The sequence below is a fragment of the Agrobacterium sp. ST15.16.024 genome, assembly GCF_027956545.1.
GTDB classification, from domain to species: domain Bacteria; phylum Pseudomonadota; class Alphaproteobacteria; order Rhizobiales; family Rhizobiaceae; genus Agrobacterium; species Agrobacterium cucumeris.
The window spans coordinates 341973-457315 of record NZ_JAQKGO010000001.1 but is presented as its reverse complement, the minus strand read 5'-3'; the positions used below and the strand labels follow the sequence as shown (position 1 = coordinate 457315).

Annotated in this window: 104 protein-coding genes, 4 tRNA genes and 1 riboswitch (1 of these 109 only partly in view); of the genes, 45 read left to right on the top strand and 63 right to left on the bottom strand. The window is 59.0% G+C overall.

The annotated features are described in order from the left end of the window. Window positions 1-168: 168 nt before the first annotated feature. The 4 genes from PL640_RS02220 to PL640_RS02205 all read left to right on the top strand — a co-directional run bounded on the left by PL640_RS02220 (window position 169) and on the right by PL640_RS02205 (window position 6513). The gene (locus PL640_RS02220) at window positions 169-1509 is read left to right on the top strand and encodes a flagellin N-terminal helical domain-containing protein (protein ID WP_142841116.1); all 1341 of its coding nucleotides are present in this window, start codon (window positions 169-171) and stop codon (window positions 1507-1509) included. A 269-nt stretch (window positions 1510-1778) separates the two neighbouring features. Next, complete coding sequence (locus PL640_RS02215) at window positions 1779-3116, top strand: flagellin N-terminal helical domain-containing protein (RefSeq protein WP_142841114.1); 1338 nt, start codon at window positions 1779-1781, stop codon at window positions 3114-3116. 435 nt (window positions 3117-3551) lie between these two features. Continuing rightward, window positions 3552-4916, top strand: a complete 1365-nt coding sequence (locus tag PL640_RS02210; protein ID WP_271360669.1) for a flagellin N-terminal helical domain-containing protein — start codon at window positions 3552-3554, stop codon at window positions 4914-4916. 259 nt (window positions 4917-5175) lie between these two features. After that, the gene (locus tag PL640_RS02205; RefSeq protein WP_269698672.1) at window positions 5176-6513 is read left to right on the top strand and encodes a flagellin N-terminal helical domain-containing protein; all 1338 of its coding nucleotides are present in this window, start codon (window positions 5176-5178) and stop codon (window positions 6511-6513) included. 217 nt (window positions 6514-6730) lie between these two features. On the opposite strand, the gene PL640_RS02200 is transcribed toward PL640_RS02205, so the two are convergent. Next, window positions 6731-6805: transfer RNA gene (locus PL640_RS02200), tRNA-Thr, on the bottom strand. Window positions 6806-6960: 155 nt separating this feature from the next. Here PL640_RS02200 and PL640_RS02195 point away from each other — a divergent pair. The 10 genes from PL640_RS02195 (at window position 6961) to PL640_RS02150 (ending at window position 13815) form a co-directional block, all read left to right on the top strand. After that, window positions 6961-7227, top strand: a complete 267-nt coding sequence (locus tag PL640_RS02195; protein WP_271360668.1) for a hypothetical protein — start codon at window positions 6961-6963, stop codon at window positions 7225-7227. A gap of 101 nt (window positions 7228-7328) precedes the next feature. Beyond that, entirely contained in the window at window positions 7329-8621 is a 1293-nt protein-coding gene (murA, locus tag PL640_RS02190; RefSeq protein ID WP_046800570.1) for a UDP-N-acetylglucosamine 1-carboxyvinyltransferase, read from the top strand. A gap of 114 nt (window positions 8622-8735) precedes the next feature. After that, window positions 8736-9176 (top strand): DUF2948 family protein, encoded by a 441-nt coding sequence (locus PL640_RS02185; protein ID WP_046800569.1) that lies wholly within the window; start codon window positions 8736-8738, stop codon window positions 9174-9176. 133 nt (window positions 9177-9309) lie between these two features. After that, window positions 9310-10608, top strand: coding sequence for a histidinol dehydrogenase (hisD, locus tag PL640_RS02180; RefSeq protein WP_271360667.1), 1299 nt, complete (start codon window positions 9310-9312; stop codon window positions 10606-10608). 3 nt (window positions 10609-10611) lie between these two features. Then, window positions 10612-11085 carry a UPF0262 family protein gene (locus tag PL640_RS02175; protein WP_142841103.1) on the top strand — a complete coding sequence of 158 codons (474 nt, stop codon included), beginning with the start codon at window positions 10612-10614 and terminating at the stop codon, window positions 11083-11085. Between the two features lie 2 nt (window positions 11086-11087). Then, entirely contained in the window at window positions 11088-11576 is a 489-nt protein-coding gene (locus PL640_RS02170; RefSeq protein WP_269698680.1) for an arsenate-mycothiol transferase ArsC, read from the top strand. 144 nt (window positions 11577-11720) lie between these two features. Next, window positions 11721-11939, top strand: a complete 219-nt coding sequence (infA, locus tag PL640_RS02165; RefSeq protein ID WP_004432473.1) for a translation initiation factor IF-1 — start codon at window positions 11721-11723, stop codon at window positions 11937-11939. A 33-nt stretch (window positions 11940-11972) separates the two neighbouring features. After that, window positions 11973-12596, top strand: coding sequence for a Maf-like protein (locus PL640_RS02160; protein ID WP_142841099.1), 624 nt, complete (start codon window positions 11973-11975; stop codon window positions 12594-12596). Window positions 12597-12599: 3 nt separating this feature from the next. Further along, entirely contained in the window at window positions 12600-12827 is a 228-nt protein-coding gene (gene yacG, locus PL640_RS02155) for a DNA gyrase inhibitor YacG (RefSeq protein ID WP_271360666.1), read from the top strand. A 151-nt stretch (window positions 12828-12978) separates the two neighbouring features. Beyond that, the gene (locus PL640_RS02150) at window positions 12979-13815 is read left to right on the top strand and encodes a DUF6030 family protein (RefSeq protein ID WP_271360665.1); all 837 of its coding nucleotides are present in this window, start codon (window positions 12979-12981) and stop codon (window positions 13813-13815) included. 12 nt (window positions 13816-13827) lie between these two features. Here PL640_RS02150 and galE read toward each other — a convergent pair whose 3' ends face one another. From galE to mscL, 3 genes are all read right to left on the bottom strand, one after another. Beyond that, window positions 13828-14859 carry a UDP-glucose 4-epimerase GalE gene (galE, locus tag PL640_RS02145; protein WP_271360664.1) on the bottom strand — a complete coding sequence of 344 codons (1032 nt, stop codon included), beginning with the start codon at window positions 14857-14859 and terminating at the stop codon, window positions 13828-13830. 327 nt (window positions 14860-15186) lie between these two features. After that, on the bottom strand, window positions 15187-16353 hold the full coding sequence (locus PL640_RS02140; RefSeq protein WP_271360663.1) for a pyridoxal phosphate-dependent aminotransferase: 1167 nt from the start codon (window positions 16351-16353) through the stop codon (window positions 15187-15189). Window positions 16354-16508: 155 nt separating this feature from the next. Continuing rightward, window positions 16509-16937: a large conductance mechanosensitive channel protein MscL gene (gene mscL, locus PL640_RS02135; protein WP_271360662.1), complete on the bottom strand. Its 429-nt coding sequence runs from the start codon at window positions 16935-16937 to the stop codon at window positions 16509-16511. 219 nt (window positions 16938-17156) lie between these two features. On the opposite strand from mscL, the gene PL640_RS02130 reads away from it, so the two are divergent. Then, window positions 17157-20666, top strand: a complete 3510-nt coding sequence (locus PL640_RS02130) for a PAS domain-containing hybrid sensor histidine kinase/response regulator (RefSeq protein WP_271360661.1) — start codon at window positions 17157-17159, stop codon at window positions 20664-20666. A 54-nt stretch (window positions 20667-20720) separates the two neighbouring features. On the opposite strand, the gene PL640_RS02125 is transcribed toward PL640_RS02130, so the two are convergent. From PL640_RS02125 to PL640_RS02065, 13 genes are all read right to left on the bottom strand, one after another. After that, a complete protein-coding gene (locus PL640_RS02125) occupies window positions 20721-22568 on the bottom strand; it encodes a methyl-accepting chemotaxis protein (protein WP_142841085.1) in 1848 nt (615 codons plus the stop codon). Between the two features lie 144 nt (window positions 22569-22712). Next, a complete protein-coding gene (gene visR, locus PL640_RS02120; protein WP_046800731.1) occupies window positions 22713-23414 on the bottom strand; it encodes a transcriptional regulator VisR in 702 nt (233 codons plus the stop codon). A 53-nt stretch (window positions 23415-23467) separates the two neighbouring features. Continuing rightward, entirely contained in the window at window positions 23468-24199 is a 732-nt protein-coding gene (gene visN / locus PL640_RS02115) for a transcriptional regulator VisN (protein ID WP_052760248.1), read from the bottom strand. A gap of 371 nt (window positions 24200-24570) precedes the next feature. After that, window positions 24571-26253: a flagellar basal-body MS-ring/collar protein FliF gene (fliF, locus tag PL640_RS02110; protein WP_161991319.1), complete on the bottom strand. Its 1683-nt coding sequence runs from the start codon at window positions 26251-26253 to the stop codon at window positions 24571-24573. A gap of 129 nt (window positions 26254-26382) precedes the next feature. After that, entirely contained in the window at window positions 26383-26766 is a 384-nt protein-coding gene (cheT, locus tag PL640_RS02105) for a chemotaxis protein CheT (RefSeq protein WP_052816944.1), read from the bottom strand. 14 nt (window positions 26767-26780) lie between these two features. Further along, window positions 26781-27326: a chemoreceptor glutamine deamidase CheD gene (gene cheD, locus PL640_RS02100; RefSeq protein ID WP_003493784.1), complete on the bottom strand. Its 546-nt coding sequence runs from the start codon at window positions 27324-27326 to the stop codon at window positions 26781-26783. Continuing rightward, window positions 27323-27712: a chemotaxis response regulator CheY2 gene (gene cheY2, locus PL640_RS02095; protein WP_003515008.1), complete on the bottom strand. Its 390-nt coding sequence runs from the start codon at window positions 27710-27712 to the stop codon at window positions 27323-27325. Before cheY2 ends, cheD begins: the two co-directional genes overlap by 4 nt. Next, entirely contained in the window at window positions 27712-28767 is a 1056-nt protein-coding gene (gene cheB, locus PL640_RS02090; protein WP_142841081.1) for a protein-glutamate O-methylesterase CheB, read from the bottom strand. The genes cheY2 and cheB overlap by 1 nt, the downstream gene beginning before the upstream one ends. Next, window positions 28764-29672: a protein-glutamate O-methyltransferase CheR gene (gene cheR, locus PL640_RS02085; RefSeq protein ID WP_271360660.1), complete on the bottom strand. Its 909-nt coding sequence runs from the start codon at window positions 29670-29672 to the stop codon at window positions 28764-28766. Before cheR ends, cheB begins: the two co-directional genes overlap by 4 nt. A gap of 13 nt (window positions 29673-29685) precedes the next feature. Then, complete coding sequence (locus tag PL640_RS02080; protein WP_142841078.1) at window positions 29686-31953, bottom strand: chemotaxis protein CheA; 2268 nt, start codon at window positions 31951-31953, stop codon at window positions 29686-29688. A 16-nt stretch (window positions 31954-31969) separates the two neighbouring features. Beyond that, complete coding sequence (gene cheY1 / locus PL640_RS02075; protein ID WP_004439870.1) at window positions 31970-32335, bottom strand: chemotaxis response regulator CheY1; 366 nt, start codon at window positions 32333-32335, stop codon at window positions 31970-31972. After that, the gene (locus tag PL640_RS02070; protein WP_077985403.1) at window positions 32332-32631 is read right to left on the bottom strand and encodes an STAS domain-containing protein; all 300 of its coding nucleotides are present in this window, start codon (window positions 32629-32631) and stop codon (window positions 32332-32334) included. Before PL640_RS02070 ends, cheY1 begins: the two co-directional genes overlap by 4 nt. Next, window positions 32631-34226, bottom strand: a complete 1596-nt coding sequence (locus PL640_RS02065) for a globin-coupled sensor protein (RefSeq protein ID WP_271360659.1) — start codon at window positions 34224-34226, stop codon at window positions 32631-32633. Before PL640_RS02065 ends, PL640_RS02070 begins: the two co-directional genes overlap by 1 nt. Window positions 34227-34743: 517 nt before the next feature. Between PL640_RS02065 and PL640_RS02060 the strand changes: the two genes are divergently transcribed. The 7 genes from PL640_RS02060 to mnhG all read left to right on the top strand — a co-directional run bounded on the left by PL640_RS02060 (window position 34744) and on the right by mnhG (window position 41214). After that, window positions 34744-35109 (top strand): hypothetical protein, encoded by a 366-nt coding sequence (locus tag PL640_RS02060; protein WP_271361434.1) that lies wholly within the window; start codon window positions 34744-34746, stop codon window positions 35107-35109. Between the two features lie 104 nt (window positions 35110-35213). Beyond that, window positions 35214-38132 carry a monovalent cation/H+ antiporter subunit A gene (locus tag PL640_RS02055; protein ID WP_271360658.1) on the top strand — a complete coding sequence of 973 codons (2919 nt, stop codon included), beginning with the start codon at window positions 35214-35216 and terminating at the stop codon, window positions 38130-38132. Next, complete coding sequence (locus PL640_RS02050; protein ID WP_065114810.1) at window positions 38132-38467, top strand: Na+/H+ antiporter subunit C; 336 nt, start codon at window positions 38132-38134, stop codon at window positions 38465-38467. The genes PL640_RS02055 and PL640_RS02050 overlap by 1 nt, the downstream gene beginning before the upstream one ends. Continuing rightward, window positions 38464-40110: a monovalent cation/H+ antiporter subunit D gene (locus PL640_RS02045; protein WP_271360657.1), complete on the top strand. Its 1647-nt coding sequence runs from the start codon at window positions 38464-38466 to the stop codon at window positions 40108-40110. The genes PL640_RS02050 and PL640_RS02045 overlap by 4 nt, the downstream gene beginning before the upstream one ends. Beyond that, on the top strand, window positions 40107-40595 hold the full coding sequence (locus tag PL640_RS02040) for a Na+/H+ antiporter subunit E (RefSeq protein ID WP_161991317.1): 489 nt from the start codon (window positions 40107-40109) through the stop codon (window positions 40593-40595). The genes PL640_RS02045 and PL640_RS02040 overlap by 4 nt, the downstream gene beginning before the upstream one ends. After that, complete coding sequence (locus tag PL640_RS02035; RefSeq protein ID WP_006313274.1) at window positions 40592-40873, top strand: K+/H+ antiporter subunit F; 282 nt, start codon at window positions 40592-40594, stop codon at window positions 40871-40873. Before PL640_RS02040 ends, PL640_RS02035 begins: the two co-directional genes overlap by 4 nt. Then, window positions 40870-41214 carry a monovalent cation/H(+) antiporter subunit G gene (gene mnhG, locus PL640_RS02030; protein WP_110755544.1) on the top strand — a complete coding sequence of 115 codons (345 nt, stop codon included), beginning with the start codon at window positions 40870-40872 and terminating at the stop codon, window positions 41212-41214. The genes PL640_RS02035 and mnhG overlap by 4 nt, the downstream gene beginning before the upstream one ends. A 1-nt stretch (window position 41215) precedes the next feature. Here mnhG and PL640_RS02025 read toward each other — a convergent pair whose 3' ends face one another. Then, on the bottom strand, window positions 41216-41494 hold the full coding sequence (locus PL640_RS02025) for a hypothetical protein (protein WP_271360656.1): 279 nt from the start codon (window positions 41492-41494) through the stop codon (window positions 41216-41218). A gap of 102 nt (window positions 41495-41596) precedes the next feature. Here PL640_RS02025 and PL640_RS02020 point away from each other — a divergent pair, with 102 nt between their 5' ends. Next, a complete protein-coding gene (locus PL640_RS02020; protein ID WP_142912707.1) occupies window positions 41597-41857 on the top strand; it encodes a helix-turn-helix domain-containing protein in 261 nt (86 codons plus the stop codon). Here PL640_RS02020 and PL640_RS02015 read toward each other — a convergent pair whose 3' ends face one another. From PL640_RS02015 to PL640_RS01990, 6 genes are all read right to left on the bottom strand, one after another. Then, window positions 41858-42448, bottom strand: coding sequence for an alpha-ketoglutarate-dependent dioxygenase AlkB (locus PL640_RS02015; RefSeq protein ID WP_271360655.1), 591 nt, complete (start codon window positions 42446-42448; stop codon window positions 41858-41860). A gap of 160 nt (window positions 42449-42608) precedes the next feature. After that, window positions 42609-42684, bottom strand: a tRNA-Phe gene (locus PL640_RS02010). Between the two features lie 284 nt (window positions 42685-42968). Continuing rightward, window positions 42969-43400: a hypothetical protein gene (locus PL640_RS02005; protein ID WP_271360654.1), complete on the bottom strand. Its 432-nt coding sequence runs from the start codon at window positions 43398-43400 to the stop codon at window positions 42969-42971. Between the two features lie 166 nt (window positions 43401-43566). Then, window positions 43567-45783 (bottom strand): 3-hydroxyacyl-CoA dehydrogenase NAD-binding domain-containing protein, encoded by a 2217-nt coding sequence (locus PL640_RS02000; RefSeq protein ID WP_271360653.1) that lies wholly within the window; start codon window positions 45781-45783, stop codon window positions 43567-43569. Between the two features lie 142 nt (window positions 45784-45925). After that, entirely contained in the window at window positions 45926-47134 is a 1209-nt protein-coding gene (locus PL640_RS01995) for an acetyl-CoA C-acetyltransferase (protein WP_269698740.1), read from the bottom strand. A gap of 37 nt (window positions 47135-47171) precedes the next feature. Continuing rightward, on the bottom strand, window positions 47172-48968 hold the full coding sequence (locus PL640_RS01990; RefSeq protein WP_271360652.1) for an acyl-CoA dehydrogenase C-terminal domain-containing protein: 1797 nt from the start codon (window positions 48966-48968) through the stop codon (window positions 47172-47174). A gap of 374 nt (window positions 48969-49342) precedes the next feature. Here PL640_RS01990 and podJ point away from each other — a divergent pair, with 374 nt between their 5' ends. From podJ to PL640_RS01970, 4 genes are all read left to right on the top strand, one after another. Further along, a complete protein-coding gene (podJ, locus tag PL640_RS01985) occupies window positions 49343-53092 on the top strand; it encodes a cell division protein PodJ (protein ID WP_271360651.1) in 3750 nt (1249 codons plus the stop codon). Between the two features lie 264 nt (window positions 53093-53356). After that, complete coding sequence (locus PL640_RS01980) at window positions 53357-54283, top strand: sulfite exporter TauE/SafE family protein (protein WP_046800536.1); 927 nt, start codon at window positions 53357-53359, stop codon at window positions 54281-54283. After that, a complete protein-coding gene (locus tag PL640_RS01975) occupies window positions 54280-55107 on the top strand; it encodes a TIGR02186 family protein (protein WP_142841060.1) in 828 nt (275 codons plus the stop codon). The genes PL640_RS01980 and PL640_RS01975 overlap by 4 nt, the downstream gene beginning before the upstream one ends. A gap of 160 nt (window positions 55108-55267) precedes the next feature. After that, entirely contained in the window at window positions 55268-55705 is a 438-nt protein-coding gene (locus PL640_RS01970; RefSeq protein ID WP_006313302.1) for a universal stress protein, read from the top strand. Window positions 55706-55783: 78 nt separating this feature from the next. Here the strand turns inward: PL640_RS01970 and pdeM are convergent, their stop codons facing one another. Continuing rightward, the gene (gene pdeM, locus PL640_RS01965) at window positions 55784-56512 is read right to left on the bottom strand and encodes a ligase-associated DNA damage response endonuclease PdeM (protein WP_271360650.1); all 729 of its coding nucleotides are present in this window, start codon (window positions 56510-56512) and stop codon (window positions 55784-55786) included. A gap of 31 nt (window positions 56513-56543) precedes the next feature. Next, window positions 56544-59135, bottom strand: coding sequence for a ligase-associated DNA damage response DEXH box helicase (locus PL640_RS01960; RefSeq protein ID WP_271360649.1), 2592 nt, complete (start codon window positions 59133-59135; stop codon window positions 56544-56546). A gap of 49 nt (window positions 59136-59184) precedes the next feature. On the opposite strand from PL640_RS01960, the gene PL640_RS01955 reads away from it, so the two are divergent. Together PL640_RS01955 and PL640_RS01950 are read left to right on the top strand one after the other, a co-directional pair. Then, on the top strand, window positions 59185-59688 hold the full coding sequence (locus PL640_RS01955; protein WP_271360648.1) for an RrF2 family transcriptional regulator: 504 nt from the start codon (window positions 59185-59187) through the stop codon (window positions 59686-59688). A 114-nt stretch (window positions 59689-59802) separates the two neighbouring features. Continuing rightward, on the top strand, window positions 59803-60264 hold the full coding sequence (locus PL640_RS01950) for a carboxymuconolactone decarboxylase family protein (protein WP_142841052.1): 462 nt from the start codon (window positions 59803-59805) through the stop codon (window positions 60262-60264). Between the two features lie 25 nt (window positions 60265-60289). Here PL640_RS01950 and PL640_RS01945 read toward each other — a convergent pair whose 3' ends face one another. The 3 genes from PL640_RS01945 to PL640_RS01935 form a co-directional block, all read right to left on the bottom strand. Beyond that, window positions 60290-60931, bottom strand: coding sequence for a YitT family protein (locus PL640_RS01945; RefSeq protein WP_046800530.1), 642 nt, complete (start codon window positions 60929-60931; stop codon window positions 60290-60292). 91 nt (window positions 60932-61022) lie between these two features. Further along, window positions 61023-61661, bottom strand: a complete 639-nt coding sequence (locus PL640_RS01940) for a YitT family protein (RefSeq protein ID WP_371338171.1) — start codon at window positions 61659-61661, stop codon at window positions 61023-61025. Window positions 61662-61769: 108 nt separating this feature from the next. Then, entirely contained in the window at window positions 61770-62711 is a 942-nt protein-coding gene (locus PL640_RS01935) for a class I SAM-dependent DNA methyltransferase (RefSeq protein ID WP_271360647.1), read from the bottom strand. Between the two features lie 168 nt (window positions 62712-62879). Between PL640_RS01935 and PL640_RS01930 the strand changes: the two genes are divergently transcribed. Beyond that, window positions 62880-63146 carry a DUF6460 domain-containing protein gene (locus PL640_RS01930; RefSeq protein WP_046800527.1) on the top strand — a complete coding sequence of 89 codons (267 nt, stop codon included), beginning with the start codon at window positions 62880-62882 and terminating at the stop codon, window positions 63144-63146. 1 nt (window position 63147) lies between these two features. Next, entirely contained in the window at window positions 63148-63648 is a 501-nt protein-coding gene (locus tag PL640_RS01925) for a CAP domain-containing protein (protein ID WP_142841051.1), read from the top strand. Window positions 63649-63710: 62 nt separating this feature from the next. On the opposite strand, the gene PL640_RS01920 is transcribed toward PL640_RS01925, so the two are convergent. Both PL640_RS01920 and PL640_RS01915 read right to left on the bottom strand, forming a co-directional pair. After that, entirely contained in the window at window positions 63711-64802 is a 1092-nt protein-coding gene (locus PL640_RS01920; RefSeq protein WP_269698756.1) for a quinone-dependent dihydroorotate dehydrogenase, read from the bottom strand. Further along, window positions 64802-65155 carry a DUF952 domain-containing protein gene (locus PL640_RS01915; protein ID WP_142841049.1) on the bottom strand — a complete coding sequence of 118 codons (354 nt, stop codon included), beginning with the start codon at window positions 65153-65155 and terminating at the stop codon, window positions 64802-64804. Before PL640_RS01915 ends, PL640_RS01920 begins: the two co-directional genes overlap by 1 nt. A gap of 241 nt (window positions 65156-65396) precedes the next feature. Here PL640_RS01915 and PL640_RS01910 point away from each other — a divergent pair, with 241 nt between their 5' ends. Both PL640_RS01910 and PL640_RS01905 read left to right on the top strand, forming a co-directional pair. Continuing rightward, a complete protein-coding gene (locus PL640_RS01910; protein WP_142841048.1) occupies window positions 65397-66047 on the top strand; it encodes a response regulator in 651 nt (216 codons plus the stop codon). A gap of 113 nt (window positions 66048-66160) precedes the next feature. Continuing rightward, on the top strand, window positions 66161-66811 hold the full coding sequence (locus tag PL640_RS01905) for a S24 family peptidase (protein WP_271360646.1): 651 nt from the start codon (window positions 66161-66163) through the stop codon (window positions 66809-66811). Window positions 66812-66858: 47 nt separating this feature from the next. On the opposite strand, the gene PL640_RS01900 is transcribed toward PL640_RS01905, so the two are convergent. Continuing rightward, window positions 66859-67611: a polysaccharide deacetylase family protein gene (locus tag PL640_RS01900; protein WP_271360645.1), complete on the bottom strand. Its 753-nt coding sequence runs from the start codon at window positions 67609-67611 to the stop codon at window positions 66859-66861. 26 nt (window positions 67612-67637) lie between these two features. Continuing rightward, window positions 67638-68933, bottom strand: coding sequence for a Wzy-type polysaccharide biosynthesis protein UppY (gene uppY, locus PL640_RS01895; RefSeq protein WP_271360644.1), 1296 nt, complete (start codon window positions 68931-68933; stop codon window positions 67638-67640). Window positions 68934-69222: 289 nt separating this feature from the next. Here uppY and uppX point away from each other — a divergent pair, with 289 nt between their 5' ends. Beyond that, entirely contained in the window at window positions 69223-70515 is a 1293-nt protein-coding gene (gene uppX, locus PL640_RS01890) for a Wzx-type polysaccharide biosynthesis protein UppX (RefSeq protein ID WP_271360643.1), read from the top strand. 100 nt (window positions 70516-70615) lie between these two features. On the opposite strand, the gene PL640_RS01885 is transcribed toward uppX, so the two are convergent. Then, window positions 70616-71377 (bottom strand): transporter substrate-binding domain-containing protein, encoded by a 762-nt coding sequence (locus PL640_RS01885; RefSeq protein ID WP_271360642.1) that lies wholly within the window; start codon window positions 71375-71377, stop codon window positions 70616-70618. A gap of 170 nt (window positions 71378-71547) precedes the next feature. On the opposite strand from PL640_RS01885, the gene PL640_RS01880 reads away from it, so the two are divergent. Continuing rightward, complete coding sequence (locus PL640_RS01880) at window positions 71548-73494, top strand: glycosyltransferase family 2 protein (protein WP_271360641.1); 1947 nt, start codon at window positions 71548-71550, stop codon at window positions 73492-73494. A 204-nt stretch (window positions 73495-73698) separates the two neighbouring features. Here the strand turns inward: PL640_RS01880 and PL640_RS01875 are convergent, their stop codons facing one another. From PL640_RS01875 to PL640_RS01860, 4 genes are all read right to left on the bottom strand, one after another. Further along, window positions 73699-73992, bottom strand: coding sequence for a hypothetical protein (locus PL640_RS01875; RefSeq protein WP_046800726.1), 294 nt, complete (start codon window positions 73990-73992; stop codon window positions 73699-73701). An 89-nt stretch (window positions 73993-74081) separates the two neighbouring features. After that, window positions 74082-74771, bottom strand: coding sequence for an aquaporin Z (gene aqpZ, locus PL640_RS01870; protein ID WP_271360640.1), 690 nt, complete (start codon window positions 74769-74771; stop codon window positions 74082-74084). Window positions 74772-74920: 149 nt separating this feature from the next. Further along, a tRNA-Gly gene (locus PL640_RS01865) sits at window positions 74921-74994 on the bottom strand. A 57-nt stretch (window positions 74995-75051) separates the two neighbouring features. Continuing rightward, window positions 75052-76149, bottom strand: a complete 1098-nt coding sequence (locus tag PL640_RS01860) for a 2'-deoxycytidine 5'-triphosphate deaminase (RefSeq protein WP_271360639.1) — start codon at window positions 76147-76149, stop codon at window positions 75052-75054. Between the two features lie 73 nt (window positions 76150-76222). Further along, window positions 76223-76301, top strand: a riboswitch (SAM riboswitch). 43 nt (window positions 76302-76344) lie between these two features. Between PL640_RS01860 and PL640_RS01855 the strand changes: the two genes are divergently transcribed. After that, window positions 76345-77529 (top strand): O-succinylhomoserine sulfhydrylase, encoded by a 1185-nt coding sequence (locus PL640_RS01855; RefSeq protein ID WP_052820249.1) that lies wholly within the window; start codon window positions 76345-76347, stop codon window positions 77527-77529. Window positions 77530-77767: 238 nt separating this feature from the next. Next, entirely contained in the window at window positions 77768-78160 is a 393-nt protein-coding gene (gene apaG, locus PL640_RS01850; protein WP_142840988.1) for a Co2+/Mg2+ efflux protein ApaG, read from the top strand. A 51-nt stretch (window positions 78161-78211) separates the two neighbouring features. Here the strand turns inward: apaG and PL640_RS01845 are convergent, their stop codons facing one another. The 3 genes from PL640_RS01845 to PL640_RS01835 all read right to left on the bottom strand — a co-directional run bounded on the left by PL640_RS01845 (window position 78212) and on the right by PL640_RS01835 (window position 81618). Then, window positions 78212-79201, bottom strand: a complete 990-nt coding sequence (locus PL640_RS01845) for an Hsp33 family molecular chaperone (RefSeq protein ID WP_271360638.1) — start codon at window positions 79199-79201, stop codon at window positions 78212-78214. A 244-nt stretch (window positions 79202-79445) separates the two neighbouring features. Continuing rightward, window positions 79446-80363, bottom strand: a complete 918-nt coding sequence (gene argF / locus PL640_RS01840; RefSeq protein ID WP_271360637.1) for an ornithine carbamoyltransferase — start codon at window positions 80361-80363, stop codon at window positions 79446-79448. Between the two features lie 55 nt (window positions 80364-80418). Next, window positions 80419-81618: an aspartate aminotransferase family protein gene (locus tag PL640_RS01835; protein ID WP_142840986.1), complete on the bottom strand. Its 1200-nt coding sequence runs from the start codon at window positions 81616-81618 to the stop codon at window positions 80419-80421. A 430-nt stretch (window positions 81619-82048) separates the two neighbouring features. Between PL640_RS01835 and PL640_RS01830 the strand changes: the two genes are divergently transcribed. Next, window positions 82049-82582 carry a GcrA family cell cycle regulator gene (locus tag PL640_RS01830; RefSeq protein ID WP_269700093.1) on the top strand — a complete coding sequence of 178 codons (534 nt, stop codon included), beginning with the start codon at window positions 82049-82051 and terminating at the stop codon, window positions 82580-82582. A 298-nt stretch (window positions 82583-82880) separates the two neighbouring features. On the opposite strand, the gene phoB is transcribed toward PL640_RS01830, so the two are convergent. The 7 genes from phoB to phoR all read right to left on the bottom strand — a co-directional run bounded on the left by phoB (window position 82881) and on the right by phoR (window position 90822). Beyond that, window positions 82881-83564, bottom strand: a complete 684-nt coding sequence (gene phoB / locus PL640_RS01825) for a phosphate regulon transcriptional regulator PhoB (protein WP_003493692.1) — start codon at window positions 83562-83564, stop codon at window positions 82881-82883. 30 nt (window positions 83565-83594) lie between these two features. Further along, window positions 83595-84320, bottom strand: a complete 726-nt coding sequence (phoU, locus tag PL640_RS01820) for a phosphate signaling complex protein PhoU (RefSeq protein WP_142840984.1) — start codon at window positions 84318-84320, stop codon at window positions 83595-83597. 98 nt (window positions 84321-84418) lie between these two features. Then, entirely contained in the window at window positions 84419-85234 is an 816-nt protein-coding gene (gene pstB, locus PL640_RS01815; RefSeq protein WP_142840983.1) for a phosphate ABC transporter ATP-binding protein PstB, read from the bottom strand. A gap of 14 nt (window positions 85235-85248) precedes the next feature. After that, the gene (gene pstA / locus PL640_RS01810; protein ID WP_271360636.1) at window positions 85249-86571 is read right to left on the bottom strand and encodes a phosphate ABC transporter permease PstA; all 1323 of its coding nucleotides are present in this window, start codon (window positions 86569-86571) and stop codon (window positions 85249-85251) included. After that, a complete protein-coding gene (gene pstC, locus PL640_RS01805) occupies window positions 86568-88052 on the bottom strand; it encodes a phosphate ABC transporter permease subunit PstC (RefSeq protein ID WP_142840981.1) in 1485 nt (494 codons plus the stop codon). The genes pstA and pstC overlap by 4 nt, the downstream gene beginning before the upstream one ends. 271 nt (window positions 88053-88323) lie before the next feature. Next, entirely contained in the window at window positions 88324-89358 is a 1035-nt protein-coding gene (locus tag PL640_RS01800) for a substrate-binding domain-containing protein (protein ID WP_142840980.1), read from the bottom strand. Between the two features lie 195 nt (window positions 89359-89553). Further along, window positions 89554-90822: a phosphate regulon sensor histidine kinase PhoR gene (phoR, locus tag PL640_RS01795; RefSeq protein WP_271360635.1), complete on the bottom strand. Its 1269-nt coding sequence runs from the start codon at window positions 90820-90822 to the stop codon at window positions 89554-89556. A 232-nt stretch (window positions 90823-91054) separates the two neighbouring features. Between phoR and ppk2 the strand changes: the two genes are divergently transcribed. Further along, window positions 91055-91936, top strand: coding sequence for a polyphosphate kinase 2 (gene ppk2 / locus PL640_RS01790; protein WP_271360634.1), 882 nt, complete (start codon window positions 91055-91057; stop codon window positions 91934-91936). A gap of 76 nt (window positions 91937-92012) precedes the next feature. On the opposite strand, the gene PL640_RS01785 is transcribed toward ppk2, so the two are convergent. Continuing rightward, entirely contained in the window at window positions 92013-93158 is a 1146-nt protein-coding gene (locus PL640_RS01785) for a hypothetical protein (RefSeq protein ID WP_271360633.1), read from the bottom strand. Window positions 93159-93412: 254 nt separating this feature from the next. Between PL640_RS01785 and PL640_RS01780 the strand changes: the two genes are divergently transcribed. The 4 genes from PL640_RS01780 (at window position 93413) to PL640_RS01765 (ending at window position 95453) form a co-directional block, all read left to right on the top strand. After that, window positions 93413-94375 (top strand): NAD(P)H-dependent flavin oxidoreductase, encoded by a 963-nt coding sequence (locus PL640_RS01780; protein ID WP_271360632.1) that lies wholly within the window; start codon window positions 93413-93415, stop codon window positions 94373-94375. Window positions 94376-94511: 136 nt separating this feature from the next. Then, window positions 94512-94587, top strand: a tRNA-Thr gene (locus tag PL640_RS01775). A gap of 148 nt (window positions 94588-94735) precedes the next feature. Further along, window positions 94736-94894 (top strand): YqaE/Pmp3 family membrane protein, encoded by a 159-nt coding sequence (locus tag PL640_RS01770; RefSeq protein ID WP_046799460.1) that lies wholly within the window; start codon window positions 94736-94738, stop codon window positions 94892-94894. 316 nt (window positions 94895-95210) lie between these two features. Beyond that, the gene (locus PL640_RS01765; protein WP_142840975.1) at window positions 95211-95453 is read left to right on the top strand and encodes a DUF982 domain-containing protein; all 243 of its coding nucleotides are present in this window, start codon (window positions 95211-95213) and stop codon (window positions 95451-95453) included. Between the two features lie 118 nt (window positions 95454-95571). Here PL640_RS01765 and PL640_RS01760 read toward each other — a convergent pair whose 3' ends face one another. From PL640_RS01760 to PL640_RS01735, 6 genes are all read right to left on the bottom strand, one after another. Then, the gene (locus PL640_RS01760; protein WP_046799387.1) at window positions 95572-95964 is read right to left on the bottom strand and encodes a PRC-barrel domain-containing protein; all 393 of its coding nucleotides are present in this window, start codon (window positions 95962-95964) and stop codon (window positions 95572-95574) included. A 128-nt stretch (window positions 95965-96092) separates the two neighbouring features. Beyond that, window positions 96093-96974, bottom strand: coding sequence for a helix-turn-helix transcriptional regulator (locus PL640_RS01755; protein WP_161991306.1), 882 nt, complete (start codon window positions 96972-96974; stop codon window positions 96093-96095). A 109-nt stretch (window positions 96975-97083) separates the two neighbouring features. Beyond that, window positions 97084-99273, bottom strand: a complete 2190-nt coding sequence (locus tag PL640_RS01750) for a TonB-dependent siderophore receptor (protein WP_271360631.1) — start codon at window positions 99271-99273, stop codon at window positions 97084-97086. A gap of 179 nt (window positions 99274-99452) precedes the next feature. Then, complete coding sequence (locus PL640_RS01745; RefSeq protein ID WP_371338179.1) at window positions 99453-101129, bottom strand: ABC transporter permease; 1677 nt, start codon at window positions 101127-101129, stop codon at window positions 99453-99455. Between the two features lie 70 nt (window positions 101130-101199). Beyond that, complete coding sequence (locus PL640_RS01740; RefSeq protein WP_271360630.1) at window positions 101200-102216, bottom strand: extracellular solute-binding protein; 1017 nt, start codon at window positions 102214-102216, stop codon at window positions 101200-101202. 147 nt (window positions 102217-102363) lie between these two features. Further along, window positions 102364-103419 (bottom strand): ABC transporter ATP-binding protein, encoded by a 1056-nt coding sequence (locus PL640_RS01735; protein WP_271360629.1) that lies wholly within the window; start codon window positions 103417-103419, stop codon window positions 102364-102366. A 356-nt stretch (window positions 103420-103775) separates the two neighbouring features. On the opposite strand from PL640_RS01735, the gene PL640_RS01730 reads away from it, so the two are divergent. Further along, a complete protein-coding gene (locus PL640_RS01730) occupies window positions 103776-105488 on the top strand; it encodes a long-chain fatty acid--CoA ligase (RefSeq protein WP_271360628.1) in 1713 nt (570 codons plus the stop codon). A gap of 141 nt (window positions 105489-105629) precedes the next feature. Then, the gene (gene pgi, locus PL640_RS01725) at window positions 105630-107255 is read left to right on the top strand and encodes a glucose-6-phosphate isomerase (protein WP_142840969.1); all 1626 of its coding nucleotides are present in this window, start codon (window positions 105630-105632) and stop codon (window positions 107253-107255) included. 64 nt (window positions 107256-107319) lie between these two features. Here the strand turns inward: pgi and PL640_RS01720 are convergent, their stop codons facing one another. The 8 genes from PL640_RS01720 to PL640_RS01685 form a co-directional block, all read right to left on the bottom strand. Beyond that, window positions 107320-108048: an esterase family protein gene (locus PL640_RS01720; protein ID WP_142840968.1), complete on the bottom strand. Its 729-nt coding sequence runs from the start codon at window positions 108046-108048 to the stop codon at window positions 107320-107322. Continuing rightward, window positions 108045-109010 (bottom strand): acetylxylan esterase, encoded by a 966-nt coding sequence (locus PL640_RS01715; RefSeq protein ID WP_142840967.1) that lies wholly within the window; start codon window positions 109008-109010, stop codon window positions 108045-108047. Before PL640_RS01715 ends, PL640_RS01720 begins: the two co-directional genes overlap by 4 nt. A 124-nt stretch (window positions 109011-109134) precedes the next feature. Further along, window positions 109135-110061 (bottom strand): carbohydrate kinase family protein, encoded by a 927-nt coding sequence (locus tag PL640_RS01710; RefSeq protein ID WP_110755598.1) that lies wholly within the window; start codon window positions 110059-110061, stop codon window positions 109135-109137. A 98-nt stretch (window positions 110062-110159) separates the two neighbouring features. Next, window positions 110160-110858 (bottom strand): orotate phosphoribosyltransferase, encoded by a 699-nt coding sequence (locus PL640_RS01705; protein WP_006310650.1) that lies wholly within the window; start codon window positions 110856-110858, stop codon window positions 110160-110162. 171 nt (window positions 110859-111029) lie between these two features. Continuing rightward, window positions 111030-112067: a dihydroorotase gene (gene pyrC / locus PL640_RS01700; RefSeq protein ID WP_271360627.1), complete on the bottom strand. Its 1038-nt coding sequence runs from the start codon at window positions 112065-112067 to the stop codon at window positions 111030-111032. A 111-nt stretch (window positions 112068-112178) separates the two neighbouring features. Beyond that, window positions 112179-113216: a 4-hydroxyproline epimerase gene (locus tag PL640_RS01695; protein WP_271360626.1), complete on the bottom strand. Its 1038-nt coding sequence runs from the start codon at window positions 113214-113216 to the stop codon at window positions 112179-112181. 127 nt (window positions 113217-113343) lie between these two features. Further along, window positions 113344-114666 carry an alpha/beta hydrolase gene (locus PL640_RS01690; protein WP_110755605.1) on the bottom strand — a complete coding sequence of 441 codons (1323 nt, stop codon included), beginning with the start codon at window positions 114664-114666 and terminating at the stop codon, window positions 113344-113346. A 191-nt stretch (window positions 114667-114857) separates the two neighbouring features. Further along, window positions 114858-115343, bottom strand: the 3' end of a protein-coding gene (locus tag PL640_RS01685) for an acetyl-CoA hydrolase/transferase family protein (protein ID WP_142840963.1). 1008 nt of this gene lie beyond the right edge of the window; only the last 486 of its 1494 coding nucleotides appear in the window; the start codon falls outside the window, past its right edge — the gene reads right to left on this strand; the stop codon is at window positions 114858-114860.

Sequence of the window (115343 nt, the reverse complement as noted above, 5' to 3'; positions counted from 1 at the left end):
TTTAGCGAGTTATTAGATGTTAATTAACTATATGAAGGTTAGCTAAGCCATCGAAACGGTGAGCTAACCATTAAAAATCAGCCGGTTAGCAGGCATGACGCTGCGCGCTGTTCCCGGTGAAACCGGAATGTCCCTTTTCTAATCAGCCATTCAAGGGGCAAATCTACCATGACAAGCATTCTTACCAACGTCGCAGCCATGTCTGCGCTCCAGACCCTGCGCTCTATCGGCCAGAACATGGAAACGACGCAGGACCGCGTCTCTTCCGGCCAGCGCGTCGGCGAAGCTTCCGACAACGCCGCCTACTGGTCGATCGCGACCACCATGCGTTCCGATAACGGCGCTCTGTCCGCCGTACAGGACGCCCTCGGCCTCGGCGCCGCCAAGGTTGATACCGCCTACTCCGGCATGGAATCGTCGATCGACGTCGTCAAGGAAATCAAGAACAAGCTGGTTGCCGCCCGCGAACCCGGCGTCGACAAGTCCAAGATCCAGGAAGAAATCTCCCAGCTGCAGGATCAGCTGAAGTCGATCTCCAGCTCCTCGTCCTTCTCCGGCGAAAACTGGCTGCAGGCGAAGATCAGTGACGGCGCCGGTAATCTGACCGACGTCACCAAGCAGGTCGTTGGCTCGTTCATCCGCGACGCTGGCGGCAATGTTTCCGTCAAGACGATCAATGTCGCGCTGACAGCCGACACCGTGCTGTTCGATACGTCTTCGGGCACCGCCGCGAACAAGGCCGGCATCCTTGATACCTTCGCTTATTATTCCAAGTCCGGCACCTACGATCTCTTCAAACTGACTGCCGGCGCTACCGCCGCTACAGCAACGACCAAGGTCGTAGCTGCCGAGACCTATACCGAAGCGCAGCTCAAGGCGAGCGCCCTTGGAAATGGCGCTGCGGTTGCCGACTATGAAGTGATGGCAAACGGCCTGGCGGTCATCAAAAACGCAGCCGCGGGTTCCCCGATTGCCGCAACCGGCACATACCTTAAAGTCGGCGATGACAAGTATGTAAAAATCATCTCGGCAGCTGCCGGCGCCCCCGCCGCCTCCGACGGCCCGACGGCCCCGGTTGTAAACACCTCGATTGGCTCTGTCGGCGGCGTCGCTGTATATCTCGATCAGGGCGCTGCAAGCACTGCAGACAAGCTTGCTTACTCCCTGACATCGCTCGACATCACCAAGGATCTCGTCGGCCCGACCGGTGTGACCCAGACCGCCGAGCAGGCACTCGACACCATGATCTCCTTCGTCGACAAGCAGCTCCAGAGCATGACGTCCGCCGCCGCTGACCTCGGCTCGGTCAAGATGCGCATCGAACTGCAGGAAAACTTCGTCAACAAGCTGACCGACTCGCTCGACAAGGGCATCGGCCGCCTCGTAGACGCTGAAATGAACGAAGAATCCACGCGCCTTAAGGCTCTTCAGACCCAGCAGCAGCTGGCTGTTCAGGCCCTGTCGATCGCCAACAACGACTCGCAGAGCATTCTCTCGCTCTTCCGTTAATCGCAAGCGACATCATTCAAATCGGAAAGCCGCGCCTCGAGCGCGGCTTTTTTCATTCTGATATTTTCAGACTATTCGCATATTAAGATTTTATCGTGAGACGTGAGAATCCTTAGGTCTTCATTAACTATAAGGCGGTTAGCTAGAGCCATCGAAACGGCGAGCTAACCTTTAAAAATCAGCCGGTTAGCAGGCATGACGCTGCGCGCTGTTCCCGGTGAAACCGGAATGTCCCTTTTCTAATCAGCCATTCAAGGGGCAAATCTACCATGACAAGCATTCTTACCAACGTCGCAGCTATGTCTGCGCTCCAGACCCTGCGCTCTATCGGCCAGAACATGGAAACGACGCAGGATCGCGTCTCCTCCGGCCAGCGCGTCGGTGAAGCTTCCGACAACGCCGCCTACTGGTCGATCGCAACCACCATGCGTTCCGATAACGGCGCTCTTTCTGCTGTACAGGACGCTCTCGGCCTCGGCGCCGCCAAGGTTGATACCGCCTATTCCGGCATGGAATCGTCCATCGACGTCGTCAAGGAAATCAAGAACAAGCTGGTTGCCGCCCGCGAACCCGGCGTCGACAAGTCCAAGATCCAGGAAGAAATTTCCCAGCTGCAGGATCAGCTGAAGTCGATCTCCAGCTCCTCGTCCTTCTCCGGCGAAAACTGGCTGCAGGCGAAAGTCAGCGACGGCACGGGCAAGCTGACCGACGTCACCAAGCAGGTGGTTGGTTCGTTCATCCGTGATTCCGGTGGCAACGTTTCTGTCAAGACGATCAACGTTGCCCTTAGCAACGACACCGTCCTGTTCGATACGTCTTCCGGCGCTGCAAAGGACAAGCAGGGCATCCTCGATTCCTTCGCTTCCTATTCCTCGACCGGCGCTTACAAGAACTTCGAAATTACGACTGGTGTTGGCGCTGCCAAGGCCACCACAGTCAAGGCTGCAATGGTATTCACCGAAGCACAGCTCAAGGGTCTGACGCCCGCTGCTGCTGCTACTCCGGTTACTGCCGTCGCTGATGCGACAACCGGCCTGGTCGTCGTCGCCAACGCGTCGGCAGCCGAGAACGGCGCTTACCTGAAAATCGGTGACGACCAGTTCGTCAAGGTTATGGGTGACGGCACCACCGGCAACGCCACCACCGTTGACACGGCACAGGTTACGGCTGGCACCGTGGCAATCGGCACGACGAAGGATGGCAAGAACGTCTATCTTGAAACCGGCGCCAACAACCAGCTCGCCAAAGCCCTGAACTACTCGCTGACGTCGCTCGACATCACCAAGGATCTCGTCGGCCCGACCGGCGTGACCCTGACCGCCGAGCAGTCCCTCGACGCCATGGTCTCCTTCGTCGACAAGCAGCTCCAGAGCATGACGTCCGCCGCCGCCGACCTCGGCTCGGTCAAGATGCGCATCGAACTGCAGGAAAACTTCGTCAACAAGCTGACCGACTCGCTCGACAAGGGCATCGGCCGTCTCGTGGACGCGGAAATGAACGAGGAATCCACGCGCCTCAAGGCTCTCCAGACCCAGCAGCAGCTGGCTGTTCAGGCCCTGTCGATCGCCAACAACGACTCGCAGAGCATTCTCTCGCTCTTCCGTTAATCGCAAGCGACATCATTCAAATCGGAAAGCCGCGCCTCGAGCGCGGCTTTTTTCGTTTATCGCCCCCTCGAAGGGAATTGGAATTTACCTGGCATTCCGTTTTTCCGCGGACGGCAAAATTGAGCTCACCTCGAGATTATCCAGTAAAAAGCGGGCGAAGCACCAGCTATGGCGTATTGCCATTTGGAACGCCGCATCCGGAGACGGGTGCGGTTATATTATTTTTAACTTTTTTAGATGATTTACACGTAAAAATTTTACCTTCACATTTTTACTACTTTAAGTATTTATTAACCATGAAGCGGTTAGCTAGAGCCATCGAAACGGTGAGCTAACCATTAAAAATCAGCCGGTTAGCAGGCATGATGCTGTGCGCCGTTCCCGGTGAGACCGGAATGTCCCTTTTCTAATCAGCCATTCAAGGGGCAATTTATTATGACCAGCATTTTGACAAACGTTGCAGCCATGTCTGCACTCCAGACCCTGCGTTCCATCGGCCAGAACATGGAAGCCACACAGGACCGCGTCTCCTCCGGCCAGCGTGTCGGCGAAGCTTCCGACAACGCCGCCTATTGGTCGATCGCGACCACCATGCGTTCCGATAACGGCGCTCTGTCCGCCGTACAGGACGCTCTCGGCCTCGGCGCTGCCAAGGTTGATACCGCCTATTCGGGCATGGAATCGTCGATCGACGTCGTCAAGGAAATCAAGAACAAGCTGGTTGCCGCCCGCGAACCCGGCGTCGACAAATCCAAGATCCAGGAAGAAATTGCCCAGCTGCAGGATCAGCTGAAGTCGATCTCCAGCTCCTCGTCCTTCTCCGGCGAGAACTGGCTGCAGGCGAAGATCAGCGATGGCACGGGTAAACTGGCCGACATCACCAAGGAAGTTGTCGGCTCCTTTATCCGCGACAACAGCGGCAACGTTTCGGTGAAGACCATCAATGTCGCGCTCGGCAATGACACCGTCCTGTTCGACACGTCTTCCGGTGCTGCGAAGGACAAGCAGGGCATTCTCGACTCTTTCGCCGTCTATTCCTCGACGGGGTCGTACAAGAACTTCGAAATCACGACGGGCGTCGGCGCTGCAAAGGCGACTACGGTCAAGGCAGCAGTAGTGTTCAATGAAGCGCAGCTGAAGGCTCTGACGCCTGCAACGGCGGGAACGCCGGTCGCTGTTACCCCTGACGCTACCACCGGCCTCTATGTTGTCACTTTGGGTTCGACGGCAACGGAGAACGGCGCTTACCTGAAGATCGGCGACGATCAATATGTCAAAGTCATGGGTGATGGCACGGCAGCCACCGCTTCAACGGGTACTGCCGCCATCGACACGGCCCAGAAAGCGCTCGGCACTGTCGCGATCGGCACGTCCAAGGATGGTCAGAACGTTTATCTTCAAACAGGAACTGGTAACCAGCTGGCGAAAGCGCTTTCCTACTCTCTGACGTCTCTGAACATCACCAAGGATCTCGTCGGAACGTTGACGAATGCGGACGGTTCCGCACTTTCTGCGAACCAGTATCTCGACGCGATGATCGTATTCGTCGACAAGCAGCTCCAGAGCATGATCTCCGCCTCCGCCGACCTTGGTTCAGTCAAGATGCGTGTCGAACTGCAGGAAAACTTCGTCAACAAGCTGACCGACTCGCTCGACAAGGGTATCGGCCGCCTCGTAGACGCTGAAATGAACGAGGAATCCACGCGCCTCAAGGCTCTCCAGACCCAGCAGCAGCTGGCTGTTCAGGCCCTGTCGATCGCCAACAACGACTCGCAGAGCATTCTCTCGCTCTTCCGTTAATCGCAAGCGACATCATTCAAATCGAAAAGCCGCGCCTCGAGCGCGGCTTTTTCATTATGGTTAAGAGAAATTATTATTTCCTAATTTTTATTAATAGCGATTTAGGCTTTGTTAACCATTCGCCGCCTAAAACCTAGTCATCGAAACGATTGGTTAACCAAGACGAAAAAGAGGTTAACAGGCATCAAGCCGCTCGATCGTTCCCGGCGGCAATCCGGAATGTCCCTTTTCATTTCAGCCAATCAAGGGGCAAATAATTATGACCAGCATTTTGACGAACGTCGCGGCAATGGCCGCCCTGCAGACCCTTCGCGCCATCGGCAGCAGCATGGAAGAAACGCAGTCGCGCGTCTCCTCCGGCCTGCGCGTCAAGACCGCATCCGACAACGCCGCTTACTGGTCGATCGCGACCACCATGCGTTCCGATAATGGCGCTCTGTCCGCCGTGCAGGACGCGCTCGGCCTCGGCGCCGCCAAGGTCGATACCGCCTATTCCGCCATGGAAACCACCGTCGATGTCGTCAAGGAAATCAGCAAGAAGCTGGTTGCCGCCCGCGAAGCAGGTGTCGACAAGGCCAAGATCCAGGAAGAAATCCGCCAGCTTCAGGACCAGCTGAAGAGCATCGGCGAATCCGCCTCCTTCTCCGGCGAAAACTGGCTGAAAGGCAAGATCAGCGACGCCTCCGGTAACCTGACACCCATCACCAAACAGGTCGTCGGCTCCTTCATCCGCGATGGCGCAGGTAACGTCGCCGTCAAGACCATCAACATTCAGGTCGATAACAAGACGGCGCTTTTCGATACGTCCACCGGCGCGACGAAAAACGGCATTCTCGACAGCTCTGCCTATTACTCCGACACCGGCGTTCTGCGCGATTTCGAGATCACGACGACAACACCTGCAGGTGTCGCAACAACCACGCCTTCCACTGCAAAAGTATTTACCCAATCTCAGCTTCTGGGCTTCCCCTCGGGCACGACAACCACGGTTTCCGCTGCAGACGCAACAACCGGCCTCGTAACCGTTGCCGCCGCCACCACTGCACGAAACAACGGCACCTATTTCAAGATCGGTGAAAACGCAGCTGGCGAAGCACTTTATGTGAAGGCCAACAATACGGCACCGACGCCCGCTGGCACCACGGTGACGGCAATTGGCACCGGTGGCTCTTCCAACAACAACATCTATCTCGAAACCGCTGCGGCAACATCGCAGATGGCCCAGAAGCTTGATTATTCGCTGATCGATCTGGACATCACCAAGGATCTCAGCGGCCTGACGGATGCCAAAGGCCAGCCGCTGACAGAGAATGACGGTCTCGACAACATGATCCAGTTCGTCAACACGCAGCTGGAATCGCTCATCAGCGCAAGTGCCGATCTTGGTTCGATCAAGATGCGTCTCGATCTGCAGGAAGACTTCGTCTCGAAGCTGACCGACTCCATCGACAAGGGCATCGGCCGCCTCGTTGACGCCGACATGAACGAAGAATCCACCCGACTGAAGGCTCTCCAGACGCAGCAGCAGCTGGCGATCCAGTCGCTCTCCATCGCCAATACCAGCTCCGAAAATATCCTGTCGCTATTCCGCCAGTAAGCGGCGCCCGTTGGCTACGGGCGGTTTCGTCCCGCTCTGGCAGCAACAGAATATTCGGATATGGAAACCGCGCTTCACAAGAGGCGCGGTTTTCCGTTCGTCTGGATCTCTGTTCTCCAGGGCTTGTGGGGAGCGCTCGGGGAAGAGCGCACGCAGTGCGCAGCAGGCCAATGCCGCGGCTCTGGAACGTGCGTAATTTCTTGATTTTATGGGAAAATGGTGCTGCTAGAGAGATTTGAACTCTCGGCCTCTCCCTTACCAAGGGAGTGCTCTACCCCTGAGCTATAGCAGCATCCGGTGCCGAAGCGTGTGCTTCAGCATCAAGCGTGGCGGCCTATTGCCATAGGTTTTTGATGAGCGCAAGTCGCAAAACGATATTCTTCATCAAGCGGGGCAAAAAAGCGTTCCCCCTGTTGAAAAATGCATTTTTCGGATATTGCTGAATTTATGAACGAACATCATGACAAACAGGCGAAGGCTGGGGTTTCCGTGGAGGCTTCCGCAGAGCAGTCCGCCTTGGCGGCTAACGGCAATGCGCAGGCGGGCCCCGGCGAGAAGGCGCGACAGCGCGAAGCGGAGCGCAAGGCGCGGGCGGCCAAGAAGCTTCGTGAAAACCTTCTGAAGCGTAAACAGCAGGTTCGTGCGCGCCGCGCCGGCGATGCGGACGATACAATCGGTCTGCCTGCCGCAAAAACGGACGAATCATCCTCATAGAGAATTCATCAGCATAAATTGAAACGCCGCGGAAATTCGTCTAAGGACGCGCCTTTCCGCAAGGCATGATAAGAAAGGCGGGCACAGGCCCGTAGGGACGCATGGATCGCATCAGAATTACGGGTGGCAACAAGCTTAACGGCATCATTCCCATCTCCGGCGCAAAAAACGCCGCCTTGCCGTTGATGATCGCATCGCTTCTGACCAGCGACACGCTGACGCTCGAAAACGTGCCGCATCTGGCCGATGTTGAACAGCTCATCCGTATTCTCGGCAATCACGGCGTCGATATTTCCGTCAATGGCCGCCGCGAAAGCCAGGGCGAAGCCTATTCCCGCACCGTCCATTTCACCTGCCGCACCGTGGTCGATACGACGGCCCCCTATGAGCTGGTTTCCAAGATGCGCGCCAGCTTCTGGGTCATCGGCCCGCTTCTGGCCCGTGAAGGCCGCGCCCGCGTTTCCCTGCCCGGCGGCTGCGCCATCGGCACGCGCCCGGTTGATCTGTTTATCGAGGGCCTCGAGGCGCTCGGCGCGACGATGGAAATCGACGGCGGCTACATCAACGCCACAGCCCCCAAGGGTGGCCTGATCGGCGCGGTTTACACTTTCCCGAAAGTCTCCGTCGGCGCAACGCATGTGATGCTGATGGCCGCAAGCCTTGCCCGCGGCACCACCGTCATTCACAACGCGGCCCGCGAGCCGGAAGTGGTCGATCTGGCGCAGTGCCTCACCGCCATGGGCGCGAAGATCGAAGGTGCGGGCACCTCCACCATCACCATCGAGGGCGTCACCTCGCTTTCCGGCGCGCGCCACCGGGTTCTGCCTGATCGTATCGAGACCGGCACCTATGCCATGGCGGTTGCCATGGCCGGCGGTGACGTGGTGCTGGAAGGCACACGCGCTTCGCTGCTTGACAATGCACTCGATACGCTGCGGCTTGCGGGTGCGACGATCAGCGAGACCGAGACCGGCCTTCGCGTGGTGCGCAACGGCAATGGCATCCAGCCGGTCGATGTTGTCACCGAGCCCTTCCCCGGCTTCCCCACCGATCTGCAGGCGCAGTTCATGGCGCTGATGACCCGCTCGCAGGGCGTTTCCCACATTACCGAAACCATCTTCGAAAACCGCTTCATGCATGTGCAGGAACTGGCCCGCCTCGGCGCGAAGATTTCGCTCTCCGGCCAGATGGCCCGCATTGAGGGCGTCTCCCGCCTGAAGGGTGCGCCCGTGATGGCGACCGATCTGCGCGCCTCCGTCTCGCTGGTCATTGCCGGTCTGGTGGCGGAAGGCGAGACCATGGTTTCGCGTGTCTACCATCTCGATCGCGGTTTCGAGCGCCTCGAAGAAAAGCTTACCCGCTGCGGCGCACTGGTCGAACGCGTCAGCGATTGATCCTTTCATTGCCGCTCATCCGGTTCCTACCCGTTGCAGAGCGGGCCTCGACTGCCTATTTCCAGTACAAGAAATAGACATTGCGGCCCGTGGCCCGCGGAAAAGGAAAAAATGATGAGCGGCCTGAAATTGCTCGCGCTGGATACTGAAGATCTCTCCGTCATCTCGACGCATATGCAGGACAGCGTCTTTAAACTGAAAGACGTTGCCTTCGAGCCGAAGCATGGCCAGTTCACGCTTTCCGCCAATCGTTTCGTGTGGGAAAGCGCCGACAAGAAGAACCTGCCGCCGGAACGCTGCCGCAGCGTGGTTTTCCTCAAGCGGGTATCCGCCGTGCGCTCCTATGGCATCAACCGCACCGACAAGGAGCAGGTCCTGTCGCTTCTCGCCATCCGCTTCGTGCAGAATGGCGAAGGGCCGGATGGAGCCGTTGAGCTGACGCTTTCGGGCGGCGGCGCCATTGCGCTCGATGTCGAATGCATCGAGGCGCAGCTGACCGATGTGAGCGGCGCATGGGAAACCGCCGCCAAACCGCATCACCCCGATAGCGAATAAACACTCCACACCGTCGCAACGGTTGCCTTTCGTCACCGTTTCGATTTATGCCACATACCAGAGCCGCGATTATTGCGCGGCGAGTTCGTGAACCTCGCGGCATCGTCCGCGGGGACAATGAAAGGGTAATGGCGTGGCAATCTGGCTGGAGCAGGCATCGGCTGATTTCGAACAGAAATTCGCAGCCTTCCTGACAACCAAGAGGGAAGTTTCCGAAGACGTCAATGCGACGGTTAGCGACATCATCAACGATGTCCGTCAGCGTGGCGATGCGGCCCTTGCCCATTATTCCCAAAAATTCGACGGCCTCGATTTTACCAAGGTGTCAATGCGGGTGACGGCGGATGAAATCGATGCCGCCTATTCGGCGGTCGACAAAAACATCATCGAAGCCCTCGAACTCGCGGCCCGGCGCATTGAAAAACACCACGCGCGGCAGATGCCGAAGGACGACATCTACGAAGACGATATTGGTGTGGGTCTCGGCTCGCGCTGGACGGCCATCGAGGCTGTCGGCCTTTATGTGCCTGGTGGTACCGCCAGCTATCCCAGCTCTGTCCTGATGAATGCCGTACCGGCAAAGGTCGCCGGCGTGGAGCGCATCGTCATGGTCGTGCCGGCCAATGGCGGCGTGATAAACCCCGCGGTTCTTGCTGCGGCGCGTATCGCCGGTGTTGAGGAAATCTATCGCATCGGCGGCGCGCAGGCCGTCGCAGCCCTTGCCTATGGCACGGAAACCATCGCGCCGGTCGCCAAGATCGTCGGCCCCGGCAATGCCTATGTGGCCGCAGCAAAGCGGCAAGTCTTCGGCACCGTTGGTATCGACATGATCGCCGGACCTTCCGAAGTGCTCGTCATCGCCGACAGGGACAATGATCCGGACTGGCTGGCCGCCGATCTTCTGGCGCAGGCGGAGCATGATCGTGGGGCGCAATCCATCCTCATCACCGACAATGCCGAACTGGGCAAGGCGGTGGAAGCAGCCGTCGAACGGCAGTTGAAGCGCCTCTCGCGCGCCGAAACGGCGGCGGCGAGCTGGGCCGATTTCGGCGCGATCATTCTGGTTGAGAAGCTCACCGACGCCATTCCGCTGGCCAACCGCATCGCCGCCGAACATCTGGAACTCGCCGTCGACGATCCGGATGCGCTGATGACCCACATCCGCAATGCCGGTGCCATCTTCGTTGGGCGTCATACACCTGAGGTGATCGGCGATTATGTCGGCGGCTCCAACCATGTTCTGCCGACGGCGCGCTCGGCGCGCTTCTCCTCCGGGCTTTCGGTGCTGGATTTCGTCAAGCGCACCTCGATCCTGCGGCTTGGGCCAGAGCAGTTGCGCCAGCTTGCACCGGCAGCAATCACCCTTGCGCGTTCGGAAGGGCTGGATGCGCACGCGCGCTCGGTCTCCATTCGCCTCAATCCGGAAAGTTAAGCGATGGCTTCAGGCGATTTCCGGCTCTGCGATGTGGTTCTGGACGATAGTATCGGCCGGTCCACGCCTGACGTGGAGCATGAACGCGCCGTCGCCATTTTCGACCTGATCGAGGAAAACACCTTTGAGCCGGCGGGCCACGATGGCGGACCATACCGGCTGCATATTTCGCTTGTTGATGCCAAGCTGGTTTTCGCGATCAAGACCGAAGACGAAAAAGACGTCTCGACCCATATTCTGTCGCTGACGCCGTTCCGCCGCATCATCAAGGATTATTTCCTGATCTGCGAAAGCTATTATGAGGCGATCCGCTCCTCTACGCCCAGTCAGATCGAGGCAATCGACATGGGCCGGCGCGGCATTCACAATGACGGCTCGCAGACCCTGATGGACCGGCTGTCCGGCAAAATCACGGTGGATTTCGATACGGCGCGCCGCCTCTTTACCCTTGTCTGCGTGCTCTATTGGCGGGGTTAGAGATGAGCGATCCTGCCGCAGCGCCAAACGAGGGACGAGCGCCCAAATCGGTCCTCTTCATGTGCGGCATGAACTCCATCCGTTCCCCCATGGCGGAAGTCATCGCCAAACGGCTGGTCGCGCCCGGCATTTACATCCAGTCGGCTGGCGTGCGGGCCGGCGAGCGCGACCCCTTCGTGGATGCAGTGCTGGAAGAGCAGGGATTTTCGCTCGGCAAACACAAACCGCGCACGCTGGACGAGATCGAGGATGATTTTTTCGATCTGATCATTACATTAACGCCGGAAGCCCATCACGCAGCGCTTGAATTGACGCGCTCGAATTCGCTCGATGTGGTCTATTGGCCGACAATGGATCCGACGGTGATCACAGGCACACGCGAACAGATTCTCGACGCCTATCGCGACGTGCGGGACCATCTGTCGAAACTTATTTCGGAACGCCTGCCGGGGCGGCAGCAGCCGGTGGCGGATACGCTTTCAAAAGAGTGAAAATGGCCGCTGCCTCATGAAAATCATTACTGATTTTCATGCCGATGCTTTAGAGGTTCACAAATGTGCCGGGATTGTGTAGTTTCCGCGCAATTTTCCCGGACAGGACATGTCCGGCACTATCAACAGGAAGAAAACCCTTACATGACAAAAGAAGAAGTCCTTGAATTCCCGGGCATCGTAACCGAATTGCTGCCGAACGCAACATTCCGCGTGAAGCTTGAGAACGAACACGAAATCATCGCCCACACCGCGGGCCGCATGCGCAAGAACCGTATCCGCGTTCTGGCCGGCGACAAGGTACTGGTTGAAATGACGCCTTACGACCTGACCAAGGGCCGCATCACCTATCGCTTCAAGTAATCCGTTTTCGGCATCGGACGCCCGGGCAGCGCAATGACAAACTCAAAACAAAAGCTCGTTCTGGCATCCGGCTCACCGCGGCGTCTGGAACTGTTGCATCAGATCGGCATCGAGCCGGCACGCCTGATGCCAATGGATATCGACGAGACGCCTGCGAAGCTTGAGCATCCGCGCACGCTGTGTCGTCGTCTGTCGCTGCAGAAGGCCGAAGCGGCGCATGCCGCGCTCAAGAGCGAGCAGACGTGGAAAGACGCCTATGTTCTCGGCTCCGACACCGTCGTGGCCGTGGGCCGTCGCATCGTCGGCAAGGCGGAATATACCGAAGACGCCTCGGCGGCGTTGCATCTTCTCTCGGGACGTAGCCATTGGGTCTATACCGGCATCTGCCTTGTGATACCCGGCGGCAAAATCCGTCAGAAGGTGGTGGAAACCAAGGTGCGCTTCAAGCGCCTCTCGACGCGCGAAATCGACGCCTACATCGCCTCCGGGCAATGGCGCGGCAAAGCAGGTGCCTATGGCATTCAGGGCATTGCCGGCGCATTCGTGCAGAAGCTGACCGGTTCCTACACCAACGTCGTCGGCCTGCCGCTTTACGAGACCATGTCGCTATTGTCCGGTGAAGGATTTGAGGTGACATCGGGCTGGCTCGAGGGATAGACCATGGCAAAACCCTCCACGGAAGGCACCGGTAACGTCACGCCGCTCCGTAAATCCCAGCCGTGCCCGGAATGCGGGCGGCCCTCGACACGCGACGATTATCCGTTCTGTTCGGATCGCTGCCGCTCGCTCGATCTTGCCCGCTGGCTGAATGGCTCCTACGCCATTCCGGTCGCAGACGATGAAAGCAGCGCCGGCGGGCAGGACACGGGTAAAAATACATCCGAATAACACCACACACCGCCGGAGATTTCGGCGGTGGATTGCATGATATATTTTTTTTGAGCTTACGCTCACATCCATATTCACAGGGCAAAAAACGGCCCGAAAATCCGTATCAAGAACGGCTGCCACTTTGCCCTGGTAGCCATAGGGTCCTGCGATGGACGCAAGCCTGCAAAAAAGAGTAAGCCATGGCGCGTTGCTGTTTGCGGTGCTGGCCGTTTGCCTCGCCATATTGGCGACGGTGCTGCTTGCCAACGATAAGAAGCACCTCAGGAGCCTGCTGACCTATTTCAATCTGGCGCCTGCCATCTATTCCGCCGAGCCGCCGCCCAAGGTGAAGCCCGTCAAACGGCAAAAGCTAGCGGCCAGAAAGGTCTATCTGCCGCCTCATCTATTGAAATTCGAGAAAACCGGCGACAGGGCATCTTTCGCACGCGATTTCGTGCTTTCCGGCAAGGACCTCTGTGACCGTTTCGCCGCCGAGGGTTTTTCCAACCGACAAGGCTGGCACGCAAGCCCGGTGAATATCCGCAACTTCGAATGCATGGCCGACCTTGGCGAGGGGAATGCGGCAACGCCCGTCGAACGGGCATCACTGTTCCTTGAGATCAGGGGAGAGCCGTCCGGCGAAATCAGATCCATCCGAATGAAGGCCGTGGCGCCTGAGACGCCTGACGGTGCCGCCATTAAAGCAAAGCTTGACGATGCGCTGGCCCTGATTATCGGGCAAACCCGCTGGAGCGACCTTGCCGCCATGCTTGAACCGGCACGCGGGATGCAGCCCTATCAGGCACAGCATTTCGGCATTTCGGTCTCCGTCAAGCCGGAGCCGACCGCGCCGCATCGCATGAACGTGATTTTGCTCGCGAATGAGCAGTCGCCGGGGTTGAAGCTGACGCGCCGTTTTTTCGACAGGGAGCGATGGCTTCCCACCGCCAGCACTTCGGATCGGCCCCTCGTCTATCCTTCCGTCAAGAACAACGCTACCCGCTGATGCGGAACCTGCTCAGCCTATCGCTGCCAGCTTGCGCCGGACCGGGGGAATTCTGTCGCTTTGCTGCGCCTGGCGCTTGGCTTCCCACTGAAGAGCGGTGCGAACGATGATCGCCAGATCGTTGAAACGCGGACGCCAACCCAGCTCCGACTGAATACGGGTGGAATCCGCTACCATCGCCGCAATATCACCCGGCCGGCGCGGGCAATGGATGACCGGGAAATCCTGCTCCGATTCCTGCCGCACCGCGTGCAGCACATCCAGCACCGAATAACCGACGCCATAACCGCAATTCAAGGTTCGGGTGCCGCCACCGGCGCGCAGATGCGCCATGGCCAGCATATGCGCATCGATCAGATCGCTAACATGGATATAGTCGCGAACGCCCGTGCCGTCAGCGGTCGGATAGTCCGTTCCATAGACCTCAACCCGAGCCCGACGGCCGGTTGCGGCCTCGCAGGCGACCTTGATGAGGTTTGGCACGCCCGTTGGAGAAGGACCAGCACGACCCTGCGGATCGGCTCCGGCGACATTGAAATAACGCAGCGCCACATAATTGAAATCATGCGCCTGCACGACGTCGCGCAGCATGATTTCAGAGGCGAGTTTCGACAGGCCATAGGGATTTTCAGGGCTCAGGATCGCCGTTTCCGGCACCGGGCCATCAAAAGGCTGGTTCCCATAGACGGCGGCTGTCGACGAAAAGATGAAATTGCGAATGCCATGGGCGACGGCTGCAGCGACAAGGGAGCGGGTCGTACCGGTATTGTTTTCGTAATATTCGAGCGGACGGCTGATCGATTCAGGAACGCTGAGGGAGCCGGCAAAGTGGAAAATGGTCTCGATCTGGTTTTCTTCGAAAATCTGGTCGAGCAAGGTGCGATCGGCCGCATCCCCCAGATAGAAACGTGCAGCCGGCGCGACAGCCCAGCGAGACCCCGTGGAAAGCCGGTCGACAACAACAACCTCTTCCCCGGCATCGAGCAGAGCCCACACCATGTGGCTTCCTATGTAACCTGCTCCACCCGTGACCAGAACAGCCATGACTTTACTTCCCTGTTTGCTTTTCTTGAGCCCATCAAAGCCAATAATTCTTCATCATTGATTACTTGCACAGCAAATACGCGACCCAGCCCTCAGCCCTCTGAAAAGGTGGCTTACGATTGGTTAGCGCAATGAAGTGCTTTTTATTTATTAGATGAAAATGTTCTCATAAAAGGAACAGAAAGCGCATAGCACAGAAAAGCCCGCACGTCGATGGTTACGCCGTGGGGTTGTAGTTTTGGAGCTTCACTGTGATTTTTTGAGCAAATGCACCTGTCGCGGGGATGTACCAACGCGACAGGCAAACATTGCAGGGAAGACCGAGACCTACCTGCCGAGGATGTAAGACGCCAGCCGATCGGCTGCATCTTCTATCTGCCTGGGGTTGCGCAGGAAACAGGCGCGCAGAAACAGCTCGCCCCCCGGGCCGAATGCCGTGCCGGGTGCAAGGCCTACACCGGTTTTATCGACGATATCCAGCGCCGTGGCGCGGCTATCCGTGACACCGTCTATCTTGAGGAAGGAGTAAAGAGCGCCATCCGGCTTCAGCGTTTCAACCCGGTTCGTTGCAATCAGCGCATCGCAGAGAATATCGCGGGACGCCAGGGCACGTTCGTAGTTTTCGCGGATGAAGCCGTCACCCTGATCGAGGGCTGCGACTGCGCCACGCTGCATGAACTGCGCGACGCCCGATGTGGAATATTGAATGAGGTTTTCGATGACTTGGCCAATGGCCGGCGGCGCTGCAAGCCAGCCGACACGCCAGCCGGTCATCGACCAGTTCTTCGAGAAGGAATTGGCGAAGATGATCTTGTCGTCCGACTCCATGATGTCGAGGAACGAAGGCGCGCGGGTGCCGGCATAGTGATAGAGCGCGTAAATCTCGTCCGCGACGATCCAGAGATCGTGTTTGCGGGCAAGTGCCAGAACATCGCGAAGATTGTCGCGCGTCGCGGTCCAACCGGTCGGGTTGGAAGGCGTGTTGATGAAAAGCGCCCTGGTCTTGCCGGTGATGGCGCTTTCCAGCTTGCCGATATCGAGGTCCCAGCGACCGTCACGGAAATCGATACCGACCGGAACCGCCTTTGCGCCCGCCACGCCGATCGCGGCGACGATATTGGGCCAGGTGGGTGAAAGATACACCATCTCGTCGCCCGGCGAAGTCAGCGCCTGCACGGCAAGCACAATCGCCTGCATGCCGGAACCGGTGACGTAAAAATGCTCCGGCGGCAGCGATGCCGCAAAATGCCGTTCGTAATAGCGGCTGAGTGCCTGGCGCAGTTCGGGAATGCCACGCTGCCAGGTGTAGAAGGTTTCGCCATTGTTCAGCCCATCAATCGCAGCCTGATTGATGAAGTCCGGGCTCGGCAGATCGCCTTCGCCGACCCAGAGCGGCAGGAGATTATCCCGTCCCCGGGCATAATTCACAACCTCGACGATGCCGCTCTCGGGAGCCGCCAGAGAGCGTGCACTCAGACTGTTCAAAATGGACATTAAAGACACTCCGTTTGGTGCCTTCTTATCGCATCGAACCGGCCATATGCATGATATTCCGTGAGGCGAACATGGATTTTCTTTATGGATCGATCCCCGGCGCAAGTGAGCCGTCCGCGCAGGTCAGCAAAACCAGGCCGGGGATAATGTCGGTCTCAGCGCGTCTTGAGCAGATCGCGGATTTCGGTGAGAAGCTTGACATCTTCCGGCGGCGGCGCCGCTTCCGTCTTTTCTTCGGCCTTCTTGGTTTCCACCGAGGTACGAAGCCTGTTGACGCCCTTGACCATCAGGAAAATGATCCAGGCGAGGATGAGGAAGTTGATGAGAACGGTCAGAAAGTTGCCATAAGCAAAGACGGCACCCTGATCACGGGCAGCGGCAAGCGAGGGGGCGGTGACGCCGGAACTCAGCGGCAGGAAGTAGTTCGAGAAATCGAAGCCGCCGAAAATTGCGCCGACGATCGGCATGATGAGATCGTTGACGACGGAATCGACGATCTTGCTGAAAGCCGCACCGATGATGACACCGACGGCCAGATCCATGACATTGCCGCGGGCAATGAAGGTTTTAAATTCGTTTAGCATCCAGATTGTCCCTCTCTCCTGCTTCGAAAGCTGAAGCTATGTGACTGTCCCTACACGCTCAACCATATAGGTTCCCCTTCGCATTTGGAATTCGTCAAGATTGCATTTGTTAGCTTTTTTGCACGCTCGTCTTGAACTTTATGATCAGACCGCGCTCATTCTCAACGGCATGGAATTCGCCTATGCTCATATCAGGGAATTCTTGCATGGGGAGGATGCGTGCTTCCTGGGTGGATCATATTCGGTTCGGCCTTCGCTTATGTCCTGCTGCTGTTTGCGGTTGCAAGCTTCGGGGATAGAAACAGCCGGGAAAGAAACGCCCCTAAGAAGGGGCGGCCGTTCGTTTATGCGCTGAGCCTGGCGATCTATTGCACCTCCTGGACCTATTTCGGCGGCGTCGGGCTTGCCGCGGACAAGGGGCTGGAGTTCCTCGGCATTTATACCGGGCCGATCCTTGCCTTCACGATCGGCATGCCGATCATTCGCCGAATCGTCGAGCTGGCCAAAACGGAAAAGCTGACATCGGTTGCGGATTTCATCGCCGCCCGTTACGGCAAGAACTCCACCGTGGCGATGATCGTCGCCGTCATCGCGCTTGTCGGCGCCATTCCCTATATTGCCCTGCAGTTGAAAGCCGTTTCCAATTCGGTGGCGACGATGGTCGATCCCGGTGACTACGGCATCGGCAGCGGCAATCTCTATTTCCTCGATCTGCCGCTGGTCGTCACCATCGTCATGGCCGGTTTCGCCGTCATGTTCGGCACCCGCCACACCGATGCGACAGAACATCAGGACGGGCTCATCCTGGCGATTTCGATGGAATCGCTGGTCAAGCTGGTCGCCATGTGTACCGTCGGCTTTTACGTGCTGTTTGTCCTTTTCGACGGGCCTGTGCATCTGTGGCGGCTCGCCACGGAGAATGAACAGGCCATGCGGGCCATATCCTATCACACGCCCGTCAGCCGCTGGATCGTCATGACCCTGCTGTCCGGCTTCGCCATCATCCTTCTGCCGCGCCAGTTCCACGTCACCGTGGTGGAAAACCGCACGCCGGAAGAATTGCGCATGGCGGGTTTCCTGCTGCCGCTCTATCTCATCGCCATCAACATCTTCGTGCTGCCGATCGCGCTCGCGGGCATTCTCACGCTCGGCGCAAACGGCAGCGCCGATCTCTATGTGCTGCAACTGCCGCTTACGCATCAGATGCCGGTCGTATCCCTCATCACCTTCATCGGCGGGTTTTCGGCGGCGACCGCAATGGTTATCGTCGCCTCGGTGGCGCTGTCGATCATGATTTCCAACGACATCGTCATGCCGATCTTTCTGCGGCAGAAGCTGTTGAATCGCTCGCCGCACCGGGACAATTTCGCCAAAACACTGCTCAACATCCGCAGAACGGCGATCTTCGCGGTGATGCTGCTGGGTTACTTCTATTATCGCGCCGCCGACAGCGCGACAGGGCTTGCCTCCATCGGCTTCCTGGCATTTGCCGCCATCGCCCAGATGGCCCCTGCCCTTTTCGGCGGCCTGTTCTGGCGGCGGGCCAATGCGCGCGGCGCAATTGCCGGCCTCAGTTCAGGTTTTTTCGTCTGGGCCTATCTGCTGTTTCTGCCGAGCTTCGGCGGGCCTGACAATTCCGAGGTCGCAGCGAATATTCTCGGCTTCCTGTTTTCCGGCAGCACCGTCTTCAACGGACCGGAAGCCGATCCGTTCGTGAATGCCGTCATCCTCAGCCTGCTCGTCAACAGCATGGCCTTCGTGCTCGGCTCGTTGTCGCGCAACCCGCGGCCGGTGGAGCGCATCCAGTCCGGCATTTTCGTCAAGCGCCACTCGAAATCGCAATTCGCCACACGCGGCTGGAAAACCCGGGTCAGCGTCGGTGACCTCAAAAGCGCGATTGCCCGTTATCTCGGCGAAGAGCGCATGCTGCGTTCACTGGCGACCTATGAGAAAACGGCGGGCCGGAAGCTCAATGACGACCAGCCGGCGGATATGGCGCTGATCCATTTTTCCGAACAATTGCTGGGCAGCGCCATCGGCTCCTCCTCTGCCCGCCTTGTGCTTTCCATCATTCTCCAGAAGGCGGAAGATACCAGCGCAGACACGGCCTGGCTGCTCGATCAGGCGAGCGAAGCCCTGCAATATAATCAGGACATGCTGCAAACGGCGCTGGCGCAGATGGACCAGGGCATCGCTGTTTTCGACAGCTCGCAGCAGCTGACCATCTGGAACCGGCGCTTCCGCACCCTGCTGGATCTGCCGGAACAATTCGGCCAGGTGGGCGTGCCGCTGACGGATATCGTCTCGATGCTGCAGGAGCGTGGCGACATGCCGGCAGGCGATACGGACGAGCTGATCACCAGTTTCCTCACCATGGACCTGCCCTTCTCGCTGGTGCTGGCCGGCGGCGAACGCATCATCGAAGTGCGCTCCAACACCATGCCGGACAAGGGCATCGTCGCCACCTTCACCGACATCACGCAACGCGTAGCGAGCGATCAGGCGCTGAAACAGGCCAACGAGACGCTGGAGCAGCGGGTGGCGGAACGAACCGTCGAGCTTACCCGCGTCAACCGCGAACTGGCGGAGGCACGGGCATCCGCCGACGAGGCGAATATCGGCAAGACGCGGTTCTTCGCCGCCGCCGGTCACGACATTCTCCAGCCGCTCAATGCCGCGCGCCTCTATTCCTCCTCGCTTGTCGAACGGCTTGGCGCATCAGGGGAAAGTGACCTCGTCCACAATATCGATTCAGCGCTCGAATCGGTCGAAACCATTCTCGGCGCGGTTCTCGACATTTCCCGTCTCGACACCGGCTCGATGAAAGCGCGCATGACATCCGTGCCGCTGAATGAGTTGCTGAAACGCATCGAAACCGATTTCGCACCCATGGCGCAGGAAAAGAACCTCGACCTCGTAGTCATGCCCACCTCGCTCACGGTCCGTTCCGACCCCAATCTCCTGCGGCGGCTGGTGCAAAATCTGGTCTCGAACGCCATCAAATATACGCTGAAAGGCAAGGTCGTCGTCGGTGCCCGCCGCCGGGGCGGCGAAGTCGTCATTCAGGTGACGGATTCCGGCATCGGTATTCCCGCATCCAAATTCCGCACCGTCTTCAAGGAATTCGCCCGGCTGGACGAAGGCGCAAAAACGGCATCCGGCCTCGGGCTCGGCCTTTCCATTGTCGACCGGCTGTCGCGCATGCTGCACCATCCCGTGCAGCTGATATCGACGCCCGGCAAGGGTACGACCTTCCGCATTCATCTGCCGCGTGAATCAGACCGCGTTGCGCCGGCCAAATCCGGTGGCGCGGTCAGCAATGCGGCGGCGAGCGACCGGCTTCAGGGGGTGCGGGTCCTGTGCATCGACAATGAGCCGAAAATCCTCGAGGGCATGACACTGTTGCTGACGGGGTGGGGCTGTGAGGTTCTGCCGGCAGGTTCGGTGGCGACGCTGGAGGAACCCTTCCTGAAACTGACGGCAGCGCCTGATGTCATCATCGCAGACTACCATCTCGATGATGGTGACGGCATCAGCGCCATCCGCCTCATCCGGACTTTCTACGGCAAGACGATCCCTGCCCTGCTGGTGACGGCGGATCGCAGCCCGGAGGTGCGCAGCGATGCCGAAAAATACGGGATTTCCGTTCAGCACAAGCCGGTCAAACCGGCGGCGCTGCGCGCCTATATCAACCAGATATCCAGCACGGCACGGGCGGCGGCGGAATAAAAAAACTCCCGGACCTTGCGATCCGGGAGTCTTTGATTTTGCAAATTGGGGATATCAGGCAGCCCGGTTCAATCGATCCCTGCCCGCCGCCGAACCCTGCTCCATCTGGAAACGCTGGACGAGATCGAGCAAGGCCTCCACCTCGCCGGAGAGCACCCGGCTCGCCGCACTCGACTGTTCGGCAAGGGCTGCATTCTGCTGCGTCATCTGGTCCATCTGGTTGACGGAACCGTTGACGTTGTGAAGCGCGGAAGACTGGTCCTGCGTTGCCGTTGCGATGGTTTCGACATGCTGGCTGACGGTGACGATCTGCTGGCTGATGGCGGAAAGAACCGTGCCCGCCTCCTGCACCAGCTTCGATCCGGTGCTGACTTCGTGCGTCGACTGGTTGATGAGCTGCTTGATTTCGCGGGCTGCATCGGCGGAACGTTGCGCCAGTTCACGCACTTCCTGCGCCACCACGGCAAAACCCTTGCCCGCCTCACCCGCACGCGCTGCCTCGATGCCGGCATTGAGCGCAAGGAGATTGGTCTGGAAGGCGATATCGTCGATGACCTCGATGATCTGCTCGATCTTGCGGGAAGCGCCTTCGATGCGGCCCATGGCATCAACGGCATTGCTGACGACCGAGCCGGAACTATCGGCGCTCTGCTTGGTAATGCGAACGGCCTCATTGGCCTCCCGTGCCCGCTCGGCCGACGATCTGACCGTCGCGGTGATTTCCTCGACGGCGGCGGCGGTCTCTTCCAGAGAGGCTGCCTGATTTTCGGTGCGCTTCGACAGGTCAACCGACGACTGCTCGATTTCAAAGCCGCTATGCTGGATGATCAGCGTGCGCTCACGGATCTGCCCCAGCGCATCGCGAAGGTTGAGCAGGGAACCGTTGAAATCCGTGCGCAGCCGGTCTAGACGGCCGGTGAAAGGTGTCTCGATCGTACGGCTGAGATCGCCACGCGAAAGCCTGCCGAGACCGGACGCGATCTCACTCACCGCAAATTCGATCTGGCTATCCAGCTCCTGCTTTTCAGCGTCGTTGCGGTGGCGTTCGGATTCCGCCACGGAGCGTTCATCGGCGCTTCGTCCTTCGATGGCCAGTTTCTCAAGCGCGTTCTCGCGGAAGATCACCAGCGCGCGGGCGATGTTGCCGAATTCGTTGGTGTTGGTGGCATAGGGGATTGGCGTGTCGAGATTACCGTCTGAAAGAGACTTTACCGCATCGGTCAGCTTGCCCAGCGGCTTCAGAGTGCGCCTGATGACGAAATAGGCGAGCAGCCCGACGCCAACCATGGCCAGCGCGCCGCAGATCAGCATCAGGTCGCGCAGGCCGAATATCTGGGCTTCGTAGACGGCCATGGGAACGCCGACAAAGAGAATACCGACGGTGGCGCCGGTCTTGTTGGTAACCGGCATGTAACCGGTCATGTAGTTGACACCGAAAAGCGTGGCAGGGCCGAAATAAGCTTCACCCTTGCTGACTTTTTCGAAAGCGGGATGATCGGTGGCAAGCTTGGTGCCCGCCGCACGCTCGCCCTTTTCATTTTTCAGATTGGTGGTCATACGGACATATTCACCGGCCTTGGTTTCAAAAACCGTGGCGATGCCGCCGTTGCCGGCTGCCGTGCGGTCGACGAGGTCGTTGTCGCGCAATGTCCCGATGCTGGCGCGGCCGACACTCTTCAGCTCTCCATCGCCCATGTCAAGGGTGACGCCACCAACCTTCATCTCGTAAAGGATCGCCATGCTACGCATCGCGCTGTTGGTATCGCGCAGCGCCGTGGTGATGATATTGTCTTTCAGGCGCATGAAGGTGGAAAAACCAACTGCGGCCACACTGAGCATGATCAAGCCGATTGTCAGCGCGACGACCTTGCTCGCAACGGTCTTAAAGAGCCGGTTGTGCATGAAACAGTTCCCCAAAGCCAAACTTATAAAAGTTCTAGTTGGCAACTGTTAAAAAAGCGCGAAGTGCCGATGGCACCTTTTTGGGGGTGCAATTGCAAGGGCTGAGCCAGCGTGGCTTGACGGGACGGAAAGCCCCGTCCGCAATTAGTGGATATAGCCGAGCCGGATGGCCTTGGCGATCGCCTGAATACGGTTGACGGAATCAAGCTTGATCGTCGCAGAACCGAGATAGGCATTGACCGTGTGCACGGAAAGCCCGAGCTTGACCGCGATCTCTTCACTGATCCGGCCGTCACCCGCCAGTTGCAGGCAGGCGATTTCCCTCTCGCTCAGTGCTTCCGAGGGAGCCGCCTTGCGCTCGTCGAGCGCCAGCATGTCCACCATGATCTCGCAGCATTTGATGTGCTGCTCGATGACGACCTCGTTGTCGAGGACGAGATTGGTGCCGCAGAAAACGATGTAGCCATTGCCGATGGTGCCGAGCCGCACCGGCATGGCCAGCCCGGCATAGGGCAACGTGTCGTTTTCAATCCGGCGTAGCAACGCCGGAACATCGGGAAGATCGGCAAAGCCGCCGGCATTCTTGTTGCGCCAGATAACCGGCAACAGCGACGTCTCGATATGGTCGAGAAGAATATCGCCAACGGCGCGGATGAACTGCGTGCTCTGTTCTGCGGCATTCATGCCCCAGTTTTCCAGCTCGCAGGTCAGTTTCTTCTTGTTGGGAAAACCGGAAGCGGCAGCCTTCGTCACCACGAAATTTCGTGCGCCGACCAGCTTCTGCATGGCGACGAGCTTCGGAAACAGATCCGACCGGCTCGTTGCGACAGGGCTGCGGTAAAACATGCCCGTCTGACCTGTACCCTCATTGTCTTTCGTCTGTACCATCCGTCCGACCATTATACGAGGTTGTTGCGCACGGCGTAGGCAATTGCCTCCGAGCGGGTTTTCGTCGCGGTTTTACGCATCACGCTTGTAATGTAATTATTGATCGTATTGCGCGAAATGCCAAGGATCATCGCAATTTCGTCGCTTGTCTTGCCCTCTGCAATCCAGAACAGGCATTCGAGCTCGCGCTCGGTAAGATCGATATCACGCACGGCCTTTGCTTCGCTGGCGATGCCGAAGCTGACGCAATAACCCGTCAACAGCGCGATTTCGCGCAGACGCTCCGGTGAAGGAACGGCGTGTTCGGGAAACAGCAGAAGAAGGGAAAGGCGGATGCGGCCCACGCAGAAAGACAGTGCGGAATATTGCCGGTCGATACCGTAGGGAACAGAAACATCATCGGGAAGAAACAATAGTCGCGGCCGCAGAAGCGAAAGGCATTTTTCCATTTCGCTCGATCTGTTCTGGCTGTTCGTCAGCTCAATGCCGAGCCTGCGCACCAGATCGAAAGGCCAGTCGGATGTGACGATGAATTTCAGACCGGTTTCTTCGAGAAGATCATCCCGCGCCAGCAGATAATGCGAGGCGCCGGCGTAGGTTACGAGCAAATCCAGTGCGCCTGCAACGTTGCCGGCAGCGGCCGTGGCTGCGACGTTCTTGGCAAGCTGATCGCGCGGCAAGGGCTTACCCATGCCCTCCATAGGCTTGGCAGACAGCCTGCGGATATCAACATCGACTTTCAATCGCCTACGCCCTCTTGCTCCCAGCGGGAGATTATACATCGGGATGGAATCATTCCATTCAAGAAGCTTACCAAAATGGAATGGCACGCCCCCGGAGACCGAATCACTTCATTTTATGGAACCGACCGGAATTTGCCATTACCTGACAACAGCCTTTCCACGTATTTCCTCATTCGTCTATTGCTAAAAAAACATACTGAAAAGCTGGCCAATTCATAAACGGCATTCTCAGCCTATTCCCAGCAAACTGTATCGTTGATGAATTTTTTGTAAACACTGTCCTGAAACGAGAATGCCACGGCCCGACGACCAAGGATAGTAAAAAGCCCGAAAATGCGAAAAAGGCCGGGGTAAAACCGGCCTTTTCAAAATCACGCTGCCTTTTCCACTGCCCATTTGCGCAGGATCTTGGCTGCTCTTTCCTCGCTGATTTCCACCATGCGGGAGAGCCTGCGTTCCGGTCCTTCGCGAACCCGGCGGTTGAAGGTGCCTTCGCTGTCGCCACCCGCCAGAAGATCGTCGGTGCTGTCGAAGCCGAAATCCGCTCCGAAACCTTCCATGAGACCACCAGCACCTGCATCCATGCCGGGAGAGAAATCCGGCAGTTCGAGACCGGCGGTCTCCTGGCTGAGCTGACCCGCGGCCGCACCATTGCCGGCCACCGTGCGGACCAGGGGACGCACACCAAGCCAGATGACGAGGAAGGCGACAGCGACGAAGGCGAGCGAGTTGATGATGCCAGCCGAATTGCGGCTCAACACTTCCATGACGCCCGGACCGCTGGCGGCCTCGTCGAGCAATTGCGTTTCGAGGAAGTCCATTGCCGTCAGCGTGACGATATCACCGCGATCGGAAGAGATGCCCGCCGCCGACGTCACGATCTTCTGCATTTCGGCAAGATAGGCGTCGATCTTGGCCTGATCGACGGGCTCGCCGACCATCTTGGCAATGCGACCCTTGTTGACGACCACGGCGACCGAAATCTTCTCGACAGTGTAGCCGTTCTTGACGGTAGCGACCGTTTTCGAGTTGATCTCGTAGTTGGTCTGCTCTTCCTTCTTGGCCGACTGGTCGGAGGACTGCGGGCCACCGCCGCCACCCTGCGGGGCTGCCTGCGGTACGTTCTGTTCCACGGTCGCTGCGGTATCCGGCTGCGTTTCCTGGGACTTCTGGTCTTCCTTTACCGTGCGGACAGAGCGCTCGACGCGCGATTCCGGATCATACACGGTCTCCTGGATCTGGCGGCTGTCGGTGTTCAGCTGCGCGGTCACGCTCGAGCGGAAATTGTCCATGCCGAGGAAAGGCGCCAGCGCCTTGTCGATATTGGTGGTGATTTCCTGCTGGACATTCTGCGCCAGTGTCAGCGAGCGGTTCATTGCGGCGTTGGTGACATCGTCGCCGGAAGCCAGAAGCTGGCCGGTGGAATCGAGCAGGGTCACGTCATCGACTTCGAGGCCGGGAACGGCCGAGGCGACGAGGTGACGGATGGAGGCGGACGCCTTGCGACCTGCGGTGGCGCTGGCGCGGATCATGACGGATGCGGTGGGTTTCTGTTCGCCACGGCGGAAATTGCCGACGTCAGGCATGACGATATGGACGCGTGCGGCGGCAATCCCGTCGATCTGCTGGATGGAGCGGCTGATCTCACCCTCGAGGGCACGAACGCGCGTCACTTCCTGCATGAAGGAGGTCAGGCCCAGAGAACCGACATTGTCGAAAAGCTCGTAACCGGCATTGGCGCTATCAGGTAGACCGCGCTCGGCCAGAAGCAGCCTTGCCTTGCTGGTCAGTCCAACGGGAACCTGAAGGCTCGAACCGTCGGTTCCGACCTGAAAGTCCAGCCCCGATTCGGCAAGCGCGATGCTGATCTTGTTGAGGTCGCTTTTTTCAAGCCCTACATAAAGGGTCTCGTAAGCGGGACGGTTCACGTAGAGCGCTGCCGCAAGGATAACGGCCATGGACAAAACGCCCACGCCGCCCAGCATCAGCAGCCGTGTCTGACCCAGCGCCGCGATATTCTTCAGGACCTGAGGGATTTGATTTAACAGATTCATTCTGTTCCGCACCGTCATTCATAGAATCCGAGACCTTTTGGCCCCGTAATGACAATAGGGTACGAAGCTTGCGCGAGCGTTGCCTTTCTCCGCATTCAGCGAGGAAAGGAACGTCGACTGGAATATGGTCTAGAACAGGTCGAAGTCGCCGGAAGCCTTGTCCAGCGGCTGGGAATGGCCGTGGCGGAAGGCAGCGCCCAGCGCCTTCTGCATTTCGGCAAGCTTGACGAGGCTGAGCGCCGTGGAGACATCCACGATCCATTCACCGGGAATGGAACCGGTGATGGTGTCGATGAATTCGGCAAGACCGCGGGTCTTCTGAACGGCGAGATCGATGCCCTGCAGCAGCTTGATGCCATCGCCCGACAATTGACCGCTGGTCACTTCCAGCAACTGCGGTTCGATGCGCTCTATGAGATAAGCGACATCGTGCAACTCCGACACCACGCGCATGAGAACATCCGGCAGGGCTTCTTCGAACGGAGCGGTACCGGCGTGGTCTGCAATCTGCATTGGAAACTCCGTGACTAGAAAAATTCGATGTCGTTGGCGACGGGCTTGGGTGCCGGCACCGGACGCGTTTCCATGGCGACCGTCTTCTGGGTTTCCGCGCCGCTGAGCGGATGCTGACGCGCGCGACCCGAGACCGGCCAGAACTCGATCTTGCGGCCGTGCTCTCCGCCCGTGGAGGAGCTTATGACCGGAATGCCTTCATCCTTCAGAAACTGCATGGCGAAGATGGCATTCTGCTCACCGACATTCGAGAAGCTGGCGATCGTCTTCGCGCCGCCGAAAACCTTGGCCTCCAGCCGGTCGCGGCGGGCGCCCTTCTTCAGAAGGCCGTTGATCAGAAGTTCCATGAGATGCACGCCGTAACGCGTTGCATCTCCGCCGGTCACATTGCCCGTTCCCGGCAGCAGGAAGTGGTTCATGCCTCCAATGCCGGCAACGGGATCTCTCAGACAGGCGGCCACGCACGAACCGAGTATCGTCGTCATGACCACGTCGGGATCGTTGACAACCTTATACTCGCCCTGAATGATATGTACGCGCTTGGCCGCAGCTTCAATCATTTCAGCGATCCGAAAACCGCCTCGATGGCTGCGCGCATCTTGTCGATGGTGAAAGGCTTGGCCAGCACGTTGTTCGCGCCGAGCTGCGCCGCCTTCTGCACCAGCGCGCGGTCGCCCTGCGCCGTGAGGATGATGAAGGCCGCTTTTTTAAGGGTCGGGTTGGCCCGTACGGCGTGCAGGAAACCAAGACCGTCCATCTTCGGCATGTTGAAGTCGGAGATGACGAGATGATGGGGCTGCTGCTCCATGATCTTCAATCCCTGCTCGCCATCGCCGGCGGCAGTGATCTGCTTGAAGCCCAGCTGTGTCAGCGCATCGCTGAGGAGCAACCGGCTGGTCACCTGATCGTCAACGATCAGAACTTTGATCTTTTCTGCGAGAGACATTAGTCAGCACCTTCTTTGCGGGCAGTGGTTAGTTTCAGGATTTCTTCGCCGATGGAGGCCAGCGGCAATTGCTGTTCGACAGCACCGAGCTCATAGGCCACGCGGGGCATGCCGTAGACGACACATGTTTTTTCATTCTGGCCGACGGTGCGCGCACCGGCATGGCGCATTTTCAGCAGTCCGGCCGCGCCATCGCGGCCCATGCCGGTGAGAATGACGCCGACGGCGTTGCGACCGGCAAGCTCGGCGACCGAATCAAACAGCACATCGACGGAGGGACGATGACCGTTAACCGGATCGCGCTCGATAAGCCGGCAGCAGGGTGCTGCCCGGTTGGCGATCTGCAGGTGGCGTTCACCGCCCGGCGCAAGATAGATCTTGCCGGTCTGCAGGCGTGCGCCATCGGTGGCTTCTTCCACGACGGGCGCACAAATCCGGTTCAGCCGTTCGGCGAAGCTCCGGGTGAAGGTCGGCGGCATGTGCTGGGTGATGACAGTTGGCGGGCAATTGGCCGGAAATTTCTGCAGCACGGCGATCAGCGCCTCGACACCACCCGTGGACGAACCGATGGCCACGACTTTGCGGCCCGCGCGATAATCGCTGACCGGCGTAGGCTGCACAGCCGCGGCGCTTTCCGGACGAGCCGTGCGATAGGCGGCGTGTTGGGAGCGGGCAGCGGCCTTCACCTTGTCGGCAAGATCGCCAAAGGGACGCGCATCGCCCGGAGCCGGCTTGCCGACGCAATCGAAGGCACCGATTTCGAGTGCCGCAAGCGAAGCGTCCGCGCCGCGATGGGTCAGCGACGAGACCATGATCACCGGCATGGGCCGCAGACGCATGATCTTTTCGAGAAATTCGAGGCCGTTCATTTCCGGCATCTCGATGTCGAGCGTCACGACATCGGGGTTGAGCTGCTTGATGGCGGCGCGCGCTTCCATGGCGTTGCCGGCCTGTCCAACCACCTCGACTTCCGGATCTGCCTTGAGGACAGCCGAAATCAGGCCGCGCATCGTTGGACTATCATCGACGACGAGTACCCGTGCGAGTGCGCTCATGCCTTCCTCCCGGATGCGTGTCCAATGTAGCGGTAGGTGGTGATGCCGGTATTGTCGAACAGGTTCTTGGCATCACCGGAGACGCGTTCGGAATGGCCGATATAGAGATGACCACCTTCCGGCAGCAGGCCGGCGAAACGCGACCAGATGCGCGTCTGTGTCGGCTCGTCGAAATAAATGACGACGTTACGGCAGAAGATCACGTCGAAATTGCCCTTGAAGGGCCATTGCGTCATCAGGTTCAATTCGTTGAAGGTGATGAGGCGCTTGACCTTGTCGTCGATGCGGAATTTGCGGCGACCGCCGGCATCGACCTCCGTGAACCATTGCTTGCGCATGGCGGGGGAGACGGTTTCGAGCGCATTGTCATCATAGACGCCAGCGCGGGCCTGCGCCAAAATCTTGGGATCGATGTCCGTCGCCAGAATCTTGAAATCGTAATCCGCCGCATTCGGGAACATGGCGAGCACGGTAAGCGCGATCGAATAGGGTTCCTGCCCGTCGGAACAGGCCGCCGACCAGATGCGGACACGCCCGCCGCTCTTGGCCCTTGTGATGAGGCCCGGCAGGACCTCGTCGCGCAGATGTTCGAAATGGTGGTTCTCGCGGAAGAAGCGCGTGAAATTCGTCGTCAGATGCGACAGCATTTCCCGCCGTGCCGGCGCGCCCTCGGTTGAGGAGACCAGCGTGCAATATTCGCGGAAACCGGAAAGGCCGAGATTGCGGATATGCTTCGACAGACGGGAATAGACCAGCGACGCCTTGGTGTCGTTGAGATAGATACCCGCATCCGCATAGATCATCGCAGCGATCTCCGACAGATCGCGTCTCGTCAGCGGATATTCACCGCTGGCAAGAACGTCGTCCGGAGACTGGCGCTGGTCGCTGAGATTAAGTGCTGCCATGAACGATCCGCTTTCAACCTGTCGCCGCAAGCGACATTTCCTGCTTCAGGGGCTGTCCGCGCGAAGCGCTGACGATGGCATCGACATCCAGAATGAGCGCAACGCGCCCGTCACCGAGAATGGTGGCGGCGGCAATGCCCGGAACATGGGTATAGTTGGCTTCCAACGACTTGATGACGACCTGACGCTGGCCCTGGATCGCATCGACCATCAGGGCGCGCTGGCCGCCGCCTTCCGATTCCACCAGAAGCGCCACGCCTTCGACCGGATCGGCCTGGGTCGGGCGGAAGTTCAGAACACGTCCGACATCGACCAGCGGGCAGAAGGAATTGCGGATGGAGATCAGCCGCTGGTTGGAACCGAAGGAGTGGATATTCTTCGCTTCCGGCTGCAGGGTTTCGACGATCGCAGTCAAGGGCACGACGAGCGTCTGTCCGGCCACCGTCACCACCATGCCGTCGAGGACGGCGAGCGTCAGCGGCAGGCTCATGGTGAAGGTCGAACCATGACCGGGGCGCGAGGAGATGCTGATGCGGCCACCAAGCGCCTGAATGGAACGCTTGACCACATCCATGCCAACGCCGCGGCCGGAAATGTCGGAAATCTTGTCCGCCGTGGAGAAGCCCGGCGCGAAGATCAGATTGTCGATCTCTTCGTCGGTCAGGTTCGCATCAGCGGCAATGAGATCATTGTCGATCGCTTTCTGTCGAACGCGCTCGCGGTTGATGCCGGCGCCGTCGTCCTGCAGTTCGATCAGGATACGGCCCGAACGATGCTTCGCCGAAAGCTTGATGGTGCCTTCAGGGTTCTTGCCGGCCGCTTCGCGTTTTTCCGGCGTTTCAATGCCGTGGTCAACGGCATTGCGGATCATGTGGGTCAGGGGCTCGGCCAGCTTGTCGATAACCGTCTTGTCGACTTCGGTGTTTTCACCTTCGGTGACGAGGCGGATCTGCTTGCCGATCATGTCTGCGACTTCGCGGACGATACGCGACATGCGCTGGAAGACTGGCTTTACCGGCTGCGCACGGATGGCCATCACGCTGTCCTGGATTTCGCGCGTCAGCTGCTGCAGCTCGTCCAGACCCATATTGACGGCAGAGGTGCCGCTCGCATCGTTCTCGATGACGCTCTGCGACAGCATCGCCTGATTGATGACGAGTTCGCCAACGAGGTTGATGAGGCGGTCGACGCGATCGAGATCGACGCGGATGGTCTGGCCGGCGCTTGCATTGGCGGCCGCATTGGCATTCGCCTGTGCTGCGGCCGGCGCTGCCGCCGCCTCACGCTTTTCGATGGCGGCATTGACGCTCTGGGCGATCTGCGTCGTGGCGACGGCCGCTTCAACGGCTGCGGCAACAAAAGGCTCTTCCACCATAGCTGCTTCGACGGCAGTGTCCGCTTCCGGTCCGCCATCAAGCGCCGAGAGATCGAACGGAACCGGGATCATCGGAAGTTCTTCCTCTTCCGCAGCGGCATCCGAAATAACCGGCGTGATTTCGAGATCGCAATCCCATTCGGCGAATTCGAAGACGCTGCGGATACCCTCTTCACCCTTGTCGGTGGTGATCGAAACCGTCCAGGAGAGATAAGATGCTTCAGGATCGAGCTTGTCGAGCGTGGGCAGTTCCGACAGGTCGCAATTGATGCTCATCTCGCCGATACGCGAGAGATCACGCAGGAGAAGCGCTGCCTCGTTGCCCTTTGAATAAAGCGATGCATGCGGCTTGAAGGTGATCTGGAAGGTCGGTGCTTCCATCAGCGGTGTCGTGTCGTCGGCAAAGTCCGAGAAGGAGAACAGCACCGGCTGGAAACCGCTCTCGTCCGTCGGCTTGGGCGCAGCGGCTGCCGGCGCCTTGATGGCTGCTGGCGCTGCCGCCGGCGCAGAGGCCTGTACGGTTTCGCCGTTTGCCAGCGCTTCCAGTTCCTTGACGAGGCCACGGGTGCGGCTTTCATCGACGCTGCCGCCGTCTCTCGCCGCATTGGTCAGGTCCGCCAGCACGTCGGCGGAGCGCAACATGACTTTCAGAACATCCTGTGTGGGCTCCAGCTTGTTGGAGCGAACGCAGTCGAGGGTCGTTTCAAAAACGTGGGCGAAGGCCACGAGATCATCCAGACCGAAGGCACCGGCCCCGCCCTTGATGGAATGAACGGCACGGAAAACGGCGTTGACGGTTTCCGGATCACGGTCGCCGTCATTCAATTTAAGAAGCCCCGATTCCAGTTCAGCGAGCTGCTCCTCGCATTCCTGGAAAAAGATTTCCTTGATTTCGTTCATATCCATCGTGAAATGTCCCGTATCAGGCGGTTACGCGTTCAATGGCATCGATGAGTTTTGCAGGGTCGAACGGCTTGACGATCCAGCCGGTCGCACCCGCCTGGCGGGCGCGGTTCTTTTTTTCTGCATCGCTTTCGGTCGTCAGAACGAGGATCGGGATAGCCCGGTATTTCTCGTTGCGGCGCACGCCCTCGATAAAGCCGAAACCATCAAGACGGGGCATGTTGATGTCAGTCACGATGACATCGGGGTTGCTCTGTTCCAGCACCTCGAGGCCTTCAACGCCATCTTCGGCCTGAATGGTCTCGAAACCGGCATTGTTGAGCGTGACCAGGAGCATGTTCCTGATCGTCCGGGAATCATCCACGGTGAGAACTTTTTTCTTCACTTTTGCATCTCCTTGGGGAGCAAATGGTCAATATCGACGCCTATCAGTTTCATGGTCTTGTCGAATGCATCGGACACCCTGGCAAAACCGAAGGGCTTGCCGTCCTCTTCCCAGGATTTCGCGCCGGCCATCAGGACCTGGACACAAAGCGCACCAATGCGCTCCACCTCGGACGCATCGACCGACAACGGTGCTCCTCTCAGCGTCATCAGCTTGCCGTGCAGCGCCGATGCTTCGTTGAGATCCAGCACCGGTGACAGTTTCAGCGTCGCCTCAGCTGCTTTTCTGGCTGCCATTACATGACTCCCTGGCGTCTGAATTGTTGGTAATCCTGGCCGTAATCCGTGCGGTTATCCGCACGGGCCATAAATGATGTGTCCTGGCGGTCCGCCACGGCCATTGCCGCCGCCTGGCCCTGACGGGCAATGCGGAACTCGCGAATGGTGCGACCGAGTTGCAGAATGACAGTGTGTAGCGCGTCAGCCTCGGAAGAGCCTTCGCCGATCTCGTTTGCGATCTGGCCGGCCTGCCGCTGCTGTTCGCTGATATCGGCGGCAACCGTTTTCAGGTCATCAGCCTGTGCAGACGTATGCCGGGAGACTTCGGCGATCATGTCGTTGATACCGGCCACCTGCCGGACGACGCCGCCGATTGCTTCCTGCGTGCGGTTCACCATGCGAACACCGCCCTCGACCTGCGTCTTGGTGGTGCCGACAAGGCTCTTGATTTCCCTTGCGGCGTCGGCGGAACGCTGGGCGAGCGCCCGGACTTCCTGTGCGACGACGGCGAAACCGCGACCGCTTTCACCCGCGCGCGCCGCCTCGATGCCGGCATTGAGGGCGAGAAGGTTGGTCTGGAAAGCAATCTCGTCGATCGTACCGATGATCCTGCCGATGTGCTCGGCGGACTGCTCAATGTCAGACATGGCGTCGATCGCCTCGCCGATGGCCTTGCCGCTTTCGACAGCCGCGTCGCGGGCGCGGGAAACCGCCGTTTCCGTCGCCGATATGCGGGTGCCGTTTTCGGCCATGTTCCCGATCATCGCCTGAAGCGCACGGGAGGTCTCGGCAAGCGCTTCTGCCTGCTGGCCGGAACGTTCTGCGATGGAGCGACCGATATCGGCGAAACGGGCGCTGAGCGTCTCGGCGTCGCCGATACCCTGCTGCGCGGATGTCAGCGATGCGCCGATCGTTTCAAGTGCCGCGTTAAAGGAGGCGGCAACATCGCGATAGGCTTCCGGCAGATCGCCGCCGATACGCGCCTTAAGATCGCCGGCGGCAAAGGCCGTCAGCGCCGCACCCAGCAGTGTCGCTGCTTGCGAACGGTCATTGTCGCGCTGTTCCGCCAGTTCACGGCCGTGGCGCAGGCGCAATTCGTTGAAACGCAGCGAGACGGCAATCTCGGTATCGACCATCACCAGACGAACGATGTTCTTCACGGCCTCGGCCAGTTCACGGTTCTTCTTGCGGCTGCCGGGCAGAATGGAGCGCGGCGCGTGTTCGGCCACCAGCCCACCGAGCAGATGCTCCAGAACGATGGCGTGGCTGGCGATCTGCCAGCGGGGATCGAGACCCATGCGGCCGGCATTGTCGGAAAGAACCTTCACCCGCTCGGCATAAAGCGCATCGAAACGCGCATCCGTCAGCACACTCCAGTGCGAGGATTGCAGGTCGTGCAGGCGATCAAGCTGGTTTTCGCTTTCGAAGGACGGTGAACAGTCGGGCATCGACTGGAAACGGTTCATCACGTCGCGCAGGCCGGCCTTGACGTAAGGCTCGAGCATACCGCGATAATTGCGCAGGAAATCGGATTGCGTCTCGTCGAGGCCGGCAAAGCGAAGCCGTCCCGCCAGGCTTGCACCTGCCGATCTGCGCGCTTGATCTGATGGCAAGTCCTGCCCCAACCGACGTCCCCAACAACATGACGGCCGGTAAAACCCGGCCAATTGGCCAAGGTTCAGAACGCCAGTACCCTAAAGGGGATTTTTGAACGAACATACCCATCGCGGACGATGCGGCATCGACGCCTGCCTGACCTTCTTGAACCAAGAAACGAAAATACCGGATCGGCACCGGTACGGCAGTGCGGCGTCATGCCTGGAAGGGGAGAGAACCCCATTCCGCCGTGGAAATACCATCAATCTTTATGGTTAATTCCTTGCTTGAAAGTTAAGAAACATCAGCTCCAGCGTCAAACGGTAAAATTTGTAAAAGCTTTTAGCCATTGCCGCCCTCACTTTGCCGCAAACGGGCAAAAACGAAAAGGAATCGGCCATCGCGGGCGGTTTTTCCGGCCTGTGCGCTGGACAAGCGCGTGCAGCTTCCCCTAAAACAAATCAACGGGATATTCGCTGAGCGGTGATGCTTTAAAGAGACCTTTACGATCAAGGAGATGCCAACTTGTTATGGATGGAGAAATGCCGCCGTTCAAGGCGCCATCCGCAAGTGTTGATCGGCATCATGGTCGCAAGCCTGCTCGTCATGATCGGTTTTCAGGCACCATCCGGCATCAAGACCCTTTCCAAGACCAGCCGCCTGGAGAGATTGCAGACCGTCGATCTCAGCCGTTCCCTCACTCTTCGCGACAGGGATTGCGATAGCGGCTGCAAGGCCGGGGATGCCAGCTCGGGTCTTCGCCCCGGCAACTTCCCCACTCCCGCTTTGCGAATCAGCGTTGATGCCGGGCCGGCCGTTGCATCTGTTGCCATCGCGCCACAAGCTTTCCGAGACTTTGCGAACGTGGTTCCAAGAGCGCCCCCGCATATTATCTATTAGTCATTCCGGCGGTCCTCATCATTCGGTTCTCGTGAGCCTTGAGGGATCGGAGTCGTCGGAAACCCGCCGTAGACTCCAATTCCAGAGAAAAACCGCCGCTGCATATGACATTTGCAACCCTTCTTCCATTTATCGTCGCATTGCCCTTCGTCGGCGCCATTCTAACGGCTTTCATGCCGCGTGATGGCGCAGCCGCCGGCCCCGCCTCCGTTGCGGGCGGTGTCGCCCTTTTCGGTCTCGTCAGCAGCATCTTTCTTTATTCCACCGTCAGCGGCGGCGGTGTGCTGAAATATGATGTGGAATGGCTGCCGCAGCTCGGGCTGAATTTCACCCTGCGGCTGGACGGATTTGCGTGGATCTTCGCGATCCTCATTACCGGCATCGGCCTGCTCGTGGTGCTCTACGCCCGTTATTACATGTCGGCCAAGGATCCGATCCCGCGGTTTTTTGCCTTCTTCCTCGCCTTCATGGGCTCGATGCTCGGCGTGGTGCTGTCCGGCAACGTCATACTGCTGTCGATCTTCTGGGAAATGACCAGCATCTTCTCATTCCTGCTGATCGGCTACTGGCACCAGAACGCCGGTGCGCGTGATGGTGCGCGCATGGCGCTGACCGTGACCGGCATTGGCGGCTTCAGCCTGCTGGCCGGACTTCTGATCCTCGGCCACATGGCGGGAAGCTACGATCTCGATAAGATCATCGAGGCCGGCGCGGCGATCCGCGCCCATTCACTCTATCTGCCGGCGCTTATTCTCATTCTTGGCGGCGCGCTGACCAAGAGCGCGCAGTTTCCGTTTCACTTCTGGCTGCCCAACGCCATGGCGGCGCCCACACCGGTTTCCGCCTATCTGCATTCGGCGACCATGGTGAAGGCGGGGGTTTTCCTGCTTGCGCGGTTCTGGCCGGTGCTGGCGGGCACGCCGGAATGGTTCTGGCTGGTGGGCGTGGCCGGCATCATCACCCTGCTGCTCGGCGCTTATTTCGCCATGTTCCAGCAGGACCTGAAGGGCCTGCTCGCCTATTCCACCATCAGCCATCTCGGGCTTATCACCACGCTGCTCAGCCTCGGCAGCCCGCTTGCAGCGGTTGCGGCCATCTTCCACATGGTCAACCACGCAACCTTCAAGGCCTCGCTGTTCATGGCGGCCGGTATCATCGACCATGAAACCGGCACCCGCGACATGCGGCGCTTGAGCGGGCTCTACACCTATCTGCCGGCGACAGCGACGCTTGCCATGGCGGCCAGCGCGGCAATGGCCGGCGTGCCGCTGTTCAACGGCTTCCTCTCCAAGGAAATGTTCTTTGCCGAGGCCGTCGAGACCCATGCCGATTCACTGCTGGACCGGGCGCTGCCCTATGTCGCGACGCTTTCAGGCGCATTTGCCGTCGCCTATTCGCTGCGCTTCATCCACACCGTCTTCTTCGGCCCCAAGCCCGTCGATCTGCCGAACCCACATCCGCACGAGCCGCCGCGCTGGATGCGTTTCCCGATCGAGTTCCTGGTTTTCGCCTGCCTGATCGTCGGCATCGTTCCGAGCCTGTCGATCGGCCCGTTCCTGCAATCGGCCGTGCTGTCCGTACTCGGCGACCAGACACCCGTCTACAGCCTGTCGATCTGGCACGGTTTCAACCTGCCGCTGATCATGAGTATCGCGGCACTGATCGGCGGCGTGACGATCTATGCGCTGCTTGGCGGCTATTTCTCACGCTGCGATGATGGCCCACCCGTCTTCCGGCATTTGCGGGGCCAGCGCATCTTCGAGCGCATTCTCGTCACCGTGTCCTGGAAATGGGCGCGGTGGCTGGAAAGCACGCTCGGCACGCGGCGTCTGCAGCCGCAGCTGAGACTTCTCATCCTCGTGGCGCTTCTCGCCGGTTTCTCACCACTGTTCCTTTCGGAATTCTCCCTGTCACTACCGCGTGTGACGACCTTCGATCCGATCTTCGCCATCCTTTGGCTGATCGGCATGATTGCCGCGCTGGGTGCCGCCTGGCAGGCGAAATATCATCGGCTTGCCGCCCTCGTCATGCTTGGTGTTTCCGGGCTCGTCACCTGCCTCACCTTCATCTGGCTGTCCGCACCGGATCTCGCCATCACCCAGCTGCTGGTGGAGATCGTGACCACGGTTCTCATCCTGCTTGGTCTCCGGTGGCTGCCGAAACGCTTCGAGAAGGTTGATAGCAGCGACGAGCTGCCGGCGCAGCTTCGCCGCGCCCGCGATTTTCTGCTGGCAGCAGCAAGCGGCATCGGCATGTCCGTCATCGCCTATGCCGTCATGACCCTGCCGGTGCCGAATGCGATTGCCACCTATTTCCTCGAGCGCGCCTATACGGAAGGCGGCGGCACCAATGTCGTCAACGTCATCCTCGTCGATTTCCGCGGTTTCGATACCTTTGGTGAAATCGCGGTGCTGGCCATCGTGGCGCTCACCGTCTTCGCGCTGCTTCGCCGTTTCCGCCCGGCGCATGAAAGCATCGGGCTGCCGGAACAGCAGCAGATGCAGAATGCCTTCGATGCCGAGCGTCCGGACCGCAGCAAGGGCGATACCGTCCGCGACTACCTCTACGTGCCATCGATCGTGATGCAGTGGATGTTCCCGGTCATCATCACCTTCTCGATCTTCCTGTTCATGCGCGGCCACGATCTGCCCGGTGGCGGCTTTGCGGCCGGTATCACCATGGCTATCGCCTTCCTGCTGCAATATCTTGCCGGCGGCGCACGCTGGGCGGAGGACCGCATCCGCATCCTGCCGCTGCGCTGGATGGGCTTTGGCCTGTTGATGGCGACGGCGACGGGTATCGGCTCCTGGTATTTCGGCTACCCGTTCCTGACCTCGTATTTCCAGTATACGGAGATACCCTATATCGGCAAAATGCCCACGGCATCCGCCCTGCTGTTCGATCTCGGCGTCTTTGCGACGGTCGTCGGCTCCACCGTTCTTATTCTCATAGCACTGGCACACCAATCGTTGCGTAACTACCGCGTTCGCACGCCTGAAGCCGCAAAAGCGGAGGACGTGTAATGGAACTCATTCTTGCAATCGGCATCGGCATCATGACCGGCTCCGGCGTCTGGCTCGTCCTGCGCCCACGCACCTATCAGGTCATCGTCGGACTTTCGCTTTTGTCTTACGCCGTCAACCTGTTCATCTTCGGCGTCGGCGGCATCAAGACCAATGCGCCACCGGTGCTGGTGAACGGTGTGGACAGCTCTTCGCTGGCCGACCCTGTGCCGCAGGCGCTGGTACTGACAGCAATTGTCATCGGCTTTGCCACCACGGCGCTGTTCCTCGTGGTGCTGCTTGCCGCCCGCGGCCTTACCGGCACTGACCATGTGGACGGGAGGGAGACGAAATGATGTCATTCCCCTTCCACATCGTCATCGCGCCGATCCTGCTGCCGCTCATCACCGCCGCCCTGCTGTTGTTCTTCGACGAGCGCCAGCGTGTTGCAAAGGCCGCCATCAGCTTCACCTCCACCTTGCTGTTGCTGGTGGTTGCGATCCTGCTGTTCCGCGAGGTGAACTCTACCGTTAATACCGAGATCGCCGCCGTGGTCTCAAGCGGTGTCTATCTGCTCGGCAACTGGCCCGCACCTTTCGGCATCGTGCTGGTGGCCGACCGGCTTTCCGGCCTGATGGTGCTGCTGACCGCGCTGCTGGCCATACCCTCGCTGATCTATTCGATGGCGAAATGGCACAAGGCCGGGGCGCATTTCCATTCGCTGTTCCAGATGATGCTGATGGGCGTAAATGGCGCGTTCCTGACCGGCGACCTGTTCAATCTCTTCGTGTTCTTCGAGGTGATGCTGGCAGCCTCCTATGGCCTGTTGCTGCATGGTTCCGGCCAGCAGCGCGTCAAGGCGGGTCTGCATTACATCGCGATCAACCTCGTCGCGGCGCTGTTCTTCCTGATCGGTGTCAGCCTCATCTATGGCGTCACCGGCACGCTGAACATGGGTGATCTTGCCCATCGTATCGAGGGGCTGAACCCGGACCAGCGCATGCTCTTGGAAACCGGCGCTGCGGTGCTTGGCATTGCGTTCCTGGTCAAGGCCGGCATGTGGCCGCTGAATTTCTGGCTGCCTTCCGCCTATGGCTCGGCCTCTGCCCCGGTGGGTGGCCTGTTTGCCATCATGAGCAAGGTCGGCATTTATGTCATTGCCCGCCTGTCCTTCCTGCTCTTTGGGCAGACAGCTGGGGAATCCGCCGGTTTCGGCCATGATGCCCTGCTCGTTGGCGGCATCGCCACCATCATCTTCGGGGCCATCGGGGTTCTGGCGTCTCAGGCGCTCGGGCGACTTGCCGGCTTTTCGGTTCTGGTATCGTCGGGAACGCTTCTCGCCGCCATGGGCACCGGCAACCCGACGGTGGCGGCCGGGGCGCTTTATTATCTCGTCAGCTCCACCCTCACCATCAGCGCCTTTTTCATGCTGATCGAGCTCGTTGAACGCGGGCAGGATGCGGGCGCGAACGTTCTGGCCGTGACCATGGAAGCTTATGGCGAGGGCGACGAGGAAGAAGAAGAGGAGGAAGTCGGCGTTACCATGCCCGCCACCATGGCGGTGCTCGGCGCCTGTTTTGCCGCCTGCGGCATTCTTCTGGCCGGCCTGCCGCCGCTTTCCGGCTTCATCGCCAAGTTCTCGATGCTGACCGCCATTCTCAACCCTTCCGGGCTTGGCGCCAATGACAGCATTTCCACGCTTTCCTGGTGGCTGGTTTTCCTGATCGTCTTTGCCGGTTTCGCATCGCTGATCTCGATGACGCGTGCCGGTATCCGCACCTTCTGGGCCTCCATCGAAGGCACCGTGCCGCGCGTTCTCGTCATCGAAATCGCACCTGTGATGCTTCTGCTCGGCCTGACACTTGCCATGACCGTGCAGGCGGGTCCGGTGATGCGCTACATGCAGGAAACGGCGCGTATCCTCGATCTGCCGGCAAGCTATATTCAGGGCGTCATTTCCGCACCGCGAGCGGGCAGCAACCCGGAGGCGGAACCATGATGAGCCGTCTCCTCCCCTATCCGCTGCTGACCGTTTCGTTGATCTTCTTCTGGATGACGATCAACAGCTTTTCGCCCGGGCATCTGCTGCTCGGCACTGGCGTCGCACTCATCGCCTCCTGGGCGATGGCGTCGCTCAGGCCAGCCAAGCCGCGCATCCGCAACTGGCACCGGCTCGCGCAACTGATCCTGATCGTGCTTTACGATATCATCAGGTCAAATATCTCGGTCGTGAAGATCATTCTCTTCAAGCGCGAAAGGGACCGTAAATCCGGCTTCCTGGCCGTGCCGCTCGATATTCGCGATCCCATGGCGCTCGCCATTCTGGCGACGATCCTGACCTCGACGCCGGGCAGCGCCTGGCTTGAATATAATTCCAGCCAGGGCACGCTCCTCCTCCACGTTCTCGACGATGTGGATGAGGCGGCGTGGATAAGCCTCATCAAGAACCGATATGAAAAACTGCTGATGGAGATATTCGAATGAGTTCGATTATCCTTTTCTGGTCCTTTTCGCTGGCGCAGCTGATGCTGGCCATAGCCATGACGATATCAGTCTATCGCATCGCCATCGGCCCGCGCGCCCAGGACCGGGTGCTTGGCATGGATACGCTTTATGTCAACGCCATGCTGCTTCTCCTCACCTTCGGCCTGCGCACCGGCAACGACATCTATTTCGAGGCCTCGCTGCTGATCGCCATCCTCGGCTTCGTCTCCACCGTCGCCCTTTCCAAATTCATGATGCGCGGCGAGGTGATCGAATGAACAACGCTGCAGAATTTCCGCTCTGGGCCGCCATTCTCGTGGCTTTCTTCGTGCTGCTGGGCGCTTCGCTGACGCTGATTGGCACCATCGGCTTTGCCAAGCTGAACAGCTTTTATGAACGCCTGCACGCGCCCACACTCGGCACCAGCTGGGGCACCGGCGGCATCGTCATGGCCTCGATCATCTATTTCTCCGTCTCCGGCGACCGCTTCGCCTTCCACGAAATCTTCATCGGCATTTTCATGACGGTGACGACCCCGGTTTCCCTGATGCTGCTGGGACGGGCAGCACTTTATCGGGACCGGGCGGAGCAGAATACGGATAATCGGGAGCATCTTTAGGCTAAAGCTCTTTTCGGCGGCGAAGTTCTGCGCGCACCCGCCGCCATTTGCCTTGTTCGAAATTTTGGGAATATCGCCAAGCGCGATCTTCCTCGATGACCGCGAATTCCTCGGCAGCACTCCCATATGTCTTGCTTAAGACATCGGCGATGCGCGTTATCTCGGCGCGCGGGACAAGCATCGGTCGCACAGCTTGCTGCCAAATGACGTACATAAAAGCGGATAGTCCACACGCTCCAATCACCGCGATTGAAAACCAGCTCGATACGGATAGTTCCATGACTGCACTCCATGGCTATTCCGTAAGACGTTATCCCATAATGGGATAATTCCAAATCAGGATTAATCCGTGAGCTCCTAAAATTTCAGGGTTCTGGAGCTCGTGACGAAGTCTACACATACACCCGAGTACCAGCTTCTTGTTGAGATACTGACCGATACGCGGCGAAAAGCGGGCCTCACACAACAGCAGGTCGCAGATCGGTTGGGCAAGCCACAGTCCTATGTCGCAAAGGCCGAAGGCTCTGAAAGACGAATAGACGTCGTTGAATTTGCAAAATTGTCGGCCGCAATGGGCGAAGACCCGACCGCGCTTCTTCAGCTGTTGCTCACAAGAATGGAGGAACGGGGCGTTCCTCTCTGATCAAGACTTTTTCGAAGCAATAACCTTGCGAAAAGTGAGGGAAATTCGCCTGTCTCGGGCTGTCCTAACTCCGTTCACGATATCCGATTTGCGCGCCGGAATTTCGTGGGTCCAGCCGTAGCGGCCGGCATCTCTCAGCAAGACGCCGGAGCGAGGTTGAAGCAAGACGCCGCATGTGGCTGGTCCGCGCAAATCACGAAAAACCATCTCGCAGGCAGATAGAAGGCTTATTGATACGATCCCATCGTCGAAACAGGGCACACAATCGACGTGCGCACTGATGCCCTGCCCCGGAAGATATTCGTTAGCGATAACCTGATCGGGCGAATTCCGGCAATATCCTGCGGCAACCAGCCGCTCCGCGAACACGCTGAGCCAGAGCGGCAACGGCCCGAGATACGCATCTTCGGTAACAGCGCGCGCCTTATAGTCGTACCGATAACCGAAATGCTGCACGCGACGTTTCAACTCCGTGCTCCACACACCCGTATCCAGCCTGTGAGCGACGGCGGCCTCCTCCTCTGGAGAGAGAAAGCCGTCAAAATAGACAATGCCGGGCGGTAAAAGAGGTGGGCTTGTGACACGATCCATTCGCGGGCTGCTCTCCAACTGCCTGCAACAAACAGGGTTGAACCATGGCTACACCGGGCCTGTCAAAAGCATATGATAGCAGTAGCTACTCATCGAAATTTGCCTGTGAATACGCAGGTCGTCCAAGCACGCAATTCGTCAACAATGCCATTGAGATAAATGGTGCCCGGAGGCGGATTTGAACCACCGACACGCGGATTTTCAATCCGCTGCTCTACCAACTGAGCTATCCGGGCACTTCAGGTCCTTGAAGAACCTCCGCTTTTGGCGGGCGGGGCTGTTTGGTGCCCCGAAAGTGAGCGGGGTTATAACATCTTGTTCGGACATGGCAAGCGCCATCGCGAAGTTTTTTGACAGTTTTTTCACGAGGGCTGTGGATGGCTGGAATGTCTGCCCGGCGCAGGCCTGATTGCGGCGGAAAAGCCGTTATCGAGCATCTGCCGTGCCTTGCGGCATCCGGCCGCTACCCGGGTTCGGTAGCAGCCGATCCGGCCCGGCATAGCGACATGGGAAGCGGCAGCTAGGCCGCTTCGTTGCGTCGTGCGGCAAGGCCAAGCGCGAAGGGCACCACGGCCACCAGCCCCGCCATGACGGGCGAGGAAGCGAAGATGCGGCTGGCAAGCGAGGTAACGGCAACCGAGCGCACCACGGTCATCAGGCGGGAATTCTCGCGGTCTCTTTCATGATGTGTCTGTGCAGGCCTGTGGCGGGAATGCCGGGCCGCCTCCAGCCGTTTGACATCACGGCGGATCTTGTCGACCTCTCTGCGAAGCTCTTCCAGTTCGGCGCGCAGCGACGGATCAATGGTATTTGCAGCACGAGCCCTCTTCGTCGTGGTTTTTTCCGTCTTTGCTTCCGCGGCTGTCGCCTCAGCCTCTTCGTCCAGCTCTGCCAGGTGGTCGTCGAGGTCCGTGGGCTTGTCAAAACCGTGGGATCGCAGTGGTGCTTTCATCGCTGTCTCCTGAGGCGTGCTGAATTGCGGCGGCGGGCGTCTTTGCCCGGTCTCGCCTTTTCAACGCCCCAGCCGGGCAAAGGATGCACATAAAGCGATCAGCGCAGTATATTCGGCTCAAAAAAACAGGCCCCGAAGGGCCTGTTTATTGTTCTGCCTTGAAGCTTCAGGCCGCCTTGGCGGCGCTGGCATAGGGATCGAAGCGACCGTAGAAGGTTTCGCCCTTGGCGGCCATGTCCTTCAGGAGCGGCGTCGGCTTGAAGCGTGGGCCGTAGGTCTCGCTGAGCTTCTCGGCGAGTGCCACGAAGTTCTTCACACCCATGCCGTCAATGTAAGACAGCGCGCCGCCGGTATAGGGCGCGAAACCGAAACCGAGGATGGAGCCGACATCGGCCTCACGCGGGTCGGTAACGATGCCTTCTTCCACCGTACGGGCGGCTTCCAGCGCCACAGTGACGAGGAAGCGCTGTTTCAGCACCTCCATGTCCACGTCCTCAGGCTTCTGCTGCGGATAGAGGTCCTTCAGGCCGGGCCAGAGGGACTTCTTGGCGGGCTTTTCCGGATAATCGTAAAAGCCTTTGGCGTTCTTGCGGCCAAAACGGCCCTCGCCTTCCACCAGCTTCTTCACCAGCTCCATATGGCGTGGATCGACGGCCTTTTCGCCGAGATCGGCGACGGTGGCCTTCAGTATCTTGTAGGAAAGATCGATCGCCACCTCATCGTTCAGCGCCAGCGGGCCGACCGGCATGCCGGCGAATTTCGCGGCATTTTCGATCATGGCGGCGGGCACGCCTTCGATCAGCATGTCGTAGCTTTCCGCCATGTAACGCAGCACGCAGCGATTGACGAAGAAGCCGCGCGTATCGTTGACGACGATCGGGGTCTTTTTGATCTTCGCGACGTAATCCAGCGCGACGGCGAGCGCCTTGTCGCCGGTTTCCTTGCCGAGGATGACTTCCGTCAGCATCATCTTCTCGACCGGTGAGAAGAAATGGATGCCGATGAAATCCGCCGGGCGCTTCGAGTTCTTCGCAAGGCCCGTGATTGGCAAAGTGGAGGTGTTGGAGGCGAAGATGGCGCCTTCAGGAAGCACAGCTTCCACGGCCTCGATGACGGCCTTCTTCACATCGCGGTCTTCGAAGACGGCCTCGATGACGAGATTGGCATCCGCGAGTGCGGCGTAATCGGATGTCGGGGTGACGAGGTCGAGCAGGGCCTTGCCCTCCTCCTGCGTCAGCCTGCCCTTGCCGATGGCGGCCTTGACGCTTTCCTCGCAATGGCCCTTGCCCTTGTCGGCGGCTTCCTGGTCGCGATCCACCAGCGTGACGGGAATGCCGGCTGCGGCGGTAACGTAAGCCACGGCGGCACCCATGAAGCCCGCACCGACGACGCCGACCTTCTTGAACTCCGTCTTCGGCTGGCCGGCCGGGCGGCGCGCGCCCTTGCCCAGTTCCTGCATGGAAATGAACAGCGAGCGGATCATGCCGAAGGCTTCCTTCGAACGAAGGATTTCGGTGAAATAACGCTGCTCAACCTTCAACGCCGTATCGAAGGGCAATTGCAGGCCTTCATAAACGCATTTGAGGATGGCAAGGGCGGCCGGATAGTTGCCGGCGCTTTCGCGGCGCAAAATGGCCGGTGCGGCGGGCCAGAGCTGGGCAGCGGCCGGCGTCCAGATGCCGCCACCGGGGGCCTTGAAGCCCTTCTCATCCCAGGGCGCGACCGGTTTCAGGCCGTCCTTGATCATCTGCTTTGCGGTTGCAACCAGCTGATCCGGCTCGACCACCTGATGCACCAGCCCCATGGCCTTGGCGCGCGCGCCGGTCAGCGACTGGCCCGTCGTCATCATCTGCAGTGCGGATTGCGCGTCCGTCAGGCGCGGCACGCGCTGGGTGCCGCCGGCACCGGGGAAGATGCCGACCTTGACTTCCGGCAGGGCGATCTTGAGGCTCTTGGCATTGGATGCCACACGGCCGTGGCAGGCAAGCGACAGCTCGAACGCGCCACCCATGCAGGTGCCATTGATGGCCGAGACCCACGGCTTGCCGTTGGTTTCCAGCTTGCGGAACAGGCCGGTCATGCGGCCCACGAGTTCGAACAGCTTTGCCGCCGCCTCATCCGGGTTCTTCGCCTTCTCGTCATTGTAGAAGGAGAACATCGACTTGATCATCGAAAGATCGGCGCCGCCGGAAAAGGTGCTTTTGCCTGACGTGAAGACGACGCCCTTGACGGCGCCATCTGCGACAGTCGCGTCAAGAATGGCGTTCAGCTCGTCCATTACCTCAGAGGTGAAGACGTTCATGGATTTTTCCGGCATGTCCCAGGTGACGAGGGCAATGCCGTCTGCGTCCGTCTCGATGGTGAAATTGGTGTAAGTGCTCATTTGGGATTCCTCTTCCCTGAATTTCGCGACGCGGCTAACTCTGCCTTTCCGTCATGGTCGGGCTTGACCCGACCATCCAGCACCTCTGGCATGGATCCTCGGGTCAAGCCCGAGGATGACGGAAGCGCGTGTTGCCTCTGCCTTAAACGCGCTCGATAACCGTCGCCGTGCCCATGCCCGCGCCGATGCAAAGCGTGACGAGCGCGGTGTTCAGATCGCGCCGCTCCAGCTCATCCAGCACCGTGCCGAGGATCATCGCGCCGGTTGCGCCCAGCGGATGACCCATGGCGATGGCGCCACCATTGACGTTCATCCGGTCGTGGCTGATATCGAAAGCCTGCATGTAACGCAGCACCACGGCGGCGAAGGCCTCGTTGAGTTCGAAAAGATCGATATCGGCGAGCGACATTCCGGTCTTTTTCAAAAGCTTTTCGGTCACATCCACCGGGCCGGTGAGCATCAGCGCCGGATCGGAGCCGATATTGGCGAATGCCTTTATGCGTGCGCGGGGCTTAATGCCCATCGCCTCGCCGCCCGCCTTCGAACCAACCAGCACGGCGGCAGCGCCATCGACGATGCCGGACGAATTGCCGGCGTGGTGGACGTAGTTGATGCGCTCCACTTCCGGGTGGGCCATGATGCCGACGGCTTCGAAGCCGCCCATTTCGCCGGGCATCTGGAAGGACGGATTGAGCGAGGCAAGCCCCTGCATATCCGTGCCGGGGCGCATATGCTCGTCACGGTCGAGGATCGTCAGACCGTTTGAATCCTTCACCGGAATGACCGACTTGTTGAAATAGCCCTTTTCCCAGGCATGCGCTGCGCGCTTCTGGCTCTCGACGGCATAGGCATCGACATCGTCACGGGAGAAGCCGTATTTGGTGGCGATGAGATCGGCCGAGACGCCCTGCGGCATGAAGAAGGCCGGGAAGTTGACCGAAGGGTCCATGTACCAGGCGCCGCCCGACATGCCCATGCCGACGCGCGACATGCTTTCGACGCCACCGGCAATGACGATATCGTCAGAACCGGCCTTGACCTTGCCGGCTGCGAAGTTGATGGCATCGAGACCCGAGGCGCAGAAGCGCGAGATCTGCATGCCCGGCGCCTTGTTCGAATAACCGGCCTCGAAGGCGGCAGCCTTCGGGATCACCGCGCCGGCATCCATGACAGGATCGACGCAGCCCATGATGATGTCATCGACAGCGGAGGTGTCGAGCCCATTGCGGTCGCGGATGGCTTCGAGCGTCTTGGCGGCCAGGCGAACGGAAGGCACCTCATGCAGGCTGCCATCCTTCTTGCCGCGTCCGCGCGGGGTGCGGACATGGTCGTAAATGTAAACGTCGGTCATAAACTCTCTCCCTGCGGCGTGTTTACCGCCAACCTTCTCAGAATGCTTCCGCAGCCAGTTCCATCATGGTGTCCGCGCCGGTTTCGATGCGGGCCTTGCGCAGCGCCGTTTCCGGCATGATGCGCTCCATATAAAACTTCGCCGTGACAAGCTTGGTCTTGAGGTAATCCTCGTCCGAAGCGCTGCCTGCCGCAAGCGCTTCGCTGGCGGCTTTCGCCATGCGCGCCTGCATGTAGCCCAGCACCACGATGCCGAAGAGATGCATGTAGTCGGTCGAACCAGCACCGGCATTGTCGGGCTTGGCCATGGCGTTCTGCATAAACCACATGGTTGCGGCCTGCAGGTCGTTCAAGCCCTTCTTCAGGCCCTTGGTGTAAAGGGCGAGTTTTTCATCGGCGCGGTTTTCCTCGCAGAAATCGCCGATTTCCTTGAACAGCGCCATCACGGCGCGGCCGCCATTCATGCCAAGTTTGCGGCCGACCAGATCGAGCGCCTGAATGCCGTTGGCACCTTCGTAGATCATGGTGATGCGCGCATCGCGGACATATTGGCTCATGCCATGTTCTTCGATGTAACCATGGCCGCCGAAGACCTGCTGCGCCATCACGGCGTGGTCGAAGCCCTTGTCGGTCAGCACGCCTTTCAGGATCGGGGTCACGAGGCCGAGCAGGTCGTCCGCCACTTGGCGCTGCTTTTCGTCGGCGGCGCGGTGGGCGATGTCGGATTGCAGCGCGGTCCACAGAAGGAAAGCACGGCCTGCCTCATTATAGGCCTTGATGGTCATCAGCGTACGGCGGATATCCGGGTGCACGATGATCGGATCGGCCTTCTTGTCCGGGAACTTGGCGCCCGAAAGCGAACGGCCCTGAATGCGCTCACGGGCATATTCGACAGCGTTCTGATAGGCGATCTCGCCGACCGAAAGCCCCTGCAGGCCGACGCCGAGGCGAGCCTCGTTCATCATCACGAACATGGCCGAAAGGCCCTTGTTCTCCGCGCCGAGCAGATAACCCGTCGCCTCGTCATAGTTCATGACGCAGGTGGCATTGCCGTGAATGCCCATCTTGTGCTCGATGGCACCACAGGTGACGCCATTGCGCTCGCCGAGCGTGCCATCGTCCTTCACCAGGAACTTCGGCACGATGAACAGCGAAATGCCCTTGGTGCCATCAGGAGCGCCTTCGATGCGGGCAATCACCAGATGCACGATATTGTCAGTCATGGAGTGTTCGCCGGCGGAGATGAAGATCTTCTGGCCGGAAATCTTGTAAGTGCCATCGCCCTGCGGCACCGCCTTGGTGCGCAGCAGGCCGAGATCGGTACCGCAATGGGGTTCGGTGAGGTTCATGGTGCCGGACCATGTGCCTTCCACCATCTTTGGCAGATAGGTTTCCTTCTGCTCCTGCGTACCGTGCACGAGGACTGCGGCAATCGCGCCCTGCGTCAGGCCAGGATACATCATCAGCGACAGGTTGGCAGACGACATATATTCGCCGATCGCCGCATGCAGCGTATAGGGCAGGCCCTGCCCGCCAAATTCCTGGGGAACGGCAAGACCGATCCAGCCGCCTTCGCAATAGGCGTCATAAGCCGCCTTGAAACCGTCAGGCACGGAAACCGAACCGTCGTCCGCGCGCTTGCAGCCCTGTTGATCGCCGGAAAGGTTGAGCGGGAAAAGTCGCTCTTCGGCCAGCTTCGCCGCCTCGCCGGTAATGGCTTCGATCATGTCAGGGGTTGCATCTTCAAAGCCGGGCAGGTTGTTATACCGCTCGAGGCCGAGAACGTCGTTCAGGATAAAAAGCGTGTCTTTGACTGGGGCCTTGTAAACAGGCATTACCGATGTTCCTCCGCATCGTGGTGCCGGAGACATCCGGCGGATATGGGATGACAATATTTGACGTGCGCGTAAACGTCAAATAAATTTCAACGGAATGTCGCCGATCCTTTCTCCCAAATGGCTGCTCAGCCCGGTGCAGTCTGCCCCCGCGCCACAAAAGTTAAAAAATTCCAACCATAGTTAACCACTTCTTTACCACGTTTCGTGAATTCTCCGACAAGAGGTAACTGCTTCGTTCATCGGCGCATTTTCCTCAAAAGGGGGCGAATACCGGCTCTGGAATTGCTGCATGTTGCAGCGACGGCATGCACAGGCAGGCAACGTCGCAACAACAACCGGGCATAGCGGGCGGAAGCGAAGCGAGCGAGAAGATGAACGGATTGCGATCGAATAACCAACAGCCAAGCGACAGATCGTCTCTTGATGCTCTCAATCGCACCATTGAAGGTCTTGAAGCCCGTATTGAGGGGCTGATGAGCCAGAAGTTTCCCCGCGAGCCGCGTGCAAACCTCGCGCCCGAGCCGAAAGGCGAGGCTTACGCCGCGCCGCGCGAGCCACGCGCCACGGTTACCCCGCCGCAACTTGACCCCGTCAACGAAATCCGCCAGCGCCAGCGCCTTCTCGAGGCGAGCTTCCAGCGCCCGCAGGAACCCGTTGCGCGCCCCGAACGGACAATTAACCGCCCGCTTGCACCGGAATATCGGCCCAACGTTCAGAACACGGCGGCCAACCCCGCTCCGCGCGCACGTTCCATTCCGCCCTATCAGGAACCGCAGCGCAATGACGCCGCCCTGCAGGAGATCGCGCAGGCGCTCGTCAATCTTCGCCATGAGCTGAAGCACGATATCTCCGAGGGCGTGGCCCGCGAAGCGCAGGGCCTGCGTGCAGAAATCCGCAATATCCGTGCGGTGGCGGAAGACCAGCAGTTCATCGGCGACCTGCGCGATGACATCGCAAGGCTTGCCGGCAGCATCGACCAGCTCGGCAACCTTGCATCTCCTGACGCCTACGGGCTGCGCAACGAGTTCGAAGACCTGCGCCTCACCATTGACCAGTTGGCGCGCGAAGACAGCGTGCACCGGATCGAAAGCCGCTGGAATAATGTGGAAGACACGTTACGCGGTTTCGATGCGACCTCATTGCAGGATGAGATCGTGGCGCTCGCCTATCGTCTTGATGACATCAAGACCCAGCTTGGCGGCATGAGCAACAATCCGGCCGTGCGCGTGCTCGAGGAAAAGCTGATTGCGATTGCCAGCGCCGTGGAGCAGCTCGGCAAGCATATGCAGCCCAATGAGGCCGCCTTTACCGAACAGTTTTCCGGTCTCGACCAGCGGCTGGACGAAATCAGCCGCGCCATTGCCGCGACCAATACCCGCTCCAACACGCAGGCGACGGATAATGCGCTGGCGCAGCGGCTGGAAACCCGTCTGAACGGCCTTGCCGAACAGCTCGGCGATATCAACCGCCTTGCCGCCGCAAAGCCCGAGCCGGCGATGGACCTGACTGCCCGCCTTGAAGCGCTGTCCGGCAAGATCGACGAACTCAGCACCGCCCGCGACGCCGCCCAGCTGCATGATCGGCTCGACCAGCTTTCGCTGCTTATGGAGCGGTCGCAGCGCCCCTCCCAGCAGGCGGAACTGACATCCTTCCTCAGCGATATCTCCCGCAAGATCGATGCGCTGGATCATGGCGCCGTCAATGACGGTCTGGCAGAACGGCTCGATACGCTGTCGCGCCGCATTGAAGACCTCGATTATCGCTACAGCCAGCCGCAGCCGGCATCGGGCCTCAGCGAAAGCGCCTTTTCGCGCCTGGAAGAGCGGCTCGGCAATATCGCGGCGCGTCTCGACGAGACCGCCCATGCGGCCCCCGCCGATAGCGGCGCGCTCACGAGCCTCGAAAACCAGATCGCCCATCTTTCGACACTGATCAGCCAGCCGGTGCAGATGCAGGCAGCAGGCATGTCGCCGGAACTCGATGCCCGCATGGCGGCGATCGAGGATTATATGGCGTCCAACGATGAATATATCATCGAAGCTGCACGGCAGGCCGCCGAAGCGGTTCTGGACGCCTATACTCGCAACAATCTCTCGGCCGGCGCAAACCTTGCCGACATGACGATGCTGACCGATCTCGCAACCGATCTGCGCAGCCTCGAAGCCTTGAGCCGCAATACCGAAGAGCGCACGCACCGCACGTTTGAGGCGCTGCATGAAACGCTGGTGCAGATTGCCGGCCGTCTCGACAGCCTGGACAACGCTCCCGCCTACCGCGAAGAGGCCGCGCCCCGCAAGGTTGCGCAGCATATGGTCACGCCCGCCCGCGAAGAAGTGGCGATGCCAGCCGCCATCTTCCCGGAAGAAGGTTATATCGCTGAAGAACAGGCCATTCTCGACGCCGACGAAAACGAAGCGGATGCGCTGGCCGTTGTGCCGCCTGCCGCTGCAAAACCCGCCAAGGCGGAAAAGAAGAGCCTGCTTGCCGGCCTGACGAAACGGTTCAAGACCAGCACGGCAAAAACCGTCAAAGCTGCTGAAGAGCCGGTCCCGGCCTCTTCTACCCGCACGCAGGTGGAACCCGCCCCGTCGCTCGACCCGATCGACGTGCTGCCGGCAGGCCAGGAGAACGAACTTCTGGAGCCGGGTTCGGGCGCACCTGACATCAAGAAGATACTGGAACGCGTACGCGCCAACCAGGTGGCTGCCAGCGGCAAGGCCGTAGATGCCGAAGGACGCACGGATTTCATTGCCGCCGCCCGCCGCGCAGCACAGGCTGCGGCCATGGAAACATCGCCGGAAAAGCTCGAAACCGGCAAGAAGAGCCGCAAGGCCGACACGTCGGCGCTGTCGCGCTATCGTCGCCCGCTACTGCTTGGTATCGGCGCCATTCTTCTCGCCATGATGGCCATGCCACTCGTCAAGACGCTGATCGGCGGCGCGGAAGCCCCGGCACCTGTTATCGAGCAGAAGATGGACAATGCACCGGTCTCGGCACTTCCCGAAACCGGCGACAAGGCCGTGACCATTCCCTCCGATCTCGCCATCGATCCCGAGCAGGCGGCATCGGCCGACAGCATCGAGAATAATGCGCCGGCGCAGAACAGCATTGATGCCCGCACCATTGGCGGCGCACCGCTCGCAGACGAGCCGCCGGTTGCGGATGCGCCGGTCGTGGACCCGGCAACGCCAGACACGGTCGCAAAGAGTGAACCGCAGGCTCCGACGCAAACTGTCACCACCGTTGTTCCACCGCAGGACGCCATCGCGGTTCCCGCCGGCATCGAACCCGCATCTCTGGCCGAAGCGGCTGCCAAGGGCGAAACGCAGGCGCTGTTTGAGATCGCCGCACGCTACACCGAAGGTCGTGGCGTTGCCGCCGATCGTGCGGAAGCGGCGAAATGGTACAAGCTTGCGGCGGATCGTGGCCTGGCGCCTGCGCAATACCGTCTCGCCAATCTTTACGAGAAGGCGAACGGTGTGGAGCGCAACCTTTCCGAGGCCAAGCGCTATTACACGCTGGCCGCTGAACAGGGCAATGCCGGCGCCATGCACAATCTCGCGGTCCTGCTCGCATCCGACGCGGCCGGCCAGCCGGATTTCACCGCTGCGGCGCAATGGTTCATCAAGGCTTCGGAACTCGGCGTGCGCGACAGCCAGTTCAACCTCGCCATTCTCTATGCCCGCGGCAGCGGCGTTAAGCAGGATATCGAAGAATCCTACAAGTGGTTCGCGATTGCCGCCAAGGATGGCGATGCGGACGCCGCCCAGAAGCGTGACGAAGTTGCCGGTGCAATGAACCCGCAGCAGCTTCAGAGCGCCAAGGCCAAGGTGGACGCATGGAAGGTCAAACCGCTTTCGGAAGACACCAACAGCGTCAACCCACCTGAAGAATGGGCTGGCAAGGACGGTGTGAAGACCGCCTCCGTGGACATGGAAAAGGCGATCCGCAACATTCAGGCGATCCTGAACAAGAACGGCTTCGATGCCGGCCAGCCGGATGGCAAGCTCGGCAAGAACACTGTTACCGCCATCAAGGATTTCCAGAAATCCGTCGGTCAGGCGCCCGACGGGCGCATCACCAACGAACTGGTGACTGCGCTGCTTGCCCGCAACAAGTAAGCCTTCCCGAACCGGTGAAGCGGCCGCCGTGGCCGCTTTTGCACCACTCGGCGCAGGAATGTGGCTGGCCATCGACACACAACCGCTATCTTTCCAAATTATCAACGTATTTACCGTTGAATGTTGACAGGTCAGGCCCTCGCGGGCATGACGGATGAAGGCTGGGCATGCCCGGTCTTTTCAGACAGAAAGTGTAAATCGCGGCGCGGCCCCCTCACCCGGACAAGCCCTGCCGCCCGGAACCATTTGCCCGAGGTCCGAGCCGTGACTGTCTATCTGCCGATCGCAGAACTGTCGGTGAACATTTTCATCATTCTCGGCATGGGCGCGGCCGTCGGTTTTCTTTCCGGAATGTTCGGCGTGGGCGGTGGTTTTCTGATCACCCCGCTGTTGATTTTCTACAATATCCCGCCAGTAGTGGCCGTGGCGACGGGTGCCAACCAGGTGGTTGCCTCTTCGGTCTCCGGCTCGATCACGCATTTCCGGCGCGGCACGCTGGATATCAAGCTCGGCAGTGTACTGCTTGTCGGCGGCCTGGTCGGGGCGACGGTCGGCGTGTGGATATTCTCCTTCCTGCGCAGCATCGGCCAGCTCGATCTCATCGTTTCGCTGCTCTATGTCATCCTGCTCGGCACCGTTGGCGGGTTGATGCTGAAGGAGAGCATTTCGGCGCTGCGCCGCGCCGCCCGCAACGAAACCGTAACGCTGCGCCGGCCGGGCCATCACAACTGGGTGCACCGCCTGCCGCTGAAGATGCGGTTCAAGAAATCGAAGATCTATCTCAGCATCATTCCGATCGTCACCCTTGGTTTTGGTATTGGTATCCTCACCTCGATCATGGGTGTCGGCGGCGGTTTCATCATGGTGCCGGCGATGATCTATCTTCTGCGCATCCCGACCAATGTCGTCGTCGGCACATCGCTGTTCCAGATCATTTTCGTGACCGCCTATACGACCATCGTTCAGGCGGCGACGAACTATTCCGTCGATGTGGTGCTGGCCTTCATCCTGATGGTGGCGGGCGTCATCGGCGCGCAATATGGCGTGCGCGTTGGGCAGAAGCTGCGCGGCGAACAGTTGCGCGCACTTCTTGCCCTTCTTGTCCTCGCGGTTGCCCTTCGTCTTGCAGTCTCGCTGGTGGTGCGCCCGGAAGACCTGTTTTCGGTTGCCGTGGGAGGGCTGGGCTATTGACCTCTCGCCTGCTCATCGCCGCCCTTCTGCTCTTGCCGTGCCTTGCCTTTGGCAGCATGGCCTCCGCCCAGACACCGCCGCTTGCCCTGCCTCCCGGCACGCAGCAGCGGTCATTGCTGGAAAATATCGAAATCGGCGCATCGACGACGGAAATTCCCATCGCCTCCGATTTTCGCGGTGCGGATTTCACTCTCTTCGGTGCGCTAAACAATACCGACCAGCTGCTGCTGGCGATCGGCCAATATGACATTGTCGTCACGCTCGAAGGGCCGACCGACTATATGACCGTGCGCAAGAAGGAGCGCGTGGCGGGCATCTGGATCAACACCAGTGCGATCACCTTCACGCCGCTGCCGGAATCCTATTCCATGGCCAGCACGCGTGACATCACGGATATCGCCTCGCCCGGCACCTTGCGGGCCATGGGGCTGGGTGTTGACCATCTGTCGCTCAAGAGCGCGGTATTTTCCGGCGTACCGGACAATGTCTTCGATTTTCAGGAGGCATACCGGCGCCTGAAGCTTTCCAGCGGCATCTACCGCAATGACACGACCGGGGTGAGACTTGAGCGCACCGGCCTGTTCTGGGCGACGCTTCGCCTGCCCGCCAACGTGCCGAACGGTGTGCACACAGCGCGCGCCTATCTGTTCAAGAGCGGCAAATTCATCGCCCAGCGCGAGCTGAAACTGCGTGTCGTAAAGACGGGCATGGAACAGGCCATCACCGATGCGGCGCATCAGACGCCGCTTGCCTATGGCGCGCTCTGCGTTCTGCTGGCCGTCGTGACCGGCTGGGGCGCCAGCATCATCTTCCGCAAGGACTGAACGCTTTTTCATCGCGAAAAAGAGAGCGTTTGCCGCCCGCAGCGGCAAAGATAGCATTCGCTTCCTTTAACGGTTTGCGGTAAAATTCAAGGCGTTACAACCACGCACCCAGACAGTGGCGGCCAGCGCGGTTGTGACCGGGATGAAAAGGAGAAATGTCATGTTCAAGCACATTCTCATTCCCACCGATGGCTCGCCGCTGGCGCAGATCGCAATCGACCAAGGGTTCGCTCTCGCCAGAGAGGCAGGCGCAAAGGTGACCGTCGTGACGGTATCGGAACCCTTTCACGTGATTGCGAGCGACGTCGAAGACATTGCCGCCATTGCCGAAGAGGAATTCCACCGATGCGAGGAGGCGGAGCATCTGCTGCGCGATACGCAGGCGCATGCCGCCGCCATGGGACTGGATTGCGAGGCACTGCTGGCGCGAGCGGGACGGCCGGACGAGGCGATCATCGAAATCGCTGACAGGACCGGCTGCGACCTCATCGCCATGGCCTCGCACCGGCGCAGGAGCTTCATCGAGATGCTGCTCGGCAGCGTCACGGCAAAGGTGCTGAAGAATTCGAAGATACCGGTGCTGGTTTACCGGCAATAGAGCATTTCCGTCAAAAGCGCGTGGCGGTTTTACGTCCGGACGATGCGTAAAAGCGAAGACATAACGGCGATGATACGCTCAGCCGAGCAGATTTGAGAACCGCACCGAATAGATGCGGTCCCGTCCCATCAGATGCGCGACGAGCGCCGCATGATCGAACAGGCCACGCATGGCCTTGTGGCGCAAATCCAGCCCGCCGCTCATCACCCCGAATGCCGGCATCAGCAGACGCGACCCATCCGTGGCGAAACAGGGCCGCCGCACCGTCTTCTCGCGGCGGCGGACTGTAGCGGAGGGATGCAGGTGCCCGGCGATTTCCCCGGCGGCATCGCCCAGCTTCGGTTCATGGCGGAAGGTCAGATTGCCGTAAAACATCTCGTCCACCGAAGATCCCGGCAGATCGACGGTACCGTCAGGATCGTGATTGCCGTTGATCCATATCCATTCGCGGCCACGCGCCATCTCGCGGATAAGTTCGCGCAGCATCAGCGGCAGGTGCTGCGAACCAACGCGATCGTGGAAATTGTCGCCTAGGCTGACGACGATCTTCGGATCATAGCGGCTGACAAGGGATGACAGGATCTTGAGCGTCGCAATGGTATCGTAGGGCGGCAGCATCCGCCCGCGCCGGGCGAAGGCCGCACCCTTTTCCAGATGCAGATCGGAGACGACGAGCAGCGACAGGTCCGGCAGGTAAAGTCCGCCGAGCGGATCGCACCAGGCGGCGACGCCATTGATGGCGGTTTCGCTGCCAAGACATTCGAAGCCGTTCGAAAATCGGTCGCTCAGTGTCAGCCGGCTCAGCACTTATCGTTGTTCCTCTATTCAGTCCGATGTTTCAGGACATGGCCTCGGCGATCAATTCGTCGGCGGCCTCGGCCAGCACATCGTCCATCGCCTCGCCCGCCACCGTCTCGCGGCCAATTTCCAGCATGACCGGAACGGCAAGCGGCGAAACATGTTCCAGCGCGCGGTGGGTGGTGTGGCCCTTGATTCGCTTCAGCATATCGCCAAGACGGCCAATGTCCAAAAGCCCCGCCGCCGCATCGCGCCGCGTCGCTTCCAGCAGGATATGATCCGGCTCATGGCTGCGAAGAACGTCATAAATAAGATCGGCGGAGACCGTGACCTGTCGACCGGTCTTTTCCTTGCCCGGATGGCGGCGCTCGATAAGGCCGGAAATCACGGCGCAGTTGCGGAAGGTGCGCTTCAGCATGAAGGATTCATCCAGCCATGCCTCCAGATCGTCACCCAGCATGTCCTCATCGAGAAGATCTGCCAGCGACAGGCGGCGGGATTTCAGCCGTCTGCCGATATCCTCCATGGCCCAGATGGCGAGCGAATAATCGGTGGCGACGAAACCCATGGGTTTTGCTCCAGCCCGTTCCAGCCGCCGCGTCAGAAGCATGCCCAGCGTCTGGTGCGCCAGCCGCCCCTCGAAGGGATACATGACCATGAAGAAACGCTTGCGGAAAGGGAAGGTCTCAACCAGCAACTCGTCGCGCTTCGGAATGATCGATTTTTCCTTCTGGATCGCCAGCCAGTCGCGCACCTGATCCGGCAGCGCGTGCCAGCGGGCAGGATCGGCGAGCATGGAGCGCACCTGATCCGCGAGGTAGGTGGAAAGCGGAAACTTGCCGCCGGCATAGGAGGGGATTTTTGGATCCATGGAGAAGGCCTGCGACACCAGACATTCATTCTCCCTGATGCCTTCAAACCGCAGCACCTTGCCGGCGAAGAGGAACGTATCTCCCTGTACCAGCTGCTCGAGGAAATGTTCTTCCACCTTGCCGAGCGACATGCCGCCGCGCCCGACCGTGCCCTTGGCATTGCGCTTGACCATGCGGACATTCAGTTCCGCCGCCTCGACGATGGTGCCAAGATTGAGGCGATATTGCTGCGCGACCGCCGGATTGGAGACACGCCAGCGGCCATCCTTCATCTGGCGAATACGGGCGTAACGCTCATAGGTCCGCAGCGCATAACCGCCGGTGGCGGTAAAATCCACCACCCGGTCAAAGGTGGCGCGCGGCAGGTCGGCATAGGGCGAAGCGCTTGTTACTTCACGATAGAGCTCTTCGGCATCGAAAGGTTCAGCGCAGGCCATGCCGAGTACATGCTGGGCGAGGACATCCAGCGCGCCTTCAGCAATCGGCGGCGTATCCTGTGCACCGATGTAATTGGCATCGAGCGCTGCCCGGCACTCCATCACCTCGAAACGGTTGGCGGGAACGAGGATCGCTTTTGACGGCTCGTCCATGCGGTGATTGGCACGGCCGATGCGCTGGGCAAGGCGGCTTGCGCCCTTCGGCGCGCCGACATGCACAACGAGATCGACATCGCCCCAGTCTATGCCGAGATCGAGCGTGGATGTGGCGACGACAGCGCGCAATTTGTTCTCCGCCATGGCCGCTTCCACCCTGCGGCGCTGACCGGCATCCAGCGAGCCGTGATGCAGCGCTATGGGCAGATTGTCGTCATTGATGGTCCAGAGTTCCTGGAAAATCCTCTCCGCCTGCGAGCGGGTGTTGACGAAGATCAGCGTTGTCTGGTGCTCTTTCAGCGCCGGATACAAATCCTTCATGGCATAGCTTGCCGAATGGCCCGACCATGGGATGCGTTCTTCCGTCTGCAGAATGGCGATATCCGGTTTTGCGCCGCCTTCGACCGTGATGAGACCGGCCGGCGGTTCGCCCTGTCCCTGCGGTGCGAGGTAACGGCGCAGATCCATTGGCTCCGCCACTGTGGCGGAAAGGCCGATGAAGCGCACATCTGGCGCATGTCGGCGCACCCGAGCGAGTGCCAGCGACAGCAAATGACCGCGCTTGGAGGTGACGAGCGAATGCAGCTCGTCCAGCACCACATATTTCAGGTCACGGAAAAAGCGTTCCGCTTCCTTGTTGGCAAGCAGCAGCGACACCTGTTCGGGCGTGGTCAGCAGAATATCGGGCGGTTTGACCTTCTGGCGCTGGCGTTTGGCCTGCGGCGTGTCACCCGTGCGCGTTTCGATGGAAATCGGCAGGCCCATTTCGAAGACGGGCTTCGTGAGGTTGCGCTCGATATCCACGGCAAGCGCCTTCAGCGGCGAAATATAAAGCGTGTGCACACCGACGAAACCGGCGCCCGCCGGCACCTTGCCACGTTCCGCCAGATCCGTGAGCGAGGCCATGAAGCCGCCGAGCGTCTTGCCGGCACCTGTCGGCGCGATCAGCAGCATGTTTTCACCACCCCGCGCCCGCGCCATCAGCTCCAATTGATGCGCGCGCGGAGACCACCCTTTTTCTGCAAACCATTTCTGGAATGGAAGGGGCAAGGTGCCGACATGCGTGCCGGAAGTGGGAGACTCGGTGTGTTTCACACCTTCAAGGTAGTGAAAAAGCAGCAAAAAAGAAGGGCGGAACATAGCCGCTTGACAGGAAACCATAATCATGGATAAATAATATCCACGATACTGAAGCAACAGGATATGGGAAAGACCGATGAAACTCGGCGATGGCGTGGAACAGGCCATTCACAGCGTGGGCATGCTGGCGGGACTTTCCGAAGGCGCCGTGCTGTCCGCAGCGGCGCTTGCGGAATTCCACGGCGTTTCCACGAGCTACCTCCTGAAGCACCTGCAATCACTGTCGAGCGCGGGAATTGTCGCCACCGTGCCGGGGCCGAAGGGCGGTTATCGTCTCGCCCGGGCAACCGACAAGATCACGCTGCTCGATATCGTGCTGGCGGTCGAGGGGCCGCAGCCAGCCTTCCGCTGCGCCGAACTCCGCCAGCGCGGGCCGAACCCCTTGCCGGGACGATATTTTACCAAGCCTTGCGGCATCAATGCCGCGATGCTGAAAGCGGAGAAGGTCTACCGGGCGGAACTTGCCAAGACCAGCATCGCCGACATTCTGGGTGATCTTGCTGCCAATGACGATGGCGGGATTGCCGCGCGCGGCTGCGCCTTTCTGGAGTTGAACGAGCGCAAGACGATGACGCGCTGAAACCCGAAAAGACAGAACAACCGACAAACCCGCCAAGCCAATACCGGTGAGCCCGACAGCTTTCCGGACCGATACCGCATACCCTCAAATAGACCCCAACCACTGGAGAGACCGATGAAAACCCGTATCAACTATGCCAAAGCATCCCCCGAAGCCTTCAAGGCCGTGATGGCGCTGGAAAACTATGTCCAGAGCAGCGGCCTTGAGCGCCGCTTCGTTCACCTCATCAAGCTGCGTGCCTCGATCATCAACGGCTGCGCCTTCTGTGTGGACATGCATGTCAAGGAAAGCCGCCATGACGGTCTTGCCGAACAATGGATCAACCTGATGAGCGTCTGGCGGGAATCCACCGTTTATACCGAACAGGAGCGGGCACTGCTCGGCTGGGTGGATGCGGTGACCAAGATTGCCGAAACCGGCGCGCCGGATGATGCCTTCGAAACCCTAAAGGCGCATTTCTCGGACGAAGATATCGTAAAGATCACGGTTGCCATCGGCGCCATCAATACATGGAACCGCATCGCAGTGGGCTTCCGCTCGCAGCACCCGGTGGATGCGGCTGCGAAAGCAGCCTGACCTTTCGATCTAAAAAGAACGACCGCTACATGGCGATGTAGCGGTCGTTTCTGTGATTGACGGCAAGGGTAAGGTTCATGACCAGCGCGCCGAGGATGGAGCAGAGGATGACGAAAGGCGTCGCGACGAAAAAGGAGCAGGCCAGCACCATGCCATCAAAAGCGAGCTGCACGAGGCCGGCACGCCAGCCGAAACGATCCTGCAGATAAAGTGCCAATATGCCGAAACCGCCGAGGCTGGTGCGGTGGCGAAACAGAGCCAGCATGCCGGCGGCAACCGTCAATCCGCCGAAGAGTGCAGCTGCAATCGGATTGATGCTCTCAAAAGCGAAAAAGCCCGGCATGTATTCGGACAGCAGCGCCGTCATGGCGATGGCGCAGAAGGTCTTGATGGTGAAGGCAAGGCCGAGGCGGCGGAAGGCGAGATAATAAAACGGCAGATTGGCGAGAAAAAACAGCGCGCCGAAGCTGAAGCCGCTGGCGTAATGCGCCAGAAATGCGAGACCCACCACACCACCCGTGAGGAGACCCGCAGCGGAAAACAGCGTGACGCCGAGTGAAATCAGCATGCTGCCCGCCAGAATGGCCTGCGCATCTTCCAGCAGCGAATGGCGATCGGGCGCCGACGTCCAAAGGTTCAATCGCCTGCGCGCGCTGGTATCGTCCATGCATTTTCCCCTGACTTGCCAGATATGGCCCGATCTGGCCCCACCTTGCCCAGCTATTGCGCCGAAGCCCGATGAATTTCAAGCGCTCTGCTTAACGCACGACGATGTATCTGTCCGAGCGGTGGTTGATGGCGAGGAATATGTTGAGAACGAAAGCGCCGACGATCGAATAAACCACCGTAGCCGAATCGATGACGAGGAAAGCGCAGAGCATGACAAAGGCGTCGAATGCCAGCTGGATGAGGCCGGCGCGGATGCCGAAGCGGTCCTGAATATAGATGGCGAGAATGCCGATGCCGCCGAGGCTGGCGCGATGGCGATAAAGCGCCAGTAGCCCATAGCCCAGAAGCAGACCGCCAAGCAGCGCCGCCCAGAGCGGATTGATGCTGTCGATGACCATCCAGCGCGCCTCCACTTCCGTCAGCACAGAAACAAGGCCGATGGCGATGAAAGTCTTGAACGAAAAAGCGAGACCGAGGCGGCGGAAGGACAGGTAATAAAAGGGCAGGTTGACGAGGAAGAACAGGAGGCCAAAACTGACGCCGAAGGCATAATGAATGAGAAAGGCGACGCCAGCGGTGCCGCCGGTCAAAAGGCCGACTTTGTTCAGGAGATAAAAGCCGAGCGCCGAGACGATGGCACCGGTGACGATGCCCTGCACGTCTTCCACCGGCGCATGTCTGGCCGGATCGGAACTCCACATGCTGTAAACGCTTCTCGTTCTGCTCACGCTTTTTCCCTCAGATTTCCGGCATATTTTGCACTGCAAAAAATACCGGATCAAGATGGATATGTAAGCAAGGCTGACCTATCGCGAAAAAGGCAAGAAAAGGAATGTTCAGCCTCTGGCGCGGGCAAGAAAGAGAATGCCGGAAAGGGGTTTTCCGGCATCCTTGCGAATGGTGGTTTTGCGGATTTCGATAAGGGAAAAGCCCGTCCGCTCCAGAAGGTCGGTCACGTAGCTTTTGGAATGGGCGTAACGAAGGGATTCCCGCAGGATGAACCCTTCTTCATCTCCCGCATCCTCCACCGAGAAGGCGAAAAAGCCCGATGGCTTGAGCAGGGCGGAAACGAGCGGCATGACGGTTTCGAGGCTGCCGAGATACATCATGACGTCGGCGGCGGCGACGAGATCGGCGCGGTGGCGCGCAAGTGTCGGGGTGAAAAGTCCGGAGGTCTCTTCATCCAATGAAAGATCGGCCTGGTCGAGATGATCGTAGAGATCCTTTTCCTCGGCCTTGGCCAGCATGTTCTGCGAAATATCGAACCCCTCCAGCCGTTTTGCGAGGGAGCGGATCTCGACACCAAGAAGACCGGTACCGCAGCCGATATCGACAATGGTGTCGAAGACGCCGCCTTTCGCCTGCCCGTCGATCAGTTCCGCCAGTTTTTGCGGCACGCTGTAATCCAGCTTCTCAACAAGCGAGGTTTCGAAGCGGTCGGCATAATCGTCAAACAGCCCTTCCACATAACGGCTCGGCGGCTGCTCGGGTGTTTCGGCGGCGCCGAGAACCGCAAGTTTCAGTTCGGCTGCAAACAGCCCTTCCCTATCCAGCTCGGCGACTTTTTCGTAAGCCGCCACCGCTTTTGCGGTCTCGCCCGCCTTTTCGTGATATTCCCCGAAGCGAAACCATCCCGCCGTCCACCGTGGCGCCAGTTCAAGCGCCTGTTCCATAAGTTCGGCGGCGGCGGGATAATCACCGCCTTCCGCCAACATGCGGGCATAGTCGGCCCGGCGGTCGGCAATGACGTCACCGGAAGAAAACTGGTTTGGGGCCATCAATGATTCCTGAGAAGATGCCGGCTGTCATTTATCAAGCCATAAAAAAACTCAAGTCCTATTTCATGGCACCCGCGTGGAATTGGCTGATATGGCGCGATATAATGCGCGAAAACTTGCATCGAAGCGGTCCGTTTCATATGTCAGGACAAAACAGGAGACTTGCTGATGGCCGGTGAGGTCAACAAAATGCTGGGTGATACGGTGGCCCGCACCGTGGTGAAGCTGCTGGTGGTTTCGCTGCTCGTCGGTTTTCTGATGGCGATCTTCGGATTGACGCCGTGGAACATCATCTATAGCGCGCGCGATTTCGTCGTCGACCTGTGGCGCAGCGGTTTCCATGCGCTGGGCGCAATCGGCGACTACCTGATCCTCGGGGCCACGATCGTCATTCCCGTTTTCATCATCCTGCGCCTGCTGAGCTATCGCCGCTGACATGACCAATACATCATCACTTCAGACGCTTTCCCGGCGCGGCTTCGTGCTGATTTCCGCCGGCTCCGTCCTTTCCGCCTGCGTTTCCATGCCCACCAACAAGGGAATGCCATCAGGCACCCGCGATGAGACGGCGGCGGCGCTGCCGATGGTCAATGACCTGCGCCGCTCGAAGGGGCTTTCACCGCTTTCGATCAATGGCGCGGCAAGCGGTGCAGCCGCCTATCAGGCCGGCCGCATGGTCAAGGCGCAGAAGATGGCGCATCTGATTGGCCTCACCGACAGTTTCCTTATCCGCATGAAGGATGGCAAGGTGCCGCTTCCAGCAGCGGAAAACGTGGCCGCCGGACAGGACAGCGTCGAGCGTGTCGTCAAGGCCTGGATCGGCTCGCAGCACCATCTTGAAAACATGCTCGGGCCTTATAATGGCCTTGGCGTCGCGGTTGCCTATGATGCCGCCAGCCGCAACCGGCCCTATTGGGCAATGGTGCTCTGCGCCTGATCAGATGACGGAAGCGGGGTTCACGGGCAGCCAAGTCGCCGCGCCCCTACCCCGCTCCGGAATCAGCCGAGCTTGCGGTCGGCCCAGCGGTCTACGGTGCTGTCGCGCAGGTCACGAATAGACTGCACACCCTCACGGGCGACCAGTTTCGACAGGCCTTTGACGATGGCAGATGGCAGGCCCGGGCCTTCATAGACCATGCAGGAATAGAGCTGTACCAGATCGGCCCCTGCCCTCACCTTCTCCAGCGCGGTTTCCGCGGACGATACGCCGCCGACACCGATAATCGGCAGATTGTCGCCGACGCGACGGCGCATCTTGGCGAGAACCGTGGTCGAGAGTTCGAACAACGGCTTGCCGGACAAGCCGCCGGCCTCGCCTTTGTGCGGACCGGGCCGCAGGCCTTCGCGGGAGAGCGTGGTGTTGGAGACGATCAAACCATCGAGATCATGGGCGAGCGCTTCTTCGGCAACGTCATCCATTCCCTCTTCAGTCAGATCGGGCGCGATTTTGAGAAAGACCGGAATGCGTTTGCCAAAGCGCTCAGCCTGCGCCTTGCGACGTTCAAGCACCGCAACGAGAAGTGCGGCAAGGCTTTCACGCGCCTGCAGGTCGCGCAGGCCGGGCGTATTGGGCGAAGAAATATTGACGGTGAAATAGGACGCGACCGAATAAAACGCCTCGATGCCCTGCACGTAATCGGCAATACGGTCTTCGCTATCCTTGTTGGCGCCGATATTGACGCCGACGATGCCCCGCAGGCTCGCCTGCTTCAGGCGCTCCAGCGCTGCGGCATGGCCTTCATTGTTGAAACCGAGGCGATTAATGACGCCTTCATCCTCAACCAGACGGAAGATGCGGGGTTTCGGATTGCCGGATTGCGCTTTCGGCGTGACGGTACCGATTTCCGTGAAGCCGAAACCGAGCCGCAGAAGCGGCCCCGGCACTTCGGCGTTCTTGTCATAACCTGCCGCCATGCCGAGCGGATTGGGAAAGACGAGACCGGCAACGGTCTGTTGCAGGCGCGGATCATGCGGCACCATGCACGTGGGCAGAAAGCCGCTTTTCAGCGCGGCGATGGACAGTCCATGCGCCTTTTCCGGATCGACCAGAAACAGGCCCTTGCGGCCAACAGAGGAAAATAATCCGCTCATCATAAAATCTCCGGAAACTGGTGCTGGCCATCATGATCGAGTGAGAGCGGCGTTTCCCAAAGCACGGCGCTCAAGGGAAGCGGGGCATAGAGGTGGGGGAAAAGATCGCCGCCTCTGGAGGGCTCATAGACCAGCCTGTCGCCCAGCGCTGCGCCGTCGACTGCAATCAGAAGCAGATCGACCTGGCCGGAAAAATGCCGCGCGGCGGTCTCGGCCACCTGTTTCGCCGTCGAAAAATGAATAAAGCCGTCGGTCAGGTCGATAGCCGCACCTTCGAACACGCCTTTTGCCCTGGCTGCACTCCACAACGTCTCCGGCACGATTTTATAGATGATCGCGGGCGTTTCCTGCATAGGGCTCTCCAAGGCTTTCCACTCAGCGGGATTTGCCGCAAAGCTCGAAGATTGTCCACAGTTTCCACGGCATTTTTATTGCGGAGAGCTTCAAAGGCCACCTCCCCACAAGCTTTTTCTTGTAATGCGCAAGCGATTGGCGCAACCTTGAGCGGAGGAGCCGGGCGCGTTTCGACCGCCGGCAAGGGAGTGCACCAGTACCCGCGAAAGAACCGCATAACGCCCTTGGGAGGGGGCCAGAATGTCGGAACTTGTCATTATTATTGCAGATGATCACCCGCTTTTTCGCGGCGCCCTCAAACAGGCCGTATCCGGTCTTGATGGGCAGCAGACCATTGTGGAAGCGGGAGATTTCGAAGCCGCCCGAAGCGCTGCAACGGCACGCCACGACGCCGATCTGATGCTTCTCGATCTCGCCATGCCGGGAGTTAGCGGATTTTCCGGCCTGATGGCGCTCAGGGCGGAATTTTCCAGCCTGCCGATCGTCATCGTTTCGGCAACGGACGACGCAACCACCATCCGCCGATCCATCGAGCTCGGCGCTTCCGGTTTCATTTCCAAATCCTCCGGTATCGATGATATCCGCGATGGTATCCGCGCGGTGCTGGAAGGCGATGTCTGGATACCGGCGGGTCATCAAGGCGAAAAGGAACAGGATTCGGATGTCGCCGATCTCATCGCCCGGCTCAGAACGCTGACGCCGCAGCAGAGCCGGGTTCTCGGCATGCTGGCCGAAGGGTTGCTGAACAAGCAGATCGCCTATGAGCTGAATGTTTCGGAAGCCACCATCAAGGCGCATGTCTCGGCGATCCTCCTGAAGCTCAAGGTCGACAGCCGCACACAGGCCGTCATCCAGCTCGCCAAGATAAATACATCGGCCATGGTGGCGTGAACCAAGGATTTTATTCCTTTCCTTTCTTTACTCCAGGCTGGATATAGTCTAGATTCCGGTGGGTAAACGACAGGAGCTTTTCCGCCACCGGCTCCATCTGCGGGCTTTCTATCATGCTTTCACACGAGACGATCTGGAGCGCCATCGATACGCTAGCCAAGCGTCATGAGCTGACACCATCAGCACTGGCAAAACGTGCCGGTCTCGATCCCACCTCGTTCAACAAGTCGAAGCGTTTCGGCCCGGACGGACGCAAGCGCTGGCCCTCGACGGAATCCGTATCAAAGGTGCTGGAGGCAACGGGGGCGAGTGTCGATCAGTTTTTCGGCTATGCTTTTGGCAAGGCGCAGGCCATGCAGCCTTCCGGTGCCGACAACGCCATTCCGCTTCTCGGTTTCGCGCAGGCCGGTTCCGGCGGTTTTTTCGATGATGGCGGTTTTCCGGCGGGTCAGGGTTGGGATGTGGTGGAGTTCCCCTCGTCCCCCGAACGCAAACAGGGCGTCTATGCGCTGGAAGTGCAGGGCGAAAGCATGATGCCGCTTTACCGCGACGGCGATATCCTCATCGTGGAACCGGGCGCGCAGGTGCGGCGCGGTGACCGTGTGGTGCTGAAAAGTCGCGACGGTGAGGTGATGGCCAAGGTGCTGGCGCGGCAAAGCCCCAAGAACATCGAGCTTCTGTCGCTCAACCCCGAACACCCGAACCGCAGCTTCGACATGGCCGATGTGGAATGGATCGCCCGCATCATCTGGGCCAGCCAGTAAGCGCGCGGGCAACGAACCGCTGGCGCTATACCGAGCACAATACCTATTCAGAGACCGAGCGCATTTGCGGCGGCATCCACCGTCATGACTTTCGCCCCTCCGGACATCGCCCGGCGCACAAGACTTCGAAGCCTCTCTTCCGGGCAACCGTAAAAACTCGGCGTGGTCGAAACATCATGGGTGAAAATGATGAGCCAGCCGCCATTTTGCAAAACATCCTCCAGCCAGCGGTCAGCGGCATCGAGATAATTTTGATCCGACCGCAATTCGACGGCGGCAAGATTATGCGGATCGACGCTGCCACGATTGATGCCGGGCATGATGCCGCGGGCGGTTCTAAACCGGCGCCGCAACAGGGGCTGCATGATTGGCGAGGCCATGCCGAAAGGAACGGAGAAATTCTGCCTGTGCCGTTTTTTGTCGTACGATCCTAGCACGCGGTCATTGCGGTCGAAATCTTCTTCAAGCCCGCGCCGTGAAAAGCTCGATAGTTTGCGGTGGGAATAGGTGTGGCAGGCAAGCTCATGGCCGGCGGCTGCAAGCTCGGAACAGCCCTTTGCGGAAATCATCTCCTGCTGTTCATAATGCCCGTCGATAAAAACGCCCGCGATGTAAAATGTCCCGCGAACACCCTCATCCTCCAGAATGCGGGCGCCGCTCGTCCAGGCACTCGCCGGAACATCGTCAAATGTGAAGGAGACGATCGGCTGCGATGTTTCGATCCGCACCGCCGGTCGCGAAAAATACCGCACGAGCCGGTTATTGACCCGGTCTGCAATCGTTCCGATTTTTTGCGTCATACCCAGCCCCCCGGCCTGTCAACGAATTACTGCCCCTGTTCAAGTATGTCGTAAGCCTGATGCCTCAGACAATAAATTGCGATCAGAAGAGACGACCAGATAGGCCCGGTTCCGGTAAAGAAATTACTCTCAAGACACGAAGAAAGTAAGGCATACACCCAGATTCGTCCAAAAAGCCGCGTCAAAGCCGGGTCTGTACCGCGGTCCACCGCCGTGCGAAAATCATTTGCGGGAATGATGACGAGCCAAATGACTGTCAGGATGAAAGCCGGCAGGCCGCCATTCAGCAGACTTTCGACATAACCATTATGGGCGTGAAAGGCCGTGACCGCCCAGGTGCCGGCAATATCGGCCTGCGATAAAAGCCGGTCGCTCGTCCAGAATGCCTGGAAACCCTGGCCGAAGATCGGCGATTGCGCAAAGGTGTCGAAGGACAGGCGCCATATGTCCGTTCGTCCGGTGAAGGTGGAATCGATGCCCAGGCTTTCGACCAGATTCTGTATGCTTGGAAAATAGGTGGAGCCGACCGCGACGATGTTGAGAAATGTGAGGAGGCCGCCGATCATCAGCAATGTCCGGCCGGCATGTCTTTCCATGATCCAGATCAGCGCGATGGTGACGGGCAGCAGCATCGCGGCGGTTTTCCCGTTGGTTTTCCAGAGGAAGAACCCTGCCAGCAGCGTGATCGCAATGCCGCCGACCGTTGACCAAGCGTTGCGCAGATAAAGCCCGACCATGAAAAGAATGATCATGGCGGGCGCGGCGGCGTTCTTGTGGTTGAAGATGCCTCGCCAGTCGCCAGCAAGCGCTTTTTCCTCAAGATCATAAGGCTGGTGGACCGCGCGCGCGCGCAGGAAGATCACCCCGAAATAGCAGAGCGCAAGCAGAATGATGGCGAAGACGGCCATCATCCGGTCAAACTGCCGCCGGTCCCTTGGCATGACCACAAGGACACTGGTGATGAAGCACAAAAGCGCCGTGAAGATCAGGCGTTGCAGCGAGGTGCCAGGCCCCGCCCCAAGCACCGAGCAGATCACCAGCCAGGCAAACAGCAACAGGATGGGCAGACGCGGCCGCAGCAAAAGCCCCGTCAGCCGGTGGCGCAGGGCAAACACCCCTAAAATCAGCGCGATCACCAGTCCAGTCAGCTGGTTTGCAGCGGCGTGCGGCACAGGCGGAGCGGCAAGGTTCTCAAAAGGCGCTACCGAAATCCATATATAGAGCATCGTGACGACGAAAAAAATCGCGTCGCGACGGCCGCCCGAAAGGGACATGGCGCTGCTTTCCGCAGAAATGGACTGCGTATCAGCAAAACGCGGCATGGTCGCCTGCATCGGGAGCGGAAAATCGGATCATTGGCCTGCCTTGTGACGAACAACAAAACCCTTGTGAAACCGGGCCATGTCCAAATAACCATAAACGGTCATTATCATCATTATTGTGCAATTGCTTTAACCCTCTCTTACCTCAAGAAGGCTAAGACAGGAGAAACTGCCATTCATTCGGGTTATTGGCATTCAGATTACTGGCCGATCACCGGCTTTTTCAGTTCGCGAAATATTGCAAGGCAGGGCGGTCATTGTTGAACTTGCCCGGCAATGTCGAAAAAACATGGAGAATGAGGTGTCGTTGAATACGCCGCGGTTCGGCCATCTAGTCAGACTGGGATTGACCTACATGGCATCCGGCGGGGCATTGCTGATGTCCAGCGCCGCCCAGCTTTTGACATTTGCCCTGCTCGCCCGCCATCTCGGTGTCGAACAATTCGCGCTTTACGCCTCGATTACCGCCGTGACCAATCTGGGTGTGCAGATCTGCGGTATCGGCTCGCAGGAATCGCTCATCCGCCGCGTGGCGCAGGATCGCAGCATGTTTCCCGTCATGCTTGGCCACAGTTACCTTTTGAGTGCAGCCACAGGTGTGGTGCTGACCATCATCGGCATGCTAACGATCCCGGTGTTTTTCCCGACCTCGGAAACATTGCTGCACACGCTCATCACCACCTTCCTGATCCTCATCACGAACCTCGTTCTTTTGAAGGTCATTTCGCTTTCCACACAGAGCTTCATCGCCCATTCCGACTTCGCCTCGGCCAACAAGCTGGAAGTGATGTTCGCCGTGGCGCGCACGATTGCCGCCGTGGTCGCCTGTCTCGTTTTCAAAGTGGAAACGGTGGAGGCCTGGGCTTTGTGGAACCTCGCCGCCCACACCATTGCGGCGGTGATTTCCGTGAAGGCAATCAGCAGGCTCGGCAGGCCGGTATTCCGGATTGTGCGCGATGAAATCCGTATCGGCATTCTGTTTTCCACGCAGTTCCTGTTCAAGGCCGTGCGCGGCAATGCCGACATTCTGGTTCTCGGCGCTATTGCCAGCGCCGAGGTCCTGGGTAGTTATTCCATTGCCCGGCGAATTCTCGACAGTTCCTATCTTTCCGTTGAGGCGCTTAACCGCCTGATCTATCCGGGTTCGGCCTCCGCCGCCCTGCAGGGCATCAGCAAGACGATAGAACGTGCCTATAATGTGTTGAAGGCTGCTCTCGTCATCGCAGCCGGCAGCGCATTGGCGATCTTCATCATCGCACCATTCCTGCCCCTCTTGTTCGGCGACGAATATGTTTCGCTGCCCATCATCACCCGGGTTCTCTGCTGGGCGGTGATACCCATGGCTGTTGCGGCGACGGCGCTTGAAGCGCTTGGTGCATCAGGGCGGCAGGATATTCGCGCCAAGATATGGAACAGCGGTAACCTCATCGGTTCCGTCGTCGTCGCGCTTGCCACCTGGTCTTTCAGCATTTCAGGAACGATCGGCAGCTATTTCATGGTGGAGACCGCCATTGCCGCTGCGGTGTGGATCGCGCTTTTGCGACTGCGCCGTAATGACGAGGCGTTTGCCCCCGCGAAATAGGATGTAACGCCACGGGCGATCTGAACCGGATCGACACAGAAACTATCGTCATCCGCAGCGTTTGCCAGCGTAAAGCCGCTACACTGTTTTCCCGAATGCTCTAATAAAGCCCATAGGGGAAATAACGGCGGTAGATTTCTTCCAGCCGGCCGTTGCGGGAAAGTGCGGCAAGCGCCTGATCGAAGGCCGGCACAAGCACATTATCCGGATCGACCGCCATGATGGAAAGGCCTTCGCCAAGAAACCTGTCGGACATATAAGGGCCGCCAAAGAGCGCGCAGCAGCCTTCGGCGGCGCTTCCCGAAATCCAGAAAGGCAAGCGCAGGCCGTCAGCAAAGATGGCGTCCACTTTGCCCGTCTTCAGGGCTTCATACATGGGTTCATAACCCTCGAAACCTTCAGGCGCAGCTTTGGGAAAAAATGCCTTGAGCATCTGTTCATGCCGCGAACCGGCGACAACCCCCACCTTTTTTCCCGACAGGGCGTCAGCACCGGACCCGGAAAACTTCGCGGCCTTGTTGACCGCAAGACGGGCGGGCAACAGCAGATAGGGGCGCGAGAAGGTAAAACTCTTGCGCAGGTCAGCGGTGGTGGCGATGCCGGAAATTACCGCTTCACCTTCCCCCATTTCCAGGGCCGCCTCCAGCTCGTCAAACGGCAATGCCTGCACCTGGCATTTGCTTTCCACCTTCAGCTGGGCGCAGATTTCACGCACCAGATCCACATGGAAACCCGCGAGCCGGCCCTCCTGATCGGTAAAATTGAACGGCGGAAAATCAACCGACATCAAAAACCTGATCCGCGGCACGGAAGAAAGATCGCCGCCCGGAAATCGCTCCTGCGCATCAAACAGCACCGGCATACGGTTTCCGTCCGAGAGACCTTCGGCGCGAGCTTCGCTAATAACACCAAAAAATTGTAAAGCGAAAGCTAAAGTAAAACCAATACCTATATTTCGCGTTACATTCGTCATTCTCATCTATACTGTCCGTGGCAGGATGTGGAACATTACCATGACGGCGGCGGCGATGCATGGATCAATCTAGCCACTATACACGAGAATCGTTTCGCACGACGGCAATGGAACGGAAAATTGCATTTTCATTCACCGGCGATGATCGGCAATGGAGCGCAGCCGAACAGGCTGAACTCGGGCAGGCGCAGTTCCTCGCTTCACTGGGCTTCGGAAAACCCTATATCGACGCATTCGAGCAGCGGGCTCTTAAAAACGGCTCGACGGTGGAAGATGAGTTGCTGGCAAGCGGCCTTGTCCAGCCGGACGCTTATTTCGGTGCTTTTGCCAGATTTCTGCGGCTGCCGTTTTTCCCGGAAATCGATCCGGAACGGGTCGAGGATATCAAGACCCTCGATACGCAACTCGCCGAACCACAGTTACTCCGGTTGAAGCCACTGAACGGCAGATCGCTCCTTCTGATCGTGCCGGAACTGGGACGGTTTGAATTGCTGAAGACCATGCTTGATCGGCATCCGCATCTTTTCGACGAACTTGCCGTTACCACGCCGCAGGCCATGCGCAGCGCAATCTGGAAGGCAGGTGAAACGCGCCGCAGCCAAGAGGCGCAACAACGGCTTTTCAACGCGGCACCGGGCCATTCCGCCAGGATTACATTACAGGGCCAGCAGGGTTTCTACACCGGCATTCTGGTTACGCTGCTGACGCTGTCGTTGCTTTTTTATACGGAAGCGGCCCTGGCTTACATCCACGTCAGCCTGACGATGCTCTATTTCTTCACACTGCTTTTCAGGCTGTTTGCGCTTGTTAATGCTCCGCACGCTCCGACGGAAAACGAAAAACAAGCCCTCCCCGCTCTCCGAAACGACAACGACCTGCCGGTCTACACCGTTCTCGTGGCGCTCTATCGCGAGGAGGCGGTCGTCGAGCAGCTCATCGGCGCGCTGGAGCGTCTGGATTGGCCCAGGTCCCGACTGGATATCAAACTCATCTGCGAAGCGGATGATGACGCGACGATCGCCGCCATCAAGCGCGTCAATCCCGGCCCGCATATCGAGCTCATAAAAGTGCCGCCATCCCTGCCACGCACCAAACCCAAGGCGCTGACCTATGCGCTCGCAGGAGCGCGGGGCGCCTTCGTTGTCGTTTACGATGCGGAAGACCGCCCGCATCCGCAGCAATTGCGCGAAGCTCACGCCACCTTTCGCCGCCAGCCGGACGAAGTGGCCTGCCTGCAGGCGCCGCTTATTATCAGCAATGCACGCTCCTCCTGGCTCAGCGCCTGTTTCGCGCTGGAATATTCCGGCCTCTTTCGCTGCATGTTGCCGGTTCTTGCCGCGCACAGACTGCCGCTGCCACTTGGCGGCACTTCAAACCATTTCCGCACCGCGATATTGCGCCGCGTTGGTGCGTGGGACCCCTATAATGTGACCGAGGACGCCGATATGGGCCTGAGGCTGCACAGGCTCGGTTATCGCTGCGGTGTCATCCGGCGACAGACGCTGGAAGACGCGCCAACCTCGCTCTCCGTGTGGCTGAGCCAGCGGGCGCGCTGGTACAAGGGCTGGTTGCAAAGCTGGCTGGTGATGACCCGTGCGCCCCTTACAACTGCGCGCCAGATGGGATGGATCGACTATATCGTCTTTCAACTGCTGATCGGCGGCATGCTTTTATCGTCGCTGACCCACCCCCTGCTGTTTCTATCCTTCGCCCTTATGGCCATGGCGATCCTGGAAAGCGGCACAGATATGCTGTTTTCCTGGCAGAGCATTCTGTTCTTCATCGATACGCTGAATATTCTCGGGAGCTACACCATCTTTGTGCTGATGGGCCGAAACAGAATGATAGCCTATGAAAAGCAACAGGTCGGACAATATTGGCTAGCGATACCGGTTTACTGGCTGATGTTGTCTTTTGCGGCATGGCGCGCGGTTGTGGAACTGAAAACCAGACCCTTCGTCTGGAACAAGACACCACATATGCCGGCCGTCAAGAATTCGGCCTGACGCGGCATCCGCAATATCGATGAATGCAGTTCTCACACGTCTTTTCGGCAACCGCAGAACGCATTCCACCATTGCAGAGGTGCTACTGCATAATCCGGTTTCGGCGGGTTGCCGTCATCGATACAGAATACACCAGAAGCCTTGCCGAATGAGATTTCTCCTCCGGCAAGCTCTGTCACGCCACCACGCGGGTGACCAACGGCCCTATTTAGCGACGAGTTTGTTCTTGATCAGACCGACAATGATCTGAACGATCAGACCACCGACACCGCCGCCAACCAGCTGACCCGCAAGAGCGCCGATATCCACACCACCGGCCGCCGCATTCCCCGCCGCTCCAAGCAACGAGCCAAGTACGGTTCCGCCGCCAATGCCGCCAATGGCGCCTGCAATCAGGTTGCCAAGCGAGCCGAGATCGGAATCCTTGACTATCTTCCCGCCAGCCGTGCCGCCAACCGCACCACCGATCACCTGGGCCAATATCGAAGCAAGATCCATGTCATCCTCCTCAATGGTTTCCCCGACCATTCGGGAAAACAAACTTCCCATTCATGTCTGCGCGGGCAGGAAGGAGCTGGCCTTGGACCCTACTCTTCTTTCTCGCCGAAAAGTTTCCAGACCACAGCACCGATGGCACCGCCGAGGATCGGAGCAAGCCAGAACAGCCACAGCTGCTGCAGCGCCCATCCACCGACGAACAATGCCTGTCCCGTCGAGCGGGCCGGATTGACCGAGGTATTGGTGACCGGAATGGAAATCAGATGGATAAGGGTAAGGGCAAGACCGATGGCAATTGGCGCAAAACCGGCTGGAGCCCTGCCATGCGTCGATCCCAGAATGACGATCAGGAAAAATGCGGTCAGGATCACTTCGATCAGCAGCGCTGATACGAGGGAATATCCTCCCGGTGAATGTTCGCCATAACCATTGGCGGCAAAACCACCAAGTTCGGCACCCGCCTTGCCAGTGACGATGACATAAAGCGCAGCTGCCGCAACAATCGCGCCCAGAACTTGCGCCACAATATAAGGAACGAGGTTCGATACCGGGAACTTGCCGGCCACCGTCAGACCAACGGAAACCGCCGGATTAAAATGACCGCCGGAAATGCCTCCGACCGCATAGGCCATGGTCAGCACCGTCAGGCCGAAAGCAAAAGCAACGCCGAGGAAACCAATGCCAAGCTCTGGAAACCCGGCAGCGAAAACCGCACTGCCACAGCCACCGAAGACAAGCCAGAATGTTCCCAGAAATTCCGAAAGAAGTTTGCGACTCATAACACTTCCCCATAATGTTACGACTGCATCAACTATTACGTGCAATTTAATCGTAGTCAAGCTAAATTGTAGAGATGCACTTGCCGCCTGGCGGCGGCCACGCACGACCTGCCCGCGGGCCAGAAAAGATTTCAGCTATATTGGAAAAATGGAGCGGGTGAAGGGAATCGAACCCTCGTATTCAGCTTGGGAAGCTGCTGCTCTACCATTGAGCTACACCCGCACCGTAAGACAAGACATCGGACAGTTCGCAACGGGTGTCAAGCACCCGGTACGCTCATTATCCCGCCCGGAAATGTTTGGAGAGTTTCAGGCCCTGGGCCTGATAATTGGAGCCGAGGCCCGTGCCGTAGAGGCCTTCCGGTTTCTGCAGCATGTGCTCGTAAACCAGCCGGCCGACGATCTGGCCGTGTTCGAGGATGAAGGGTACCTCGTGGCTGCGCACTTCCAGCACGGCGCGGCTGCCGGTGCCTCCGGCCTGTGCGTGGCCGAAGCCGGGGTCGAAGAAGCCGGCGTAGTGCACACGGAATTCGCCGACCAGCGGGTCGAAGGGCGTCATTTCGGCGGCGTAAAGCGGCGGCACGTGCACGGCTTCGCGTGAAACGAGAATATAAAACTCATCGGGATCAAGGATCAGTTCGGCGCGTCCGCGGGCAAAAAGCGGTTCCCAGAAATCGAGGACGTCGTGCTGGGCCTTCTTGTCGACATCCACCACGGCCGTGTGATGCTTGCCGCGATAACCGATCAGCCCGTTATCGCCGAAACCCTTCAGGTCGATAGAGAGCGCGATGCCGCCGCCCGTCACGTTGGGGGTTTCGCTGGCGACCAGCGTTTCCGTTTCGTGCAGCTTCAGAAGCTCGCTTTCGTTGAGCAGCGAATGGCCGATGCGGAAACGGATCTGCGACAGGCGCGAGCCGCGGCGCACCACCACCGGGAAGGTACGCGGGCTGATTTCCAGATAAAGCGGGCCGGCATATCCCGCCGGAATCTTGTCGAATTCCTGCGCATTGTCGGTCATCACGCGGGTAAAGATATCAAGACGACCGGTCGAGCTTTTGGGATTGGCCGAAGCAGACATCTCCGCCGGCAGCTCCAGGCTTTCCATCAGCGGGACGATATAAACGCAACCGGTTTCCAGCACGGCGCCCTCAGAGAGATCGACTTCGTGCAGGCTGAAGCGATTGAGCTTGTCGATGACGCGGGTTCCGGGGCCGGGCATGAAGCTGGCACGAACGCGATAGGCTTTTGAGCCCAGCCGCAAATCGAGGCTGGCGGGCTGCACCTGGTCAACATCGAGCTCGGCCTCGCTTTTCAGCTTGCCGCCCGCAAACAGCGCCCGGATAGCGCCATCCGCCAAAATGCCCGTGGTTCTCGTCATGGTCATCATTCCTTTTTACGGCGACAAAACCAAAAGGAAAGCATTGACGCAAGCCGATAACGGCAGTATGGCAAGCTTATCCCGTGGTGATTTGGCCGGTCGGCTTGCAGCCACGTTAAACAAGTGGCTAAAAAGACCGGGTGCTTGGAACCGGTCTGCTTTTGCGGCCGGTTTTTTTGTTTTGAAGGTGATCACATGAGCAATAAATGGCGCCCGGCAACCCAGCTCGTTCACGGCGGTACGCTACGCTCCCCCTATGGTGAGACGTCTGAAGCGATCTATCTGACCCAGGGTTTCGTCTACGAAAACTCCGAAGCCGCCGAAGCGCGCTTCAAGGGCGAAACGGACGGGTTCATCTATGCCCGTTATGCCAGCCCGACCAATGACATGTTCGAAAAGCGCATGTGCCTGCTGGAAGGTGCTGAAGACGCCCGGGCGCTCGCCTCCGGCATGGCCGCCGTCACCGCCGCCATCATGTGCCAGTTGCGCGCCGGCGACCATATCGTTGCCGCACGCGCCCTTTTCGGCTCCTGCCGCTGGGTGGTTGAAACCCTAGCTCCGAAATACGGCATCGAATGCACGCTGATCGACGGGCGCGATCTCGGTAACTGGGAAAAGGCGATCCAGCCGAATACCAAGCTGTTCTTCCTTGAAAGCCCGACCAATCCGACACTTGAAGTGGTTGATATTGCCGGCGTGGCAAAGCTTGCCAACCAGATCGGCGCGAAGGTCGTGGTCGACAATGTGTTTGCGACGCCACTCTTCCAGAAGCCGCTCGAACTCGGCGCCCATATCGTGGTTTATTCGGCGACCAAACATATTGATGGTCAGGGCCGTTGCCTCGGCGGCGTTATCCTTTCCGACAAGAAGTGGATCGAGGAAGAGCTGCAGGATTATTTCCGCCACACGGGTCCGGCCATGTCGCCGTTCAACGCGTGGACGCTGCTGAAGGGCATCGAGACCCTGCCGTTGCGCGTCAAGCAGCAGACGGAAAATGCCGGCAAGATCGCCGATTTCCTCGCCGATAGCGGCAAGGTCGCCAAGGTCATCTATCCCGGCCGCGCCGATCACCCGCAGGCCGATATTATCGCGCGGCAGATGTCGGGCGGCTCGACGCTGGTGGCTTTCGAACTGAAGGGCGGCAAGGATGCGGCTTTCGCGCTGCAGAACGCGCTGGAGATCGTGAAGATTTCCAACAATCTGGGCGATGCCAAGAGCCTGATCACCCATCCCGGCACCACAACGCACAAGAACCTTTCCGATGAGGCGCGCGCCGAACTGGGCATTTCCGGCGGAACTCTGCGGCTTTCCTGCGGTATCGAAGATACCGACGACCTGCTGGAGGATCTGGCGAAGGGGCTGGCAGCCGTTTCCGCCTGAAAATTCAATCCATAAGCACCATGGCCCTACCCTGCGTCGGGCCATGGCGCAGCCGGCTCCGCAGAGGGCAAAATCCTCTGGCGGGCAACCAATATTTACCTTTATCGTTATCCCTAACGGTGGAAAACGGCGCAACAACAGGTGGCGCCCACCCGTCAAGCCGTTCATTTTCTTGACGATAGCCAGAGCCTATAGTGTAGGATAATGGCAACAGGCATAATATCGAGGTGTGGCGCGTATGTATCGTGCTCTGACAAGGGATATCGAGGTAACGGTCGATCCGTATTATCTCGAAGAACAATCCGACCCGGATGACGACCGTTACGTCTGGGGTTACAAAGTCGTGATCTCGAACAACTCTGATATGACGGTGACACTCGTCAACCGCTATTGGCATATCACAGATCAGAACGGCCAGGTGGATGAAGTCTATGGGCCGGGCGTCGTGGGTGAGCAACCGCACCTGAACCCCGGCGACAGCTATGAGTACTCCTCCGGCTGCCCGCTGGACACGCCTTCGGGCCTGATGTTCGGCCATTATGAAATGGAAACCGAAAGCGGCGAGGTGTTCAATGTCACCATTCCCGCCTTTTCGCTGGATTCACCCGGGCTTTTACGGGTGTTGAACTGAGGTTCACGAGCAATTGAAAAGCCGCGCCTTTTAACAGCGCGGCTTTTTTACTCAGACGTTTTCAAACTCGCTGATGTCGTAGCGATAGGTGGTGGAGCAGAATTCGCACGTCACCGCAATTGCGCCGTCTTCCTCACTCGCCTTGATCTCTTCAGCGGTGAAGCCGGACAGAACGCCCTTGATCTTGTCACGCGAACAGCTGCAACGATCAAAGATGACCTGCGGATCATAGATGCGCACGCCACTCTCATGAAACAGCCGATACAGGAGACGTTCGACCGGCACCTGCGGGTCGGTCAATTCGTCGGTATCGACCGTATTCAGCAGCGTCACCGCCTCGGTCCAGGCATCGTCTTCCATCGTTTCGTGACCGCCTTCATCGCCATCACCACCGTGGAGATCGCGCATGCGCAGACGCTCCGGCGCCTGCGGCAGGAACTGGGCGATGATGCCGCCGGCACGCCAGCCATGGCGTGGCTTGCCTTCACCGTCACGGTCAAAGAACTCGGCAACGCCGAGGCGCACGCGGGTGGGAAGCTGTTCCGACTGCCGGAAGTAAACCCCGGCGATTTCTTCCAGCGACGAGCCATCCAGCGGAACAATGCCCTGATAGGGCTGCATACCCATACCCTGATCGATCGTAAACGCGAGAATGCCCGTGCCCAGCAATTGTTCGGGCGAGGTGGCGCCGGCAGCGATTGCCTCGGCCAGCCGCTCTTCGTCAAAACGGGCATAGGCGCGCATGCTCTCGGGCGCGGTGAAATCCGCTACCAAAAGGTCCACCGGGCCATCACCCTTGGTCTGCACCGTAAGCTTGCCGGAAAACTTCAGGGATGTACCGATCAGCGCCGTCAGAACCGTCGCTTCCGCCAGCAGGCGGGCGACAACCGTGGGGTAGTCGTGCCGTTCGAGGATGGCGTTCAGCAGCGGCCCAACCTGCACGGCGCGGCCGCGCACATCCAGACCTTCGACCTGAAAGGGTACGACCTTGTCGTCGCCAGCAAGAACGAGATCGTCGAGTTCAACCGTTACATCTGCCATATCATAACTCCCTGGCGCAGCCGTTGCGCCGCTACCGTCCAAAAGTCCGGCTTTTTGAATGTGCTTTTTCCGCTTGTCGCACAGAGATCCGGGAAGCGAAACCGCCTCCGGGGAAAATCGTGCAAATCTTGATGATGGCCCGCCAGCAAAAAACCGACGAGCCTCTTCGAAGTCCCACAGATGGTAATGTATGCGGCCAAGTTCAAGCACCTGGTCCGGCATCGATCAGAACCGGCAATGGTCGTCAGATGACGCCCATGCACCAGGCAATGACAGACTTCTGGGCGTGGAGCCGGTTTTCCGCCTCATCGAAGACCACCGATTGCGGCCCGTCGATAACGCCGTCCGTTACTTCCTCGCCGCGATGCGCCGGTAGGCAGTGCATGAACAGCGCGTCCTTATCGGCCTTGGCCATCAGCGCTTCATTCACCTGATACGGCTGGAAGATGTTGTGGCCGCGCGCCTTGTGCTCCTGGTTCATCGATACCCAGGTGTCGGTAACGATACAATCTGCCCCGGCAACCGCCTTGTCGGCATCATGATAAAGCGCGATCTCGCCGCCATTATTACGCGCCCAGTTCAGGAACTTGTCGTGCGGTTCAGAACCCATGGGCACCGCCATGTTCATGCGGTAACCGAAGCGGGCAGAGCCTTCAACGAAAGAGTGCAACACGTTATTGCCGTCCCCCGTCCAGGCGATTGTCTTGCCTTTCACCGGGCCACGATGTTCCTCGAACGTCAATATATCCGCCATGATCTGGCAGGGATGGGTGTCGTCGGTCAGGCCATTGATAACAGGCACGGTTGCATGTTCGGCAAGCTCAAGCAGGCGCGAATGATCCGTGGTGCGGATCATGATGGCGTCAACATAACGCGACAGAACCTTGGCCGTATCACCGATCGTTTCCGCACGACCGAGCTGCATTTCCGTACCCGACAGGAACAGGGTCTCACCGCCGAGTTGGCGCATGCCGACATCGAAGGAAACGCGGGTTCGGGTGGACGGCTTTTCAAAGATCATCGCCAGCATCTTGCCGGCCAGCGGCTTTTTCGCCGTGCCGGCCTTGGTGGCAATCTTGCGCGCCCGCGCATCATCGAGAATCGTCCGCAAGTCCTCCGACCCAACGGCCGAAAGGTCTAGAAAATGTTTTGGTGAAGCCATTTCAAACTGTCCCATGCTCGCGAGCCTCTGGGAAGAGGCCCGCCCTTGATTGGTTTCAGGCGATTTTCGCCTGTTTCGCTGTCAGGGAGGCGGCAGCCGCTTCCACTCGCGCCAGCCCTTCGCGGGCCTCTTCCGCCGTGGTGACGAGCGGCGGCAGAAGACGGATGACGTTGTCACCTGCCGGCACGCCGAGCAGGTGCTCCGCGCGCATGGCCTGCAATAGATCACCCGAAGGAACCTTCGCCTTGATGCCCATCAGCAGGCCTTCGCCACGAATTTCCTCGATCACATCAGGATAACGATCCTTGAGCGACGCCAGACCCTGGCGGAAGACCAGTGCGACATCACGAACCTTTTCCAGAAAACCGTCAGCCAGAACGACATCCAGCACGGCATTGCCAACCGCCATTGCCAGCGGATTGCCGCCATAGGTGGTGCCATGCACGCCGGCCGTCATGCCGGAAGCTGCATCCGCTGTCGCAAGGCAGGCGCCAAGCGGGAAACCGCCGCCGATACCCTTGGCAACCGCCATGATATCAGGCGCAACGCCGGTCTGCTCATAGGCAAACAGCTTGCCCGTGCGGCCGACACCCGTCTGGACTTCATCGAAAATCAGGAGAAGGCCGTGCTCGTCGCACAATCCACGCAGAATTTGCAGGAATTCCTTGCTCGGCGCCCGAATACCGCCCTCGCCCTGAATAGGCTCGATCAAAAGTGCGGCCGTCTCCGCCGTAATGGCGGCCTTCAAGGCATCGACATCAGCGAAAGGAACCTGATCGAAACCTTCGACCTTGGGGCCGAAACCCTCAAGATATTTCTGCTGGCCGCCGGCAGCGATCGTCGCCAGGGTGCGGCCATGGAAGGCACCCTCAAACGTGACGATGCGGAACTTCTCCGGATGACCCTTTGAATAATGATAACGGCGCGCTGTCTTGATGGCGCATTCCAGCGCTTCAGCACCTGAATTGGTGAAGAACACCTTGTCTGCGAAGGTTGCTTCCGTCAGGCGCTTGGCGAGCTTTTCCTGTCCGGGCACTTCATAGAGGTTCGACACGTGCCAGACCTTCTCGGCCTGCGTCTTGATTGCTTCCACAAGGTGCGGATGGGCGTGGCCCAGCGAGTTAACCGCAACACCGGCTGCAAAATCCAGATATCGTTCGCCGCTCTCCGTGAACAGCCAGACCCCTTCACCGCGCTCGAAGCGCAGCGGGGCTCTTGAAAACGTATCGAACAATGGCGCGGCGGCTTCGGCCATGGCTGTATCACTCCTTGCGCGGATGCGCTGTCATAAGGTTGTCAATAGGCTCGCGGGGTTATCCCTCGCCTGAAAATCAAAAATGCCGCCTCGCGGCGGCAGGGGCACTATTGTCACTTCGTTTGCCGATGTCAACAAAAGTCCGCGTTTCCCGGGCTTCTCAAGCACTAGTAGGCATCACCGAAAGAGGCCCAAGGTGTTGCCTTTCAGACTCAACTCGCCAGCAAGTTGGGGAAAACCGGAAAATCGATTCCAGATGATTCCCGCGACTCTTGCCACGGAGTCGGGCTGGCACTAGGTTAATCGCTAATTACTAGACTGCATTGCGGCGGAACTAGTCACCTAAAATCTGGCAGAAACCACGCTCGCGGCGCGCCCGTGAGGCGGAGACGGATTCTGCCGAAATATACGCGACAAGCGGAGAAGCGGCATGAACTGGACAGACGAGCGGGTCGAGAAACTCAAGAAATTGTGGGCCGAAGGACTGAGCGCCAGCCAGATAGCAGCGCAGCTGGGCGGTGTAAGCCGTAACGCCGTGATCGGCAAGGTCCACCGCCTCAATCTGCCGGGACGCGTCAAGGCTGGCGGACCGGTCACTTCGGCACGCTCCGCACCCAAGCGCACTGCGGCCCCCGCTCCGCGCGCGACAAATTTCACGGCACGCGTCAACGCGGCACCGGCCCGCACCATGAGCCGTTCGAATGCAGCAACCGCTCTTCACGAAGAGATCGATATCGAAACCGCGCAGGTTCTCGATTACGTTCCTTCCAGAAATGTCGTGACGCCGATTTCCCGTCGCCTGACTCTGACGGAACTGACCGAACGCACCTGCAAGTGGCCGGTCGGCGATCCCTTGAAAGACGATTTCCACTTCTGCGGTTGCGAAGCGCTGGAATCCTCACCCTATTGCAAGTTCCATGCGAAGCTCGCCTACCAGCCGGTCAGTGAGCGCCGCAAGGCTTGAGTGTTGCGGCACGCAATCAGCACTCAAAAACTACGGGCCTTCGGGCCCGTTTTTTTATGACAAATTCAGACCGGCTGCGGAAACAATGCGCCGGCGGAATGTTCGGCCTTTTCCTCCATCGCCGAGGCGCCTAGCCCACAATCCGCGCACCAACAGACAGGCGATTGTCCATTCAAAAGGTCAAGGTGTCGTGTTTGGGGAAGGTTCAAAATCAAAAGGCCCGAAACCGCAATGGTGTCGAGCCCTTTGATCTTTATACGTATGTTATGCTGACTGAAGCTGGTCAGTTCGGCTTCGCTCAGGCTTCCATCGAATATCCGGCACCGCGAACGGTGCGGATGACATCCTGCATGTGCGAAAAATTGAGCGCCTTGCGCAGACGTCCGACGTGAACGTCAACGGTGCGCTCATCCACGTAGATATCGTGGCCCCAGACGCCGTCCAGCAACTGCGAGCGAGAGAACACCCGACCCGGAGATGTCATCAGGAATTCCAGCAGGCGGAATTCCGTCGGTCCGAGACGCACTTCGCGGCTCTTGCGGTGAACGCGGTGGGTTTCGCGATCGAGTTCTATATCGCCGCATTTCAGCACCGAAGACAGAACCTCGGGGCGAGCCCGGCGCAGCATAGCCTTGACGCGGGCCATGAGTTCCGGCGTCGAAAACGGCTTGACGACATAATCGTCGGCACCGGTGGCAAGACCGCGTACACGCTCGCTTTCTTCACCGCGCGCCGTCAGCATGATGATGGGCAGGCGTTCGGTTTCGGGCCGCATTCTCAGGCGCCGGCACAGTTCGATGCCGGAAACACCGGGCAACATCCAGTCCAGGATGAGAAGATCCGGAATACGTTCCTGCAGCCTGATTTCCGCCTCGTCGCCACGGGGTATCGTGTCGACGTCGTATCCCTCAGCCTCGAGATTGTAACGAAGCAGGACGCTCAACGCTTCCTCGTCTTCCACAACTGCAATCTTGGGCACCATATACTAACTCCGCAAGCTTCTGCCTGTCTGTTATTCGGTCACCGAACCGAGTGTGTTGGAACTATCGTCCTTCGGACGCTCGCCCTCCGGCTGGCTGCCGGTGGCCATGTAATAAATTGTCTCAGCGATATTCGTCGCATGATCGCCAATACGCTCGATGTTCTTGGCGCAGAACAGAAGATGCGTGCAGGTGGTGATGTTGCGCGGATCTTCCATCATGTAGGTCAGAAGCTCACGGAAGAGCGACGTGTACATGGCGTCGATTTCTTCGTCACGCTCGCGGATGGCATTGGCCTTCTCGGCGGAACGGGTAGAATAGACGTCGAGCACTTCCTTGAGCTGCACCAGCGCCAGTTCCGACAGATGTTCGAGACCGCGGGCGAGCTTGCGCGGCACGCCGGTGCCGGCAACGGCGATAACGCGCTTGGCAGTGTTCTTGCCGAGATCGCCGACGCGCTCGAGATCGCCAGCAATACGCAGCGTGCCGATGATTTCGCGAAGATCGGCCGCGACGGGCTGCCGTCTGGCGATGGTGACGATGGCCTTGTCGCCGATCTCGCGCTCGGAATGGTCGAGGATCGCGTCGTCGGAAATGACCTTCTGCGCAAGCGCAGCATCGGAATTGACCAGTGCGCGCACGGCGTCGGCGCACATCTGCTCGGCCAGACCGCCCATTTCGGCGATGCGGCGCGTCAGGAACTTCAATTCGTCGTCATAAGCGGACAGAATATGCGAATGGGTCGTTGTCTGTGTCATGGTCTAATCCTCCGGCTTGGCCTTCATGCACGTGCACACCAGCGGGGCACGGCAAAGGCACCAGTCTTGTTCGGTTTCGATAAAGCGCCGGCCGGAAATCAGCCGAAGCGGCCCATGATGTAATCCTGCGTACGCTGGTCGTCCGGATTGGTGAACATCTTGTCCGTTTCGTTTTCTTCGACAAGATGACCAAGATGGAACATGGCCGTACGCTGGGAAACACGCGCTGCCTGCTGCATGGAGTGCGTAACGATGACGATCGTAAAATTGGCGCGCAGCTCGTGGATCAGTTCCTCGACCTTGGCGGTTGCGATCGGATCGAGCGCCGAGCAGGGTTCATCCATCAGGATCACTTCCGGGCTGACGGCAACCGCGCGTGCAATGCACAGACGCTGCTGCTGACCACCGGAAAGGCCGGTGCCGGATTCGTGCAGGCGATCCTTGACCTCGTTCCACAGGCCGGCCTTCTGCAGGCTCTGCTCAACGATCTGGTCCATATCCGCCTTGTTACGGGCAAGACCGTGGATACGCGGACCGTAGGAGATGTTCTCGTAAATCGTCTTCGGGAACGGGTTCGGCTTCTGGAACACCATGCCGACGCGGGCGCGCAATTCCACGACATCAATCGCCTGATCGTAGATATCGTCGGTGTCGAGCGTGATCTTGCCGGTGACCCGGCAGCCATCGATCGTGTCGTTCATACGGTTCAGGGTACGCAGGAATGTGGACTTGCCGCAGCCCGAGGGGCCGATAAGCGCGGTCACCGTATTTTCCCGAACGTTGAGGTTCACGTCGTAAAGCGCGCGCTTTTCGCCGTAATAAACCGAAACGTCCTTACCGATCATCTTGTACGAAACTTCATTCATTTTCTTGTCCAGCGCCTTTTCAACTGCTGCTTCCGACAACATGTTCATTGCTCAATCTCCCTCTACCAGCGCCGTTCGAAGCGGCGACGCAACAGGATTGCGCCAACATTCATGACGATGAGGAACAAAAGCAGGATGATGATAGCGCCGGATGTCCTTTCGACAAAGGCGCGTTCCGCTTCGTTCGCCCACATGTAAATCTGTACCGGCAGAGCCGTGGACGGATCCATCGGCGTTGTCGGATAATTTGCAACGAATGCCACCATGCCGATCAAGAGCAGCGGCGCCGTTTCACCCAGCGCATGGGCAAGGCCGATGATGGTGCCGGTGAGAATGCCGGGCATGGCGAGCGGCAGGACGTGATGGAAGATCGTCTGCATCTTCGAAGCGCCGAGACCAAGCGCTGCCGCACGGATCGACGGCGGCACGGCCTTCAACGCGGCGCGTGTGGCGATGATGATCGTCGGCAGTGTCATCAGCGTCAGGACCAGGCCGCCGACCAGGGAGGCCGAGCGCGGAAAGCCCATGAAGTTGATGAAGACGGAAAGGCCGAGCAGACCGTAAACGATCGAGGGAACGGCCGCGAGATTGTTGATATTCACCTCGATAAGGTCCGTCAGGCGGTTCTTCGGCGCGAACTCCTCGAGATAGATGGAGGCTGCGACACCGATCGGCAGTGACAGAACCAGCACGATCATCATCATGTAGAAGGAACCGATCAGCGCCACACCGACACCCGCCGCTTCCGGACGGCTCGAATTGCCGTTGACGAAGATGCCGGTGTTGAAGTGTTTGCCAAGCTGGCCACCTTCGGCGAGCTGGTTCATCCAGCCGAGCTGCTGGTTCGAGATGCGGCGGTTGGCCTCATCCACCGTCAGATCGACCTGGCCCTTGAAGGCGCTATCCACATCGCCCGATGCCAGAAGCGTGACGGTGCGCGTGGTGCCGATAACGGCAGGATCGGCGACGACGATGTCGCGCAGCTGGGTGCGGACGCTGTCGGAGATCATGACGTTGACGGCGCGCAGACCGGCGCGGTCCGTTGGCGCGACGCCGAGAACCTTGGCAACCGCATCGCGGGCGAGAACGGGATAATTGGCCGTCATCAGCTTTGCGGGATTTGCAGCCCGCTCATTCTTCGGATCGATGATCAGTTCGGAAAACTCGACCGGAACGGTGATCATCGTCTGCTGGAAGGCGGTGTAACCCTTGGATACGACCGACCAGAGCAGCAGGAAGAGGAAGATAAGGCCGAAGGAAATCGCTGCCATTCCATAGGCGCGGAAGCGGCGTTCGGCGGCATAGCGACGCTTGATGCCGATATCACGGCGCGTGGCGCTGTTTCCGGCGGTAGCGCCGGCTGTGGGAGAAACGATGTCGGTCATTCATATTGCTCCCGGTATTTGCGCACGATGTAAAGCGCGTAGATATTCAGGCAAAGCGTGATGGCGAAAAGCGTGATGCCCAGCGCGAAGGCGACAAGCGTCTGCGGCGAGGTGAATTCAAGGTCGCCGGTCAGCTGGCTGACGATCTTGACCGTTACCGTGGTCATCGGTTCGAACGGGTTGATCTGCAGGCGGGCAGCAACACCGGCGGCGAGAACCACGATCATGGTTTCGCCGATCGCACGCGACGCCGTCATCAGCACGGCGCCGACGATGCCGGGAAGAGCGGCGGGAACGATGACCTTCTTGATGGTTTCAGAGCGCGTGGCACCAAGACCGAGAGAACCATCGCGCAACGAACGCGGCACGGCGGTGATGATATCGTCCGACAGCGACGAGACATAGGGAATGAGCATGATGCCCATCACGAAGCCGGCGGTAATGACGCTCTGCGCCTGGATGAAATTGGCGTAGTTGCCGGTTGCGAGGCCGTTGATCTGCGTGGAGATGTCCCGCAGGAACGGACCCACCGTCGTCAGCGCGAAGAAGCCGTAGACGATCGTGGGAATACCGGCGAGCACCTCGAGCAGCGGCTTTGCCACTGAACGCAGGCGCGGCGAGGCGTATTCCGACATGTAGATCGCCGAAAACAGACCGACCGGGACCGCGACCAGCATGGCGACAAAGCCGATATAGAGCGTGCCGGCAAGCAGCGGGATGAGGCCGAACTGGCCGGACGAGTCCGTTGCACCGGCGGCCGCAAAACGCGGATCCCACACGGTTCCAAAAAAGAACTGGTGTGCCGGAACCATGGTGAAGAACTGGATGGCTTCCGTCAGCATCGACAGGACGATGCCGATGGTCGTCAAGATGGCGATGGACGAGGCGACAAGCAGGGACGCGAGAATGACCCTTTCGACCTTGTTGCGCGCCCGAAAGCGGGGAGCGATCGAACGCAGCGCATAAGCGGCGCCAGCGAACGCGGCCGCCAGCACGATGACAATCATCGCGATGCGGCTTGTCGAGGTCATCGTGTTCAGCGTCTGGGCCGCATCGACCATATAACGCTCGGGATCGCCGGCAATTGCGACGCCTTTCGATGCCAGAAGCGGCCTTACCGTGGCTGTATCCGCATCGGCCTGCGCGGTTTCTTCCGCCGTCAGGCGCTGAAGTCCACGGGCGATGGAGCTCACCATGCCATATGTCAGGCTTTGCTGCGCCTCGGACTGGGCGCGCACGTCTTCGGGAAAATTACCACGCACGGCCGAGGTAATGACCAGCGGGCTGATAACAAGCCATATACAGAGAATGAACGCCGCGGGCAAAACCGCCCAGACAACCGCGTAGGAGCCGTGGTAACCGGCACGGGAATGCATGCTGGCGGGGCGCCCGCCAGACAGAGCAATGGCGCGGCGACTGCCGAGCAGATAACTGCCGATGCCGATCAGCACCAGTATCAGCAAAAGGATCGATGTGTTCATTAGAATTCCCTCGGCGTGCCTCAAGAGCACGGTGCGATATCGGGCAAATCAAAAAGTCATCAAAACGAGACCGCTGGACCATCCAGAGATGCCTGCCTTTTGACTGTATGAAAGTCTGGCAAGCGTCAAGGTTGATACAACCTATCCATCTGTAATCCATAAACAATTATGTGGATGGCGATGGATCGGAACTGTCAACCGGAGACAATCGCCGAAGCGGAGAGGCACCGGGCGGAACAAGGGGCGCGGCAGGCCGCGCCCCTCATCTTTATTACATGGAAGCGCCGGCTGCGAACTTGGCGCGGATTTCTTCGCGCTCCTTGTCCGGAGCAGCAACCAGGCCGTAGTTGGCGAGCGGGGAATCCGGGCCGATCATGTCGTCAGAAACGAAGAATTCGACGTATTCCTTGAGGCCCGGGATAACGCCCAGGTGAGCCTTCTTCACGTAGAAGAACAGCGGGCGGGAAACCGGATACTTGCCGCTGGCAACGGTTTCGGTGGACGGAACAACGCCAGAAACAGTGGCAACCTTCAGACGGTCAGCATTGTTTTCATAGAAAGCGAGGCCGAAAACGCCGAGGCCGGTCTTGTTGGCGTCGATGCGGGCCAGCGTTTCGGTGTAGTCGCCGTCGATGTCGACTGCGGCGCCGTCCTTACGGACAGCGATGCACTTTGCAGCTGCCTGCTTGGCATCGGTAACGATCTTCTTGATCGCGTCGGTAGCGCCGGCTTCCTTGCAGCCGTCAGCCATGATCTTCTCTTCGAAGACTTCGCGCGTGCCGTGCTTGGAACCCGGGATGTAAGCGGCGATCGCTACATCAGGCAGTTCCTTGTTGACTTCCGACCACTTCTTGTTGGGGTTGGCAACGAGCTTGCCGTCCTTGACGATTTCAGCTGCGAGAGCGAGGTACAGATCCTTCGGCTCAAGCTTGATGTCCTTGTTGGATGCGTCCATTGCGAAGACGATACCGTCGTAACCGATCTTCACTTCCTGAACGTCGGTAACGCCAGCAGCCTTACAGGCGGCCAGTTCGTCGCTCTTGATTGCGCGCGAAGCATTGGCGATGTCGATGGTGCCTTCACCAACGCCGGAGCAGAACGCCTTCAGACCACCGCCCGTGCCGCCGGACTCAACAACCGGAGCCTTGAAGTTCGGGAAGGTTTCGGCAAAGGTTTCAGCAACGATCTTGGCATAGGGCAGAACCGTGGAAGAACCGGCAACCTGGATCTGGTCGCGAGCAGCGGCGGCGCCAGCGAAGGCGACAGAAGCCACCAGAGCTGCTGCGGAAAATTTAAGGATGTTCATTTGTCTCTCCCGTCGTGGGCTTGTTTGTGGACGCGGCCGATAGCGGCACTCGCTCAAAGCATGCGCTCGGCGACCTTTTCTTAACCACCGTAGCCACATCCTTTTATGTCACTTCAGTGAAAGATTTGTGACAACCTAAATTATTGATTTAATTTATAAAATTTTACGACATTAACGGCTGACAGATATTTTATGTCAGAATCTGACGGTGAAGTCCGTACCGTTGCCCAATTCCGATTTAATGATGAGGCGGGCACGGTGGCGGGTGAGGATATGCTTGACAATGGCAAGCCCCAAACCCGTTCCCTTTTTGGAACGGCTGTCGGCGACGCTGACGCGATAAAACCGCTCCGTCAGACGCGGCACATGTTCGGCGGGAATGCCTGGCCCCTTGTCGATGACGCTCACTTCCACCGGCTTGCCGGGTTCAGCGCGTAGCCAGACATCCACGACCTTGCCTTCCTGTCCATATTTGCAAGCATTTTCAACGAGGTTCTGGAACACCTGCACCAGTTCGTCGCGATCGCCCTGCACTTCCGCCGGCCGGTCGGGCAGATGCAGGGTGATCTCCACATCCAGCTCGTTGGCGAGCGGCAGCAACGCGTCCCGCACATGACCGATGACGGGGACGAGGTCGACCTTCTGGTCGGGCGCGATATTTGCCCGTAGCTCCAGCCGTGAAAGCGACATCAGATCATCCACCAGCCTGCTCATGCGGGTCGCCTGATCGAGCATGATGGCGAGAAAACGTTCCTGTGCTTTCGGGTCGTTGCGAGCCGGACCCTGCATGGTTTCGATGAAGCCACGCAGCGAGGCGAGCGGCGTGCGCAATTCATGGCTGGCATTGGCGACGAAGTCGCTGCGCATCCGGTCGATGCGGCGAAGCTCCGACACATCGCGGAACGACAATATGTAAAATGGTGGGCCGGCCACCTCCCCCGCATCCGCCCGGGCAATGCGAACGATGAAGACGCGCTCTGATGGAAAACGCTCCGAATGCTCGACCTGATTGGGTTGGCCGGTGGTTATGGTTTCGCGGATGACATCCAGCAGGCCCGGGGATCGCAGGCGGGCGGAAATATGCGCGCCGGGCGGAAGCTGGCCGAACGCCCGTTCCGCCGCCCCGTTCTGAAACAGCACGCTGGCATTCTTGTCGAGGATGAAGACCGGCGTATCCAGCACCGCAAGACCGGCCCTGACGCCCGAAATGACACTTTCCGCAGGCAACTCGGGCTCATCCGTTTCCGCAACCGCGGCTTCACCGGCTTTGGACACCGCTGACCGTTCCCGAACCGCCAGAATGGCGATGATGGCGCAGAGCCAAAGGGCGGCCGGCATATAGGGCGTGTGCAGTTCCGAAACGGCCACGATGGCCAGCATGCTGACGACGAGAACGGGCAACCAGTTTCGGCCAAGCTTTCGTCCCAAAAGCCTTAATCCACGATCGCCTTCCATGACTGCCATTTCAGCCTGCTTTCCACTTTCACCTGACAGCGCATCGAATTCTCATAGGCCAGCTTCATGACAGAGATTCATCACCGCGCATTTTTCACAACGTATATGCGCAAAATCTGTGCCGCAATCGTCCCCGGCGCCGCACCATGTCCCGCCACTCCTCTTTCACTTGAATTCTGCCGGTGGATATGAACTCATTGGCGGTGAGTTGCCTTTACACAACAATAGCCGGAGAACAAATATGGCCGAAGACACGAAGAAGCGAGCGGTGGAGCTTACCATTGGCGGCAAGCCGCGCAGCTTCGACATCGACGATCCGGTTCTTCCCGACTGGGTGGAGGACAAAAAACTCTCCGCAGGTGACTTTCCCTACGACAAGAAGATGAAACGGGAAGATTACGACGCCACGCTGGAGGCGCTTCAAGTGGAGCTCGTGAAGGTGCAGTTCTGGCTGCAGGCCACGGGCAAGCGGGTGATGGCGGTCTTCGAAGGCCGCGATGCGGCGGGCAAGGGTGGTGCGATCTTTGCGGCCCGGGCCTACCTCAACCCCCGCTACGCCCGCGTGGTGGCGCTGACCAAACCGACGGAAACCGAACGCGGCCAATGGTATTTCCAGCGCTATATCTCACATTTTCCGACTGCCGGTGAATTCGTTCTCTTCGACCGTTCCTGGTATAACCGCGCCGGTGTCGAGCCTGTCATGGGATTCTGCACCCCGGAAGAACACAAGCGCTTTCTCAAGGAAACACCGCGGCTGGAAAAGATGCTGGTGCATGAGGACATCCATCTTTTCAAGTTCTGGCTCGACATCGGCCGCGAGACGCAGATCGAACGCTTCCATGATCGCCGCCACAGCCCGCTGAAATGCTGGAAGCTTTCGGACATGGATATAGCAGCGCTGACGAAATGGGATGACTACACACAAAAGCGCGACGAGATGCTGGAAAAGACCCACACCGACGCCGCCCCCTGGACGGTGGTTCGCGCCAACGACAAGCGCCGCGCCCGTGTGAACCTTATCCGCCATATTCTCAATTCACTCGACTATGACGGCAAGGACAACAAGGTGATCGGCGAGATCGACGGCAAGATACTGGGGTCGGGACCGGAGTTTCTTAAATAGGACAGGAAGATGATGGCAGGCGCCTCCTGAGGGCGGCGCCTGTCTTTCTTCCTGTCAGCCTTTCTTCCTGTCAGCCTTACTGGCCGGGCAGAATGCGCACGGAGTAAAGATTGACCGGACGGCTGTTGCCGTCGATGTCGCTGTTGATGAAGATTTTGCCGGGCGCGTTAGGCGCGAGCGAGCGCTCGAATGTCGCGTTCAGCAGCATATCCGCCCGTTCAGCCGTGGCCGTAAAGCGGTGGCGTGAGCAATCGCCAAGCGTGGCAAAATCGCAGGCGACGGAGACCTGCGTCTGCCGATCGCTGGATGATTGCAGCGTGATGGATATGGTCGAGGACTTGCCCGCCATGTCCCGCATGACTTCCACCGGAACCTCGACGCTGACCGCACCATCCTGCGAAACACTTCTCGACGTTACCTTTATCGCCTTGCCGGCAGGTGTGGCGATGTTTTCGACTGTGGCGCGCGGGCCTGCCGAAACTCCGGCGCTGCCGCGCTCGGCATTAAAGAGTTCCACCCAGTCATCGGAAAAACCACGGCCGGCGGAGAGGCTTGGCGCCGGTTCCGCACCGTTGAAGTCTTCCGCCTGAACCTGGGCTGGCGGATTGGGCACGCTGGTATCGCGCTGCGCTGGCGACAGCAGCAGGCCGGACGAATAGACCCACCAGGCGCCGAAGCCAATAAAGGCGAGAAGCGTCACATATATGAAAAGCCTTGCAAAAAGCCCGCGGCGCTTGCGGCGGCCAACGGCACCCTCCGGGCGAAAAGCAAGCGAGGCATCGCCCGCGCTGGAGCCTCTCCTGGATGGCTTTGCATTGCGCCGACCGGCGCTTGGCGGCTCCGCAGCAACAGCGACGCCCGGCCGCGCGTCACGTGTTTCGCCACGCAGTTCCGGCTCGATGGCCATATCGCCATGGTGCTGTGGCTGTGAAACGGGATCGACCGAGGGTTCATCATGGGCGGCACTCTCCGGCAGTGGTGGCCGCAATTGCTGCTCCACCCTGTTTAGAAGCCGGTCACGCTCTTCATTTTCAATGACATGGATAAGGCTTTCGAGCCTCTGGCGTTGCTGGGCGACGACCTGTGGTTCGTCTATGCCCTGCTTGCGCAGGCCGGCTTCCAGCGCCTGGCGGGATGATTGGTAAATCCGTGCACGAACTTCGGCGTTCGATCTGTCCGATTTTTCCAGAGCATTTCTGATTGCCGTTTCCAGTCCGCTCACGACCGATCCTTGTTCTGTTGCGCTGTGCAAAAATATGCGGCGCTGCGCCATTGGTTTACGATTCGGTAACGGCTATGCCGCGCCTCCGCAAGCATCGTTTGTTATAAAGACCGGATTGGCTTGGGGAAAATCGATCCATTGTGGCGCTGCGAACGCAGATTTGTGACGACGATACGGCGTGGTTTTCGCTTTCAATCCGTCGCCGAACACGATATTAACTTACGTGCGCGTAAACGTAATTCATGGGAGGAAACATGCTGCCGTCCGTGCTGAAAGACAATCTGCGTCTTCCGGTCATAGCCTCACCGCTATTCATTATTTCGCATCCGCAATTGACGCTGGCGCAATGCAAGGCGGGTGTCATCGGCGCTTTCCCGGCGCTGAACGCGCGGCCCGAAAGCCAGCTGGACGAATGGCTGGCGATGATTACCGAGGAGCTTGCCGCGCACAACAGCGCCCACCCGGATCGTCCGGCTGCCCCCTTCGCGGTCAACCAGATCGTGCACATGTCCAATCGCCGGCTGGAACATGATCTCGGCCTCTGCGTCAAATACAAGGTGCCGGTGGTGATCTCCTCGCTCGGCGCCGTGCCGGAAGTCAATGCGGCGGTCCATTCCTATGGCGGCATCGTGCTACACGACGTCATCAATGATCGTCACGCCCGTTCGGCCATACGCAAGGGCGCGGACGGGCTGATTGCTGTGGCAACCGGGGCCGGCGGACATGCCGGCACACTGTCACCCTTCGCTCTCGTTCAGGAAATCCGCGAATGGTTTGATGGCCCGCTGCTGCTGGCCGGCGCCATCGCCAATGGCGGCTCCATCCTTGCCGCACAGGCCATGGGCGCGGACATGGCCTATATCGGCTCGCCCTTCATCGCCACGCAGGAGGCACGCGCTTCCGACGGCTACAAGCAGGCGATCGTGGATGCCCAAGCAAAAGACATCGTCTATTCGAATTATTTCACCGGCGTTCACGGCAATTACCTGAAAAGCTCCATCCTCGCCTCCGGCATGGATCCCGACAACCTGCCCGAAGCGGACCCCTCCAAGATGGACTTCGAAACGGCAACCGGCGGGGCAAAGGCCTGGAAGGACATATGGGGCGCCGGCCAGGGCATTGGCGCGGTCAAGGCCGTGGAGCCGGTGGTAGACCTCGTCGATCGGCTGGCACGCGAATATGAAGCTGCGAAAAACCGCATCTGCACAACGGCCTGACGCCACCCGTAAACAATAAGCAGGCAAAGCTTTTTGCGGAAATTTCAAAAGCCACGTATTCAAGGCTTGAAATCCGTCAGCATTGCCTGTATCAGCCCGCCATGAAGCTGATCCGCCACAGACGGGTCATGTTCGGGCCGCTTTAGCTCAGTTGGTAGAGCACGTCATTCGTAATGACGGGGTCACGTGTTCGAGTCACGTAAGCGGCACCATTTATTTCCCATGATATCAGTACTGTTCGATCCGTAGCTTCGCTTACGCGTTGGTGATCTTTCACGCCATAGGTACTGCCCATAGTGAAACCAAACAGCCCGCCATACGTTGACCGGCAAGTCACTCTCAACCAGAAAGCCTGTTATCGTGGACGTCATTCGTATTCTTATCGCCATCCTTCTGCCGCCCGTCGGCGTGTTCCTTCAGGTCGGGCTTGGCCTGCATTTCTGGCTCAATATTCTTTTGACGCTGTGCGGCTATGTGCCCGGCATCATTCACGCCATCTGGGTGATCCTGCGGAAGTGAAATCCCGGCCATTCGCAATGGGACGTCCGCAACATTTTAGTACGTGATTAAATTCTTATGATCTCTGGAACCTCGTCTTGTCCCTCACGTTAAGGTGATGACAAGCAGCCAAGGAGAAAATCATGAACCAGATCATCTACATCGTCGGCCTCGTCGTTATTGTGCTGGCAATCCTGTCATTTTTCGGCTTCCGCTGATCCCCGTTGTCAATTCACCCGCTTGCGCATATTCTAAACCGCAGTGACACACGGCTGCGTTCATGGGTTGCTCCGCTGTCGGGTGTATTTCGGGATCGCGTTGCTCTGGGAGGTGCACGATGAAGAACGAGAGATGGACAGAACCGGTTGAGGTCAATCTTGAGGCGAACGGCAAGAGTGTCGTCGCCGGCCCCTTCGAAGCGCTGACGTTGCTCACGGAAGGCTGGCCGAAGATTGGCGGATTAAGCTTTGTGAGAGCCAGGAGCGCCTGCCGCGCCGCCCTTGACGGGCGCAAATCGCCGGAGGAAGCGCGCAAATGCTTCACCGATGCGGTTTCCGAGATACAGAAAAACCCGCATTAAAGCAGATAAACGCAAACGGCTCCTTTTCAGGAGCCGTTTTCTTATGTGGCGTTCCGGGCGCAGAAATGCCCGGAACGTTTCTCATTCTTGAAGCTGGATCGTATAACCCTGTTAGACCTTACATCCAGTAGGGCGCAACGCCGTAATAGTCGTAGACCTTGCGGTCCTTGGCGTTCAGCAGATCGTTATCGTCGAGATTAGCGAAGTGCGGCGCGTTTTCGATCTCTTCCTTGGTGAGATCGATGCGGTAGCCATCAAGTTCTTCATCGTAGTGCAGCTTTTCCCAAGGCAGCGGGTAATAGTCGTCACCGATCCCGAGAAAGCCACCAAAGCTCAGCACGGCATAGGCAACGCGCCCGCCACGCTTTTCCAGGATAATGCGCTGGATCGAGCCGATATGTTTGCCGTCAGCGCCATAAACGCGGGTGCCTTCCACCTTGTCGCTGGCGATCAGGCTCGGCGTATCCTTGACATAGGGGTCCTGTCCGGCGCGGGGTTCCTGATGCAACATGACGTCTTCCTCCTTGATTTTCCTCGTTGGTGTCACGTCTTGTAAACCCTGCGACGGAGAAATCGTTCCGCGGCGTTTCAAGCGCTACGGCCAGTATTTTTTTGAAGGAGGATGGAACAAAAAGGCGCTTATTGGCGGATTTTTTGCCAGACAGAGGGCGAAACACCAACCATCTTGCGGAAGACGCGGGAGAAATGCGCCTGATCTGAAAACCCGCTGGCAATGGCAATGTCGGTCAGCGCCATGTCAGGCCTCATCATCAGTTCCTTGACGCGATCGATACGCGCCTGCATCTGCCATTGGTGCGGAGGCACGCCGGTGGAAGCCTTGAAGGCGTGGCTGAAATGGGATTGTGACAGGTTGGTAAGCTCCGCCAGTTCCTCCAGCCGGATCGAGCGCAGGCAATGTTCACGGATATAGTCGGTCGCCGCTCTTAACTGCCAGGCAGCGAGCTTGCTACGTTTCTTGACCGGTTCCCGCTTTACCTTGAGGAAGTCCGTCAGCAGCGCCAGCACGAGGCTTTCACCGTAGAGGTCATGCAAGGGGTCTGGATTATCACATTCGGCGGCGATCAGCCGGGCCAGCACTAGCAGGCGCTCATCCTCGAACATCAGATGCGGATCGAGCAGGCCGTGCGGGTCAAACCCCTGCACCAGCCGCGCGCCCAGCAAACCCGCATCGAAATGCAGATCGAGATGACGCACGAAGGAAACATTGCTGAGCTCCGCATGCACATCCAGATCGGCGGGCACGAAGGAAATCCGGTTCGCCTTGGAGGAACCGTAATTGTCGCGGTGGGAGCGGTTCATCATGAACCGGCCGTCATCGCTCCCGTCCATATCGAGCAGAAAAACAAACCGCGGGTCCTTGCCGACATAACGGCCGCCCGCTTTTGGCGCGCAACGCACATCCCAGAGATCGGCGACAATGCCGTTCCATACCCTGGAGCGCGGGCCGCCGATGACGGCAAAGCCCTCGATCTCATTTTCCATCCGCACGCGGAAAGCCATGGCCTCTTGATCCCGCAAGGCGCAAAGGCGCCTCTATAAACATGATAAATCTATTCATGTTTATAGAGGCAAACTATATTTCCCGCAACTGCTGGCCTGCGGCCAAGCCTTACCACTTCTTTGCGAGCTTGAAAGTGATGGTGCGGCTATCGCCCCAGCCGCAGACCGAGACACCGGCGCAGCTCTTGACATATTCCTTGTCGAAGACATTCGCGACGTTGATGGATGCGGTCCAGTCGTTCTTCTCGTAACGGATCGCGGCATCGAAGACCGCCGCATCCGGAACGCGCAACGTGTTTGCCGCATCCGCCCAGGATTTACCCTGATAGCGCACCCCACCGCCGATGCTGAGGCCTTCAAACGTATCATCGGTGAAGGCGTAATCCACCCACAGGGACGCGGTGTTGGTGGGCACGATCCAGGGGGATTTACCGATCAGGTTGGGATTGGCATCACGGGTAATCTCAAGATCGGTGTAGGAATAGGAAGCAAGGGCCTTCCAGTTATCGGAAAGATTGGCCTTGGCTTCCAGCTCGAAGCCGGTGGATTCCACCTGTCCGAACTGCCCGCTCGTGGTCACGCCGCCAGCCGTATAGGAGACGATGGCATTGTCCTTGACCAGCTTGAAGACGGAGGCAGTGATGCTGCCATCGAAGAAGGTCGGCTCGTATTTGACACCGGCCTCGAACTGGTGCCCCTCCTCAGGTGCGGCAGGGGTGCCATCCGCAAGCGTATCGATCAGCGGATTGAAGAAGGTGGCTGCCGAGACGTAGGGTGTCAGGCCATTGTCGAATTCATAAGCGAGGCCGGCCCGGCCGCTCAGCGCATCGTCATTGGAGCGGAAGGACGCGCCTGTTGGCAGCCTGTTGTTCAGCTCCGTATCGACATAATCGTAACGGCCGTTGAGCGTCACCAGCCAGCCATCGCCGAAACGCAGCTGGTCCTGCGCGTAGATGCCGATCTGTTGCTGGGTCACGACATTGTCGGCATAAACGAAATTCGTTCCCTGCGTCGAGCCATAGACCGGCTTGAGCGCGCCGATCGCATTCGACCCGCAGCAGGCCTGCACCTGATCCAGCTTGTAATATTTATAGTCGAGACCAAAGAGCAGGGAATGGCTGACCGCTCCGGTTTCGAACTGTCCTTCAATGCGGTTGTCAACGCCGAAACTATCCGCCTTCGACAGGCCGTCATAACCGAAGCGGGTCAGCATATAGTCGTTGGTGGTGGCATCGAGGATCGGCTGGCCATTGGCGTCGGCATTGGCCCAACCGCCCGGATAGGGTCCGGTCTCGTGCTTGTAGAGGTGGCCATAACGGGCGTTCTGGCTGATCTTCCAGCCATTATCGAATTCATGACTGACTTCGTAACCCACCATCGACTGGTAGACACGGCCATTGTCGATATCCGGTTCGCCATAAAAGGCCTTGCGGTCGAGCTTGCCGAAGGGTGCGTCGACCACGGTGCCGACATAGGGCAGGAAGCCGTTGCCGACATGCACCTGATCGAGCGCCGAGAAATATCCGTAGAGTGTGGCGCTTGTCTGCGCATCCGGCTCGAAGGTGATCTGCGGCATGATGAAGCCGCGCAGATCCTCTGAGTAATCAGTGTAATTATCGCCGCCGGAAACCTTGCCGGTGACGCGGTATTTCCACACGCCCTCAGCATCGACTTTGTCGCCGAAATCGAAACCGAAAAAGGCATTGCCGAAATTGTTGATGCCGATTTCCGTTTCACGAACCGGCGTATCCTGAGTTTGCTTGCGGACCAGCTGCACGATGCCGCCGGGATTGGCGCCGCCATACAGCACCGAGGCCGGCCCTTTGAGGACTTCCACCCGCTCCAGACCATAGGCATCCATCTGGAAACCGCCGAAACCGTAGCTGAACAGGTTCAGCCCATCGAGGAACACGCCGGTCTGGGTGGCCTGAAAACCGCGAATGTAAAACCAGTCGGTATCCGGATCGGTGCCGAAGGGCTCCGCCGTCACACCGGGCGTATAGCGCAGCACCTCGTCGATTTTGGTCACGGCGCCGCGGTCATCCATTTCCTGGCGACCAACCACGGATACAGATTGCGGAATGTCTTTCGTTTCCGTGTCGGTTTTCGAGCCGGTCGCGCTTTTCTTCGCGACATAACCCCGGACCGGGCCCGTGGCATTTTCCGCCCCCTGCCCTTCGACGGTGATTTCCCGCAGAACGGTCGTTTCCTGTGCGTGGCCCATCACCGGCGCCATCAAAACAACGGCAGCCGTTCCCAAAGCCAGACGGCCCACAAACATCCCATGCAAATTTTTCAAGATATGCCCCGACACAGATCGCGGCCGACGATCATAGCCGTCAGGCCGCAGCACTTCAATTAAGCTGAGTATTTACATCAGGATTAAGGCGGGATGCTTGTCGTTTTCCGGGAGGATTTGAAGCTTATTGGCCTCTCGCACTGTTTTGTGCCCGTCATTTTATGCGGCGGGACCAGCCATCAACCTTTGCGTCGGCCGATCCTCGCAAGCAGCATGACGGGAAGGATGCCGATGACGACAATCGCCAGTGCGGCGATTGCCGCCTCCTCATAGGTGCCTCGGGCGGCTTCGCCATAGAGATGGGTCGCGAAGGTCTCGAAATTGAGCGGCCGCAATAACAGCGTGGCGGGGAGTTCCTTGACGCAGTCCACGAAGATCAGCAACGCCGCGGCCGCAAGCGATGCCTTCGAGAGCGGCAAGTGGATCTGGCGGAATGTCTGGGTTGCGGATCGCCCGAGTGTTCGCGAGGCGTGATCAAAAGATTGCGGGATACGGCTCAAGCCCGCATCAACACCGCCGGCTGCAATGGTGAGGAAACGTGCCGAATAGGCATAGATCAGGGCTGCACCGCTGCCGATGAAAATGAGGCCGGTGGATATGCCAAACCAGTTGCGCATGGTCTGGTCGACAAACCGGTCGAAACCACCGAGCGCAATCAGCACGCCGATGGCAATGACGGTGCCGGGGGCTGCATATCCCACCGTGGAAAGACGATAGGACCAAAGCGAGAGACGCCCCGGAGCAAGGCGCATTGCGTAAGCAACCGCAAGGCCGAGAATAAGGGTGATCACCGTCGCCACCCCGGCAAAGACGATGGTGTTCAACGCCTCCTCGGTGAAACGGGCAGACAGGCCGCTGAAGCGGAACCGTTTCCATGCCTCGATGACGAGATAGCTCGCTGGCGCCACAAAACCGATCAGGACCGGCAGGCTGCCAAGCATGAAGGCCCCGCAGGCCTTGAGGCCGGTAAGGCGCACTGGCTCCAGTTCCCGGCTTTTCTGCGCGGAAACCGAATAACGCTGCTTGCGCCGCGCCCAGCGTTCAAACGCCACGAGGGCGACGACGATGAACAGCATGGAGAGCGCAATCTGCGCCGCACCCGGCAGATCGGATTTCGTGACCCAGGTCGTATAGACCGAAACGGTGAGGGTGCGGACGCCCAGAAATTCCGAGGCGCCGATATCGTTCAGCGCTTCCATAAGGGCAAGGCTGACGCCGACCGCGATCGCCGGCCGCGCCAGCGGCACCGCAACCTTCAAAAAAGCCTTCTGTCTGGAAACGCCAAGCGTACGGGCGGCCTCCAGCAGATTGCCGGCCTGTGTGAGGAACATGGCGCGGACGGGAATATAGACATAGGGAAACAGCACGAAGCCAAGCAAAATGATGCAGCCCGTCATCGATCTTATATCCGGCAGACGGAATTCACGCGGGCTGGAGTAACCGAGCAGAAAGCGGATTACTCCCTGCACTGGCCCGATCGGATGCAGAATATCTAGATAGGCATAAGCAACAATATAGGTTGGCATGGCCAGCGGCAGCAGCAGCGCCCATTCCAATATCCGGCGACCGGGAAAATCATAAGCGGTAACCAGCCAGGCCGATGAGGTTCCAATGATACCAGCCAGCAAGCCGACACCGGCAAGAAGGATGACCGTATCCGGCAAGGCCGTCAAAAGAACGGTGGAGCCGAGATGCTCCCACAGGCCGGCAGAACCCTGTACCGCCTGAGAGACCAGCGCCAGAACCGGTACCATGGCGCCGCAGACCGCAACGAGCGACAGGCCCAACCACCAGAAGGAGGATGAAAACCTTGGTCTTGCGCGGGACGTCAATGGCTGAACGGCGTCTGGATTCATGAGCTTCTTGAAAATACAGGGAAAGGCGCCCGCGGGTGCGAGCGCCTTCCACCTTGTTGCCAATTGGCCTTTACTTGTCGAAACCGACCTTGTCGACCAGTTCGCTCGCCTGCTTGCGATGCGACACGATCTCCGTCAGCGGCTTATTGTCGATCTTCAGGTCGCCGAAGGAAGCGACGATCTCGTTGAGGCCCGCGCCCTGCTTGACCGGATATTCGTAGTTGGCTTCAGCATAGATCTTCTGGGCTTCGTCAGAAACGAGATATTCCAGAAGCTTGACGGCTTCAGCCTTGTTCGGCGCATTCTTCGCAACGGCCGCACCGGTGATGTTGACCTGCGTACCGCCATTCTTGAAGGTCGGCAGAACCACCTTGATGGCATCGCCCCACTTGATCTGCTCTTCGCCGCCCTTGCCGGAGCGCATCAGACCGACATAGTAGGAATTGGCGATACCGATATCGCAAATGCCGCCGAGGATGTCCTTGGCAACGTCACGGTCGCCGCCGCCAGCCTTGCGAGCCAGGTTTTCCTTGACGCCGGCAAGCCACTTTTCAGTGTCGGCCGCACCATAATGGGCGATGTAATCGGCAAACAGCGCCGTGTTGTAGGGGTGCTGGCCAGCGCGAATGCAGACCTTGCCCTTCCACTTGGCATCCGCCAGATCTTCATAGTTGAAGGAAGCAAGGTCGAGATCCTTCGCCGCATAAAGAACGCGGGCGCGCATGGAAAGCGCAAACCAGTGACCCTTGGCATCACGAAGTTCCGCCGGGACTGCCTTGGTCAGGGTTTCGGACTCAACCGCCTGGGTAACGCCCTTTTCGGCGAGATCAACGAGGTTGCCGGCATCCACGGTCATCAAGACGTCGGCAGGCGAGCTTGCGCCTTCGCTCAGAACGCGCTCGGCCAGACCGTCCTTCAGGAATACGGTGTTGACCTTGACGCCGCTCGAAGCGGTGAAGGATTCCAGCAGGGGCTGGATCAGGCCCGGCTCTCTGGTGGTGTAGATATTGAGTTCTGCGGCGCTGGCTGATCCGGCTGCAAAAGCAACCGTGCTGGCGAGCAGGGCAAATCTGGTAAATTTCGTCATGGTCGTCTCCCTCTTCGATGGCGGCAATATAGAGGCAGCAGACATCATACCTGATGGATCAAATCAAGTTTTATTTCGCTGTTTTTCGATGAGTTTGATCACCAAGAGTTGAAAATGATGCGGAAATTTACATGCAAATCCGCTCATTCAACTTCCAGTAAATATCAGGACACCCTTGGGGTCGATACCGAAACGCACCGCCTTGGTCTTGGCGGGTGTGCGCTGCATCGTCCGGACACGCAAATCTCCGGGCAACCCCGGCACGGCAATACCGAGCTGTTCGATCTCACCTAGGAAAACCCGGCTCAATATTTCGCCGGCGATCCCGTCCTTCGCTGAATTGTCCTCGATAATCGAAATCGCGTTGGGTCGAACATAGGCAACGGCTGCAAGGCCATCGGGCAGATCGGATGCATCACCCAGCAGCCCGAGCGGCGTTTCGACGCGCCCCTGTTTTACCCGGCCCTCGATCTTGTTGAAGGCGCAGAAAAAATCGGCGGCATAGCGGGTTTTGGGGTTATCGTGGATTTCATAACCCGTGCCGCACTGCACGATACGCCCGCGCTGCATCAGCACCACGCGGTCGCCTGCGGACAACGCCTCTTCCGGATCATGGGTGACCATGATTGCCGTGGTGCCCAATTGCCGCAGAAGACCAAGCGTCTCCTCGCGGACGTTGTCGCGCAAACCCCTGTCCAGATTGGAGAAAGGCTCATCCATCAATAACAGGCCGGGCTGCGGGGCGAGCGCACGGGCAAGCGCCACACGCTGCTGTTCACCGCCCGAAAGCGTATGCGGATAGCGTTTGGCCAGATCCTGCAGATGCACGTGCTCGATCATCTCTTCCGCACGGCGGCGGGCTTCCGCCTTAGCCAGGGTTCTGAGACCGAACATGACATTCTGTTCGACTGTGAGATGCGGGAACAGCGCATAATCCTGAAAGACAAAACCGATATTGCGCTTTTCCGGCTCAACGAAAACCGCCGAATCGGCAACGGTCGAACCATTAAGGGAAACACTGCCGTGGTCCGGCGTCTCCACGCCCGCAACGATGCGCAGCAGGGTCGATTTTCCACAGCCCGACCGTCCAACCAGACAAATAATTTCGCCGCGTTCGACGGACAGGTCGATATCGGACAATACATCCGTATCACCGAATCTTTTCCCAACCGATTTCAGTTCAAGCGCTGCGCTGCCTGCCATTTCCAATCCTGCCCTGCTTTGCGAATTATGTTGATCGCTCAAATCAGGATTAAAGTCAAAAAATCGCACATAACTCCGTTTCATTCACGAGGACGCGAGATGTGCGACAGCAATATTGACGTTTACGTTAGAGTTAAATAGGCTTTACCCATACGATGGACGTCAGGGGATTCCGCGTCTATCATTCGTCACCGGGGAGCGGGAGGAGCGGTCGATCCGGTGGCGCACATGTGGTTCCTTCTATCTCGCCGATATGCCGGCTGGTTGCGGGAGCTTCATGATCATCACGAAGCCTAAAGCGCCCTTGATGCATTCCACCGAATGCACGGCGCGAAAAAGACTCTGGGAGGAGAAGCATGAGTGAATTGTCCCTGGGACAGCCGGAAAATGTCAGCGTAGAAAAGCGTTGGCTGTCGTCCTATCCGCCGGGCGTCCCTTCCGAAATCCCCGTATCGGCCAACGCCTCGCTTGTAGATCTTCTTGAAAAGAGCTGCGTGCAATTTGCCGACCGCAAAGCCTTTTCCAGCATGGGCAAGTCGCTGACCTATCGGCAGCTGGACGCTCAAACCCGCGCCGTGGCCGCATGGCTGCAATCCAGAGGACTGGAAAAGGGTGACCGGGTTGCGGTGATGATGCCGAACATCCTGCAAAATCCCGTCGCGGTTTATGGGATCCTGCGGGCGGGCATGATCGTGGTCAACGTCAATCCGCTCTACACGCCGCGCGAACTCGAACACCAGCTGAAGGATTCCGGCGCAAAAGCGCTGTTCGTGCTGGAAAACTTCGCCCATGTGGCGCAGCAGGCGGTACCGAAAACCGCAGTGCGGCATGTCGTCGTCGCAACCATGGGCGATCTCCTCGGCTTCAAGGGACATATCGTCAATCTTGTCGTTCGCAAGGTGAAGAAGCTTGTGCCCGCCTATGCGATCCCCGGCTCGATCAGCTTCAATGCGGTGCTGAAGGAAGGCCAGGGATTTTCCCTGAAGTCCGTCGGCCTCACGGCTCAGGATATCGCCTTCCTGCAATATACCGGCGGTACGACGGGCGTCTCCAAAGGCGCGATCCTTACCCACGCCAATCTTCTGGCCAACAAGGCGCAGATCAGCCTGTGGCTGGACGCCGCCTTCAGCAGCCGCAAGGATCGTCCCGAGGTTCTCAACTTCATCTGCGCTTTGCCGCTCTGCCACATTTTTGCGCTGACGGTGAATTCGCTGATGGGCATTGCGCTCGGTGGCCACAATCTTCTGATCGCCAACCCGCGCGATATTCCCGGCTTCGTCAAGGAACTGTCGCATTATCAGCCGCATGTGTTCCCCGGCATCAACACGCTTTTCAACGCACTGATGAACAATGAGGATTTCCGCAAGCTCGACCTTTCGTCGCTCATCCTTGTTCTTGGTGGCGGCATGGCCGTGCAAAGACCGGTCGCGGAACGCTGGCTTTCCGTGGTGGGCTGCCCGATTGCAGAAGGCTACGGTCTCTCTGAAACATCGCCGGTGGCGACGGTCAATCGCCTCGATTCCCAGGAATTCAGCGGCACCATCGGCCTACCGCTGTCATCGACGGAAATCGACATTCGTGACGACGATGGCAACAGCTTGCCCATGGGTGAAGTTGGCGAGATTTGCATCCGCGGCCCGCAGGTCATGGCCGGTTATTGGCAACGGCCCGATGAAACCGCAAAAGCCATGACCGCCGATGGCTTCTTCCGCTCCGGCGACATGGGTTTCATGGACGAGCGCGGTTACACCAAGATCGTCGACCGAAAGAAAGACATGATCCTCGTCTCCGGTTTCAACGTCTACCCGAACGAGGTGGAAGAAGTGGCCGCCAGCCATCCCGGCGTTCTGGAATGCGCCGCAATCGGTGTTCCGGACGAACATTCCGGCGAAACGGTCAAACTTTTCGTCGTGAAGAAGGATCAGTCGCTGACGGAAGCCGAACTCAAGGCCTTCTGCGCCAAAAACCTGACAAACTACAAACGGCCAAAGATCATCGAGTTCCGCACCGAGCTGCCGAAATCCAATGTCGGCAAGATTTTGCGGCGCGAATTGCGCAATCTGAACTGAGCGCCTGAAGCGAATGACGAGAGCCGGGCGACCGGCTCTTTTCTTTTATCCCGGCCCTTCTCTTTTATCAAAGTCGCCTTGATTTGGTCGCCTGAAAAAGAATAGTTTCCTCATCCTTCCACGGAAGCCGAGGAGCACATGATGCAGGCCACCATCGAAAAACTCAAAGCAACGGCAAGCAGCACAGCCGCAACCGATCTTCGCGCCGCGTTTGCGGCCGACGACAAGAGATTCAGCCGTTTCAGCGTAAAATTCGATGACCTGCTGATGGATTACTCCAAATGCGCCGTCAACGAGGAGATCGTGACGCTTCTCGAACAGCTGGCGCGCGAAGGTGGCGTCGAGGCCAAGCGCGAGGAGATGTTCTCCGGCAAGGCGATCAACTTCACCGAAGACCGCGCCGTGCTGCATACCGCGCTGCGCAATCGTTCAAACACCCCCGTTCTTGTGGACGGCAAGGATGTGATGCCTGACGTGAACGGCGTTCTCGCCGCCATGGGCAAGTTTGCCGATGCGATCCGTTCCGGCTCCCTGAAAGGTGCGACCGGCAAGAAGATCACCGACGTCGTCAACATCGGCATTGGCGGCTCCGATCTCGGCCCCGTCATGGCGACGCTCGCACTCGCACCTTTCCATGATGGTCCGCGGGCGCATTTCGTTTCCAATATCGACGGCGCACATATTGCCGATACGCTAAAGCTGCTCGACCCGGAAACCTCGCTCTTCATCATCGCGTCGAAGACCTTCACCACCATCGAAACGATGACGAATGCCGCCACCGCGCGCCGCTTCATCGCCGAGAAGCTGGGTGAAGACGCCGTAAAGCATCACTTCGCCGCCGTTTCCACCGCATTGGACAAGGTCGCCGCCTTCGGCATCGAAAGCGACCGCATCTTCGGTTTCTGGGACTGGGTGGGTGGTCGTTATTCGATCTGGTCCGCGATCGGCCTGCCGCTGATGATCGCCATCGGGCCGGATAATTTCGGCAAATTCCTGGATGGCGCGCATGCGATGGACAGGCATTTCCGCGAGGCGCCAATCCGCGAAAACCTGCCGATGCTGCTCGGCCTCATCGGTTTTTATAACCGTAACGTGCTGAATTATCCGACGCGGGCAATCCTGCCCTATGACCAGCGGCTGTCGCGCTTCCCCGCCTATCTGCAGCAGCTCGACATGGAATCGAACGGCAAGGGCGTGACCATCGACGGCACGCCCGTCGAAGGCCAGTCCGGCCCTGTTGTCTGGGGTGAACCCGGCACCAACGGCCAACACGCCTTCTACCAGCTGATCCATCAGGGCACGAGCGTCATTCCGGCGGAATTCATGATCGCCGCCAACGGTTTTGAGCCCGAACTGCGCCATCAGCACCAGCTCCTCATCGCCAATTGCCTGGCGCAATCGGAAGCGCTGATGAAGGGACGCACGCTGGCCGAGGCAAAAGCCCAGCTTACCTCCAAGGGCATGGAAGACAAACTCGCGGATTTCATCGCACCGCACCGCGTCTTCACTGGCAACCGCCCATCGATCACCTTCGTCTACGACAAGCTGACACCATTTGCGCTTGGCCGCCTGATCGCGCTTTACGAGCACCGCGTGTTTGTGGAAGGCGTATTGTTCCGCATCAATTCTTTCGACCAGTGGGGCGTGGAGCTTGGCAAGGAACTGGCAACCGGCCTGCTGCCGGTCGTGGAAGGCAAGGAAAGCGCTGCCGGCCATGACAGCTCGACGCAGGGCCTGGTGAAGGCGCTGGCCGGCCTGGCGGGGTAAAATCTCCGCACCTCGATCTCAAGAAAGCCGGAAGAACGCTTCCGGCTTTTTTAATGCAGCGACCTCAAATATAAAGCGCCGCCATCTTGCGCCATGCACCTGCCCGATGCGCGCGGCCGTCCCAGACATGCATCTGATGGCCTACCTGCTTGTCGGAAAGAACCCGGCTCAGATGATGGTTGTTGTTGAGAAACGGGTCTGCATCGCCGATGGTGAAAACCATGTCGATGCGGCGCAGGTGTTCGAGCCGCTGCGGGCAGGTAAGCCCCGGCAGGAAATGGCTTGGCATGTGGAAATAGACGTCATCATCGTAGTAGCCATCGAACAGATCGCCGAAGGATTCCACCTTCATTGTCAGGTCATAACGGCCGGAAAAGGCGACGAGTTTGCGAAACAGATGCGGGTGGCGAAAAACGAGGCTGGCGGCCTGAAACGCACCGAGGCTGCACCCATGAACGATGGTATCGGTATGGGAATTTTTCTCGGCCATCAGCGGCAGTACCTCGCTGAGAATATAGTTCTCGAAGGCTGAATGGCGGCGGATACGGTCAGCCGGGTGATGATGGGCCGCATAAAAGGTCTCTGTCGCCAGCCCCTCAATGCAATAAAGCTGGAGATGACCTGCCTCCAGCTTATCGGCCAGACTGCCGACAAGCCCCAGTTCTTCATACTCGAAGAAGCGCCCGTCCCGGGTGGGAAACATCAGCACCTTGGCGCCGGCATGACCGAATATCAGGAGCTCCATGTCGCGATGGAGCCTGTGACTAAACCAACGGAGATATTCGCGTTTCATGGCACCTTGAAAAACCGTCTGACCTTGTCCTTATGGACCGCATCTTGCGATGCGCTGTCAGGGTAATCGAAATGCCCGGCGTCGAGGATGAAGATTTCATTAAATTTTGAGTGCGGCAACGCATTGGCCACTGCGAACTGGCAGGGAGGCGCCACAGATGGATCGAAAAGCGCCGGCGCAACCAGCATCGGCACTTTTATGCGGGCGGCGGCACAGGCGGCATCGAAGAAACGCAAGGTTTCGAGCACATTCGGATGCGCCTTCTGGTATGACTGAACCGAATTCGCACTGCCAACGGTGGGTAATGTCAGCCAGAACGGCCTATGCCCGAATGTCGGAACCACCAGATGACCACGGTCAATGCGCTCATCAAACGGTATCGCCAGGGCGCCGATGCCACCGCCGAAACTGATGCCGCTATACCCCACCTGCCCTTCCAGCCACGGGTAAAGGGTCACAAGCGTCGAAACGGCGACCCACAGATCATCCACGCAGCCGCCGATGATGTAATCGTCTTTCCTGTCGATATTGTAGAGAACATGAAGCGCTGATTCCGAAGAAATCGGCGGGCAGGCGCTTAACGAGATACCGCGAAAACAGAGAAACAGGACTGCCGTTTCTTCCACCGGCACTTCGAAATCAGGCTCGGAGCGCCCACCATAACCATGGCCGACGACGAGGCCGCGGCGCACCTGGCCTTCGCGCGGAAGAAGCATCCACCCGCCAATGCGGAAGCCGCCGGTGGAGGTGTAGCTGATATCGAGGACATGCCAGCGCGGATGGCTGAGCCTGCTCTTGCGCAGCACCGGCCGAGGATCCGTGGCGAGCGCGCGACGATAGCGCTTTTGCCAGAAATCATCGAAGCCCGGCGGCGCTTCAGGCGGGGTGATGGCCAGCAACTGCTCGCGCTGCATGCCATAGGTCGGATCGAAATCAAAAGGATGGGTCTTCGGAACACTCATGCGATGCATGTTTCGCGAAAAAACAGCTGACACAAGCGTGATAATATCGAAATACCGGTTTTTTGCGGCTTTAGCACCGGGGAGAGCGCTGAACCATCTTTTCAAAATGGTTCAACCGCGCGCATCAAAGGCCGATTTCATGCGCAAATGGTGGATTCGCGCCAGCGCGTGAGACGGTGACTGCCGCCGCCTTCGCGCCCAGCGCCAAGGCCTTTCTGATCTGCTCTTCCGTCAGCGCGGCAACCTGCGCCTTTGTGAGGATGCCCTGCATTTTAAGCGAAGCGAGAATGCCGGCGTCAAAAGTGTCGCCCGCGCCGACGGTGTCGACGACTTCGACCCGCTCGGAGGCCACTTCCACCTTGAGATTGGCGGTATAACCCACAGCGCCCTTGGCGCCGCGGGTGACGACCACCAGTTTCGCGCCATGATGCAGCCAGTGGCGGGCGAGCGTATCCTCATCGCCTTCCAGACCGAACCAGGCAAGGTCCTCATCCGAGAACTTGACGATATCCGACATGGCGGCCATGCGGCGGATGCGGGCCATGTGGGACTGCTTGTCCTTGATGAAACCGGGGCGGATATTCGGATCGAGCGAGATGACACGGCTTTGATGCTCGCGCGTCATCAACGCCTCATAGGTGCTGCCGCAGGGTTCGGGAATGAGGCTGATGGCACCGAAATGCAACGCCTCGCAATCGGCGCCCAGTGCCGGAAGCTCGGCCTCTGTGATCATCCGGCCAGCGGTGTTCTCGTCGTAAAAAGCGTAAGTCGCGTGGCCATCCACCAGCTTGACGAAGGCGATGGTCGTCGGCCGCGACAGCGTCGCGCAATAGCTGAAATCCACCTTGCTGGCGCGCAGTGTTTCCCGCAGGATATCACCCATCATGTCATCGGAAAGACCGGTGAAAAAGGCGGAGGGGACGCCGAGACGCCCCAGCGCAATTGCCGTGTTGAAGACCGCTCCGCCTGCATAGGGGGCAAAACCCGCCTCGCCCAGCGTCGTCTGCCGGGGCAGCATGTCAATCAGGGCTTCACCACAACACAGGATCATTACGGTCCTCCTCAAAACAGCAAATCAAATGAACTTAAATCGATTTAGACGAAGATCGATCGGAAGGCCAGCCACAAGCCGGCTGGCCGCATCCGAAATTAAGATTGCGGCAATTCGCTGACGCCGCCATGCTTTGCAGACCAGGGCAGCGGGTTGTCGAGGAAGGCTTCAACCCCCGACAGCGTCTTTTCATCGAACAGTTTTTCAGCCCGTGCGACCGCCAGAACATCGCGCCATGTGGTCAGATAATGCAGCTTGACATTGCCATTGGCGAAGCGCGCTTCGGCCTCTTCGAAGATGCCGTAATAGAAGAGTGCAATGCCATGATCGACAATGCCACCCGCCGCACGGATGGCGTCGATGAAGGTGAACATCGAACCGCCCGCCGTCGTCAGATCCTCGATGACGAGAACGCGGGCACCTTCCGGCATATGGCCTTCGATCTGGGCATTGCGGCCATGGCCTTTTGGCTTCTTGCGGCAATAGATCATCGGCAGGCCAAGGCGCTCGGCAAGGAAAGCGGCAAAGGGAATGCCCGCCGTTTCACCACCGGCGACACAGTCGAACTTCTCGAAGCCGGCCTCGCGCATGACAGCCGCCGCCGCGAAATCCATGGCCGCCGAGCGAATGCGCGGGAAGGAGATGAGCTTGCGCATGTCGATATAGACAGGGCTCTTCATGCCCGAAGCGAAAGTATAAGGGCTTTCGGAATTGAAATGGACCGCCTTGATTTCCCACAACATCTTCGCAACCAGTTCCGCGACGACGGTGCGGTCAGTGAATGTGAAATGGTTCATAGGCGTTCTCCTTTTCGGCCTTGGTTTATCGCTCCGAAAACCCGGGTCGGTTTGCGGAAAGCACAACGTCTTGGTTCAGTGTTGCAGGCATCCTCAGGCGGCACCGGATTTGAGGGTGGATACCTGAAGACCATAACAAAACCGCCGGCAGTGCCGGCGGTCATTAAAAAATCAGCTTACATCCCAGTGGAGCGGGAACATCGGGTCAAACACCGTCACCGGCCCGGCGCCGGTCTCGATCTTTTCGGGAAAGGAGACCGCTTCATCACGCTTGATCAGCGTGATCGTCTCTTCATTCGGTGCGAGACCATACCAGGCGGGACCATTCAGCGAAGCGAAGGCTTCCAGTTTATCGAGGGCATTTTCATCCTCGAAGACATGGGCAAGGCAGCTCATGGTGTTGATGGAGGTATAGATACCGGCACAGCCGCAGGCGCATTCCTTGGCGGGATCAACATGCGGGGCGGAATCCGTGCCGAGGAAGAAGCGCGCATCACCCGAAGTCGCGGCAGCCCGCAGGGCCAGCCGGTGTTCTTCGCGCTTGGCGACGGGCAGGCAATAATAATGCGGCTTGATACCGCCGACCAGAATGGCATTGCGGTTGATGATGAGATGGTGGGTGGTGATGGAACCGGCCAGATTGGCCTTGGATGACTTGATGTAGTCCACGCCGTCACGGGTGGTAATGTGCTCCATCGTCACCTTCAGTTCCGGCAGGCGCTGGCGCAGCGGTTCCAGAACCGTATCGATGAAAACCTTCTCGCGATCGAAAATATCGACTTCCGGCGTCGTCACCTCGCCATGCACGCAGAGCGGCAGGCCAATCTTCGCCATGCGTTCCAGCACCGGCATCGCTCTGTTGAAATCGCGCACGCCGCCGTGGGAATTGGTGGTCGCACCCGCAGGATAGAGCTTTACGGCGGTGATGAGGCCGCTTTTTTTGCCCTCTTCCACGTCGTCGGCAACAGTATCCTCAGTGAGGTACAGGGTCATCAGCGGCTCGAAGCGGTCACCCGCCGGGATCGCCTTGACGATGCGTTCGTGATAGGCGCGGGCATCGGCCGTGGTAACGACCGGCGGCACCAGATTCGGCATGATGATGGCGCGGGCGAAATGACGGCTCGTATCCCCGATCACCCCTTCCAGCATGGCGCCATCACGAAGATGCAGGTGCCAGTCATCAGGGCGGCGCAGGGTGAGCGACTTCATCGGATACCTCGGAGCGTGATGGAATTGCGCCCGCTTAGCATCTTTTGCCGCGGGAAAACAGCCGCCAGAGGTCATCGGGCGGCTGTAAATTTCATTTTTTTAAAGCGTGTCTCAGATGTTGCCCGCTTCCGGACCCCAGACATCGGTCATGGCGAAACCATCCGCCAACGGGTCGAAAGGATCGAGACCCACCTGGTGCAGACCGAAGGTGAAGCCGCGCCCGGCAATGGTGGGAATGACGGCCGGACGACCCGCCACTTCGGTGACGGCGGAAAGGCCGACATCGAATTCCGAACCGATGATCGAGCGGGATTTATATTCGTCTCCCACTTTCACCTTGCCGCGCGCATAAAGCGTGGCGAGATTGGCGGAATTGCCGGTGCCACAGGGGGAGCGATCCGCCCGGCCCGGCCACATGGTGGTGCAGGTGTGGATGGAACCATCGGCATCCACATCGCGGAACATGACATAGGCAACGCCTGATATGGCGGGGATTTCCGGATGAACGACCGTCATTTCACGGTTGACGAGGTCTTTCAGGGTCATGCCGGCGGCAACGAGTTTCGCGGCATTGGCCTTCTCGATGGTGAGACCGATCTGGCGAACATCAACGAGTGCGTAAAAAATGCCGCCGTAGGAAATGTCCATCGTCACCCTGCCCCATTCAGGCGTGTCGATGCTGACATCCAGCTCATGCACGAAGGACGGCACCATGGTCAGCTTGACCTTTTCGCAGCGCCCGTCATGGCAGGTGGCCGTCGCTTTGACGAGGCCGGCGGCCGTTTCCAGAATGATGACGGTTTCCGGTTCCCGCATCTCCACCATGCCGCTTTCCAGCAGTGCCGTGGTGGCACAGATGGAATTGGAGCCGGAGCTGGCATGCGCCTGATCTGGCTGGAGAATGACGAAAGCGGCGTGCGCATCCGGATGCTTCGGTGGCAGGAGAAGATTGACCGACCCCATCGGCGTACCGCGCGGTTCAAGCGTCAGGAAGCGGCGCAGTGCTTCCCCCTGCGGGTCCGTATTCATCCAGTGAAGCTGTTCAGCAACCGTGTTGCCTGGGATTTTCGGCGCGCCGCCGGTGACGACACGGCCGATTTCGCCTTCGCAATGGACATCGAGAAGCTGGAGGGTGCGTTTCCAACGCATGGGGTCTTACTCCGGAAGTTGGGTTGTTCGCCCAACCATACAGATAAAAATACAAGCTGTATACAAATCTGCGGAGCGTGATGACAAAAACACTTGGCGTTTTCGCCACCCCCACACGCATTGTAGTTTAGCGGTTACGGCATTCCGCCCGGTTTCGATTGGCGGCGGCGTCGCAGTTCACCCTTGACGACTGCAGCGCCTGATCATCCACCACGGAACCGGCCGTATCGCCCACCGATCCGACCGTATTCTCCATGGAGCGCCCGAGGCGTTCCACCTGCCGGCCGTAATTTTCCCGCGTGCGCGGATCAAAGACTGCAATCGGTGCGCTGACCACCACGCTGGCCGCCGTTCCGACGGTTTGCGCAGCGCCGATGCTGACCGCGCCAAGCGCCTCACCCAGACCGACATCGGAATCCGTCACCGTCTGGCCAGCGATGAGGCGATCACCGATCAGGCGGACGACCTCGGGGCTTTCGGCAAACTTACCGTGGTTCAGGCGATCACCGGATTGCAGCTTGGTGAGATCGAGAACGGTGATGCCGGCCTTTTCCAGCTGGCTGCTATAAGGCTCGACGGATGGATCGATCTGGCCAAGGCGGTCGACATTGCCGGAGATGCGGCGCGACAGGCTGAGTGCGCGGTCATCCTGCGAGACGAAAAGGGTGAATTTCGGCGGCGTCTTGCCAAGACTTGCAAATTGCCGGCTGAAGACGTCCACATCGAGATCCGGCGCGGCAAGAATGACATTGCTGATCTTTGGATCGACCCGGCCGTTGCGGATGGCCATCTGGCGCAGCGCTTCCACCGCAAGCCAGGTGCCCATGGAATGCGCCATGACCGTGACCTCGCCGATGGACTTGTCCTTGGCCAGGCGTGTCAGCATCTCTTCAAGCGCATCGCGGGAATAGTTGGTGCTTTCCTTGTCGTAATTATAGTCGAAAATGCTTGCCCGTGACGGCCAGGTGAAGACGACGGGCACAACATCCGTGCCTGAATCATGGACGATCTGGGCGAAGCGATAAACGGATTCTTCGTAGCGATTGTTGAAACCATGCACGAAGACCAGCACGCGGCGGTCCTTCGCGATATGTTTACCGATCCAGCTTCTGGTTTCGGCTTCAGAACGAATAGGCTCCACCGCCACGGTAGTGAAATCCTTCAGCGGGTTCGGCGGCAGTTTTTTCGGCCATTGCACCTGCCCAACCTTGCGGTTGGCATTGGGTGGAATGGAAATGGTGACAGCATCGACCTTCAGGCCCGTTCCACGCTCACCGCCGAATAACACGGCGGTGTTTTCCGATGGCGCACGCGTGGTGGCAACCAGAAGATTGACCGGCGTCGTGCCCGCCACGGTCTGCCCTGTCGGCGTCATGACCCCGATAGGACGCCCACCGCAGCCTGCAAGCAGGGCGACAATCGCAATTACGGCCACGAAGCGAATGGGCATCACATCACTCTCCTACAACCCAGAGGCAGCCGGATAGCAGCCAGGGGGAGAGAATTTTCTACCGGAGGCGGAACTGCCGCGCCAGCAACCAAAGCGGAGCATCGGACACTTTCCGCCCCGGTGTGTCCAAACAGACCCAATTGCCGGCCGACAGGCCGGAAACTCGGCAGCCGGTAAAAGCGTGGGACCTATTACTGCGGCAACATCGTTCCTCTCTCCCGAAGCGCATTATGCCATGACAGCGCCTCTTCGATGAGATGTGGTGTGTGCCCGCCTCGTGCCGCCGCACGCTGGAAATAATCCGTCAGCGCATCGCGATAACTGGGATGCACGCAGTTTGCGATGATAACGGCCGCTCGCTCGCGCGGAGCGAGACCGCGCAGGTCAGCCAGCCCGGTTTCGGTGACGAGAATATCGACATCATGTTCGGTGTGGTCGACATGGCTGACCATCGGAACGACGCTGGAGATGGCCCCACCCTTGGCAATCGACTTGGTGACGAAGATCGACATATAGGCGTTACGGGCGAAATCCCCCGAGCCGCCAATGCCGTTCATCATATGCGTTCCGCCGACATGGGTGGAATTGACGTTGCCATAAATATCGAATTCCAGCGCCGTGTTGATGCCGATGATGCCGAGGCGGCGGATGACTTCCGGATGGTTGCTGACTTCCTG

What these genes read in the sequence shown, in the direction of transcription:
- cheB (WP_142841081.1), bottom strand. Translation starts at nt 28,767, where the DNA reads ATGAGCGCACTCGCACGGGTACTCGTCGTCGATGATAGTCCAACGATG.
- PL640_RS01765 (WP_142840975.1), top strand. Translation starts at nt 95,211, where the DNA reads ATGAAGAACGAGAGATGGACAGAACCGGTTGAGGTCAATCTTGAGGCG.
- PL640_RS01760 (WP_046799387.1), bottom strand. Translation starts at nt 95,964, where the DNA reads ATGTTGCATCAGGAACCCCGCGCCGGACAGGACCCCTATGTCAAGGAT.
- PL640_RS01830 (WP_269700093.1), top strand. Translation starts at nt 82,049, where the DNA reads ATGAACTGGACAGACGAGCGGGTCGAGAAACTCAAGAAATTGTGGGCC.
- PL640_RS01960 (WP_271360649.1), bottom strand. Translation starts at nt 59,135, where the DNA reads ATGATTATGGTTTCCTGTCAAGCGGCTATGTTCCGCCCTTCTTTTTTG.
- PL640_RS01920 (WP_269698756.1), bottom strand. Translation starts at nt 64,802, where the DNA reads ATGAGCGGATTATTTTCCTCTGTTGGCCGCAAGGGCCTGTTTCTGGTC.
- infA (WP_004432473.1), top strand. Translation starts at nt 11,721, where the DNA reads ATGACAAAAGAAGAAGTCCTTGAATTCCCGGGCATCGTAACCGAATTG.
- PL640_RS02055 (WP_271360658.1), top strand. Translation starts at nt 35,214, where the DNA reads ATGACATTTGCAACCCTTCTTCCATTTATCGTCGCATTGCCCTTCGTC.
- PL640_RS01970 (WP_006313302.1), top strand. Translation starts at nt 55,268, where the DNA reads ATGTTCAAGCACATTCTCATTCCCACCGATGGCTCGCCGCTGGCGCAG.
- pyrC (WP_271360627.1), bottom strand. Translation starts at nt 112,067, where the DNA reads ATGAAGTCGCTCACCCTGCGCCGCCCTGATGACTGGCACCTGCATCTT.
- PL640_RS01875 (WP_046800726.1), bottom strand. Translation starts at nt 73,992, where the DNA reads ATGGATCTTGCTTCGATATTGGCCCAGGTGATCGGTGGTGCGGTTGGC.
- PL640_RS01740 (WP_271360630.1), bottom strand. Translation starts at nt 102,216, where the DNA reads ATGACGAAATTTACCAGATTTGCCCTGCTCGCCAGCACGGTTGCTTTT.
- pstA (WP_271360636.1), bottom strand. Translation starts at nt 86,571, where the DNA reads ATGACCGACATCGTTTCTCCCACAGCCGGCGCTACCGCCGGAAACAGC.
- PL640_RS02045 (WP_271360657.1), top strand. Translation starts at nt 38,464, where the DNA reads ATGATGTCATTCCCCTTCCACATCGTCATCGCGCCGATCCTGCTGCCG.
- murA (WP_046800570.1), top strand. Translation starts at nt 7,329, where the DNA reads ATGGATCGCATCAGAATTACGGGTGGCAACAAGCTTAACGGCATCATT.
- PL640_RS01755 (WP_161991306.1), bottom strand. Translation starts at nt 96,974, where the DNA reads ATGGCTTTCCGCGTGCGGATGGAAAATGAGATCGAGGGCTTTGCCGTC.
- PL640_RS02015 (WP_271360655.1), bottom strand. Translation starts at nt 42,448, where the DNA reads ATGGATCGTGTCACAAGCCCACCTCTTTTACCGCCCGGCATTGTCTAT.
- PL640_RS01880 (WP_271360641.1), top strand. Translation starts at nt 71,548, where the DNA reads ATGGATCAATCTAGCCACTATACACGAGAATCGTTTCGCACGACGGCA.
- apaG (WP_142840988.1), top strand. Translation starts at nt 77,768, where the DNA reads ATGTATCGTGCTCTGACAAGGGATATCGAGGTAACGGTCGATCCGTAT.
- PL640_RS02125 (WP_142841085.1), bottom strand. Translation starts at nt 22,568, where the DNA reads ATGCACAACCGGCTCTTTAAGACCGTTGCGAGCAAGGTCGTCGCGCTG.
- PL640_RS02025 (WP_271360656.1), bottom strand. Translation starts at nt 41,494, where the DNA reads ATGGAACTATCCGTATCGAGCTGGTTTTCAATCGCGGTGATTGGAGCG.
- PL640_RS01910 (WP_142841048.1), top strand. Translation starts at nt 65,397, where the DNA reads ATGTCGGAACTTGTCATTATTATTGCAGATGATCACCCGCTTTTTCGC.
- phoU (WP_142840984.1), bottom strand. Translation starts at nt 84,320, where the DNA reads ATGACACAGACAACGACCCATTCGCATATTCTGTCCGCTTATGACGAC.
- PL640_RS02040 (WP_161991317.1), top strand. Translation starts at nt 40,107, where the DNA reads ATGATGAGCCGTCTCCTCCCCTATCCGCTGCTGACCGTTTCGTTGATC.
- PL640_RS02175 (WP_142841103.1), top strand. Translation starts at nt 10,612, where the DNA reads ATGGCTTCAGGCGATTTCCGGCTCTGCGATGTGGTTCTGGACGATAGT.
- PL640_RS01935 (WP_271360647.1), bottom strand. Translation starts at nt 62,711, where the DNA reads ATGGCCCCAAACCAGTTTTCTTCCGGTGACGTCATTGCCGACCGCCGG.
- PL640_RS01995 (WP_269698740.1), bottom strand. Translation starts at nt 47,134, where the DNA reads ATGACCGACGTTTACATTTACGACCATGTCCGCACCCCGCGCGGACGC.
- PL640_RS01925 (WP_142841051.1), top strand. Translation starts at nt 63,148, where the DNA reads ATGACCAATACATCATCACTTCAGACGCTTTCCCGGCGCGGCTTCGTG.
- PL640_RS02140 (WP_271360663.1), bottom strand. Translation starts at nt 16,353, where the DNA reads ATGTCCATTTTGAACAGTCTGAGTGCACGCTCTCTGGCGGCTCCCGAG.
- yacG (WP_271360666.1), top strand. Translation starts at nt 12,600, where the DNA reads ATGGCAAAACCCTCCACGGAAGGCACCGGTAACGTCACGCCGCTCCGT.
- pstB (WP_142840983.1), bottom strand. Translation starts at nt 85,234, where the DNA reads ATGAACATGTTGTCGGAAGCAGCAGTTGAAAAGGCGCTGGACAAGAAA.
- PL640_RS02060 (WP_271361434.1), top strand. Translation starts at nt 34,744, where the DNA reads ATGGAGAAATGCCGCCGTTCAAGGCGCCATCCGCAAGTGTTGATCGGC.
- argF (WP_271360637.1), bottom strand. Translation starts at nt 80,363, where the DNA reads ATGGCTTCACCAAAACATTTTCTAGACCTTTCGGCCGTTGGGTCGGAG.
- PL640_RS01900 (WP_271360645.1), bottom strand. Translation starts at nt 67,611, where the DNA reads ATGACGCAAAAAATCGGAACGATTGCAGACCGGGTCAATAACCGGCTC.
- PL640_RS01860 (WP_271360639.1), bottom strand. Translation starts at nt 76,149, where the DNA reads ATGACGAGAACCACGGGCATTTTGGCGGATGGCGCTATCCGGGCGCTG.
- visR (WP_046800731.1), bottom strand. Translation starts at nt 23,414, where the DNA reads ATGTTTTACCGCAGCCCTGTCGCAACGAGCCGGTCGGATCTGTTTCCG.
- PL640_RS01835 (WP_142840986.1), bottom strand. Translation starts at nt 81,618, where the DNA reads ATGGCCGAAGCCGCCGCGCCATTGTTCGATACGTTTTCAAGAGCCCCG.
- PL640_RS01780 (WP_271360632.1), top strand. Translation starts at nt 93,413, where the DNA reads ATGCTGCCGTCCGTGCTGAAAGACAATCTGCGTCTTCCGGTCATAGCC.
- PL640_RS01990 (WP_271360652.1), bottom strand. Translation starts at nt 48,968, where the DNA reads ATGCCTGTTTACAAGGCCCCAGTCAAAGACACGCTTTTTATCCTGAAC.
- pstC (WP_142840981.1), bottom strand. Translation starts at nt 88,052, where the DNA reads ATGAACACATCGATCCTTTTGCTGATACTGGTGCTGATCGGCATCGGC.
- PL640_RS02195 (WP_271360668.1), top strand. Translation starts at nt 6,961, where the DNA reads ATGAACGAACATCATGACAAACAGGCGAAGGCTGGGGTTTCCGTGGAG.
- phoR (WP_271360635.1), bottom strand. Translation starts at nt 90,822, where the DNA reads ATGGCAGTCATGGAAGGCGATCGTGGATTAAGGCTTTTGGGACGAAAG.
- PL640_RS02005 (WP_271360654.1), bottom strand. Translation starts at nt 43,400, where the DNA reads ATGAAAGCACCACTGCGATCCCACGGTTTTGACAAGCCCACGGACCTC.
- PL640_RS01710 (WP_110755598.1), bottom strand. Translation starts at nt 110,061, where the DNA reads ATGATCCTGTGTTGTGGTGAAGCCCTGATTGACATGCTGCCCCGGCAG.
- PL640_RS01715 (WP_142840967.1), bottom strand. Translation starts at nt 109,010, where the DNA reads ATGAGTGTTCCGAAGACCCATCCTTTTGATTTCGATCCGACCTATGGC.
- fliF (WP_161991319.1), bottom strand. Translation starts at nt 26,253, where the DNA reads ATGAATCTGTTAAATCAAATCCCTCAGGTCCTGAAGAATATCGCGGCG.
- PL640_RS02205 (WP_269698672.1), top strand. Translation starts at nt 5,176, where the DNA reads ATGACCAGCATTTTGACGAACGTCGCGGCAATGGCCGCCCTGCAGACC.
- PL640_RS01855 (WP_052820249.1), top strand. Translation starts at nt 76,345, where the DNA reads ATGAGCAATAAATGGCGCCCGGCAACCCAGCTCGTTCACGGCGGTACG.
- PL640_RS02050 (WP_065114810.1), top strand. Translation starts at nt 38,132, where the DNA reads ATGGAACTCATTCTTGCAATCGGCATCGGCATCATGACCGGCTCCGGC.
- mnhG (WP_110755544.1), top strand. Translation starts at nt 40,870, where the DNA reads ATGAACAACGCTGCAGAATTTCCGCTCTGGGCCGCCATTCTCGTGGCT.
- aqpZ (WP_271360640.1), bottom strand. Translation starts at nt 74,771, where the DNA reads ATGAGTCGCAAACTTCTTTCGGAATTTCTGGGAACATTCTGGCTTGTC.
- pgi (WP_142840969.1), top strand. Translation starts at nt 105,630, where the DNA reads ATGCAGGCCACCATCGAAAAACTCAAAGCAACGGCAAGCAGCACAGCC.
- cheY2 (WP_003515008.1), bottom strand. Translation starts at nt 27,712, where the DNA reads ATGTCTCTCGCAGAAAAGATCAAAGTTCTGATCGTTGACGATCAGGTG.
- PL640_RS01950 (WP_142841052.1), top strand. Translation starts at nt 59,803, where the DNA reads ATGAAAACCCGTATCAACTATGCCAAAGCATCCCCCGAAGCCTTCAAG.
- phoB (WP_003493692.1), bottom strand. Translation starts at nt 83,564, where the DNA reads ATGGTGCCCAAGATTGCAGTTGTGGAAGACGAGGAAGCGTTGAGCGTC.
- PL640_RS01745 (WP_371338179.1), bottom strand. Translation starts at nt 101,129, where the DNA reads ATGAATCCAGACGCCGTTCAGCCATTGACGTCCCGCGCAAGACCAAGG.
- cheD (WP_003493784.1), bottom strand. Translation starts at nt 27,326, where the DNA reads ATGATTGAAGCTGCGGCCAAGCGCGTACATATCATTCAGGGCGAGTAT.
- PL640_RS02035 (WP_006313274.1), top strand. Translation starts at nt 40,592, where the DNA reads ATGAGTTCGATTATCCTTTTCTGGTCCTTTTCGCTGGCGCAGCTGATG.
- PL640_RS01730 (WP_271360628.1), top strand. Translation starts at nt 103,776, where the DNA reads ATGAGTGAATTGTCCCTGGGACAGCCGGAAAATGTCAGCGTAGAAAAG.
- PL640_RS01930 (WP_046800527.1), top strand. Translation starts at nt 62,880, where the DNA reads ATGGCCGGTGAGGTCAACAAAATGCTGGGTGATACGGTGGCCCGCACC.
- PL640_RS02080 (WP_142841078.1), bottom strand. Translation starts at nt 31,953, where the DNA reads ATGGATATGAACGAAATCAAGGAAATCTTTTTCCAGGAATGCGAGGAG.
- PL640_RS01885 (WP_271360642.1), bottom strand. Translation starts at nt 71,377, where the DNA reads ATGCCGGTGCTGTTTGATGCGCAGGAGCGATTTCCGGGCGGCGATCTT.
- PL640_RS02170 (WP_269698680.1), top strand. Translation starts at nt 11,088, where the DNA reads ATGAGCGATCCTGCCGCAGCGCCAAACGAGGGACGAGCGCCCAAATCG.
- PL640_RS01915 (WP_142841049.1), bottom strand. Translation starts at nt 65,155, where the DNA reads ATGCAGGAAACGCCCGCGATCATCTATAAAATCGTGCCGGAGACGTTG.
- uppY (WP_271360644.1), bottom strand. Translation starts at nt 68,933, where the DNA reads ATGCCGCGTTTTGCTGATACGCAGTCCATTTCTGCGGAAAGCAGCGCC.
- PL640_RS01735 (WP_271360629.1), bottom strand. Translation starts at nt 103,419, where the DNA reads ATGGCAGGCAGCGCAGCGCTTGAACTGAAATCGGTTGGGAAAAGATTC.
- PL640_RS02215 (WP_142841114.1), top strand. Translation starts at nt 1,779, where the DNA reads ATGACAAGCATTCTTACCAACGTCGCAGCTATGTCTGCGCTCCAGACC.
- PL640_RS02185 (WP_046800569.1), top strand. Translation starts at nt 8,736, where the DNA reads ATGAGCGGCCTGAAATTGCTCGCGCTGGATACTGAAGATCTCTCCGTC.
- PL640_RS01720 (WP_142840968.1), bottom strand. Translation starts at nt 108,048, where the DNA reads ATGAAACGCGAATATCTCCGTTGGTTTAGTCACAGGCTCCATCGCGAC.
- podJ (WP_271360651.1), top strand. Translation starts at nt 49,343, where the DNA reads ATGAACGGATTGCGATCGAATAACCAACAGCCAAGCGACAGATCGTCT.
- cheT (WP_052816944.1), bottom strand. Translation starts at nt 26,766, where the DNA reads ATGCAGATTGCAGACCACGCCGGTACCGCTCCGTTCGAAGAAGCCCTG.
- PL640_RS02070 (WP_077985403.1), bottom strand. Translation starts at nt 32,631, where the DNA reads ATGGCAGCCAGAAAAGCAGCTGAGGCGACGCTGAAACTGTCACCGGTG.
- PL640_RS01845 (WP_271360638.1), bottom strand. Translation starts at nt 79,201, where the DNA reads ATGGCAGATGTAACGGTTGAACTCGACGATCTCGTTCTTGCTGGCGAC.
- galE (WP_271360664.1), bottom strand. Translation starts at nt 14,859, where the DNA reads ATGGCTGTTCTGGTCACGGGTGGAGCAGGTTACATAGGAAGCCACATG.
- PL640_RS01800 (WP_142840980.1), bottom strand. Translation starts at nt 89,358, where the DNA reads ATGAACATCCTTAAATTTTCCGCAGCAGCTCTGGTGGCTTCTGTCGCC.
- ppk2 (WP_271360634.1), top strand. Translation starts at nt 91,055, where the DNA reads ATGGCCGAAGACACGAAGAAGCGAGCGGTGGAGCTTACCATTGGCGGC.
- PL640_RS01695 (WP_271360626.1), bottom strand. Translation starts at nt 113,216, where the DNA reads ATGCGTTGGAAACGCACCCTCCAGCTTCTCGATGTCCATTGCGAAGGC.
- PL640_RS02150 (WP_271360665.1), top strand. Translation starts at nt 12,979, where the DNA reads ATGGACGCAAGCCTGCAAAAAAGAGTAAGCCATGGCGCGTTGCTGTTT.
- PL640_RS01955 (WP_271360648.1), top strand. Translation starts at nt 59,185, where the DNA reads ATGAAACTCGGCGATGGCGTGGAACAGGCCATTCACAGCGTGGGCATG.
- PL640_RS02160 (WP_142841099.1), top strand. Translation starts at nt 11,973, where the DNA reads ATGACAAACTCAAAACAAAAGCTCGTTCTGGCATCCGGCTCACCGCGG.
- PL640_RS02000 (WP_271360653.1), bottom strand. Translation starts at nt 45,783, where the DNA reads ATGAGCACTTACACCAATTTCACCATCGAGACGGACGCAGACGGCATT.
- PL640_RS01690 (WP_110755605.1), bottom strand. Translation starts at nt 114,666, where the DNA reads ATGCCCATTCGCTTCGTGGCCGTAATTGCGATTGTCGCCCTGCTTGCA.
- mscL (WP_271360662.1), bottom strand. Translation starts at nt 16,937, where the DNA reads ATGCTAAACGAATTTAAAACCTTCATTGCCCGCGGCAATGTCATGGAT.
- PL640_RS02210 (WP_271360669.1), top strand. Translation starts at nt 3,552, where the DNA reads ATGACCAGCATTTTGACAAACGTTGCAGCCATGTCTGCACTCCAGACC.
- PL640_RS01705 (WP_006310650.1), bottom strand. Translation starts at nt 110,858, where the DNA reads ATGAACCATTTCACATTCACTGACCGCACCGTCGTCGCGGAACTGGTT.
- uppX (WP_271360643.1), top strand. Translation starts at nt 69,223, where the DNA reads ATGGAGAATGAGGTGTCGTTGAATACGCCGCGGTTCGGCCATCTAGTC.
- PL640_RS01945 (WP_046800530.1), bottom strand. Translation starts at nt 60,931, where the DNA reads ATGGACGATACCAGCGCGCGCAGGCGATTGAACCTTTGGACGTCGGCG.
- PL640_RS01905 (WP_271360646.1), top strand. Translation starts at nt 66,161, where the DNA reads ATGCTTTCACACGAGACGATCTGGAGCGCCATCGATACGCTAGCCAAG.
- cheR (WP_271360660.1), bottom strand. Translation starts at nt 29,672, where the DNA reads ATGGCAGCACTTAATCTCAGCGACCAGCGCCAGTCTCCGGACGACGTT.
- PL640_RS02220 (WP_142841116.1), top strand. Translation starts at nt 169, where the DNA reads ATGACAAGCATTCTTACCAACGTCGCAGCCATGTCTGCGCTCCAGACC.